At 57.6% G+C, this 115,028-nt stretch carries 105 protein-coding genes, 2 pseudogenes and 2 riboswitches (2 of these 109 running past the window's edge); of the genes and pseudogenes, 53 read left to right on the top strand and 54 right to left on the bottom strand.

Going from position 1 to position 115,028, the window contains the following annotated elements:
- Together AABC73_RS15815 and AABC73_RS15810 are read right to left on the bottom strand one after the other, a co-directional pair.
- On the bottom strand, positions 1–86 hold the 5' end (the start) of the coding sequence (locus tag AABC73_RS15815) for an SCP2 sterol-binding domain-containing protein (RefSeq protein WP_331152694.1). The gene continues 229 nt to the left of window position 1, outside the view; the window shows 86 of its 315 coding nt (coding positions 1–86); it begins with the start codon at positions 84–86; its stop codon lies beyond the left edge, outside the window.
- Between the two features lie 55 nt (positions 87–141).
- Positions 142–852 carry a histidine phosphatase family protein gene (locus AABC73_RS15810; RefSeq protein WP_341519996.1) on the bottom strand — a complete coding sequence of 237 codons (711 nt, stop codon included), beginning with the start codon at positions 850–852 and terminating at the stop codon, positions 142–144.
- 202 nt (positions 853–1,054) lie between these two features.
- On the opposite strand from AABC73_RS15810, the gene sohB reads away from it, so the two are divergent.
- Together sohB and AABC73_RS15800 are read left to right on the top strand one after the other, a co-directional pair.
- On the top strand, positions 1,055–2,077 hold the full coding sequence (sohB, locus tag AABC73_RS15805; RefSeq protein ID WP_341519995.1) for a protease SohB: 1,023 nt from the start codon (positions 1,055–1,057) through the stop codon (positions 2,075–2,077).
- 155 nt (positions 2,078–2,232) lie between these two features.
- A complete protein-coding gene (locus AABC73_RS15800) occupies positions 2,233–5,850 on the top strand; it encodes an NEL-type E3 ubiquitin ligase domain-containing protein (protein WP_341519994.1) in 3,618 nt (1,205 codons plus the stop codon).
- 79 nt (positions 5,851–5,929) lie between these two features.
- Here AABC73_RS15800 and AABC73_RS15795 read toward each other — a convergent pair whose 3' ends face one another.
- Both AABC73_RS15795 and AABC73_RS15790 read right to left on the bottom strand, forming a co-directional pair.
- Complete coding sequence (locus AABC73_RS15795; RefSeq protein WP_331152697.1) at positions 5,930–6,424, bottom strand: DUF934 domain-containing protein; 495 nt, start codon at positions 6,422–6,424, stop codon at positions 5,930–5,932.
- On the bottom strand, positions 6,408–8,066 hold the full coding sequence (locus AABC73_RS15790) for a nitrite/sulfite reductase (protein WP_331152698.1): 1,659 nt from the start codon (positions 8,064–8,066) through the stop codon (positions 6,408–6,410). The genes AABC73_RS15795 and AABC73_RS15790 overlap by 17 nt, the downstream gene beginning before the upstream one ends.
- A 556-nt stretch (positions 8,067–8,622) precedes the next feature.
- Here AABC73_RS15790 and AABC73_RS15785 point away from each other — a divergent pair.
- Positions 8,623–9,648, top strand: coding sequence for an ABC transporter substrate-binding protein (locus AABC73_RS15785; protein WP_341519993.1), 1,026 nt, complete (start codon positions 8,623–8,625; stop codon positions 9,646–9,648).
- A 12-nt stretch (positions 9,649–9,660) separates the two neighbouring features.
- Here the strand turns inward: AABC73_RS15785 and AABC73_RS15780 are convergent, their stop codons facing one another.
- On the bottom strand, positions 9,661–9,891 hold the full coding sequence (locus AABC73_RS15780) for a DUF2970 domain-containing protein (RefSeq protein ID WP_341519992.1): 231 nt from the start codon (positions 9,889–9,891) through the stop codon (positions 9,661–9,663).
- Positions 9,892–9,996: 105 nt separating this feature from the next.
- Positions 9,997–13,704, bottom strand: coding sequence for a methionine synthase (gene metH / locus AABC73_RS15775; RefSeq protein ID WP_341519991.1), 3,708 nt, complete (start codon positions 13,702–13,704; stop codon positions 9,997–9,999).
- Positions 13,705–14,052: 348 nt separating this feature from the next.
- On the opposite strand from metH, the gene AABC73_RS15770 reads away from it, so the two are divergent.
- Positions 14,053–15,075, top strand: a complete 1,023-nt coding sequence (locus AABC73_RS15770; RefSeq protein ID WP_341519990.1) for an acyltransferase — start codon at positions 14,053–14,055, stop codon at positions 15,073–15,075.
- Positions 15,076–15,205: 130 nt separating this feature from the next.
- A complete protein-coding gene (gene nfuA / locus AABC73_RS15765) occupies positions 15,206–15,799 on the top strand; it encodes a Fe-S biogenesis protein NfuA (RefSeq protein WP_020293849.1) in 594 nt (197 codons plus the stop codon).
- A 365-nt stretch (positions 15,800–16,164) separates the two neighbouring features.
- On the opposite strand, the gene cobM is transcribed toward nfuA, so the two are convergent.
- The 4 genes from cobM to AABC73_RS15745 are packed head-to-tail and all read right to left on the bottom strand — an operon-like array spanning position 16,165 to position 18,264.
- The gene (cobM, locus tag AABC73_RS15760; protein ID WP_341519989.1) at positions 16,165–16,911 is read right to left on the bottom strand and encodes a precorrin-4 C(11)-methyltransferase; all 747 of its coding nucleotides are present in this window, start codon (positions 16,909–16,911) and stop codon (positions 16,165–16,167) included.
- 42 nt (positions 16,912–16,953) lie between these two features.
- Complete coding sequence (locus tag AABC73_RS15755; RefSeq protein WP_341519988.1) at positions 16,954–17,385, bottom strand: cobalamin biosynthesis protein; 432 nt, start codon at positions 17,383–17,385, stop codon at positions 16,954–16,956.
- On the bottom strand, positions 17,363–18,064 hold the full coding sequence (locus tag AABC73_RS15750) for a CbtA family protein (RefSeq protein ID WP_341519987.1): 702 nt from the start codon (positions 18,062–18,064) through the stop codon (positions 17,363–17,365). Before AABC73_RS15750 ends, AABC73_RS15755 begins: the two co-directional genes overlap by 23 nt.
- Positions 18,065–18,075: 11 nt before the next feature.
- The gene (locus AABC73_RS15745) at positions 18,076–18,264 is read right to left on the bottom strand and encodes a CbtB-domain containing protein (RefSeq protein ID WP_341519986.1); all 189 of its coding nucleotides are present in this window, start codon (positions 18,262–18,264) and stop codon (positions 18,076–18,078) included.
- A 99-nt stretch (positions 18,265–18,363) separates the two neighbouring features.
- Positions 18,364–18,581: riboswitch (cobalamin riboswitch) on the bottom strand.
- A gap of 76 nt (positions 18,582–18,657) precedes the next feature.
- Positions 18,658–18,881, top strand: a riboswitch (cobalamin riboswitch).
- Between the two features lie 111 nt (positions 18,882–18,992).
- On the opposite strand from AABC73_RS15745, the gene cobW reads away from it, so the two are divergent.
- From cobW to AABC73_RS15725, 4 genes are read left to right on the top strand one after another with little or no spacing between them, the layout of a single operon-like run.
- Positions 18,993–20,057 (top strand): cobalamin biosynthesis protein CobW, encoded by a 1,065-nt coding sequence (cobW, locus tag AABC73_RS15740; protein ID WP_341519985.1) that lies wholly within the window; start codon positions 18,993–18,995, stop codon positions 20,055–20,057.
- Positions 20,058–20,060: 3 nt separating this feature from the next.
- Positions 20,061–23,819, top strand: coding sequence for a cobaltochelatase subunit CobN (gene cobN / locus AABC73_RS15735; protein ID WP_341519984.1), 3,759 nt, complete (start codon positions 20,061–20,063; stop codon positions 23,817–23,819).
- Positions 23,819–24,859: an AAA family ATPase gene (locus tag AABC73_RS15730; RefSeq protein ID WP_341519983.1), complete on the top strand. Its 1,041-nt coding sequence runs from the start codon at positions 23,819–23,821 to the stop codon at positions 24,857–24,859. Before cobN ends, AABC73_RS15730 begins: the two co-directional genes overlap by 1 nt.
- A 53-nt stretch (positions 24,860–24,912) precedes the next feature.
- On the top strand, positions 24,913–25,530 hold the full coding sequence (locus AABC73_RS15725; protein ID WP_341524252.1) for a VWA domain-containing protein: 618 nt from the start codon (positions 24,913–24,915) through the stop codon (positions 25,528–25,530).
- A 99-nt stretch (positions 25,531–25,629) separates the two neighbouring features.
- On the opposite strand, the gene AABC73_RS15720 is transcribed toward AABC73_RS15725, so the two are convergent.
- Entirely contained in the window at positions 25,630–25,896 is a 267-nt protein-coding gene (locus AABC73_RS15720) for a hypothetical protein (RefSeq protein ID WP_065835591.1), read from the bottom strand.
- Between the two features lie 385 nt (positions 25,897–26,281).
- On the opposite strand from AABC73_RS15720, the gene AABC73_RS15715 reads away from it, so the two are divergent.
- Positions 26,282–27,607 carry a sigma-54 dependent transcriptional regulator gene (locus AABC73_RS15715; protein WP_341519982.1) on the top strand — a complete coding sequence of 442 codons (1,326 nt, stop codon included), beginning with the start codon at positions 26,282–26,284 and terminating at the stop codon, positions 27,605–27,607.
- A gap of 27 nt (positions 27,608–27,634) precedes the next feature.
- Here AABC73_RS15715 and AABC73_RS15710 read toward each other — a convergent pair whose 3' ends face one another.
- A complete protein-coding gene (locus AABC73_RS15710) occupies positions 27,635–28,162 on the bottom strand; it encodes an AAA family ATPase (protein ID WP_341519981.1) in 528 nt (175 codons plus the stop codon).
- Positions 28,159–28,722 (bottom strand): nicotinamide riboside transporter PnuC, encoded by a 564-nt coding sequence (gene pnuC, locus AABC73_RS15705; RefSeq protein WP_341519980.1) that lies wholly within the window; start codon positions 28,720–28,722, stop codon positions 28,159–28,161. Before pnuC ends, AABC73_RS15710 begins: the two co-directional genes overlap by 4 nt.
- Positions 28,723–29,047: 325 nt before the next feature.
- Here pnuC and AABC73_RS15700 point away from each other — a divergent pair, with 325 nt between their 5' ends.
- Complete coding sequence (locus AABC73_RS15700) at positions 29,048–29,878, top strand: undecaprenyl-diphosphate phosphatase (RefSeq protein ID WP_341519979.1); 831 nt, start codon at positions 29,048–29,050, stop codon at positions 29,876–29,878.
- Between the two features lie 71 nt (positions 29,879–29,949).
- Positions 29,950–30,330: a DUF1294 domain-containing protein gene (locus AABC73_RS15695; protein WP_341519978.1), complete on the top strand. Its 381-nt coding sequence runs from the start codon at positions 29,950–29,952 to the stop codon at positions 30,328–30,330.
- Positions 30,331–30,337: 7 nt separating this feature from the next.
- On the opposite strand, the gene AABC73_RS15690 is transcribed toward AABC73_RS15695, so the two are convergent.
- The gene (locus tag AABC73_RS15690; protein ID WP_341519977.1) at positions 30,338–30,682 is read right to left on the bottom strand and encodes an MmcQ/YjbR family DNA-binding protein; all 345 of its coding nucleotides are present in this window, start codon (positions 30,680–30,682) and stop codon (positions 30,338–30,340) included.
- Between the two features lie 23 nt (positions 30,683–30,705).
- Positions 30,706–31,611, bottom strand: coding sequence for a LysR substrate-binding domain-containing protein (locus AABC73_RS15685; RefSeq protein WP_341519976.1), 906 nt, complete (start codon positions 31,609–31,611; stop codon positions 30,706–30,708).
- Positions 31,612–31,739: 128 nt separating this feature from the next.
- Here AABC73_RS15685 and AABC73_RS15680 point away from each other — a divergent pair, with 128 nt between their 5' ends.
- On the top strand, positions 31,740–32,351 hold the full coding sequence (locus tag AABC73_RS15680) for an FMN-dependent NADH-azoreductase (RefSeq protein WP_341519975.1): 612 nt from the start codon (positions 31,740–31,742) through the stop codon (positions 32,349–32,351).
- A 211-nt stretch (positions 32,352–32,562) separates the two neighbouring features.
- A complete protein-coding gene (locus tag AABC73_RS15675; RefSeq protein ID WP_065835599.1) occupies positions 32,563–33,603 on the top strand; it encodes a dienelactone hydrolase in 1,041 nt (346 codons plus the stop codon).
- Positions 33,604–33,653: 50 nt separating this feature from the next.
- Here AABC73_RS15675 and AABC73_RS15670 read toward each other — a convergent pair whose 3' ends face one another.
- The 10 genes from AABC73_RS15670 to glgA all read right to left on the bottom strand — a co-directional run bounded on the left by AABC73_RS15670 (position 33,654) and on the right by glgA (position 47,762).
- Complete coding sequence (locus tag AABC73_RS15670; protein ID WP_341519974.1) at positions 33,654–34,316, bottom strand: glycosyltransferase; 663 nt, start codon at positions 34,314–34,316, stop codon at positions 33,654–33,656.
- Entirely contained in the window at positions 34,313–34,927 is a 615-nt protein-coding gene (locus AABC73_RS15665) for an SAM-dependent methyltransferase (protein ID WP_341519973.1), read from the bottom strand. The genes AABC73_RS15670 and AABC73_RS15665 overlap by 4 nt, the downstream gene beginning before the upstream one ends.
- Entirely contained in the window at positions 34,924–35,682 is a 759-nt protein-coding gene (locus AABC73_RS15660; RefSeq protein ID WP_341519972.1) for a PIG-L family deacetylase, read from the bottom strand. Before AABC73_RS15660 ends, AABC73_RS15665 begins: the two co-directional genes overlap by 4 nt.
- The gene (locus tag AABC73_RS15655; RefSeq protein ID WP_341519971.1) at positions 35,679–36,698 is read right to left on the bottom strand and encodes an acyl-CoA dehydrogenase family protein; all 1,020 of its coding nucleotides are present in this window, start codon (positions 36,696–36,698) and stop codon (positions 35,679–35,681) included. Before AABC73_RS15655 ends, AABC73_RS15660 begins: the two co-directional genes overlap by 4 nt.
- Positions 36,695–38,899, bottom strand: a complete 2,205-nt coding sequence (glgX, locus tag AABC73_RS15650; protein ID WP_065835603.1) for a glycogen debranching protein GlgX — start codon at positions 38,897–38,899, stop codon at positions 36,695–36,697. The genes AABC73_RS15655 and glgX overlap by 4 nt, the downstream gene beginning before the upstream one ends.
- 153 nt (positions 38,900–39,052) lie before the next feature.
- Positions 39,053–39,481, bottom strand: coding sequence for a DUF2934 domain-containing protein (locus AABC73_RS15645; protein WP_341519970.1), 429 nt, complete (start codon positions 39,479–39,481; stop codon positions 39,053–39,055).
- 17 nt (positions 39,482–39,498) lie between these two features.
- Positions 39,499–42,282, bottom strand: a complete 2,784-nt coding sequence (locus AABC73_RS15640) for a malto-oligosyltrehalose synthase (RefSeq protein ID WP_341519969.1) — start codon at positions 42,280–42,282, stop codon at positions 39,499–39,501.
- On the bottom strand, positions 42,279–44,357 hold the full coding sequence (gene malQ, locus AABC73_RS15635) for a 4-alpha-glucanotransferase (protein ID WP_341519968.1): 2,079 nt from the start codon (positions 44,355–44,357) through the stop codon (positions 42,279–42,281). The genes AABC73_RS15640 and malQ overlap by 4 nt, the downstream gene beginning before the upstream one ends.
- Positions 44,347–46,161: a malto-oligosyltrehalose trehalohydrolase gene (treZ, locus tag AABC73_RS15630; RefSeq protein WP_341519967.1), complete on the bottom strand. Its 1,815-nt coding sequence runs from the start codon at positions 46,159–46,161 to the stop codon at positions 44,347–44,349. The genes malQ and treZ overlap by 11 nt, the downstream gene beginning before the upstream one ends.
- 14 nt (positions 46,162–46,175) lie before the next feature.
- On the bottom strand, positions 46,176–47,762 hold the full coding sequence (gene glgA / locus AABC73_RS15625) for a glycogen synthase GlgA (RefSeq protein ID WP_341519966.1): 1,587 nt from the start codon (positions 47,760–47,762) through the stop codon (positions 46,176–46,178).
- 595 nt (positions 47,763–48,357) lie between these two features.
- Here glgA and AABC73_RS15620 point away from each other — a divergent pair.
- The 3 genes from AABC73_RS15620 to AABC73_RS15610 all read left to right on the top strand — a co-directional run bounded on the left by AABC73_RS15620 (position 48,358) and on the right by AABC73_RS15610 (position 49,509).
- Positions 48,358–48,849, top strand: coding sequence for a GNAT family N-acetyltransferase (locus AABC73_RS15620; protein ID WP_341519965.1), 492 nt, complete (start codon positions 48,358–48,360; stop codon positions 48,847–48,849).
- Between the two features lie 139 nt (positions 48,850–48,988).
- Positions 48,989–49,177, top strand: a complete 189-nt coding sequence (locus tag AABC73_RS15615; RefSeq protein ID WP_341519964.1) for a hypothetical protein — start codon at positions 48,989–48,991, stop codon at positions 49,175–49,177.
- A 23-nt stretch (positions 49,178–49,200) separates the two neighbouring features.
- Positions 49,201–49,509 (top strand): hypothetical protein, encoded by a 309-nt coding sequence (locus AABC73_RS15610; protein WP_341519963.1) that lies wholly within the window; start codon positions 49,201–49,203, stop codon positions 49,507–49,509.
- A gap of 56 nt (positions 49,510–49,565) precedes the next feature.
- On the opposite strand, the gene AABC73_RS15605 is transcribed toward AABC73_RS15610, so the two are convergent.
- Together AABC73_RS15605 and AABC73_RS15600 are read right to left on the bottom strand one after the other, a co-directional pair.
- Positions 49,566–51,308 carry a phosphoethanolamine transferase CptA gene (locus AABC73_RS15605; RefSeq protein ID WP_341519962.1) on the bottom strand — a complete coding sequence of 581 codons (1,743 nt, stop codon included), beginning with the start codon at positions 51,306–51,308 and terminating at the stop codon, positions 49,566–49,568.
- A 353-nt stretch (positions 51,309–51,661) separates the two neighbouring features.
- Positions 51,662–51,835 (bottom strand): DUF6026 family protein, encoded by a 174-nt coding sequence (locus AABC73_RS15600; RefSeq protein WP_341519961.1) that lies wholly within the window; start codon positions 51,833–51,835, stop codon positions 51,662–51,664.
- Between the two features lie 318 nt (positions 51,836–52,153).
- Between AABC73_RS15600 and gnd the strand changes: the two genes are divergently transcribed.
- From gnd to AABC73_RS15580, 4 genes are read left to right on the top strand one after another with little or no spacing between them, the layout of a single operon-like run.
- Positions 52,154–53,131 carry a phosphogluconate dehydrogenase (NAD(+)-dependent, decarboxylating) gene (gene gnd / locus AABC73_RS15595; protein ID WP_341519960.1) on the top strand — a complete coding sequence of 326 codons (978 nt, stop codon included), beginning with the start codon at positions 52,154–52,156 and terminating at the stop codon, positions 53,129–53,131.
- Positions 53,131–54,663, top strand: coding sequence for a glucose-6-phosphate dehydrogenase (gene zwf, locus AABC73_RS15590; RefSeq protein ID WP_341519959.1), 1,533 nt, complete (start codon positions 53,131–53,133; stop codon positions 54,661–54,663). The genes gnd and zwf overlap by 1 nt, the downstream gene beginning before the upstream one ends.
- The gene (locus AABC73_RS15585) at positions 54,656–55,474 is read left to right on the top strand and encodes an HAD family hydrolase (RefSeq protein ID WP_341519958.1); all 819 of its coding nucleotides are present in this window, start codon (positions 54,656–54,658) and stop codon (positions 55,472–55,474) included. The genes zwf and AABC73_RS15585 overlap by 8 nt, the downstream gene beginning before the upstream one ends.
- Positions 55,475–55,497: 23 nt before the next feature.
- Positions 55,498–57,345: a glycoside hydrolase family 15 protein gene (locus AABC73_RS15580; protein ID WP_341524251.1), complete on the top strand. Its 1,848-nt coding sequence runs from the start codon at positions 55,498–55,500 to the stop codon at positions 57,343–57,345.
- Between the two features lie 16 nt (positions 57,346–57,361).
- Here the strand turns inward: AABC73_RS15580 and alkB are convergent, their stop codons facing one another.
- Genes alkB through AABC73_RS15565 form a run of 3 tightly spaced genes read right to left on the bottom strand, consistent with a single transcriptional unit; the run spans position 57,362 to position 58,577 of the window.
- The gene (alkB, locus tag AABC73_RS15575; RefSeq protein WP_341519957.1) at positions 57,362–58,042 is read right to left on the bottom strand and encodes a DNA oxidative demethylase AlkB; all 681 of its coding nucleotides are present in this window, start codon (positions 58,040–58,042) and stop codon (positions 57,362–57,364) included.
- Between the two features lie 21 nt (positions 58,043–58,063).
- Complete coding sequence (locus AABC73_RS15570) at positions 58,064–58,246, bottom strand: hypothetical protein (RefSeq protein ID WP_341519956.1); 183 nt, start codon at positions 58,244–58,246, stop codon at positions 58,064–58,066.
- A gap of 25 nt (positions 58,247–58,271) precedes the next feature.
- Positions 58,272–58,577, bottom strand: a complete 306-nt coding sequence (locus AABC73_RS15565) for a DUF1883 domain-containing protein (RefSeq protein WP_065835618.1) — start codon at positions 58,575–58,577, stop codon at positions 58,272–58,274.
- A gap of 169 nt (positions 58,578–58,746) precedes the next feature.
- Between AABC73_RS15565 and AABC73_RS15560 the strand changes: the two genes are divergently transcribed.
- Positions 58,747–59,097, top strand: coding sequence for a hypothetical protein (locus tag AABC73_RS15560; protein ID WP_341519955.1), 351 nt, complete (start codon positions 58,747–58,749; stop codon positions 59,095–59,097).
- 70 nt (positions 59,098–59,167) lie between these two features.
- Here AABC73_RS15560 and AABC73_RS15555 read toward each other — a convergent pair whose 3' ends face one another.
- Complete coding sequence (locus tag AABC73_RS15555; RefSeq protein WP_044901730.1) at positions 59,168–59,449, bottom strand: hypothetical protein; 282 nt, start codon at positions 59,447–59,449, stop codon at positions 59,168–59,170.
- Between the two features lie 125 nt (positions 59,450–59,574).
- The gene (locus AABC73_RS15550; protein ID WP_341519954.1) at positions 59,575–59,763 is read right to left on the bottom strand and encodes a hypothetical protein; all 189 of its coding nucleotides are present in this window, start codon (positions 59,761–59,763) and stop codon (positions 59,575–59,577) included.
- Between the two features lie 195 nt (positions 59,764–59,958).
- Between AABC73_RS15550 and AABC73_RS15545 the strand changes: the two genes are divergently transcribed.
- The 4 genes and pseudogenes from AABC73_RS15545 to AABC73_RS15530 all read left to right on the top strand — a co-directional run.
- Positions 59,959–60,162: a UDP binding domain-containing protein gene (locus AABC73_RS15545; protein ID WP_341519953.1), complete on the top strand. Its 204-nt coding sequence runs from the start codon at positions 59,959–59,961 to the stop codon at positions 60,160–60,162.
- A 60-nt stretch (positions 60,163–60,222) separates the two neighbouring features.
- Positions 60,223–61,056 carry a UTP--glucose-1-phosphate uridylyltransferase GalU gene (gene galU, locus AABC73_RS15540; protein WP_020293893.1) on the top strand — a complete coding sequence of 278 codons (834 nt, stop codon included), beginning with the start codon at positions 60,223–60,225 and terminating at the stop codon, positions 61,054–61,056.
- A gap of 112 nt (positions 61,057–61,168) precedes the next feature.
- A complete protein-coding gene (gorA, locus tag AABC73_RS15535; RefSeq protein WP_341519952.1) occupies positions 61,169–62,536 on the top strand; it encodes a glutathione-disulfide reductase in 1,368 nt (455 codons plus the stop codon).
- 128 nt (positions 62,537–62,664) lie between these two features.
- A pseudogene (locus AABC73_RS15530) lies at positions 62,665–64,338 on the top strand (ATP-binding protein); the annotation flags it as partial.
- Here AABC73_RS15530 and AABC73_RS15525 read toward each other — a convergent pair.
- Positions 64,329–65,339 carry a DNA-binding protein gene (locus AABC73_RS15525; RefSeq protein WP_341519951.1) on the bottom strand — a complete coding sequence of 337 codons (1,011 nt, stop codon included), beginning with the start codon at positions 65,337–65,339 and terminating at the stop codon, positions 64,329–64,331. The pseudogene AABC73_RS15530 and the gene AABC73_RS15525 overlap by 10 nt on opposite strands.
- A 172-nt stretch (positions 65,340–65,511) precedes the next feature.
- Between AABC73_RS15525 and AABC73_RS15520 the strand changes: the two genes are divergently transcribed.
- The 3 genes from AABC73_RS15520 (at position 65,512) to ahpF (ending at position 68,817) form a co-directional block, all read left to right on the top strand.
- The gene (locus AABC73_RS15520; RefSeq protein WP_341519950.1) at positions 65,512–66,465 is read left to right on the top strand and encodes a site-specific integrase; all 954 of its coding nucleotides are present in this window, start codon (positions 65,512–65,514) and stop codon (positions 66,463–66,465) included.
- Between the two features lie 101 nt (positions 66,466–66,566).
- Positions 66,567–67,130, top strand: coding sequence for an alkyl hydroperoxide reductase subunit C (ahpC, locus tag AABC73_RS15515; RefSeq protein WP_020293898.1), 564 nt, complete (start codon positions 66,567–66,569; stop codon positions 67,128–67,130).
- A gap of 124 nt (positions 67,131–67,254) precedes the next feature.
- Positions 67,255–68,817, top strand: a complete 1,563-nt coding sequence (ahpF, locus tag AABC73_RS15510) for an alkyl hydroperoxide reductase subunit F (RefSeq protein WP_341519949.1) — start codon at positions 67,255–67,257, stop codon at positions 68,815–68,817.
- A 65-nt stretch (positions 68,818–68,882) separates the two neighbouring features.
- Here the strand turns inward: ahpF and gloA are convergent, their stop codons facing one another.
- Positions 68,883–69,404 carry a lactoylglutathione lyase gene (gene gloA, locus AABC73_RS15505; protein WP_341519948.1) on the bottom strand — a complete coding sequence of 174 codons (522 nt, stop codon included), beginning with the start codon at positions 69,402–69,404 and terminating at the stop codon, positions 68,883–68,885.
- Between the two features lie 153 nt (positions 69,405–69,557).
- Here gloA and AABC73_RS15500 point away from each other — a divergent pair, with 153 nt between their 5' ends.
- Positions 69,558–70,109, top strand: coding sequence for a DUF4946 domain-containing protein (locus AABC73_RS15500; RefSeq protein ID WP_341519947.1), 552 nt, complete (start codon positions 69,558–69,560; stop codon positions 70,107–70,109).
- A 472-nt stretch (positions 70,110–70,581) separates the two neighbouring features.
- On the opposite strand, the gene AABC73_RS15495 is transcribed toward AABC73_RS15500, so the two are convergent.
- The 6 genes from AABC73_RS15495 to AABC73_RS15470 all read right to left on the bottom strand — a co-directional run bounded on the left by AABC73_RS15495 (position 70,582) and on the right by AABC73_RS15470 (position 79,197).
- A complete protein-coding gene (locus tag AABC73_RS15495) occupies positions 70,582–70,944 on the bottom strand; it encodes a histone-like nucleoid-structuring protein, MvaT/MvaU family (protein WP_044901731.1) in 363 nt (120 codons plus the stop codon).
- 366 nt (positions 70,945–71,310) lie between these two features.
- Positions 71,311–72,411, bottom strand: coding sequence for a tetratricopeptide repeat protein (locus AABC73_RS15490; protein WP_341519946.1), 1,101 nt, complete (start codon positions 72,409–72,411; stop codon positions 71,311–71,313).
- Positions 72,412–72,546: 135 nt separating this feature from the next.
- Positions 72,547–73,941 carry a TolC family protein gene (locus AABC73_RS15485; protein WP_341519945.1) on the bottom strand — a complete coding sequence of 465 codons (1,395 nt, stop codon included), beginning with the start codon at positions 73,939–73,941 and terminating at the stop codon, positions 72,547–72,549.
- Positions 73,938–77,117: an efflux RND transporter permease subunit gene (locus tag AABC73_RS15480; protein WP_341519944.1), complete on the bottom strand. Its 3,180-nt coding sequence runs from the start codon at positions 77,115–77,117 to the stop codon at positions 73,938–73,940. The genes AABC73_RS15485 and AABC73_RS15480 overlap by 4 nt, the downstream gene beginning before the upstream one ends.
- Positions 77,118–77,129: 12 nt before the next feature.
- On the bottom strand, positions 77,130–78,374 hold the full coding sequence (locus tag AABC73_RS15475) for an efflux RND transporter periplasmic adaptor subunit (protein WP_341519943.1): 1,245 nt from the start codon (positions 78,372–78,374) through the stop codon (positions 77,130–77,132).
- Positions 78,375–78,561: 187 nt separating this feature from the next.
- Positions 78,562–79,197 (bottom strand): LysE family translocator, encoded by a 636-nt coding sequence (locus AABC73_RS15470; protein ID WP_341519942.1) that lies wholly within the window; start codon positions 79,195–79,197, stop codon positions 78,562–78,564.
- A gap of 144 nt (positions 79,198–79,341) precedes the next feature.
- On the opposite strand from AABC73_RS15470, the gene AABC73_RS15465 reads away from it, so the two are divergent.
- Positions 79,342–79,824, top strand: coding sequence for an Lrp/AsnC family transcriptional regulator (locus AABC73_RS15465; protein ID WP_341519941.1), 483 nt, complete (start codon positions 79,342–79,344; stop codon positions 79,822–79,824).
- Between the two features lie 39 nt (positions 79,825–79,863).
- On the opposite strand, the gene AABC73_RS15460 is transcribed toward AABC73_RS15465, so the two are convergent.
- Positions 79,864–81,426 carry a Fic family protein gene (locus AABC73_RS15460; RefSeq protein ID WP_341519940.1) on the bottom strand — a complete coding sequence of 521 codons (1,563 nt, stop codon included), beginning with the start codon at positions 81,424–81,426 and terminating at the stop codon, positions 79,864–79,866.
- Between the two features lie 1,037 nt (positions 81,427–82,463).
- Here AABC73_RS15460 and AABC73_RS15455 point away from each other — a divergent pair.
- From AABC73_RS15455 to ggt, 3 genes are all read left to right on the top strand, one after another.
- A complete protein-coding gene (locus tag AABC73_RS15455; RefSeq protein ID WP_010656575.1) occupies positions 82,464–82,889 on the top strand; it encodes a VOC family protein in 426 nt (141 codons plus the stop codon).
- 113 nt (positions 82,890–83,002) lie between these two features.
- Positions 83,003–84,262, top strand: a complete 1,260-nt coding sequence (locus AABC73_RS15450) for a cation:dicarboxylase symporter family transporter (RefSeq protein WP_341519939.1) — start codon at positions 83,003–83,005, stop codon at positions 84,260–84,262.
- 248 nt (positions 84,263–84,510) lie between these two features.
- Complete coding sequence (ggt, locus tag AABC73_RS15445; protein ID WP_341519938.1) at positions 84,511–86,175, top strand: gamma-glutamyltransferase; 1,665 nt, start codon at positions 84,511–84,513, stop codon at positions 86,173–86,175.
- Positions 86,176–86,329: 154 nt separating this feature from the next.
- Here ggt and AABC73_RS15440 read toward each other — a convergent pair whose 3' ends face one another.
- Positions 86,330–86,719: a helix-turn-helix domain-containing protein gene (locus AABC73_RS15440; RefSeq protein WP_341519937.1), complete on the bottom strand. Its 390-nt coding sequence runs from the start codon at positions 86,717–86,719 to the stop codon at positions 86,330–86,332.
- 112 nt (positions 86,720–86,831) lie between these two features.
- Between AABC73_RS15440 and namA the strand changes: the two genes are divergently transcribed.
- From namA to AABC73_RS15420, 4 genes are all read left to right on the top strand, one after another.
- The gene (namA, locus tag AABC73_RS15435) at positions 86,832–87,872 is read left to right on the top strand and encodes an NADPH dehydrogenase NamA (RefSeq protein WP_341519936.1); all 1,041 of its coding nucleotides are present in this window, start codon (positions 86,832–86,834) and stop codon (positions 87,870–87,872) included.
- A 68-nt stretch (positions 87,873–87,940) separates the two neighbouring features.
- Positions 87,941–88,324: a nuclear transport factor 2 family protein gene (locus tag AABC73_RS15430; protein ID WP_099549809.1), complete on the top strand. Its 384-nt coding sequence runs from the start codon at positions 87,941–87,943 to the stop codon at positions 88,322–88,324.
- 69 nt (positions 88,325–88,393) lie between these two features.
- Positions 88,394–89,413 (top strand): alpha/beta hydrolase, encoded by a 1,020-nt coding sequence (locus AABC73_RS15425; RefSeq protein ID WP_341519935.1) that lies wholly within the window; start codon positions 88,394–88,396, stop codon positions 89,411–89,413.
- Between the two features lie 210 nt (positions 89,414–89,623).
- On the top strand, positions 89,624–90,082 hold the full coding sequence (locus AABC73_RS15420; RefSeq protein WP_341524250.1) for a nuclear transport factor 2 family protein: 459 nt from the start codon (positions 89,624–89,626) through the stop codon (positions 90,080–90,082).
- A 53-nt stretch (positions 90,083–90,135) separates the two neighbouring features.
- Here AABC73_RS15420 and AABC73_RS15415 read toward each other — a convergent pair whose 3' ends face one another.
- A complete protein-coding gene (locus AABC73_RS15415; protein WP_341519934.1) occupies positions 90,136–91,011 on the bottom strand; it encodes a LysR family transcriptional regulator in 876 nt (291 codons plus the stop codon).
- A gap of 153 nt (positions 91,012–91,164) precedes the next feature.
- Here AABC73_RS15415 and AABC73_RS15410 point away from each other — a divergent pair, with 153 nt between their 5' ends.
- Entirely contained in the window at positions 91,165–91,746 is a 582-nt protein-coding gene (locus AABC73_RS15410) for a TetR/AcrR family transcriptional regulator (RefSeq protein ID WP_169985955.1), read from the top strand.
- Here the strand turns inward: AABC73_RS15410 and AABC73_RS15405 are convergent.
- Together AABC73_RS15405 and AABC73_RS15400 are read right to left on the bottom strand one after the other, a co-directional pair.
- Complete coding sequence (locus AABC73_RS15405; protein WP_341519933.1) at positions 91,743–92,408, bottom strand: NAD-dependent epimerase/dehydratase family protein; 666 nt, start codon at positions 92,406–92,408, stop codon at positions 91,743–91,745. The genes AABC73_RS15410 and AABC73_RS15405 overlap by 4 nt on opposite strands.
- Complete coding sequence (locus AABC73_RS15400; protein ID WP_341519932.1) at positions 92,405–93,076, bottom strand: NAD(P)-binding oxidoreductase; 672 nt, start codon at positions 93,074–93,076, stop codon at positions 92,405–92,407. Before AABC73_RS15400 ends, AABC73_RS15405 begins: the two co-directional genes overlap by 4 nt.
- A gap of 295 nt (positions 93,077–93,371) precedes the next feature.
- Here AABC73_RS15400 and AABC73_RS15395 point away from each other — a divergent pair, with 295 nt between their 5' ends.
- Positions 93,372–94,574: a pyridoxal phosphate-dependent aminotransferase gene (locus tag AABC73_RS15395; RefSeq protein ID WP_341519931.1), complete on the top strand. Its 1,203-nt coding sequence runs from the start codon at positions 93,372–93,374 to the stop codon at positions 94,572–94,574.
- Between the two features lie 33 nt (positions 94,575–94,607).
- On the opposite strand, the gene AABC73_RS15390 is transcribed toward AABC73_RS15395, so the two are convergent.
- Together AABC73_RS15390 and AABC73_RS15385 are read right to left on the bottom strand one after the other, a co-directional pair.
- Complete coding sequence (locus tag AABC73_RS15390) at positions 94,608–95,240, bottom strand: TetR/AcrR family transcriptional regulator (RefSeq protein WP_341524249.1); 633 nt, start codon at positions 95,238–95,240, stop codon at positions 94,608–94,610.
- A 109-nt stretch (positions 95,241–95,349) separates the two neighbouring features.
- A complete protein-coding gene (locus AABC73_RS15385) occupies positions 95,350–95,673 on the bottom strand; it encodes a LysR family transcriptional regulator (RefSeq protein WP_341519930.1) in 324 nt (107 codons plus the stop codon).
- A gap of 106 nt (positions 95,674–95,779) precedes the next feature.
- On the opposite strand from AABC73_RS15385, the gene AABC73_RS15380 reads away from it, so the two are divergent.
- From AABC73_RS15380 to AABC73_RS15365, 4 genes and pseudogenes are all read left to right on the top strand, one after another.
- Entirely contained in the window at positions 95,780–96,361 is a 582-nt protein-coding gene (locus tag AABC73_RS15380; protein ID WP_341519929.1) for a TetR/AcrR family transcriptional regulator, read from the top strand.
- Positions 96,362–96,412: 51 nt separating this feature from the next.
- Complete coding sequence (locus AABC73_RS15375; RefSeq protein WP_341519928.1) at positions 96,413–97,516, top strand: alkene reductase; 1,104 nt, start codon at positions 96,413–96,415, stop codon at positions 97,514–97,516.
- A gap of 70 nt (positions 97,517–97,586) precedes the next feature.
- Positions 97,587–98,330, top strand: a complete 744-nt coding sequence (locus AABC73_RS15370; protein ID WP_341519927.1) for an SDR family oxidoreductase — start codon at positions 97,587–97,589, stop codon at positions 98,328–98,330.
- A 155-nt stretch (positions 98,331–98,485) separates the two neighbouring features.
- Positions 98,486–98,635 (top strand): annotated as a pseudogene (locus tag AABC73_RS15365) (FAD-dependent oxidoreductase); the annotation flags it as partial.
- On the opposite strand, the gene AABC73_RS15360 reads toward AABC73_RS15365, so the two are convergent.
- From AABC73_RS15360 to AABC73_RS15340, 5 genes are read right to left on the bottom strand one after another with little or no spacing between them, the layout of a single operon-like run.
- A complete protein-coding gene (locus AABC73_RS15360) occupies positions 98,632–99,210 on the bottom strand; it encodes a flavin reductase family protein (protein WP_341519926.1) in 579 nt (192 codons plus the stop codon). The pseudogene AABC73_RS15365 and the gene AABC73_RS15360 sit on opposite strands and share 4 nt — an antisense overlap.
- Positions 99,211–99,266: 56 nt before the next feature.
- The gene (locus tag AABC73_RS15355) at positions 99,267–99,716 is read right to left on the bottom strand and encodes an SRPBCC family protein (RefSeq protein WP_341519925.1); all 450 of its coding nucleotides are present in this window, start codon (positions 99,714–99,716) and stop codon (positions 99,267–99,269) included.
- Positions 99,717–99,760: 44 nt separating this feature from the next.
- A complete protein-coding gene (locus tag AABC73_RS15350) occupies positions 99,761–100,147 on the bottom strand; it encodes a nuclear transport factor 2 family protein (protein WP_032885487.1) in 387 nt (128 codons plus the stop codon).
- Positions 100,148–100,203: 56 nt separating this feature from the next.
- The gene (locus AABC73_RS15345; protein ID WP_010656555.1) at positions 100,204–100,587 is read right to left on the bottom strand and encodes a nuclear transport factor 2 family protein; all 384 of its coding nucleotides are present in this window, start codon (positions 100,585–100,587) and stop codon (positions 100,204–100,206) included.
- A gap of 10 nt (positions 100,588–100,597) precedes the next feature.
- Positions 100,598–101,308 (bottom strand): VTT domain-containing protein, encoded by a 711-nt coding sequence (locus AABC73_RS15340; protein ID WP_341519924.1) that lies wholly within the window; start codon positions 101,306–101,308, stop codon positions 100,598–100,600.
- A gap of 119 nt (positions 101,309–101,427) precedes the next feature.
- On the opposite strand from AABC73_RS15340, the gene AABC73_RS15335 reads away from it, so the two are divergent.
- The 3 genes from AABC73_RS15335 to AABC73_RS15325 all read left to right on the top strand — a co-directional run bounded on the left by AABC73_RS15335 (position 101,428) and on the right by AABC73_RS15325 (position 102,288).
- Positions 101,428–101,655, top strand: a complete 228-nt coding sequence (locus AABC73_RS15335) for a hypothetical protein (RefSeq protein WP_341519923.1) — start codon at positions 101,428–101,430, stop codon at positions 101,653–101,655.
- A 3-nt stretch (positions 101,656–101,658) separates the two neighbouring features.
- The gene (locus AABC73_RS15330) at positions 101,659–101,955 is read left to right on the top strand and encodes a hypothetical protein (protein ID WP_341519922.1); all 297 of its coding nucleotides are present in this window, start codon (positions 101,659–101,661) and stop codon (positions 101,953–101,955) included.
- Between the two features lie 207 nt (positions 101,956–102,162).
- Positions 102,163–102,288 carry a hypothetical protein gene (locus AABC73_RS15325; protein ID WP_320403342.1) on the top strand — a complete coding sequence of 42 codons (126 nt, stop codon included), beginning with the start codon at positions 102,163–102,165 and terminating at the stop codon, positions 102,286–102,288.
- 333 nt (positions 102,289–102,621) lie between these two features.
- Here the strand turns inward: AABC73_RS15325 and AABC73_RS15320 are convergent, their stop codons facing one another.
- A complete protein-coding gene (locus AABC73_RS15320) occupies positions 102,622–103,536 on the bottom strand; it encodes a LysR family transcriptional regulator (protein WP_341519921.1) in 915 nt (304 codons plus the stop codon).
- Between the two features lie 469 nt (positions 103,537–104,005).
- On the opposite strand from AABC73_RS15320, the gene AABC73_RS15315 reads away from it, so the two are divergent.
- The 5 genes from AABC73_RS15315 (at position 104,006) to pgm (ending at position 112,940) form a co-directional block, all read left to right on the top strand.
- A complete protein-coding gene (locus tag AABC73_RS15315) occupies positions 104,006–105,028 on the top strand; it encodes a zinc-dependent alcohol dehydrogenase family protein (protein ID WP_341519920.1) in 1,023 nt (340 codons plus the stop codon).
- 688 nt (positions 105,029–105,716) lie between these two features.
- Complete coding sequence (locus tag AABC73_RS15310) at positions 105,717–107,222, top strand: hypothetical protein (protein ID WP_341519919.1); 1,506 nt, start codon at positions 105,717–105,719, stop codon at positions 107,220–107,222.
- Between the two features lie 104 nt (positions 107,223–107,326).
- The gene (locus tag AABC73_RS15305; protein WP_341519918.1) at positions 107,327–108,733 is read left to right on the top strand and encodes a PLP-dependent aminotransferase family protein; all 1,407 of its coding nucleotides are present in this window, start codon (positions 107,327–107,329) and stop codon (positions 108,731–108,733) included.
- Between the two features lie 147 nt (positions 108,734–108,880).
- Positions 108,881–111,157, top strand: a complete 2,277-nt coding sequence (locus AABC73_RS15300; protein WP_341519917.1) for an ATP-dependent DNA helicase — start codon at positions 108,881–108,883, stop codon at positions 111,155–111,157.
- A 136-nt stretch (positions 111,158–111,293) separates the two neighbouring features.
- Positions 111,294–112,940, top strand: a complete 1,647-nt coding sequence (gene pgm / locus AABC73_RS15295; protein WP_341519916.1) for a phosphoglucomutase (alpha-D-glucose-1,6-bisphosphate-dependent) — start codon at positions 111,294–111,296, stop codon at positions 112,938–112,940.
- A gap of 289 nt (positions 112,941–113,229) precedes the next feature.
- Here the strand turns inward: pgm and AABC73_RS15290 are convergent, their stop codons facing one another.
- The gene (locus AABC73_RS15290; protein ID WP_341519915.1) at positions 113,230–113,925 is read right to left on the bottom strand and encodes a pirin family protein; all 696 of its coding nucleotides are present in this window, start codon (positions 113,923–113,925) and stop codon (positions 113,230–113,232) included.
- Between the two features lie 280 nt (positions 113,926–114,205).
- On the opposite strand from AABC73_RS15290, the gene AABC73_RS15285 reads away from it, so the two are divergent.
- A protein-coding gene (locus AABC73_RS15285) for a UvrD-helicase domain-containing protein (RefSeq protein ID WP_341519914.1) crosses the window boundary here: on the top strand, positions 114,206–115,028 show its 5' portion. Its footprint extends 1,652 nt past the window's final position; only the first 823 of its 2,475 coding nucleotides appear in the window; its start codon is at positions 114,206–114,208; its stop codon lies beyond the right edge, outside the window.

Here is a 115,028-nt window from a genome sequence, read left to right as displayed (position 1 = left end):
AAACCGAAAACCAGGTCCAGGCCTGCAGCGGCACTAGGGTTGAACTTGGCTTTCATTGCTTGTACGGCGTCGGCTACAGAGGTCATGGTTCGATCCTTATTGTGTTGATATCGATGTCCCGAAGAACAGGGTTGGCCGGACTCAGCGATAAGTGATGAGTTCCGGCGTGTTCAACAGTTGCAAATGAGCATGACTGTTGAACGAAGCCAAAGCCACCTCGCGACCACGAAACTTGAGTTGGTTGAGCGAGGTGTTGACGATTTGCCAGTTCAGCTCAAATGCCTGCGGCGCAGGCATTCGGGTAATCAGATGCAGCAGGGCGGTAATGGTGCCGCCGGAAGTGAAGACTGCGATGCGCTCGTTCGGTCCGGCGCTTTCAAGAATGGCCAGCAGCCCGGCCTCGACCTGGGCGACGAAACCCAGCCAGCTTTGCAGGCCGTCAGTGTCGTAATCGCCACTGAGCCAGCGGCCGATAATCAGCGCGAACAGTCGCTGAAACTCGCCGCGGTGCTCGGCGGCATTGCGCATCACGTGCAGCGCTTCGGGTTCGTCAGGGAGCATGGCCGGGAGCAGGGCGCGAATTACTGCATCGGCGTCGAACTCATCGAATGCGCGGTCAATTTCCAGCAGCGGGGTCGGTAAATCAAGGGCTGTGAACTCAGCCAGTGCGGTTTCTGCCGTGTGCTGTTGGCGACGCAGGCCGCCCGCGATGCAGCGGTCGAAATTCACGCCCAACTGAGCGAGATACTTACCCAGCACCTGAGCCTGGCGAATTCCGATGGGCGACAGCACGTCGTAGTCGTCTGCGCCGAACGAAGCCTGGCCATGTCGTATCAAATAGATGCTGCCCACGTCCGCTTCGTCCCGGTACGTTGAAAGTTTTGCGAGGTTATGAGGATGCCGGGAGCGTGTCAATAAAAAAACATACGCTTGTTTGAATTGGCGTGTCGAGCGCTGTCACGACGTCCGACTGGTCGGAGCCTGACTGCGCCGGTATGCTTGAACGATCCGTTGCCCTTGCTTGGAAAGGGCGCAATCCATGTGAGGAGTATCTGTGGAGTTTTTAGCCGATTACGCCAGCTTCCTGGCCAAAACGGTCACCCTGGTCGTCGCTATCGTTGTTGTTCTGGTCGCCATCGCGTCCATGCGCGGCAAGGGTCGACGCCGTTCGGCCGGGCAGCTGCAAGTCACCAAACTCAACGATTTCTACAAAGGGCTGCGTGAGCGCCTTGAGCAATCGCTGCTCGACAAAGAGCGGGTCAAGGCGTTGCGCAAGGAACAGGGCAAGGCGCTGAAGAAAGAGAAGAAACTGGGCGAACCCAAACCTCGGGTTTACGTCATGGATTTCGACGGCGATATCAAGGCGTCCGCCACTGAAAGCATGCGTCATGAAATCACTGCGCTGCTCACTCTGGCCACCGACAAGGATGAAGTCGTCCTGCGTCTGGAAAGCGGCGGTGGCATGGTCCACAGCTATGGGCTGGCTTCCTCGCAACTGGCGCGGATTCGTCAGGCCGGTATCCCGTTGACCATCTGTATCGATAAAGTCGCTGCCAGCGGCGGCTACATGATGGCGTGCATCGGCAACAAGATCATCAGCGCACCGTTCGCGATTCTCGGCTCCATCGGCGTGGTCGCCCAGCTGCCCAACGTCAACCGCTTGCTGAAGAAACACGATATCGATTTCGAAGTCCTGACGGCGGGTGAGTACAAACGCACCTTGACCGTGTTCGGCGAAAACACCGAGAAGGGCCGTGAGAAGTTTCAGCAAGACCTGGACATCACCCACGACCTGTTCAAGAACTTCGTGGCGCGCTACCGGCCGCAACTGGCCATTGATGAAGTGGCCACTGGCGAGGTCTGGCTGGGCATGGCAGCGCTGGATAACCAACTGGTCGATGAACTGAAGACCAGCGACGAATATCTGTCCGAGCGCGCCAAGACCGCCGAGGTGTTCCACCTGCATTATGTGCAGCGCAAAAGCTTGCAGGAGCGCGTTGGCCTCGCGGCAACCGGTTCAGTAGATCGTTTGTTGCTGAACTGGTGGAGCCGCCTGACTCAGCAGCGCTTTTGGTAATACCTGCGGGTTGTACGTTTCACATCGAGCGCTTGTTGTCGTCACTGACAACAGGCGCTTTTTTATGCGCGGGATGCGGTAATTATTCAGGCTTTTTTGGTTGGGTGCGTTGATAGGCTGTGAGTCATTTATTGCAATAAGGAGATTGCAAACTCATGCCTGACGCAGTTATTGATCCGTATCGCAACCCTCTGCTGGACGCATTTGTTGCCCGTCACGGCGCGATCGTTAAAAGCCCGGCAGCGTACGCCCGGCTGGTTATCAAAGCCCATGTAAAACAAAGATGGCAACAGGATATTGAACCTGATGACGTCCGACTCAATACCTTCATTTACTCTGAGGTGCCCGGCGCAGACATATACCCGGCAACATTGCACAGCTCGTTGTCTTTGACCGACGCGTTACTGCGCAAATGGCATCAACACCTGACGATGTTCAGTGGTCTGGGCTATGTTCAGCCCTACCGTGCCAGTGGCATACCGATGCGTCTCGTCCCCTCGTTGAGTACTGACTTCCATTCATTGGTTTACGAAGGCCTGTACCGTCGATGCGAGCCGCAGACTTATGACGCGGACACTCATCTGGATATAGATCCCGCCGAATTCAAGAAATTTGTCTGGGCCACGGATTTGCGCCAGCAGTACATGGCCTATCTGCAGACATTCATCGATGCCCATGCCCGACACTATCCGGTATTGGCCAAAGCGGCTTTTCTCAAAGCAGCATTTCTACAGCGAGACGAAAACAGCCTGCTGGAGATTGATAAACAACTGGTGCTTAAAAGTCTCGGGTTGCCGGCTTCACAGCAGTGGCAGGCGTTGACGCCCGAGTTGCTGGAAGGGTCGGTGCCGACCGAGCCGCACATCGTTGTTGCTCCTTTGCAAGTTCACCGATATCGCGCCAGCGACGCATTGGTCATCAAAGACATACAGACCGGTCGTGCTGTGTTGTATGTGCCCGGCAACTCGTCGCCTCTGCACGGTTTCGCCAATGAGCAGCAGCTTGCACACTGGGCGGCTGAGCAGTGCCGTGATGTGCTCAAGCGCAGGTCGTTCGAAGGGCATTTCCCGGAAAATGACGCCCAAGATGGGGTCTTTCTCAGCGGTCTGCACAACGCCCTTGAAGGCATTGCGCGCTATCCGCGGTGGCTCAACAACGCGACCGGCATCTGGTCACCCGTTCACTGTGTCCATGCGGGCCGCAAGATCCACGGCGATCCATTTGTTTTCCTGCGCGACCGAATGGTGGAGCGGTTGCGAGCCGATGCGCTATTCAGCATCCATACCCGAGGCGATGTCCGGCTGGAAGGTTTTGCCCAAGGCTTGAACAGAAGCCTGATCTTCACCGGCGCAGTGGCTCTGATCGTGCCCGAGGCAATTCCTTATATCGTTGGGCTTTCGATTGCCCTGATAGGCGTGGGCGCTGAGCAGGCTGCGAACGGCCGGACCTTGCACGAGCGGCGTCAAGGCGGTGAGCGTGTCGTGTTCGGGCTATTGAATGCCTTGCCATTGGCAGCAGAGAAGCTCATCGCGGCTGCCAGCGAGGCGGGCGCTGCGACCGAGGAGGGGACAACCGTTACCGTCGAGCTGAAACCTGCGCGTGGCGAACCTATCGATAGCGAACCGCAGCCGAGCAACTTCATCCGGCCCCGATTTGACTATGAACCGCAGAACCTTCGGTCCCTCGATGCCAGATTGCGCGAATCATTGCGGGCGTACGAGGCGCCACCGGATTCGCTGCGCGGTCAGCCGACGATTCACGGCCCCAACGGGATGCTGGATATCTACCACCGCGAAGGTCGGTATTTCGTCGCCTTGCACGACAAGGCCTACGAAGTTCGCTGGGAGGAGGCCGCACGCCAGTGGCGAATCACCGACGACAATGGCAAGCCAGGACCTTTTCTTAAACAACAGGAAAACGATCAATGGGACATCGACCTGGGCGGGCTTAAAGGCGGAATGGAAGGCGATCAAGTGGTTCCGAGCAACCCGCTTGCAGCACCAGCGCCTGCGGTCCACCAGCAAGTCAACGCGCTGTATCCCGGATTCACCCCGGATCAGACGGCTGAATTTCTCGCGGAGCTTCGTACTAACGGTACGTCCGTCGAAATCCAGCTCGCGCGTCTGTCCATGGAATTCAAATCCCTTGAGCGCGCTCTTGAGCGCTGGGCCAAAGGGCCTATGACCTGGCGGGCAGTCACCGAAACCCACTCGATACCCGTTTCAGAGCTGGCCCGGCGTCAAGCGGCGGATATCATCAAGCGCTGCTGGCAAAGACTGACTCCGGTGGACGGCCCGGTATCGCTGCGTCTCGAGGGTTATGTGCTCGACCTGCATGGCATCGCCATGGGCGATCTGCCGCATTTGCCGGCGGACTTCAGTCACGTAACAGCGGTCAATCTGTCACGAACCTACATTTCCCAGGAAAGTGCCAGCGAGCTGATCAGCAAGACGCCCAATCTGCGTTGGCTGAATATCGAGAACAACTTTTTGCGCGGTGTGCCGACCAGCGTCGCAAGGTTGCGATACCTGACGCGCTTGTCCCTGGCCAACAACCGAATCGTCCTGACGCCGTTCATGAGGGGCTTGTTGCGTCCGCTCAGGACTTTGCGGCTGCTGAACCTGGAGCGAAATCCGTTAGGTGGGCCACTGGATGTGAGTTCCATGCCTGGACTGATCAATCTGTTCCTGCGCAGCACCGGTATGGAAGAGGCGCCGGCTGGTGTCTTTGAACTGCCTCAGTTAATGGCGCTGGACCTAAGGAATAACCGCATTTCCACGCTGCCCGATGCGTTTTTCGAAACGCCGTGGGCGGCGCATCGAACATTGCTTGATGGCAACCCGCTAGCTATTGGTACCCGGGCCCGTATCGCGCAGATCGGCGGGCCATCTGTCGTGGTGGAACCGGTGGAGGGCGTAGAGGTGTGGCTGCAGCGCACGCCTGCCCTGGCACGAAGGCAGCGGCGGACCCTGTGGGAGTTGTATGGCGCTGAAGAACACGCTGACGATTTCTTCGACCTACTGGCTCGCTTGCGAAGCTCTGCCGATTTCAATCTGACACCAGATGTGGTGACGGAGCGCGTCTGGCTACTGATGGAGGCTGGCGCCGACGATCAGACGTTGCGCAGTCGACTGGTGGCCATGGCGGCCAATCCACAGACCTGTGTTGACGGCGCCACGGTCATGTTCAGCGAGATGGAGCTGGAAGTGCTGGTGACGAAAGCGCGAGCGCTGGCGGCGGCAGGCCACGAGGGGCCGCAACTGATCAAACTGCTGCGGGGGTTGCTTCGCCTGGAGGAGGTGGACGGTATCGCCAGGGCGGATGCGGCAGGCCGGGCCGGGTTCACCGAAGATGTTGAGGTGCTGCTCGCTTACCGCGTTGGTCTGGTCAGCCGCCTGGACCTGCCACTGAGTACGCGAACCATGCAGTTTTCGAGTTCGGCGGGGGTCACCGAGGAGATGCTGGACAGGGCAGAGCAGTTGGTTGTTGGGCGCGAAACCCCATCGGCGTTGGTGGAGTTCGCCCTCAAACGGGAATTCTGGGTGACGTACCTCGAAGAGCGATACCCCGCTGAATTTCTCGCTTGCCGCAAATCCACCGAGCTGCGCATGGGCGCTCTGGACGACCTGCAAAGCGAAGGGGGCATGACCGACGGCGCTTACAAGAACGCCGCCGAAGAAATTCTGCGCCAGCGTCGGGCGGACGAAAGTACGCTGATGAAGCAATTGACTCAGGCTGAACTGGCTGGCAGCTCGGGCGCCAACAGCATTTGAGTCGGGACAAAAAAAGACCAGGCCGGATAGTTCCGGCCTGGTCTTTTGTTTACGCTGCCTGATTCACCCGAGCAGTCGTTTAGCGACGGCGAAACAGCGGCAAAGGTTCATCGGCGGCCGCTTGATAGGTTACCGAGAAATCCCGCAGGCCTTCCAGGGCTTCGTACGGATCCTTGTCTGCACGAATCGCGAAGGCATCGAAGCCGCAGCGGTGCATGTAGAACAACTGGTCGCGCAGCACGTCGCCAATGGCGCGTAACTCGCCCTTGAAACCGTAGCGATCCCGCAGCAAGCGCGCATTGGAGAAGTTGCGACCATCGGTGAACGCTGGAAAGTTCAGGGCGATGACCTGGAACTCGTTGACGTCATCACCGATTTCTTCAGCTTCTTCATCGCTGTCCAGCCACACACCCAGGCCGCCGTCACGGGCTTTGAGGGCATGAGCGTGTTCGCGCCAGAGCGCGAGAGGCACGATCAGGTCGTCGCAATTGGACAGACCATCAAGGGTCGTATCCTTTGGCAGCAAGTGCCAGGTTTCGTCGACGACTTCGTTGTTCTTAATGATTCGCTGCATAGACGCGCTCCTTGAAAGGGTCGATACCGATACGCTGGTAGGTATCGATGAACCGCTCGTCTTCGTTACGTTTTTCAACATAGACGTCGATCAGCTTCTCGATCACATCCGGCATCACGTCCTGGGCGAAGGACGGGCCGAGAATCTTGCCCAGGCTGGCGTCGCGGCTGGCGCTGCCACCCAGTGACACCTGATAGAACTCTTCGCCTTTCTTGTCCACACCCAGAATGCCGATATGCCCCACGTGGTGGTGACCACAGGCGTTCATGCAGCCGGAAATGTTCAGATCCAGCTCACCGATGTCGAACAGGTAATCCAGGTCGTCGAAACGGCGTTGGATCGATTCGGCAATCGGGATCGACTTGGCGTTGGCCAGGGAGCAGAAATCGCCGCCAGGGCAGCAGATGATATCGGTCAGCAGGCCGATGTTCGGCGTGGCGAAACCTTGCTCGCGCAGCTCATTCCACATCGTGAACAATTGTGTCTGCTCAACGTCAGCGAGAATGATGTTCTGCTCGTGGGAGGTGCGCAGCTGGCCGAAGCTGTAGCGGTCGGCCAGATCGGCGATGCCGTCCAGTTGCTTGTCAGTCACATCACCAGGTGCAACGCCGGTTGGTTTGAGCGACAGGGTCACGGCCGCATAGCCAGGCTTCTTGTGCGCCAGGACGTTGCGGGTGCGCCAGCGAGCAAAACCGGGGTGCTGTTGATCCAGCGCAGCCAGTTCGGCGGCTTGATCGGTCAACGCCCGATAGTCAGGGTCGACGAAGTGTTTGGCAACGCGATGCACTTCGGCGTCGGTCAACGTGGTCTGGCCACCGCGCAGGTGCGCCATTTCCGCGTCGACCTTTTCGGCGAACACTTCAGGTGTCAATGCCTTGACCAGAATCTTGATCCGCGCCTTGTACTTGTTATCGCGACGGCCGTAGCGGTTGTAAACCCGCAGGATGGCGTCGAGATAGCTCAGCAGATCCTGCCAAGGCAGGAACTCATTGATGAACGCGCCGACCACCGGCGTACGGCCAAGACCGCCGCCGACCAGAACACGAAAGCCCAGCTCGCCCGCAGCGTTCAGCACAGGCTCAAGGCCGATGTCGTGCACTTCGATGGCAGCGCGGTCAGTGCTGGAACCATTGATGGCGATCTTGAACTTGCGCGGCAGATAGGCGAATTCCGGGTGGAACGTCGTCCACTGACGAACAATTTCGCACCACGGACGCGGATCCACTACTTCGTCGGCAGCGACGCCGGCGAACTGATCAGTGGTCACGTTGCGCAGGCAGTTGCCGCTGGTCTGAATCGCGTGCATCTGCACGGTGGCCAGCTCAGCCAGGATATCGGGAATGTCTTCCAGCGCCGGCCAGTTGAACTGAACGTTCTGGCGGGTGCTGATGTGCGCGTAGCCCTTGTCGTAGTCACGGGCAATCTTCGCCATCATGCGCGCCTGACGGGAAGTGAGTTGCCCGTAAGGCACCGCGACCCGCAACATCGGCGCAAAGCGCTGAATATAAAGGCCATTTTGCAGGCGCAGCGGACGAAACTCTTCTTCGCTGAGTTCCCCCGCCAGGTAGCGTCGGGTCTGATCACGGAACTGCTTGACGCGGTCCTCGATGATCCGCTGATCGTACTCGTCGTATACGTACATATAGGTCCTGTTCTCAGGCAATAACGGCAAATCTGCGCGCACGGCCGCGCACTCCCAACGGAGCCGAGGGAAGATACCAGTTTGCAGTTATGCGCAAAAGTGAAGTTTGAATATATGCACAGAACGAAAAGTACTAAGCCGCTCGTCTTGCCTCGATAACCCTGCTTGTCATATGGGCATACGTCAACTTTACTGAGGTCGAGCCGACAGTCAGCACGACTGCGTGCTCTTGTTTGCAGCCACCCAAATAAGACAGACAAGAGGGATGCAATGAGTAATCACCCGAAGATCAGCAAATCCGACAGCCATGTGGATGCGTGGGCCATTTTCTTCATCATCATGCTTGTCGTGGGGGCCGCCGTTTTCTGGGTCAGTCACCAGTAGCTCAATCCGTTTAATTTAACGGTGCAGATAATCAGGTCAGCAGCCGATACGTATTCATAGGCCATTTAGCGGCGGGAATATGTCTGGCTACAGCAAGGGCTCGATTATTGGTCTACACCGGCTTGTCCGCAGCGTGCTGTTCACAGCCGGTTGCCTATGGGCAGGCTCGTCCATGGCTGTCTCCGTGGTTTTCCTGAACCCCGGCCCTGCTTCGGACGGCTATTGGCAGGCCTACGCCAGATTCATGCACGCAGCGGCGGAAAAACTCGAGATGTCCCTTGAGGTGATTTACACCGACCGGGACACTCGCAAGCTGCTGACGTACGCCCGCGAGGCGCTGCAGGGCACTAACCGCCCGGACTATCTGGTGTTCTCCAATGAGCTGAATGTCGCGCCGGAGATACTGCGTCTGTCCAGGGGCAGCGGCGTAAAACTGTTCGCGGTCAACAATACCTTGACGGCCAACCAGATCGGCATCCTCGGCGATTTATCGAAAAGCTATCCGGACTTTATCGGCAGTCTGGTTGGCAACGACGAGGAGGCGGGTTACCTCACTGCAAGTCAGTTGTTCCGCTTGGGTTCAGACACTGCGAAAGGCCAGCCGGTGGAGTTGTTGGCTTTTGCCGGCACCAATAACACACCGGTATCACTCAAGCGCGAGCAGGGCATGTATCGCGCTCTTGCGGAACATCCCGAAGTGCATCTGCGTCAGATCGTCCTGGGCGGCTGGCGCCGAGATCGTGCCTTGGAGCAGGCTAGAATCTTGCTCAAGCGCTATCCCGATATACGCCTGGTCTGGACGGCCAACGACCAGATGGCGTTCGGCGCAATGGACGCGGTGACCGAGTTAGGCAGCCAGCCAGGCAAGGACATCCTGTTCAGCTCGATCAATTGGGCGCCAGCGTCGCTGGATGCACTTCGGGATGGACGACTCAATGTGATTGCCGGTGGCCATTTCATGTTGGGCGGCCTGGCCATGGTGTTACTGCATGACTACGAAGCAACCGATCCGGCCGCGCGGCAAAACATGGGCGCGCGGGAAGCGCAGTTGATGCAACTGTTGGTGAGGGGCGACATAGAAAAAATTCGTATTGCCAGTCAGCGCGACGACTTCGGCATTGATGTGCGCCAGTTCAGCCTTGAAGGCAAGCCGGCTGGCGCGCAGTACCCGTTCATCCGCAAAACACTTGCCCCCTGATGCACGCCGGGCTTAGCTCACGGCGAAGTGCATCACCAGCTGCACCACGCCGAATAACATCGCAGCGAAAATAATCGTGAACAGCAGGCCCAGCACGGCAAAGTGCACGGGTTTGCCGTGGGTAAAGTCTCGCTCGCGATTTTTGCCACTCTGGACACCGAATGCTGCTGCCATGACGCTGTGCAGCATCTGCCAGAAGGTCGGCGGCTTGCCATTTGGCGAGTCGTTGAGTGGATCGTCCATACGCCCTCGAAGGTTTTTGTGGAAGAGGTCGCACAAAGCTTAGGCGAAAAAAAGGGGCGCATGTTTGCGCCCCTCCAGTTTGTCGCGAAACAACTTGCGTAAGCGTTACTCGTCGTAGCCCAGGTTCGGTGCCAGCCAGCGTTCGGTGACGCTCAACGCCTGGCCTTTGCGGGCGGTGTAGCTTTCGACCTGATCCTTGTCGACCTTGCCCACGGCGAAATACTGCGCTTGCGGGTGGGCAAAGTACCAGCCGCTGACTGCCGCGGCCGGGAACATCGCGTAGTGCTCGGTAAGGAACACGCCGCTTTTGCCAGGCTGGCCTTCGGGCATCGGATCGAGCAACTGGAACAGCGTGCCTTTTTCCGTGTGGTCCGGGCAGGCCGGATAGCCTGGGGCAGGGCGGATGCCGACGTATTGTTCCTTGATCAACTCGTCATTGCCCAATTGCTCGTCCTTGGCATAACCCCAGTATTCCTTGCGAACCTGTTGGTGCAGCCATTCAGCGCACGCCTCGGCGAGACGGTCGGCCAGGGCCTTGACCATGATCGCGTTGTAATCGTCGCCCTTGTCCTGATAAGCCTTGGAGACTTCCTCCGCGCCAATGCCAGCGGTGGTGATGAAGCCGCCGACATAATCCGTCACACCGCTGCTCTTGGGCGCGACGAAGTCGGCCAGCGAGAAGTTAGGCTTGCCGTCGGTCTTGATGATCTGCTGACGCAAATGGTGCAGTTTGGCGATTGCCTTGCCGTCGTCGCCATAAACTTCCAGGTCATCTTCATCCACCTGATTGGCCGGCCAGAAGCCGAACACCGCACGGGCACTGATCAGCTTTTCGTCGATCAGCTTGCGCAGCAGTTCCTGAGCATCGGCAAACAGCGACGTTGCCGCTTCGCCCACCACTTCATCGGTGAGGATGCGCGGGTATTTGCCAGCCAGGTCCCAGGAGATGAAGAACGGCGTCCAGTCGATGTATTCGGCCAGGACGTCGAGGTCGATATTTTCCAGCACTTTCGCGCCAGTAAAGGTCGGTTTTACCGGGTTATAGGTTTCCCAGTCGAACTGTGGCTTCTTGGCAATGGCCGCACCGTAGCTCAGGCGCTCGGTACGGGCACTGCGCGCCGAGGTGCGTTCACGGACCTCGATGTATTCCAGTCGGGTCTTCTCGATGAACGCTGGTTTGAGCTCCTTGGACAACAGCTGAGTCGCCACACCCACCGCGCGGGACGCATCAGTGACGTAGATAACTGCGTCGTTGCTGTATTTCGGTTCGATCTTCACCGCCGTGTGCGCCTTGGACGTTGTCGCACCGCCGATCATCAAGGGCAGGTGGAAGTCCTGACGCTGCATTTCCCGGGCAACGTGGACCATTTCGTCCAGCGAAGGCGTGATCAAGCCGGATAGGCCGATGATGTCGCACTTCTGTTCTTTGGCGACCTGCAGGATCTTTTCAGCCGGGACCATGACGCCAAGGTCGACGACGTCGTAGCCGTTACAGCCGAGTACCACGCCGACGATATTCTTGCCGATATCGTGGACGTCGCCCTTGACCGTGGCCATGAGGATCTTGCCCTTGGCTTCCGGCTTATCGCCTTTTTCCAGTTCAATGAACGGAATCAAGTGCGCTACAGCCTGTTTCATCACGCGGGCGGATTTCACCACCTGAGGCAGGAACATTTTTCCCGAGCCGAACAGATCGCCGACGATATTCATGCCGGACATCAGCGGGCCTTCGATCACCTCGATAGGCCGCGCGAACGATTGGCGGGATTCTTCGGTGTCTTCAACGATGTGCGTGGTAATACCTTTGACCAGCGCATGTTCCAGGCGCTTGTTGACCGGCCAGCCACGCCACTCTTCGGTTTCAGCTTCCTTGACGCTGCCATCGCCCTTGAACTTGTCGGCAATCGCCAACAGCGCATCGGTGCCTTCCGGGTTGCGGTTGAGCACCACGTCTTCCACGCAATTGCGCAGTTCGGCGGGGATCTGGTCGTAGATCTCCAGTTGCCCGGCGTTGACGATACCCATGGTCAGGCCATTGCGAATGGCATGCAGCAGGAACACCGAGTGGATCGCCTCGCGCACCGGATTGTTGCCTCGGAACGAGAACGACACGTTGGACACGCCGCCCGAAGTCAACGCGTGGGGCAGGTTGTCGCGGATATACGCACAGGCATTGATGAAGTCGACGGCGTAGTTGTTGTGCTCTTCGATACCGGTGGCGATGGCGAAGATGTTCGGGTCGAAGATGATGTCTTCCGGCGGGAAGCCCACTTCATTGACCAGGATGTCGTAAGAGCGTTTGCAGATTTCCTTCTTGCGCGTTTCGGTATCGGCCTGGCCTTTTTCGTCAAACGCCATCACCACCACGGCCGCGCCATAGCGCTTGCACAGTTTGGCGTGGTGAATGAACTGCTCGACGCCTTCCTTCATGCTGATGGAGTTGACGATGCCTTTGCCCTGAATGCACTTGAGACCGGCTTCGATCACTTCCCATTTCGATGAGTCGATCATGATCGGCACGCGGGAGATATCCGGCTCGCCAGCGATCAGGTTGAGGAAGGTCACCATGGCCTTCTTCGAATCCAGCATGCCTTCGTCCATGTTGATATCAATCACCTGAGCGCCAGCTTCGACCTGTTGCAGGGCGACTTCCAAGGCTTCGGTGTAGTTATCTTCACGGATCAGGCGGGCAAAACGGGCGGAACCGGTGATGTTGGTACGCTCGCCGACGTTGATGAACAGCGATTGGCGATCGATGGTGAACGGCTCAAGGCCCGACAGCCGGCAAGCTTTCGGAATGTCCGGAATGACACGCGGCGCATATTTGCTGACGGCTTCGGCGATGGCCTTGATGTGACCCGGCGTTGTGCCGCAGCAACCGCCGACGATATTAAGGAAGCCGCTCTGGGCGAATTCTTCGATGACCAGCGCGGTTTGTGCCGGAGTTTCGTCGTACTCGCCGAACTCGTTGGGCAGGCCGGCATTGGGGTGCGCCGAAATCCGCGTGCTGGCCTTGTTGGACAGCTCTTGCAGATAAGGCCGCAACTCACTGGCGCCCAGCGCGCAGTTCAAGCCTACGGAAATGGGTTTGGCGTGGCTGACCGAGTTCCAGAAGGCTTCAGTGGTCTGCCCGGAAAGCGTCCGCCCTGAGGCGTCGGTGATCGTGCCGGAAATCATGATCGGCAATTCAAAGCCGAGTTCTTCGAACACACCCTGCACGGCGAAGATTGCCGCCTTGGCATTGAGCGTGTCGAAGATGGTCTCGATCAGGATCAGGTCAGCGCCGCCCTCGATCAGGCCTTTGGTGGCTTCGGTGTAGTTTTCAACCAGCTCGTCGAAGGTGACGTTGCGATAACCGGGGTTGTTGACGTCCGGTGACAACGAGCAGGTGCGGCTGGTGGGGCCGAGCACGCCAGCGACAAAACGCGGCTTGTCCGGGGTTTCCAGGGTTTTCGCATCGGCTACTTTACGGGCCAGGCGCGCGCCTTCGACGTTCAGCTCGTACACCAGCTCTTCCATGCCGTAATCGGCCTGGGAAACCTGGGTGGCGTTAAAGGTGTTGGTTTCCAGAATGTCCGCGCCAGCGTCCAGATAGGCTTTTTCGATGGCGCCGATGACATCCGGACGGGTCAGGATGAGCAGGTCGTTATTACCTTTGACATCGCTTGGCCAGTCGGCGAAACGTTTGCCCCGGTAATCCTGCTCTTCGAGGCGGTAGCTCTGGATCATAGTGCCCATGCCGCCGTCGAGGACCAGAATCCTCTGTTGAAGAGCTTGCTGGAGAGCGTGATGGCGAGCGGTACGGTCAGACATAGGGCTACCTGGAAAAGGTCGATACAGAAAGGTCGAGATGATATCAAACCCGAACGGTTTTAGTGTTGATTACCCTTTTGCATGAATATCGTTCATGTTGCTGGTTCTTCGGCAGCAGTGACGCACGTATCTGGTGGTCAGCATTTAAATGCCGGTCAATACCGTTGAAAATCAGCGCAGGCCTTATGGAATATGGCCTGCGGCCATCTTCTGATTTGCCCCCTTTAGTCAGTTTCTGCGATCTTTTCCTCAAAAACGTGGTCCGACTCCAGGAGTGTCCGGGGGCGCGCTTCTGGTTTGCCTTTCCGGACTGTGATTCAAAAGTCAGGCGACAGAGGTTGTTTATAGATGCTGATTTCGGTTCAAGCCCTGCGGGCCCTCGCCGCTTGGGCAGTGGTGTGTCATCACTTCATGCAAATTTTTTTCGACTTTCATGCGTCGGGGCCGATAGGTCAGTTTTTTGTTTCCAGGGGTGCGGTCGGCGTCGATATTTTTTTCGTCATCAGTGGCCTGGTGATTTTTCTTTCGACACAAAACACCGACATGCCCGCCAGTCGTTTCATGCTTAACCGAATTATCCGCATTGTTCCCGCCTACTGGTTTTACACCGCCATCATGGGGCTGCTCCTGGTTTTTGCAGCGCCCTTGCTGCCGCATCAGGTCATCAGCTGGCAGAATTTCCTGTTGTCGCTGCTGTTCATTCCTTCTGAAAACCCTGGCGGATATGGCCTGTATCCCACGCTGAACGTCGGCTGGACGCTGAACTATGAAATGCTTTTCTACCTGTTATTTTCGACGGTGTTCCTGTTTCAGCAGCGTCATCGCCCGTTGATCGTCGCCGCCGCGTTGTTCGCGGTCAGCGAAGTGCTGGCCCGCTCCGGGCTGATCAGTCGCTTCTATGGCAATGACATCGTCTACGAGTTTTTGCTGGGCATCGTCATTGGCATCATCTATCGCAAGGGCTGGATCAAAGAGGGTGTCTGGCTGCCCTTGCTTGGCATCGCCACCGGTTTGGTCACTATCTATCATCTGACGCCAGCGGAGCGGCTGCTCAATTGGGGCTTGCCCAGCGCGTTGATCGTATTGTCGTGCATTTCCCTGGAGCCCTGTTTCCGGGGGAATAAACTGCTCAAGATCCTTGGCGATTGTTCGTACTCGGTGTATTTGCTGCACGTGTTGGTGCTGTATGCCGGTTGGCTGGCGGCCGAACATTTCGCGCTGAATCCGTATCTGGTGTTCGCGGTGTGCGTGCCTGTCATCGGGCTGGGCGCATGGGGCAGCTATGAATGGCTCGAAAAAGGCCTTTATCGCCGCATGAAGGGCTGGCTGGACAAGCGCCGCAGCGCTGACACCGCGCAGGTTCTTTCCTGAGCTGCCTTTTCCCGACCGGTTCTTTTTCGATCAGCTGTTTTCCGACCTGCTCTTTTCCGACAAGAATACTAGGACTTTGTATGACGCAGCCGATTGGCGTAAACTGCCGGCACGTCTGCGAGGAATTTTCATGACCGCTATCATTATTACCGATGCTGCCCACGACTATCTGGCCGATCTGCTCGAAAAGCAGAACACCCCGGGCATCGGCATCCGCGTGTTTATTACCCAACCTGGCACCCAATACGCTGAAACCTGCATTGCTTATTGCAAGCCGGGCGAAGAAAAGCCGGAAGACAAGGCCATTGGCCTGAAGAACTTCACGGCCTGGATTGATAACTTCAGTGAAGCGTTTCTCGACGACGCCGTCGTCGATTACGCCACTGATCGCATGGGCGGCCAGCTGACCATCAAGGCGCCAAACGCCAAAGTACCGATGGTCAACGCCGACAGCCCGATCAACGAGCGCATCAGCTATTACCTGCAAACCGAGATCAATCCCGGTCTTGCCAGCCACGGCGGGCAGGTCACACTGATCGACGTCGTTGAAGAAGAAGACAAGAACATCGCGGTGCTGCAATTCGGTGGCGGTTGCCAGGGTTGCGGTCAGGCGGATGTAACGCTCAAGGAAGGCATCGAGCGCACCTTGCTCGAACGCATCCCTGAGCTGAGCGGCGTGCGTGACGTCACTGACCACACGCAAAAAGAGAACGCTTACTACTGAGTGAGCGGTCTGCGCAGCATCAAAAACCCCGACGCGTTCGGGGTTTTTTGTGTCTTCGGTATGTGGCTGATTTCCCTGTAGGAACGAGGCTTGCCCGCGAAAGCGTCTTCTAAAACGATGGATTTTTCGCCTGAGACTACGCTTCGCGGGCAAGCCTCGCTCCAACGGAATCTACCGGCCGCCTCGAGAATGAATTCGCTCACGATTGCGAAATCGACGCTATTCGGTAGGACCGGATTTATCCGGGAGGGCGTTGGTGCAGGCACCACATCAGCGGCGTCTGCGAAAGCTTCATTCCAGTCCATTGATATGTCGGCAGAGCTTACGCTTCGCGGGCAAGCCTCGCTCCAACAAGAGGTTCGGAATCACGGCCTGAATAAATGCGCATGCCCCGCACGATACAGCGACGACTCTCCAAAGCTGTGGTCAGCCAGAACACGTCCTACCAGAATCAGCGCCGTGCGCCGAAAGCCCTTCGCACGCACCTTGCCCTCGATATCCGCCAGCGTGCCCAGCGCCCAATCCTGATCCGGCCAGCTGGCGCGATGCACGACAGCAATCGGGCAGTCGCTGCCGTAATGGGGCAACAGTTCGGCAACGATCCTGTGCAGATTGTTGACCCCGAGATGAATCGCCATGGTGGCGCGGTGTTGCGCCAGACTGGCCAGTTCTTCACCGGGTGGCATTGTGGTCTTGTCGGCGAAGCGGGTGAGGATCACGCTTTGCGAGATATCCGGCAGTGTCAGTTCGGTGCCGAGCAAGGCTGCGCAGGCAGCGGTTGCGGTAACGCCCGGAATGATCTCGAAGGGAATGTTCAATTCGCGCAGATAACGGATCTGTTCGCCGATGGCACCGTACAGGCTCGGATCACCTGAATGCACCCGAGCCACATCCTGGCCTTGTTCATGAGCGGATTTCATCAAGGCGATGATCTGTTCGAGATGCAATTCGGCGCTGTTGCTGACCTGAATCGCGTTATGGCCCTCTAGCACGGCCGTTGGCACCAGCGATCCGGCATAGATAATCACCGGGCAACTGCGGATCAAGCGCTGCCCCTTGACCGTGATCAACTCCGGATCGCCAGGGCCTGCGCCGATGAAAAAAACGGTCATGGAAACTCCAGATTCTTGAGTGGAAGCGGTGTGTGAGGCGGATTATCGGCTATCGAGCACAGTGCTGGCCAAGGCAAATGTCGCTTGCCGATTATTGACCCGAGGAATAAGCAAGCGTGCAGCACCTGATCGACTGGCCAGCGCCAACGCTGCGCTCTCTGCAATCCCATAACAGCCGGTGTGCTCAAAGGCGGTCAACGAACGATGAGTCAATTGCGCTTCGTAGGGGTTGAGCTGCTGTGCACTGAATACAGTCAGCGGCAAGCGAAGCCGGCGAGCAAGCTCCAGCAGACCGGGCTCATTGCTTTTCAGGTCAATGGAGGCGAGGGCGCTGAGGTCTTGCAACTCAAGGTCATGACTTCGAAGGCTGGACTCGATCAACTCAAGCATCACGCCAGCGGAGCATCCGCGCTGGCAGCCGAGCCCGGCCACCAGCGTCGGCCGCGATTGATCAGGCTTGATCAAGTTCGGCATTGTTGCGGCGAAACAGCCAGGCGCTGATCACGCCCATGGCAATCCAGAACAGCGCGTTGGTCAGCAACGAGGCGATCTTGAACTGCGACTCCAGCGCTTCAGGCGCCAGGCTTTCATGCACCGGCGGTTGCGGCGCGCCGATGATATGCGGCACGACCAGAATCGCCACGCCCAGCACTTTGAGCAGCCAGTTCTTGCCGAACACGATCAATGCCAAAGCCGCTGCAGTCGATGCAGCAGTGCCGATCCACCAGATTTGCCGTTGGGTCAGGTCCGCTGCAGCAGTGCCCGGCAGTTCTGGCGGCAGGCCAAGTGTCGGCGCGAGGGTGAACACCGCAAAACCTGCCAATCCCCAGAGCACGCCCTGGGATGTCTTGCCCGGAGCGCGCAAGGTATACAGGCCCGCCAGCATCAGCGCGAAGCCGACCGCGACCACCAGATTGCCACCGGTCGTGGACAGAATGCGCTGCCAGCCATCTTGCGGAGACCAGGCCTCTTCATCGTGTACATGTCCAGTGGGCGCGTTTTCGGCGTGCTCGTGAACCTGTTCGGTTGGAGCGTTCTCGTAGGTTTCCGCTTGCAGAATCAGTGGCGCGACCCAGAAACTTTGCAGCAGGGTCAGGAACAGGGCGGCGATCAGGCCTGTAAACCCCGCCGTCTGAGCAATTCGCTTGAACATGGCGTCAGGTCTCAATGGCAGGGAAAGGCAGAACTGTGACGGGTGTCGTGCGCCGCATTGTGCACGGCATCAATGTGCGAGAAACCGGCGAAATACACCAGGCACGCGCCGAGAATGGCAGCGCTGATGGCGGCGGTCAGGCGTCGAGTCTGGGTGGCAGTGGTCGTGCTGGCGGTATGACTGGTTGTACTGATCGACATGGCGCTTCCCTCTTGGATGTCGGCAAGGTGAGGGGAACGCATGAGAGCTCCGCTGACAGGCGTCAGAAGAGATCAACAGCGCCCGCCCACCGCGGGTTTGTCAGAAGTTTCATGTCGGGCCGGTCTCCGGGCTTGCGAGGGATCGATTGCTCGACCTGAAAGCGTCACCTTCCCATGCCGTTGCCGGTCACAGTGGATCTGACTCTTCACTCGCTTACCGTTGCGGGGGCAGCGCCGGACTTGCACAAGCCATGAGGCCTGAACGCACCGGTTTCCCGTTTCACCCTGTGAAGGGCACCCGAACAAGGCGTACAGGAGAGCATGGGCCGGCGCTGAACGTCAATCAGTTCGCGTCGGACGCAGGCTTGTGATTGACCTGCCGATGGTCACTGCGTAGCCTTGCGGATTCGAGGTTCTGTGCGCTGCACGCTGCCATGCAGCCGGACAGCGCACAGCTAAGATGGGAACGCGGTCAATGCCGCGGCTGCCCCCGCAACTGTAAGCGGTCAGGTTCATTGCACAGCCACTGCGACAAGCGGGAAGGCGCCATGAATTGCAGGTGGACTGTCCACCCGTAACCGCAAGCCAGGAGACCTGCCTCGATCCGGGCATCATGCCCTGCAAATTCTCACTACAACCGGGCGGGGTGATCCGGTGGCGAATCCAGTCCTGTGCCTGATCACCGGGTTTTCGTCCTGTTTGCCCGCCGCTTCGCCAAAGGGCACCTGATGAAAACACTGGCCAAACTTCCCGTCACCATCGTTACCGGCTTTCTGGGCTCGGGTAAAACCACGTTATTGCGCCACATGCTCGACAACGCTGAAGGGCGGCGCATCGCGGTGATCGTCAACGAGTTCGGCGAGCTGGGCATCGACGGCGAAATCCTCAAGCAATGCACCATCGGTTGTACTGAAGAAGAAGCCAACGGCCGGGTTTACGAGCTGGCCAATGGCTGCTTGTGCTGCACCGTCCAGGAAGAATTCTTCCCGGTGATGCGCGAACTGGTAGCGCGTCGCGGCGATCTTGATCACATCCTCATCGAAACCTCAGGTCTGGCGTTGCCCAAGCCACTGGTACAAGCCTTCCAATGGCCGGAAATCCGCAACGCCTGCACCGTGGATGCCGTGATTACCGTGGTCGACAGCCCGGCGGTGCTGGCCGGCACCTTCGCTGCATTCCCGGATCAGGTCGACGCCCAGCGCAAGCTGGATCCGAACCTGGACCACGAATCGCCGCTGCACGAGCTGTTTGCCGACCAACTGGCCAGTGCCGACCTCGTTATCCTGAACAAAGCCGACATGATCGACGCCGCAGGTCTGGCTGCCGTGCGCGCCGAGGTTTCCGAAGAATTGCCACCAGCGGTCAAGGTCATCGAAGCCAGCAGCGGCCGTTTGCCGATCAGCGTATTGCTGGGCTTGGGTGCGGAATCCGAACTGCATATCGATGCCCGCAAGACCCACCACGATCACCACGAAGGCGACGACCATGACGATCACGATCATGACGCCTTTGACTCGATCTCCATCAAGCTGCCGCAAGCCGACGAAAGCCTGTTGCTCGATGCGCTCACGCAACTGGTGGTTGAACACGGCGTCTTGCGTGTCAAGGGTTTTGCGGCCATTCCCGGCAAGCCAATGCGCTTGCTGATTCAAGGCGTGGGTACGCGTTTCGACAAACATTTCGACCGCGCCTGGGGTGCTGACGAAGAGCGCGCGACCAATCTGGTGCTGATCGGCCAGAAACTGGACGCTGCGGTACTTGAAGCACAGCTGCGTGCTGCGGTTGCTGGCTGACCCATGCATTTACTGAGAACCCAGCCCGGTGGTTTTGTACCGGACGACAGCATCGCCGACCTGGGCCAAACCCCCGCCGAGCTGGTGATTCTCTGTAGCGGCGACTCAAGCCTGGCCTTGCTTGCCGAGGCCGCGCAACAGTTGCCGGATGATTATCCAAGCCTGCGTCTGGCCAACCCGATGCAGGTGCAAAATCATGCTTCGGTTGACCTTTATGTCGACCAAGTGCTGCGCCACGCCAAAGTCATCCTTATTTCCTTGCATGGTGGCATCGGCTACTGGCGCTACGGCGTCGAGCGGTTGATCGAGCTGGCCGGGCGAGGCGTGCAGGTCATTCTGGTGCCAGGCTGCGACAACGCGGACCCGGAGCTCACCGATTTGAGCACCGTCACCGCAGAGGACTGCCAGCGTATTTGGCAGTTTTTGCGCCAAGGCGGCATGCACAATGCGCTGGAACTGTATCGCTGCCTTGCGAGTGGTTGGCTGGGGCGGGATTATTCCTGGTCCGAGCCACTGCCCTTGCCGCGCACGGCGATTTATCACCCAAACACCTCCCGCGCTGAACTCAGTGATTGGCAGGCCGACTGGCAGGCCGATCAACCGGTTGTGGCGCTGCTGTTCTATCGCTCGCATCTTCAGGCCGCCAATACCGCCTTTATTGATGAGTTTTGCCTGCGCTTGCAGGCTCAGGGTTTGAATCCTCTGCCGATTGCCGTGGCGAGCCTTAAAGAGGCGGGCTGCATGACGCTGGTGGAAGATTGGCTGGACGAGGTTGAGGCTGAGTTGATCCTCAATACCACCGGCTTTGCCCAGTCCAGTCCTGAGGCGCCACACTTGCGGCCGTTTCGCCGCAATATCCCGGTCATTCAGGCCATCTGCGCCCAGGACAACGAACCGGGCTGGCGCGCCAGCGAGCAAGGCCTCGGCGCCCGGGATCTGGCAATGCACATTGCCTTGCCGGAGCTGGATGGACGCATCATCAGTCGCCCGATCAGCTTCAAGGATCTGGCGTGGCACAGTGAGCGCAGCCAGTCGGATGTGGTTTGCTACCGCGCACAGCCGGAACGCATGGATTTCGTCGCCGAGCTGGCGCGGCGCTGGATCCTGCTGGCGCGTTTGCCCAATGCGGAAAAACGTGTCGCCTTGATTCTGGCCAATTACCCGACCCGCGACGGACGTATCGGCAACGGCGTAGGCCTCGATACTCCGGCAGCGGCGCTGAATATTCTGCGTGCGATGCAGGCTGAAGGTTACCCATTGGAACCCTTGCCTGAAACAGGCTCTGCGCTGATTCACCAACTGCTCGGTGGCGTGACCAATGACCTGGACAGTCTGGATTTGCGCCCGTGTGAGCAAAGCATGGCGCTGGGTGAATATCTCGCGGCTTTTAAAACAATGCCAGCGGCCAACCGGGAAGCGGTCAACGTCCGGTGGGGTGCGCCGGAAGCAGATCCCATGTTTCGCGCCGGTCGGATGATGATTGCCGGTCTGCGCTTCGGCCTGACCTTCATCGGTATCCAGCCTGCCCGGGGTTATCAGGTGGACCACAGCGCGGTTTATCACGACCCGGATCTGGTGCCGCCCCATGGCTATCTGGCGTTCTACTTCTGGTTGCGCAACGTCTATGGCGCCAATGCGGTGATCCATGTCGGCAAACACGGCAATCTGGAATGGTTGCCGGGTAAAGGCGTTGGTTTGTCCGAGAGTTGCTGGCCGGATGTGGTGCTGGGCGCGATGCCGAATATCTATCCGTTCATCGTCAATGATCCGGGCGAGGGCGCCCAGGCCAAACGGCGCACCCAGGCGGTCATTATCGACCACCTGATGCCGCCGCTGACCCGCGCCGAGACATACGGGCCGTTGCGTAACCTTGAATTGCTCGCCGATGAATACTACGACGCCCAGCTGCTCGATCCGCGTCGCGCCCTGGAACTGCAACGCGACATCCTCAAGCTGGTGCGCGAGACCCACATCGACCGTGAGCTGGCGCTTGAGTCGGTCAATGACAGCGACGCCGCAACCTGGCTGCCGCGCCTGGATACCTATTTATGCGACCTGAAGGAATCGCAGATTCGCGACGGTCTGCATATCTTCGGCGAGTCTCCAAGCGGACGGCTGCGTATCGATACGTTGCTGGCCCTGCTGCGTATTCCGCGCGGTGACGGGCGAGGTGCGCAATCCAGTCTGTTACGCGTCTTGAGCAAATCCTTCGAACTTGGATTTGATCCTCTGGATTGCGATTTGGCGCAACCCTGGGACGGACCTAAACCTCAGGTTTTACTTGAAGTCAGCTCCGACCCCTGGCGAACGGCGGGGGACACGCGGGAGCGGCTTGAGCTTTACGCTGCCTGGTTGATAGAGCACGTTGTTGTAAATATTTCGTTTGAAATATCTAGTAAAAACAAAGATCTGAAGTTAATCGTTGATAATCTACGCGAAGTTGTTGCACCACGATTGGATGCTTGCGGGCCTGGAGAAATCCAAGGGCTGCTGGACGCGTTAAGTGGGCGCTTTGTGCCCGCCGGCCCGAGCGGTGCGCCAAGTCGTGGCCGTCTTGATGTATTGCCAACCGGCCGTAATTTCTTCTCCGTGGACGTGCGCAATCTGCCCACCACGACGGCCTGGCGTATCGGTTTCCAGTCGGCAAACTTGTTGCTGGAAAGGCACTTGCAAGACAATGGTGATCATTTACGTCAACTCGGCCTTTCGGTCTGGGGTACGGCCACGATGCGCACCGGCGGTGACGATATCGCTCAGGCCATGGCGCTGATGGGCGTGCGTCCGGTCTGGGCGACGGGCAGTCAGCGGGTAGATGATTTCGAGATTCTGCCGTTGAGTCTGCTGGACCGACCGCGCGTGGATGTCACGCTGCGGGTTTCGGGTTTTTTCCGGGATGCGTTCTCCAACCTGATTCGTTTGTTCGACGCGGCGGTGCAGGCGGTGGCGGATCTGGACGAGCCGGAGGACATGAACCCATTGGCCGCCAAGGTGCGTCAGGAGCGCGCCACCCTTGAAAGCACTGGCATGACCGAAGACGATGCTGCGCGGCAGGCGGGCTGGCGAATCTTCGGCGCCAAGCCGGGGGCTTACGGCGCGGGTGTGCAGGGCGCCATCGATGGTCGCTTATGGCAGAGCCGCGATGATCTGGCCGAGGTCTACCTGAATTGGGGCGGCTACGCTTATGGCGGTAGTGATGAGGGCACCCCGGCCCGTGAGCGTTTCGCTCAGCGCTTGTCGCAGGTCCAGGCGGTTTTGCAAAACCAGGACAATCGCGAGCACGACTTGCTCGACTCTAACGACTATTACCAGTTTCAAGGCGGGATGCTCGCGGCTGCCGAAAGCCTGAGCGGGTCGAAGACTGCCAGCTATCACGGCGATCACAGCCAGCCGGATCTGCCGAAGATTCGCACGCTCAAGGAAGAACTGAATCGAGTGATACGCTCCCGTGCGGCCAATCCAAAATGGATCGACGGGGTCAAGCGCCACGGCTACAAGGGCGCATTCGAGATGGCCGCGACGGTGGACTTCCTCTTCGCCTTCGATGCCACGACCGAGCTGATCGATGATCACCAATACGCACTGCTGGCCGACGCCTATCTGCTGGATCCAGCGACCCGTGATTTCATCCAGCAACACAATCCGGACGCCTTGCGCGATATGACCGAACGCATGCTTGAAGCCCAGCAGCGCGGCCTTTGGCAAGAACCCGGTGATTATCGTGAAGCGCTGGAAACCCTGCTGCTGGACATAGAGGAGAAGTGATGACGTTGCCCGAGACGACCATGAGCGACATCCCGCATTTTCCGCTGGCGGCCGTAGTCGGTGCCGACGAACTGAAACTCGCCCTGTGCCTTACCGCCATCGACCCAAAAATTGGCGGCGTGCTCATCGAGGGGCCGCGCGGTATGGCCAAGTCGACCCTGGCCCGAGGGCTGGCTGATCTGCTGGCCAGCGGCCAATTCGTCACCTTGCCACTGGGCGCCACCGAAGAGCGCCTGGTGGGCACGCTGGACCTGGACGCGGCGCTGAGCGAGGGTCGGGCGCAGTTTTCCCCTGGCGTGCTGGCCAAGGCCAATGGTGGGGTTCTGTATGTCGATGAAGTAAACCTGCTGCCGGATCATCTGGTCGATCTGCTGCTGGACGTCGCTGCCAGCGGTATCAATCTGGTGGAGCGCGACGGCATCTCCCATCGCCATGCCGCGCGTTTTGTCCTGATCGGCACAATGAACCCTGAAGAAGGTGAGCTACGCCCGCAACTGCTGGATCGCTTTGGCCTGAATGTCGCGTTGAGCGGGCAAACCCTGCCGGTTGAGCGCGGGCAAATTATTCGTCGCCGACTGGATTTTGACAGTGATCCTCAAGGCTTCTGCGCGCAGTGGCAAACTCAGCAGGATGCGTTACGCCAACGCTGTGAGCAGGCGCGGCAGTTGCTGGATAGCATCGCCCTGGACGATCAGGCACTGCAGACCATCACCGAGCGCTGTTTCGCCGCTGGCGTCGACGGTATGCGTGCCGATCTCGTGTGGTTGAGAGCGGCCCGTGCTCATGCGGCATGGCGTGGCGGTGCTGTTATAGAAGAGCAGGATATCGACGCCGTTGCCGAGTTCGCCTTGCGTCATCGGCGACGACTTCTCCCGCCGTCTGAGTCGCAAAGTCCAGCACCACAGACCCAGCAGCCGAACCCTCAAGACTTATCAGAAAATAAGCCGGAGCAGGGGCAGGGCAGTTGGGGTGAGCTTGCGTCGCAGCCAATGCCGGTGGGCGCTCGGCGTGCAGTGCCGAGCTGGCCAAAAAAGCCTTAGGCATCCGCTCCCGGGCAACGTTGGGGGCGGATGCCAAGCCTCGCCCCGGAACGCTGAGCGGCGGCAAAAGCGGTACGCTGCACAACGCTGGCGACGGTCACATTGCCTGGGTTCCCACCTTGTTGCGGGGGCGACCTCGGGTGCACAGCGATCTGGTGCGCCAGCCGCGCAGCAGTCAATCCGGTGAAATGTGGCTGATCATCGTCGACGCCTCGGCTTCTACGCGACGTCATCAGGCGTTGAGCCTCGCTAAAGGTGTGCTCGCTCAAGTATTCGATGACGCCTATCGTCGCCGGGTGCGACTGGCGCTGCTGACTGCCACTGGAGGTTCACCTCGCTGGCAACATCAGGGCCTGAAGGCCTCGAAAGCGCTGCAACCCTGGCTGGATGGGCTTGGTGCCGGCGGTGGAACGCCGTTGTTCGCCGCGTTTGATCAGGCTGCCCAATGGCTTGCCTTGCGGCAGAAGCGGTATCCGGCAGAGCAGCATCGGTTGCTGGTGATGACTGATGGCCGGGTGAAGGATCAAGCGGCGCTGGGAGCATTCAGTTGCCCAGGCTTATTGATCGACATCGAGTGTGGACCGATCCGCCTGGGCCGTGCAGAGCAACTGGCTGCCCGGCTCGGGATCGAGTATCGGCATATCGAAAGCCTGGCTGACGCCGACCGTTAGGCGATAGCCAACGCCAGATGCGTAACAAGAACCGGCATATTCATTGGCTCACGAGACGCCTTTGCGGGCAAGCCTCGCCGCAACGAATTGCGGTTTCATTCAGGCCGGCATGGTCCATGGCTCAAGGCGGTAGCCTTCACTGCTGATAGCGGCGCGCGCTTGTTCAAGCATGCTCGCCAGTTGCGCCGGATCTGAATAGGCGCTGCGTGGAATCTGGCTGTGACCAATGCGGGTACTGGTCCGGTCGATGACGCTTAGACTCAGTTCGCCGTTACCGTCTTGTGGCGCCCACGCCACACACTTGAAGGGTTCGAAGGCGTGTCCAGCGATCAGCAATGCATCGTTGAAGCGCAATGGGGCGTTCATGATCAATTCCTCAAATGGCCCGTAGCAAGTTCGTCGCCGTCGGTGGGCTTACCGTTCGGCTGGTTACTTGTGTTGATGCCAATTGACCGGGGTTGAGTCACATCACGCGCCGATATTTTTTGAGTTTTTTACAGGTGCCACGTATTTCGCCGCCTCCAGACAAGTCGTCAACGCCAACTAACGGGCAACTAAGCCTATTGACGAACCGTCTCATTAATGAAAATCCACGCGGTGCGTCGTCTAATTACATTTCGATCTTAGCCTTATAGTTAAACGGTACAAGTGCGTGTCAAATTTTTGCTAATGTAAGGATCGTGCACGCCAACTGTCTGTTTATAAAAAACTTTCTCCTTTAATTTTAGAATCAAGGCGCCAGGGAATTCTTATGCATGAATCGGCACCACCGCGACGTCTATTAATTGTTGATCCATGCGATGACTGTCACCAGCTTATCCCGGTCCTGCGCGCTGCAGGCTGGGACGTCGATAGCAGCACTCTGGAGTCTGCCATCGGTCGCAGCTGTGATGTGGGCCTGATTCGCTTGATGCCTTATCACTTCGACCACCCCGAGTTGGTCAAGGAGCTTATTACACGCAGCCACACCGAGTGGATCGCTGTGCTTACACCTGATGATCTTCGCCGGGAAAAAATCGGCGATTTTGTCTGTGAATGGTTTTTCGATTTTCATACGCTACCTTTTGATGTCGCCCGTATGCAGGTGACCTTGGGTCGTGCGTTCGGTATGGCGCGGCTGCGGTCCCAGGGCAGCACTTATATATCGGGTCAGGAGCACGAGATGCTCGGTGAAAGCCGGCCCATTCGTGAATTGCGCAGGCTGTTGAGCAAACTGGCACCGACTGAATCACCGGTGCTGATTCGGGGTGAAAGCGGAACCGGCAAAGAACTGGTCGCGCGCACGCTGCACATGCAATCGCATCGCCGGCATAAACCCTTCGTTGCGATCAATTGTGGCGCTATTCCGGAGAATCTTATTCATGCGGAGTTGTTTGGCTACGAGCAAGGTGCGTTCGAAGGTGCTCATGAGCGCAAGATTGGCCAGATCGAGGCGGCTGATGGCGGAACTCTGTTTCTTGATGAGATAGGCGATTTGCCTATGGACCTGCAAGCCAACTTGCTGCGGTTTCTGCAAGACCGGACTATCGAGCGTATCGGTGGCGGTGAGCCGATCCCTGTCGATATCCGGGTGCTGGCGGCCACCCATGTCGACCTTGAGGCCGCCATTCGTAAAAAGCGTTTTCGCGAAGATCTTTACTACAGGCTCAACGTCTTGCAGGTCGGAACGGCTCCATTGCGTGAACGGCATGGCGACCTTGCGCTGCTGGCCAACCATTTCGCCCATTTCTATAGCCAGGAAACCGGACGTCGAGCGCGTAACTTCAGTCAGGATGCATTGATTGCGATGGGCAAGCATGACTGGCCAGGGAATGTGCGGGAACTGGCAAATCGCGTGCGGCGCGGCCTGGTCCTGGCGGAAGGTCGCCAGATCGAAGCGTCTGATCTGGGCTTGCTGGGCGAAGATGACGTCGTTACCAGCATGGGCACCCTGGATGACTACAAGTCCCGGGCTGAGCGTCAGGCGCTGTGTGATGTGCTAACCCGCCATAGCGATAACCTCAGTGTTGCGGCCAAGGTCTTGGGCGTATCGCGTCCGACGTTTTACCGATTGCTGCACAAACACCAGATTCGATGATGCGTTGGGGGTATTTACGCCGGGCAATCAGTCGCCAGCGAGCAGTCCCCGAACAGCAGCGAAAGCCTGTATCCGACGATTGATCCAATCCCCGCTAATGACTTCGTAACGCTGCTGATGGGCTTGCAGCCAGTGCTGACTGAGTGAAAAGAACGTCTGGCGTGACGCAAGTTCTGGCTGACAGCGTTGGCCGTCACTGATCCAGCCGACTCCCTCGGGTGCCAGCAACAGATGAAGGTCGTAATGGCGTTGCAGCAATTGCCGCTCGACCCAGGCCGGACAATCCCCAAACAATGCGTGACTCCAAAGCATATTGCTGAGCAGGTGTGTGTCGAGAATGACCAGCTCGCAGGCGGTAGCGCGGGCGGCGTCTTCTCGATCCAGTTGTCCTTGAGCGATAACCGGGATATCTGCGTAAACCGTGTCGCGTTGCTGTTCATCAATGAAATCACGGACGTACTCGCCGACCACGACACCGCCAAAGTGCCGCTGGATTTCGGCGGCCAGCCAGCTTTTGCCACTGGATTCGGGGCCGGCAAGCACCAGAACCTTCATTGAGCAAGCGCCGGAGTGCGCTGCCATTCGCGCCAGCCCTGGATTGCCAGCAGCAGGAACATGCCATAGAGCGCAGCAGTCACGTATAGCTCCTTGTAAACGAACAGGCCGACAAAAATGACATCGATGACAATCCACAATGGCCAGCACTGCACGCGCTTTTGTGCCATCCAGACTTGAGCCACCAGGCTAAACCCGGTCAGCGCCGCGTCCAGCCAGGGTTGTACAGCATCGGTGAAGTTTGCCATGAGCCCACCCAGCACCAGACTTACGACCACGCCCAGGCCCAGTCCGATGAAAACGGCGCCAGATGGCAGCCAGGTTATCGCTCGTACTTCCAGGGTCGGGCCGCGTCGGGTCCATTGCAGCCAGCCGTAGACTTGCAGCGCGGCATAGATCACTTGTAGTAAAACGTTGGAATACATCTTGATGTCATAAAAAATCCAGCTGTAGATCAATACCATCACCAGACCGATAGGCCAGCACCATGCATTCTGTTTGACGGTCAGCCAGACGGCGATTACGCCCAGGGCTGCGGCGAACAGTTCAAGTGGGGACATGGGTACTCCTTGGCGGTGAAGAAAAACGCGGGGGATTGTAAGCGGATATTGAATCATCAGGCAGCCTTTACCGCTCGCAAGCCAGGAATGCGCCAGCCATAGAGGCAACCAGAAATTTGCTCGCAGAACGTCAACGCCTGCGCGTCAATCTTCAATGCAAGCGCTGCCCCCATAAGGTCTGCTAGCATCGCCACGCCTTGCATCGGGATCAACGCCAAGCTCTGGTTTTTACGGGGTTTTCACATTGCACCGGGCATATTCGCGACCGGATTGAATTCAACAATTTTTAGAGGCCTGCTTCGAGCATTGCTTCACTGGGGGAATGATGGATCTTTGGACCGCCGCGCAGGCATTGATTCTCGGGGTAGTGGAGGGTTTGACAGAGTTTCTGCCCGTTTCCAGCACTGGACATCAGATTATTGTCGCTGACTTGATCGACTTCGGTGGTGAGCGCGCGATGGCGTTCAACATCATCATTCAGCTCGGCGCGATCCTGGCGGTGGTCTGGGAGTTTCGACGCAAGATTCTTGATGTGATCATCGGTTTGCCCAAGCAGCGCGAGGCCCAGCGCTTCACGCTCAATCTGTTTGTCGCTTTCCTGCCCGCAGTGGTGCTGGGGGTGATTTTTGCCGATCTGATTCACAAATACCTGTTCAACCCCATCACTGTCGCCACGGCGCTGGTAATAGGCGGCGTGATCATGCTGTGGGCCGAACGCCGTGAGCATGTGATTCACGCCTACAGCGTTGACGAAATGACCTGGGTCGATGCCTTGAAAGTCGGGATGGCCCAGTGTCTGGCGATGATTCCAGGGACTTCACGCTCCGGATCGACGATCATCGGTGGCCTGTTGTTCGGCTTGTCGCGCAAGACCGCCACCGAGTTTTCGTTCTTCCTGGCGATGCCGACGATGGTCGGCGCTGCGGTGTATTCGGCTTACAAATACCGTGATCTGTTCCGCCCGGATGACTTTCCGGTGTTCGCCATTGGTTTCATCACCTCGTTTATCTTCGCCATGATCGCTGTGCGTGGGTTGCTGAAATTCATCGCCAGTCACAGCTATGCAGTATTTGCTTGGTACCGAATCGCTTTTGGTCTGCTGATTCTTGCCACCTGGCAGTTCGGCTGGGTGGACTGGACTTCGGTCAAAGGCTGAAAAACACAATGCAGGAGCCTAACCCGTCAAGAAACAGGAACAACGCCGAAGCCGTTCGGGCCAGGCGTTCCATGCAGTTCCCGAAACTCAAACTGATCATTCTGATCCTGGTCTGCGCGGTACCGTTTTTTGGTGCCTTGTCGATGTTGCTGCAAGGATCGTGGCTGCCCTCGGCTGTTTACCTGGGCATGAGCCTGCTGACGTTTGGCCTGTATTGGCGCGACAAACGTCAGGCCCGGCTGGATGGCTGGCGCACCCCCGAGAAAGTTCTCCATGGCGCCGAGTTGCTGGGTGGCTGGCCGGGTGCTCTGTTGGCGCAGCAGGTGTTTCGGCACAAGACGCGCAAGGTGAGTTACCAACTGGTGTTCTGGCTGATCATCCTGCTGCATCAGGTGGTGTGGATCGACCGGGTATTGCTCGGCGGTAATTTTCTGGCCCGGCACTTTTACTGATCAGCGATCAAAGCTTCAGCGCGACTTGCAGGCGCTTGGGCAGGCGGCTCACCACCAACTGGTGCGAGCGAGTCAGCAAGTCCTGCAATTCCGCATCGCTGACGGAATAGGGCACCGCCACGCTGATCCAGTAGGCCCTGGCCAGATACGGCGCCGGACGAATGCCTGGGCGGTCGACGTATCCGAGGAACAGTTCCGGTGCGACCTTGAACGACAGACCTTGTCCGGCAAGGTCCATTACCGCGAACATCTTCTTCTCGGCTATCGAGAACACGCGCGTACCACCCCATTTGTAATCTTCGCGAGCGCCTGGCAGCTGCAGGCAAAATTGCGCGACTTCTTCTATCTGCATAACGATCTCCGGCGCACGCGGCTTCAAGCGCGGCCTGTCTCTTGGGTAAAGGACTCGGTGACGTGATCAATCCAGGCCCGAACCGCAGGCAGCATGCCACGTCGCTGAGTGTAGGCGGCCTGGAGATTACCTCCGGGCAGCGACCAGTCGGGCAGCAACCGGATCAACTGTCCGCTGGCCAGCTCCTTGTGGCAATTCATCATCGGCAACATCGTTATCCCGAGTCCGCGTAACGCAGCACTTTTGCGAATCGGAAAATCATCGACGACCAGGCGTGGTTCCAGGGCAATTTCGACGCGTTGGCCGTCCAGGTGTTGCAGCCGGAAGTGTACCTTGCGGTCCGCCTCGACAGCGCCCAGCACCGGCAGGCTGGCCAGATCCATCGGGGTGTGAATGGCGTAGCCTTCCAGCAGCGCGGGGGAGGCGACCAGCGCTACATGAGCCGACGACAACTGGCGAACGATCAGGCTTGGGTCTTCATCACCGATATCGCGTACGCGCAGCGCCACATCGATGGCTTCGTTGACCAGGTCGACACGCCGATTGACCAGCAGCAGTTCGAGCTGGACATGCGGATGGCGCAAGAGAAACTCGTCGACCACCGAAGACAGATTCCAGTGAACCATGCCGACGGGGCAGGAAATCCGCAATCGCCCGCGTGGCTCGGCAGACAGGGAAGCGACCGCTTCATCGGCCATTTCCGCCTCCAGCAGCATTGCCTGGCAATGGCTCAAATAGCGCTCGCCAACTGCGGTGAGGGCCAGCTTGCGGGTGGTGCGTTGCAGCAGGCTGACATTCAGGCGGGTTTCCAGCTCGGCAATCCGCCGTGACAATCGCGACTTTGGGATACCCAGTTGGCGCCCGGCGGCAGCGAAACCGCCGGCCTCAACCACTTTGACGAAGTAATAAAGATCGTTGAGATCCTGCATGAGTGTTCCGATTGTCCTATAGGTGGGACGAACTATCGCATTTATGCCGACTAATCAGCCATTGGTTTGCGCTGTAGGATTATCCCACTTGATCGCCAAGCGGCGATTCTCCACTTGGGAAGCACGTTATGAAACTTTTGCACATCGACTCCAGCATCCTCGGCGATCACTCCGCTTCGCGTCAGCTCAGTCGCGCCGTCGTTGAAGCCTTCCAGGCCAGTGAAGCCGACACTCAGGTCACTTACCGTGATCTGGCCAGCGATGCCCTTAACCACTTTTCCGCTTCGAGTCTCGCTGCCGCTGGCACGCCGCTGGAAGGCCGTGATGCCGCGCAGAAACAGGAAGTGGATGGCAACGAAGCCACGTTGCAGGAATTTATCGACGCTGACGTCGTGGTCATCGGCGCACCGATGTACAACTTCACCATTCCAAGCCAGCTCAAAGCCTGGATCGACCGCATCAGTGTCGCTGGCCGGACTTTCCGTTACAGCGAGGCTGGTCCTGAAGGCCTGTGCGGCGGCAAGCAGGTGATCATTGTTTCCACGGCAGGCGGCCTGCATGTGGGTCAGCCGAGCAGCGTCGGGCACGAAGACTTCCTGCGTTTGTTGTTCGGTTTCATCGGCGTCACCGACCTCAAGTTCGTGTTTGCCCACGGCTTGGCCTACGGCGACGAACCACGCGCCAACGCTATCAGCAGCGCCCAGAAGCTGATCGCTGAAGAGTTGTTCGCAGTCGCCTGATTGCTGAACTGAAAAAAACCCAAGGCTCGCACCGGGCCTTGGGGTTTTTTGTTGCGCCATAAACCGGACCGGTAGCCGCGCGGTTATTTGCGTCTTCAGGTTTATTTCCATTTAGTTGGCCCGCCTTATGCACTATTTCACCCAAAGCGACTCTTATTCGTAGATACGCCAACAGGCGTGGGTCGTTGTAGAACCAAGGTAGGGTGTTGTCATGGTGCGTCTATGTGCACTGCTGCTGATTTGTTTGTTTGACGGCTTGGTTTCGGTGCAGGTCCAGGCTGCCGAAACCTGGAGCGTCGGCTTTCATCAGATCGATTTTCCCGACCCCCTGGATTCGCAACCGATGCACGCCATCGCCTTCTATCCCTCCACCGACGAGGAGCAGGTGAGCAAAGTCCAGGGCTACACCATTGAAGCCGCCCAGGACGCGCACATTGCAATGGGCCGCTTTCCACTTCTGGTGCTCTCTCACGGTAATACCGGCACACCGCTGGCGCTGCATGATCTGGCGACGTCGCTGGCCCGTCAGGGTTTTGTCGTCGTTGCGGTGATCCATCCGGGGGACAACTATCTCGACCACAGCCGCCTCGGCAGCCTGAGCAACCTTTATGGGCGCCCCTTGCAAGTCTCGGAAGCGATCAGTGCGGCGCTGCTTGACCCCATGCTTGCGCCCTATCTAAGTGCCGATCAGGTCGGCGTCATCGGTTATTCGGCCGGCGGCGAAACAGCGTTGATTCTCGCCGGTGCTCAACCGGACCTGCAGCGTCTGCGCAAATATTGCCTGGACCGCCCCCAGGATCGTGACGCCTGCAAAACCCAGGGCGAACTGCTGGCTGATCGCGATGATCTGAGCCCGCAGGCCGACCCCCGGGTTGGCGCGCTGATGTTGATGGCGCCGCTCAGCCTGATGTTTGGCCGTACCACGCTGGGTGATGTTCATGTGCCGGTGTTGATGTACAGCGGCGACGGCGACGAATTGCTGGCCATCGACATGAACGCTGATGCCTTGGCGCGCAAGTTGCCGCAAACCCCGGATTACAAGCTATTAGCCGGGGCGGGGCACTTTGTGTTCATGGCGCCTTGCACTGACGAACAGCGCGCGACCATGCCGATTGTCTGTACCGATCGAGAAGGCGTGGATCGCGAAGACATCCATCGCAACCTGAGTGCCGAAGCCGTGCGCTTTTTCGAAGAGGTGCTGGGCATGCCTGAACTTGCGCACACCGGGATGCAGACCGCGCATCAGCAATGATCTTCAAACAGCAAACAATGATTTGATAAAGGGGGCGGCAGACTGCCGGGTCAAGCCGGGCTGCTACTCAGGGTTCGCAAGTAATCAGCAAATCCACCCTGGGCGCGAGCGTTGAGTCGAGTGCTGGTGGTCACACGCGGGCGGCAACTCCAGGCGATACGTGCGCCGCTCATTTCCAACTGGCGAATCAGCTGGACATCCTCGTGACAGGCCAGCGGCGGAAATCCTCCGGCGCGCAGGTACGCTGCCGCACTGACGCCCAGATTGGCACCGTGAACATGCCGATGATCGTCGCGATGCTGATAATGCTGTTGATAGCGGATTTGTGCATGTTCAGGAATGTCCTTGTCCCACTGGCCTGGAGTGACGGTGCCACACACCGCATCGGCATCCAGGGCCAACTGCTCCGCCAGCCAGTCCTCGGCAACGGTGCTGTCACCATCGGTGCAGGCAATCCAGCGCGCGCCGAGATCCAGTAAATACTGCGCGCCAGCCGCGCGGGTCTGGCCGACGTTACGCGCCAGCACTTCAAGGATGGCGACCGGATAACCCCGTGCAATCTCGGTCGAGGCATCGGAGCAGCTGTCGAGCACGGCGAGGACCACCACCGGTTCACCGGCAAGGGCTGGATGTTGACCGGCTTGCAGCACGGTTTCCAGACATGCGCCCAATAGTTGCTCCTCGTTATGCACCGGAATCAGTACGCCAATCATCGAAGATTCTCCGTTTGTGCGACTGACTTAGCGTCCCGGCTCCACAAATCGAGCAGGAAGTCGGGCTCCTGATGGTTGAAAATCCGGTGCATGCCCAGACGATCCTGAAGCACGGCATGCACCTGCTGGGCGTTCAGCGGGCACCCATCTATCTGCGGTCGCCAGTGGCAAGCGAGCAGTTGACCGTCCTCAGTCAGCGACTGCAACGCGCAATCAATCCAGAGCTGCAGGTCGCGCTCATCCAGGTAGTAACCCAACTCGCTGAATACGATCAGGTCGAATTGACCTTGCGGCCACTCTTGCGGCAGGCGGCCATGCATCACGCTGGCATGGCTGAAACCGGCAAGGCGTTCTCGTGCCAGCTCTACTGCTGGCAGGCAGGTGTCGCAGCAGATCAGATGTTCGCAACGGGTGGCCAGATCCGCGCTGAGTTCGCCATTGGCGCAACCGGGCTCAAAAATCCGTTGGTACTGTTGCTTGGGCAGGGCTGCGAGGGTCAAGGCGCGCTTGCGACGTTCATACCAGCGCTGCTTGAACGCCCATGGATCGTCGTTACCGTTAAACAGTGTGTCGAAATAGCTGTCAGCGACACTGGAGGATTGCCGATTCACAGGAACACCACTTCGAAGGGCCGCATCAATCGCTCCAGCACTGAAGGTGGTAGCACCGGCGGCAAGCCAATCAGTGGGTCGCCCTCCAGCTGGCTGGCGAAGGCATGTGCCGCATGACGCTTGCGCGCTGTCGTCATCGGGTCAAGGAGGATCTTGCGCGCCCGATCCCAAGGCAGACGTTCATCTTCGGGATCGGCCCAATGCCAGGCCCAGATCGGCACTTCATGAAATTGCGCGCCCACTGCGGCGGCGGCCCGAGCACTGGCACGCCCAACGGCTTCATGATCGGTATGCCCGTCCATGGCCCATGTCGCAAATACCACGTCGGTAGGGCGCAGGTAGCGTTCAAGAAATGCAACCAGCTCGTCTTCCTGCTCAGCGACTGCACTATCGCCGAATCCGCCACGAATCCATTGCAGGCTGTGCAAAGGTATATCCAGGCGACGCAACGCTTCGGCACTTTCCTGCGGGCGAATAACGCTCAGGCGCTCTGTTGTCCACGCTTGCGAGCCGGGATGGCTGCCACTGCCGTCGGTGATGGAGATCAGCTTCAACTGGCGATCCAGTTGGGCCAGCTGGCGCATCAGGCCACCGCAGCCGAGGATTTCGTCATCCGGATGCGGCGCAATGATGACGGCGCGGGAATTGACCGGCACCAGTACATCCACAGTGATCACCGGTAGCTGCGCCAGCTTTTGCGAATTATTCCAGGCTTGCAGCGAGGTGCCGCTGCCGACGATTGGATTTTCTTTCATAGCAGCCACGTCCTTGATGGCGGGACCGAGCCCGGGCGGGCGGTCAATTGACCCAGTGCCGCCAGGTCCCGTTCTGCGTGACTCTGGCGAAGAAATACCGGCAGATCAGCAATCAACCGGGCGAAATGCGCGTCCTTGCAATAGGGGCCAGCCCCCATCGCGCGACCCACATGGAACATAATCTGTTCAGCGCTGTGCTCGATGACCGCACGACAGCGTCGAGCCAATAGCTCGGCATCGTCGTGCGGATTTGAATCGAGGCTGACAGCTGCTGTTTGTAGCACCGTTGACGCGCTGTGCAGTGCAACATCCACCGCACCCAGATGCGCCATTGCATGGGGTTCATCCTGTTTGATTGCCTGTTGCAACAAACGCTGGGCAATCGCACGGGATGCGCCGTACCAGCAGGCGGCAATACCGATGCCGCCTTGCCAGAATCCGGGCCGGGCCAAATAGGCACCGGGCTCCCCAACCGCCATCGCCTGAGCATGCTCGAACAGCACTTCCACGCTGCCGGTAGCGCCCATCCCAATGGCGCGCCAACCCTCATTGCTGACGGTGACGCCCGTCTGATCGAGCTTGACCGCCACCAGTTGCTGGCGATCCTGCTCGTCCCAGCTCGTGATCAGTGCATGACTCAATACCGCTGCACCGGAACACCAGGCCTTGCGGCCGGTAAGCACCAACTGACCGGCGTCATGACGAACATTGACCCGGGCCTGAGGTGGCTCGGCCGCCCACATGCCCCAGGTGCTGCCCGTTTCGGGCAGGGGAGCCTGAAGCTCATGCATGATTGCCAGAGCATCCGTATGACCTTCGAACAGTTTGCACAACCCAAGGTCGTGCCCGGCAACACAGGCCAATGCCTGCCAGCGTTCAAGTGTCTGACCGCCAGCGGGAAGTGGCAGCTGATCCAGCCGTTCATTCACCAGCGCCTGCAAGCACTCGCCCAGCGCACGGGTATCGGCATAGCCGTGCCTGCGCCAATCGAGAAACTCGCTCAGCGCCTGGCTCATGGCTGCTCGTCGCGCTGCAATTCGAACAGCAGCAGGGAGCGCGCCGTTACCGTGTATTCAGCACCAAAGACAAACTCTTCCTTCAGGCGAGCATCTGGCTGATTGGTGTCGAGCAGGCAAGTCCAGTGAGCGCCTTCCGGTACCTGCGGCAGGGTGAAGTTGACCCCGTCGTGGTGGGAGTTGACCACCAGCAGCAGCGTTGCGTCGGCGCCGGGACGACGAATACCGGTTTCCTGCGCGCGGCCATCCATCAACATGCCCAGGCAACGCGCATTGGCGTCTTCCCATTGATCGATACCCATTTCGCTGCCGTCCGGAGACAGCCAGGTCACATCCTTGACGCCGATTTCTTCGTTGTAATCGCCTACCAGGAAGCGGCTACGACGCAGGATCGGATAAGTCTGGCGCAGCTTGATCAGGCGTTTGACGAACTTGAGCAACGCTTTGCCGTCTTCGTCCAGATCCCAATTGACCCAGCCAATTTCACTGTCCTGACAGTAGGCGTTGTTGTTGCCATGCTGGGTACGGGCGAACTCGTCACCGGCAACCACCATCGGCGTGCCTTGAGCCAGCAGCAGCGTGGCGAAGAAGTTACGCATCTGACGCAGGCGCAGTGCGTTGATTTCCGGATCGTCAGTCGGGCCTTCAACACCGTGGTTCCAGGACAGGTTGTTGTTGCTGCCGTCCTGGTTATTCTCGTCGTTGGCTTCGTTGTGCTTGTCGTTGTACGACACCAGGTCGTGCAGCGTGAAACCATCGTGAGCCGTGATAAAGTTCACCGAAGCCTGAGGGCGACGGCCGCGCTGATTGAACATGTTGCCCGACGCGGTCATACGGCCGGCGAAGTCAGCCAGCTGGGCTTCGTCGCCTTTCCAGAACGCGCGCACGGTGTCGCGGAATTTGTCGTTCCACTCCATCCAGCCCGGTGGGAAACCGCCCACCTGATAACCGCCTGGACCGCAATCCCACGGCTCGGCGATCAGTTTCACCTGACGCAACACAGGGTCCTGACGGCAGGCGACGAGGAAGCTGTGGCGTTCGTCGAAACCGTCGTGGTAACGGCCGAGGATGGTCGCCAGGTCGAAGCGGAAGCCGTCGACGTGCATTTCCGTCGCCCAGTAGCGCAATGAATCGGTAACCATCTGCAGCACACACGGGTGGCTCAGATCGAGCGTGTTGCCGGTGCCGGAATCGTTGATGTAGAAGCGTTTGTCATCGGGCATCAAGCGATAGTACGAAGCGTTGTCGATCCCGCGCATGGACAGGGTCGGGCCAAGCTCATTGCCTTCAGCGGTGTGGTTGTAGACCACATCAAGAATCACTTCCAGACCGGCATGGTGCATGTGCGCGATCATTTCCTTGAACTCGGCTATCTTGCCGTGGGCAAGATAGCGCGGGTCCGGAGCAAAGAAGGCAATGCTGTTGTAGCCCCAATAGTTGGTCATGCCTTTGTGCAGCAGATGCTGGTCATTGACGAAGGCATGAATCGGCAGCAACTCGACAGAGGTTACGCCCAGCTTGCGAATGTGTTCGATCACCGGCTCGACCATCAGGCCGGAGAAAGTGCCCTTGAGCTCATCCGGTACTTCAGGATGGCGCATGGTGAAGCCGCGAACGTGGGTTTCATAGAGGATGGTTTTATCCCACGGAACGCTGACGCGCTGATCACGACCCCAGGTGTAGGCCGGGTCAATGACCTTGCTTTTGGGTACGAACGGCGCGCTGTCGCGCTCGTCGAAACTCAGGTCGCCGTCTTCATGGCCAATGGTGTAGCCAAACAGGGCTTCCGACCATTTCAGCTCGCCGACCAATTGCTTGGCGTACGGGTCGATCAGCAATTTGTTGTGGTTGAAGCGGTGACCGTTCTGCGGGTCATAAGGCCCGTAGACCCGATAGCCGTAGATCAGCCCAGGGTGCGCGTCGGGCAGATAGCCGTGGTAGATCTCGTCGGTGTATTCCGGCAGCTCGATGCGCTCGAGCTCAACTTCACCGGTGGAGTCGAACAGGCACAGTTCGACCTTGGTTGCGTTGGCGGAGAACAACGCGAAGTTGACTCCCAGACCATCCCAACTCGCGCCCAGTGGGAAGGGCAGACCTTCCTTGATACGCGAGGAATTGATTTCCGGAATCGCGCTCTTCTCCTTGGTGGGCTCGCCCTTCGGGGCCTCTTTTTTTGCGGTTTTAGACTGCTGCGTGCTCATGGCTTATCCTGGAATTGTAGATTTACAAGGCGGCCGTGACCGCTATCGAAGCCTGTGGCTTCAATAAAAAACTTAGAAAATGGGGTTGCCGCAGGTGAGGACCGTGACCGATCCATCCCCTGCGGTCTTCAACTAAAGCTGCACCCCGAGACTTCAGGGAGCCGAAGGCTTGCGCGGCTTTTTAACAGCGGGTTTCGCAGGCTGCTCTGCCTGGGTCGCGGGTGTGGACTGTTTGGCCTTGGCTGCTGGCGCTGCGGCCGGCTTTGCTGCGGGTTTCGCTGCGGGCACAGGCTTGGCAGCCGGGGCTGCGGTGGCCTTGCTTGCAGGCTTGGCAGCGGGTTTGGCTGCAGCTTTGGCAACCGGCTTGGCGGCAGGTGCGGTCTTGCCGTCAGATGTCTTGTCGACCTTAGGCGCCTTGGGCTTTGCCGCTTTGCCAGCCGAGGACTTTTCTGGGGCCTTCGCCTCGGCTTCGGCCAGTTTGCGGGCCATTTTCCAGTGGCGCTCATCCTGGCCTTCAGGTTGGCCTTCTGATTCCCAAATCTGATATGCAAACTCGCGAATTCGTTTTTCGTCGGCACTCATCTCGACACTCCCAGGTATTACGTAGTTTTAATAAACAGATTCACAGAAAATTCCTGGAGCGCTGCGCTGAGCAACATCTCCCTAGCATTTGTGACTACAGCCTCCGAAAAAAGTCCCTTCCAACTTGCATCAGAATCCGTGAACGGTAAAAGGACCCGCGTATCCCCCCAATTACTGGCATTGATGAATGGAGCCTGGGCAGTGCCCAATAGTTCACTAAACAACCTTGGCACGACGACAACCGCGTGTAAGCCGTCCAGTATCCGGGCGAAAGCCATGACCTTATCAGCGTGAACGCCAGTCACTTGCAGCGGGATGTACTGGCCGCGGCTGAACAAGCCCGGATGCTCCGCGCGCAGGTTCAGCACTTTGGCAATTACCGCCTGCTTGACCCGCCCGTCCTGCCAGTTGCCGAGCAACTCGGTAACGCTGGCAAGCTCGCTCAACGATTGCGCTCTTGCATGATAGTAAACCGGGCGCCGGTTATCCGGGTCCACCAGGCTGAAATCCCAATACTCGGTGCCTTGGTAAAGATCCGGTACACCGGGCACGGTATTGCGAAGCAAAGTCTGCGCCAGGCTGTTGAGCGCTCCTGCCGCGGCGATTCGGTTGGCAGTTGCGCCTAACGACTGGCGCAATGCAACACCTTCAGGGGTAAGCAGAATGTTATGCAGGAACTCCCGGCATGCGCGCTCATACGGCTCGTTATTGGCGCTCCAGCTACTTTGCAGTTTAGCCTCGCGCAGGGCTTTTTCCTGCCATTGCGTCAGTCGGTCCGCATAGGTTTTGTAGTCTTCTTCGCTTTCCAGACCGAAAGGCCAGCTCCCCAACAGGGCTTGATACAGCATCAGCTCATCGCCAGCGCTGATCGCGACGTCTTCACCCTTGAGCGGCAGGGCCAGTTGGCGCCAGCGTTCGACCTGTTCGGCGTACCAGCCTGAGCACTCGCTCAAGACCGCCAGCCGGGTCCGGGTATCTTCGCCACGCTTGTGGTCGTGCGTGGCGGTGGCCAGCAGATTGTCAGGGAACGACTCCAGACGCTTGAGGCACGCCGCATGGAAGTCTTCAACGGGCGCGCTGAAGTGTTGCGGGTGGAAACCCACGTCGTTACGCGACAGCAATACCGCGCTGCGATAGAACGATGTGTCTTCCACTGACTTGGCCGCCACCGGGGAGGTCAGTTGCTGGAAGCGCACGCACGCATTGCGATACAACTTGCGCTGCCGGCCGCGTGGCAGCTCGCGCCAGGATTCGCCACCCAACCAGCGTTGCAGATAATCCAGCACCTGCCAGTCGGCTTCGCTCAGCGTATTGCGCGCGCCTTGCATGGCTTGCTGAAAGAAGCGGTCATCTTCTGCGGAGCGGCCGCACACGCTTATATAGGTTCGGTAGATCGGGAAGTTGACCACCAGCGCCAATAACGCCCGGCGAATCGCCCCCAACGTCAGGTCACGGCTCATCAGATCGCTGCGTGCCACTTGCAGCAGTGATTGGGCTACGTTTTCGAAATCCCCGGCCAGGGTGCCGTGCAATACCAGGTCGCGAGCTTCCAGCACTTCCTGATTGAAGTCAGCCGTGCGTTCACTCAAGCGACTCCACAGCTCCGCAAGCGGCGCCTGCCCCTTGGGATCATGTTGCAGCAGCGACACCTGATTCATGAACTCGTAGCCGGTGGTACCGTCCACGCCCCAGTCTTCGCGAAGCTGTTCGTCAGGACCGAGGATTTTCTCGACAAAGATCGGCAAGTGCGCCAATTCGGTGCCAGGTGGTCGTTGCGAGAGCAGGCTTTCTACGCGGCGGCGCAATTTGCGTCCGTAGCCACGCGGATCGGCAAGCCCGTCGATATGATCGATGCGCAAGCCGTCAACCAGGCCTCTGGCGATCAGCTCGAAGATCTTGCCGTGAGTTGCCTCGAACACATTGGGCCGCTCGACGCGCAAACCGCCCAGTTCGTTGATGTCGAAGAATCGCCGCCAGTTAATGTCGTCACCCGCCGTTCGCCAGCTGGCCAGACGATAGTGCTGACGTTCAAGCAGTTGATGCAGACGCTCAAAACCCTCGGGTTTGCTGGAGTCGAAACGTGCCAGACCTTGCTCAATGGCTGCTGCGACCGCGCCGTCACGGGCCAGCTCGGCGAGTTCGGCGCGGGCCTGACGAGCACGTTCATAAGCTTGCGGATACTGCTCCAACGCAGCAAAACGCTTGCTCAGCTCGATCAGTTGCGGGTTTTCTGCCGATTCCAGCAACGGACCGTAGGTGGCTGGATTGATCGGAAAGTGATGCTGATAGTGCTCGATGTAAAAAGCGCCATGCTCAGCGTCGAAGCGCAATGGGATCTCACCGGCCTGCAGCACAGTGCCGTAATCGCTGCTCAGGAATGGCAACAGCAGTTGGCCCTCAAGCAAGGGGTCCGGGGAATTCCACTGGATGTCGAAAAAGTCGGCGTACGGGCTGCGGCGGCCCCATTCGAGCAGATCGAGCCACCATGGATTGTCCGCACCGCCAACCGCCATGTGGTTGGAAACGATATCCAGAATCAAGCCCATGCCATGTTCGCGCATTGCGCCGACCAAGCGGAGCAGGGCGGGCTCGCCACCCAGCTCCGGGTTGATCACGCGTGGATCGACGACGTCGTAACCGTGCATCGATCCTGCACGGGCTTTGAGCAGCGGCGAAGCGTAGATATGGCTGATGCCCATGCTGGCAAAGTAAGGTATCAACGGCACCGCATCGTCGAGGGTGAAGTCTTTATGAAACTGCAGACGCTGGGTAGCACGCAGCGGATTGATAGGGCGGCTCATTGGTCACGCTCCGCAGCTTGCAGACGTGCCTGAGAAAGCAGCTCGATGCGTCGCGCCACGTGTCGATCATCCAGCAAGGTGCTGCACTCACCCGGCAGTCGGCGTCGCCAGTTCGGGTGGCTGTCAATGGTGCCCGGCAGGTTGAATTGCTCGGACAGGCCCATCGCATCCTCCATCGGCAACAATACCAACGGCGCGCGGGTATGGCCCAGATAACGAACCGATGCATCGATGATCTGATCGACTTCCAGATTGTCGTCGCAGAAATTATCGGAATTCTGCGCCAGCGCGGTACACAGGCCAGCACGCTCCTTCTGTCGATCCAGGCGCCATTGCCCGGCTTGCTGGTCGTCCACCAGATCGAGTTTGCGGTTCCAGTCGATGTCTTTCTCGGCCAGCCAGCCCGCGAGTGTCGGCAAATCATGGGTGCTGGTCATCGCGAGGGCTTCGTCCGACCAATCCAGCACCGGTTTGAAATGCGCGTTGTGCTGTTCGAACAACAATACCCGCATGCCTAGAATCGCCCGGGCCGACAGTTTTTCATGCAGGCCTTCAGGCACGGTGCCCAGGTCTTCACCCAACACCACGGCTTTATGCCGCCATGATTCGAGACTCAACAGGCGCAGCATGTCGTCCACTGGATAATTCAGGTAAGCGCCTTCACTGGCCAGAGCCCCCAGTGGTACCACCCAAAGCCGTTGCAGGCCCATGATGTGATCGATACGCAGGCCGCCAGCATGAGCGAAGTTAGCCCGCAGCATTTCGATAAACGCACGAAACCCATTGCGCTTGAGGCCAACCGGGGAAAAAGCCGAGATACCCCAACTTTGTCCGGAGCGGTTGAGGATGTCCGGTGGCGCGCCGACGGTCAGCTCGGACAGCAGCTCATCCTGGCGGCTCCAGGCCTGGCTGCCAGCACCGTCCGCGCCCACCGCCAGATCAGCAACCAGGCCAACCCGCATGCCGCTGCTGCGCGCTGCGATCTGTGCGCGCTCAAGACCACGAGCCATCAGCCACTGCGCGAAGGCGTGAAAACTGATTTGCGCGCCATGTTCAGCAGCGAAGCTCGCAATGGTTTCGCTGCGCGGATTCTTGAATGCTTCCGGCCATTCATGCCAGTTCTGACTGATACCCAAGCGATCGCTTTCGTCACGCAGGGTTTCAAAACGACAGTGATTCTCCAGCGCCTCACCACCACTGTGGCGGAAGCTGTTGAAGTCCTCATGCAATGGGTGGTCACAACCGCTGAACGCTTCGTAAAGTTTATGCAGCACTTTCCATTTGGCCGTGGCCGCAGCGGGCCAATCGATCAGTTCAAGCTGTTCGAGACGCTTGAGTTCGTCGCCCAGCCCGGTTTCATCGATAGCCAGACGCAAGGCGCGCTCACCGAGAATAATGCCGGGCGAACAATACAGGCTGTTCAGAAACAGCCGGCTTGAAGGCGAATAGGGGCTGTAACGATGGGGATCGTTGGCGAACATGGCATGCACCGGGCTGATCGCCAGAGCATCAGCGCCTCGCTCACCCGCCTTGCGGGCCAGCGCTTCCAGCGCTTGCGTGTCACCGAACCCGCCATCGCCTTCGCGGCGCAAGGCGTACAGCTGAACCGTCAGGCCCCAGGTTCGGGCGACCTCGGTGTCGGTAGCCATGGCCATGCTGAAACAGGTTTGCGGTGCTACGGCAATGGTCAGATGTTGCCCGGCGATGCTCAGCTGCTGGTAGCCAACGGGCGCCAACGCTGGCAGTTGCCCGGTCGCGGTCAGGTTGGCGTCGATGGTTGCGCCATCCTCCAGCAACAGGACAAACGCAGTGCCCGGTTCAAACCAGGCACTCAAATCCAGGTTGCTGCCGTGGTCAACGGTCAACAGTGGTGGTGGCGTCGGTTGATGATTCGCAGCTCGCAGTCGTTGCAGGCTGGCGTCGATTTCATCGTGGCTGCCAGCGGGATAACCCAGGCCGTCCAGCACTTTGCACAGAACTTGCGGGCTGACTCGCTGTGGTCGGCCGTTTGCATCGATCCAGTCCACCGACAAGCCTGCTTCGGTTGCCAGTACCTCTAGTTGCTCATTGCTCATCCTGTCTCTCCAGAACATCGATTGCTATCAGGCTGACAATGGCCGTGTAAGGATTGAGGGTGCCTCGCCGGGAAAGTTCTGCCGCATGTGGCAGTGTTTCAAAAAGAACGCTGGACGGGTGCCATTCAGGCGCGGTCACAGCATGCTCGGACAAATTCAGGTCGATACGCAGTTGGGCGCCGTCGCCCATACGCCAGCGCGCCGAGACGGCGCCTTCGCTCAATACGTCGCAACCAAGCGCCTGTGCACCTTGCAGACGCGGCATGATTTCGCGATGACGGATTTCCAGCAGCTGGCGATAAAGCTCCAGCCAGCTGTGATGATCGGCACCCATGTCGGTTTCCAGGTACACCGCGTCGAAAGCCGGTTTGCAGGCCTCGAAGGTTGCCGCTTCATTGGGGTCAGGAATGTGTTCGCGCTTTTCTTCATCGGCGAATGCAGCAAAGTCGGCAAACTCGCCACGACGCCCTTCGCGTACCGCATCGGCCAGTTCGCCGTGGTGGTCGGTGAAAAACAGGAACGGCTCGCTCGCCGCCCATTCATCACCCATGAACATCAGCGGAATCATTGGCGACAGCAGCAACAACGCTGTCGCTGCTTTCAGGGCCGGGCCATGGCTGATCTGCGAGAGCCGTTCACCAAAGGCACGATTGCCAATCTGGTCATGGTTCTGCAAAAACAGCACGAAAGCACTCGGCGGCAAATGACCGCTCGATTCGCCGCGAGCATGCCCGTGGCGTGTACTTTCGCCCTGATAGACAAAACCCTGGCTGAGCAGACGAGCAAGCTTTTCCGTGGCTTCGTGAGCGAAATCCGAATAATAAGCGTCGGTTTCGCCGGTCAACAGGACGTGCAGCGTGTTGTGCCCATCGTCGTTCCATTGCGCATCGAAGCCCTGCTCAAGAAGGCTGGCCTGATTGAACTCGTTCTCCAGGTTCAGCCAGACATGGCGCGGCTTAGGGATTCGCTGGTGGACTGTGGCGGCGAACTCTGTAAGAAAGCTCGAGTCGTTGATGGCGTGAACGGCGTCCATGCGCAAACCGTCGAAACGATACTCCTGCAGCCACATCAGCGCATTATCAATAAAGTAATCACGCACCTCTCTACGGCGGAAGTCGATGGAGTTGCCCCACGGGGTATGCACATCTTCGCGGAAGAAGCCTTTCGCATAGACGCCCAGATAATTGCCATCCGGCCCGAAGTGGTTGTAGACCACATCGAGAATGACCATCAATCCGAAACCGTGAGCGGCATCGATCAGATGCTTGAGCTCCTCGGGCGTGCCATAGGAAGACTGCGGCGCATAAGGCAGCACGCCGTCGTAGCCCCAGTTGCGGGTGCCGGGAAACTGCGCAATCGGCATCAGCTCGATAGCGGTCACACCTAATCCGGCCAGGCGCTCCAGATGTGTCTCGACGCCAGCATAGCCGCCCAGAACACCGACATGCACTTCGTAGATAACGGCTTCATGCCACGGCCGGCCCCGCCATTGGCTGTTCTGCCATTCGTAGGACAGGGGATCAACCACAATGCTCGGGGAATGGACATCGGAGGCTTGGGCGCGGGAGGCGGGGTCGGGGACTTCCATGTCCCCATCGATTTTGTAGCGGTACTGAGTGCCCGCCGGGCAGCGGGCCTCGATTACAAACCATCCTTCATCTTGCGCAAGCATGGCCAGAGACTGGCCATCTTGCAGTTCAACACTTACTTGGTCCACATCCGGCGCCCAGAGGGCAAACCGGGTGTTTTCAGAGTCCTGCAACACGGCGCCGTGGCGCCAGTTTTTTTCTGTACGCAGAGGCATCCAGCTACCCCTTGTTAATAATGAAGAGAAACACCCACGTTCTTTTTCAACAGGTCCTGATAAAGCTCTGCGTATGGCTCTACCGCTTGGTGCCAGTTGAAAGGGGCGGCCATCGCTCTGCAGCGCATGGCATTGAGCAACGCCGGATTGGCGAATACCTTGAAAGCTCGACTCAGGGCTTCGGTGTAACTCTCGACAGTCGATTCATCGAACAGAAAGCCGGTAACGCCATCTTCAATCGTGTCCGCCAGTCCGCCGGTGTTGCGCGCAATCGGCAGCGAGCCAAAGCGCTGGGCGTACATCTGACTCAAGCCGCAAGGTTCGTAACGCGAAGGCATGAGCAGGAAGTCACTGCCAGCAAACATGCGCCGGGCATCGGTTTCATTGAAACCTATCCGCACCCCGATCTGACCAGGGAAGCGCAGAGCCAGCTCGCGCATGGCGTCTTCTTCCTCAGGCTCGCCCCGACCAATGATCGCGATTTGTCCGCCTTGCTCGACAATGTGCTCGGCAACACCGATGGTCAGGTCCAGACCTTTTTGGTAAACCAGGCGTGAAACCACGGCAAACAGCGGACCGGTCGACGGTTCCAGCTCGAACAATTCCCGAACGTGATCGGCGTTGATTTCCTTGCGCTTCCACTCATTGGCCGTGAAGTGGCAAATCAGGTGTTCATCGGTCGCCGCATCCCAGCTGGCATCGATGCCGTTGGGAATACCGCTGAGCTGACCGCGATTGGCTTTGCTCTGCAGGAAACCCTCCAGCCCGCAACCGAACTCGGGCGTGGTGATTTCCTTGGCGTAGGTGGCGCTGACCGTCGTGATATGGCTGGCGTAAGCCATCCCCGCCTTGATGAACGACAGCTTGCCGTAAAACTCCATGCCGTCAGCGCCAAGCGCTTCGTCGGGAATTCCCAACTCACGGCTTGAACCCGTGCTGACGGTTCCTTGATAGGCAAGGTTATGGATGGTGAAAATGCTAGGTGTGGTCTGCCCGCGCCAGCGCATGTACGCCGGTGCAAGTCCAGCGGGCCAGTCATGGGCGTGGACCAGCTCCGGACACCACTGGGTCTTCACAGCACCTGCGGCAAATTCGGCAGCGGCCAGGCCCAGGCGTGCGAAACGAATATGGTTATCCGACCAGTCACGTCCATTGTTGTCGGCGTACGGGGTGCCTTCGCGCTCGTAGAGCTCAGGGCAGATCAAGACGTAAATGACCAGTCCGTCCTTCATATCCATACGGCCGATCTTGCAAGGGGGAAGGGCAGCGTAGCCCCCTAACTGACTGATGACATGAATCGGATTGCCGCTATTGAGGACCTGTGGATAGCCGGGTATCAGCACACGGACGTCGTGCAGGTGACGCATGGCTCGCGGCAGAGCAGCAGACACATCGCCCAAACCCCCGGTTTTAACCAGGTCAGCCAATTCCGACGTCACAAACAGGACTTTACGTCTGTTGACGGGAGCAATCATTGGCTGTGAGGTAGGCAGTTGCAGCAGTGGAACGCTCGTCGTAGCGAAAACTGGCAGGTGAGTCAGCTCGCTGGCCGGCTGATTAAAACTCTCTCCCTTCTGGGTTTTGACAGCGGCGCTTATCATCGTTTTCTCCCATTTAATACAGTGTTAGTACTGCACTTGAGTTTTTATTGGCCATGTCCTATGGCCGGGCATAAAAGCACTACGCAAGATCAGTACCCATTTACCGTTTGCGTTAAGACTGGACAGAGCAACAGCGCCTGTTTTGGGCACACTGCCAACAGCATAGGCGCTCTATTAAGCTGACCCATGGGTATTCGAGAAGTTTCGACTTTTTTTGTCGGAAATGTCTGGAATGCGGCTTGGCACGGACTTTCGACCGAGCTGGATAGGGGCCTGAGAAGCGCTGAAGTAACCTTATGCTCTTTTTTAGAGCGGCCTTTGGCGCAAAAATCCAACGACTACCAGTCGTCGGATTGTTCGACAATAGAGCCACTATAGGCGCCTTGCGGCAAGCTGTATTGCCTTTGTGAGCATTTAAGGAACGTCGCAGGGGCTGGATGCTTTTTCCTGGTGCGCGAGTCGCCAGCTGCCAGGGCACCCGTGTAAAGAAGTGCGAGCCGGTGGAAACATTTTGGCGCGCAGCGAGATAGAATCAGCGGCCCAGGGCTGAATCCTCCGGAAGAGGCCCATCTAAAGCAGTCAGATGAGGAAGGAAATGGAATCCCCAGAGGTGTTGGTACTGCAAGCGAGTTACACCAATCCGGTTCACGCTGAAGCCATCGGCTTTCTGCTGAATCAATACGCGCAGGATGTCATGGGCGGCGGTGAATCCCTGTCCCTCGATACGCAACAGCAACTGGCTGTAGAGCTGGCCAAGCGTCCCCAGGCTTTCAGCGTCCTGGCGTTCGTTGCAGGTCAGCCGGTCGGACTGGTCAATTGTTTCGAGGGCTTCTCTACCTTCCAGTGTCGCCCACTCGTGAACATCCACGACGTCGTGGTGATTGGCGGGCAGCGCGGCCTGGGAATCAGCCAGAAGATGCTGAGCAAGGTAGAAGAGATCGCTCGCCAGCGCGGCTGTTGCAAGCTGACTCTGGAAGTGCTCGAAGGCAACACAGTCGCCCAGGGCGCATACCTGAAACAAGGCTTTGCCGGCTATGAACTTGATCCTGCCATGGGCAAGGCGATGTTCTGGCAGAAAACGCTATAAGCACGACGCGGTAAGGGCCAGGACGCCCGTAGGATTGTTCTGAATTGTTCGTCCTCACATTGCAAGCGGCGTCGGACGCGAGCACTATTTTTCCAGCGCGCTCAGTCAGGGCGGCGCCAGAATCGATAGGGAGACGGAGATGGCAGGAAGCAAAGCCAAACGTGTGGAGCGCGACCTGATGAGTCGTGCAATGGATGTCACCGTAATCGCGACGACGATAGGGGGTGCCTCCGTCGCTAACATGTTGATACCCGGCCTGGGCAGTGCAGTGATCGGTGCAGTTCTGGGGGCCGTGTTCGGTTTTTATGCAACTCGATTTGCGGATTGAAATGAGCGCCAGGGAAGGCCGATATGATTTGGGATCAAACCAGCTGCTCCGTGGTGAGCAGCCTGTTGTTTATAGCTATATATCTGGCGTTGTCTGTTCATCACCGCCAAACCCCGGAACTCTCCCATGCTGTGATCATCGCCATGTCCTGCTCGGGCGTGGTGGCAGCCGTTGTGCTGGGTAATCTGACCTATTTTTCCGCGCCTGAGGCTCTCGGGGTCCTTGGCAGTAGCAAGCCCAGCATCTTCATTGGCACGCTGGCGATGATCTGGGTGTCGATTACTTCGGTTACGTCCAGCGTCCTGCATCCGCGAAAGATCGTCAGCCAATAACCGCAAAAGGCCTGTCATTGCTGACAGGCCTTCTGTTTTTGCCAGTTCTGATCGGGTTACTTCTGGACAACTTCCGGTGTGGGCGGTACCGGTTTATCGCCCTGCAGAAGTGCGAAGTCGGTCAGGCCTTTATCGTGGTAGGGATCGCCAATCATGCGCGGACGTTCCTTGAAGTCGAAACTGACCAGACTCTTGCTCGTGTCCAGCTCATCAAACGTCAAGCCGGCCAGCTGTGCCCAGGTATGGATCAGCTGTGAGCTGGTGTAAGGCCTGTTCTTGATGCTGGTGAAATCCCAGTTGTGGGTTTGTTGCCACTTCGGTGAGGCGTAGACCATAAAAGGAACGGTGTACATCGGCATCGTTGGCTTGGCTTCGTTACGGCCCAGGACGTTATGGCCGGGTGAATCGTAGACGTCTTCGCCGTGATCCGAGAGATACATCAGAAAGCCGTTTGGATCGGTCTTGGCGTATTCCTTGATCAGGCTCGACACCACGAAATCGTTGTACAGCACGGCGTTGTCGTAGCTGTTATACAGCTCCAGCTGGCTGTCGCTGATCGCGTCGGGCACGCCCTTGCGGTCGGTAAACTTCTCGAAAGTCGGCGGGTAGCGATACTGATAGCTCATGTGCGTGCCCAGCAGATGCACCACGATGAGCTTGCGCGGCGCAGGGTCGGTCAAGGCCTTGCCGAACGGCTCGATGACGTCACCGTCGTATTGGCGAGCGTTCTGATTGCGGTTGTTGTTGAGGTACACCTGTTCATCGGCCTGCTCGGAGAACGTCGTGAGCATGGTGTTGCGCTTGGTCATGGTTTGCTGATTGGTGATCCAGAACGTCTTGTAACCGGCCTGTTTCATGACGCTGACCAGCGACGGCGTCTTCAGGTACAGATCGGGATTTTCTTCGTCAGCAAAGGTCAGGACCTGCTGTAGCGCTTCAATGGTGTACGGGCGTGGCGTAATGACGTTGTTGAAGACTTGCAGCTCATTCTTGAGCTGATCCAGGTTCGGCGTGGTCTGGCGCGGATAGCCATACAGGCTCATGCGTTGACGATTGGTTGATTCGCCGATGACCAGGACCATTGTCGCGGGTAGGTCAGCCTGCTGATCCTTGAGGTTGCCCAGCGGCGCAATGTTGCTACTGCTCTTGAGCATGCCTTGCATACTGTCCAGTTGCTGAGTGTAGCGGTGGTAAGCCACGAGCATCTGCCAAGGTACCGCAGGTTCGATTCGGGTTTCGAAAGCTTCGATCCCGGATGCTACGTCATCGTGGCGAGCCAGCTGTTTGGCCAGAGGGTAGCCAATAATTGCCACCAGCAAAGCTACAGCTACCGCCCATGCACGACCTCGGGGCATGTACACCGGGCGCAGGCGAGTCCACAGGAAAATTGCAAAAGCCGTGTGAGCGATGAATCCGAGAACGATCCACCAGGCGAAGTACTGAGTCATGTACTCGCCCGCTTCCGACACGTTCGACTCGAACATGATGAAGATGACGCTCTGGGAGAACTCCTGTTGATAAATGAAGAAGTATCCCAGGCTGGCCATCGAGCAAGCCCACAGCACAACACCTATGACTGCCGCCATGATCCGCGTTTTGGCCGGGAACATCAGCATTGGGGCGAGCCAGATGCCGCTCATCACGAACGCCTGACGAAATCCGGAAAAACCGGAGGTGTCGGTCAGCTGTATCAGTAATTGAGTAATGCCAGAGAAATACCAGAAGAAAACGAACAGCCAGGCGAGGCCAGCCCAGTCAAAACCTTTCGGAGTCGTATCGCTCCGTTTAACCATTGTCATCAAGCGCTCCAACTCATCATTCAATTGAGCAGTCCGGGGGAATAAAGGTCCTGGCCGCTCGGCATGTCCCTGGTACGGCGAGGCACAGAACCAGGGCATTCACAAGGGGCGCAAGTATTGCGGCGTGGGTGTGAAAAAAATGTCGGTGGTTGGGCGGGCAGGGGTGACAGTGAGAGCACGGAGGTTACAGAATGTGTCCGTGAACAATAGGGCACTCGAAGATGCACACGGTGCATGACCGAGGCAGATCTGGAGAGTTACGCGAAAGGGGGAAAGCCATAGGCGGGCAAGCCGGCGAATCGGGCTTGCCGCAATGATCGATAATGCAGAAGCGTTACAAGCTGCGGCAGGGATCAGGCGTGCAGTGCAGTGACTGACTGCCTTGGTTGGGACTGTTGCAGCATGAGGCTAAGATGAGCGACCTTTTTCTGCAATTGCTCGCGCTCTTCTTTAAGCTTGCGCAGTTCGTCACGGCGGACAGTGACATAGAGGGTTTGTGGTGCAAGTGCTGGTAGTAGTGTGCTCATTGCTCACCTCGCGAATGGCGGGATTCAACCTGAAAGGCCTGTTGCAATGACTATCGAACGCCGAATCGCCGCTGCATACCTCTCTATCGGCACCGATTCTGATTTCTTTTGCGCAAGAATGGAACTTTTTTATTTTCAATGGTCGCGAACGTTTCCCAATCGCGACAGAATGGCTTTATCCGACAGTCTGAATGCACGCTTTCACTGTCGACGGGAACCGATGTCCGACCTTTCAGGACTAACCCCTCATGCGAGGCTCTCCCAAGGGTGAGCCGGATTTGAGGCACCTTTTTCTACAAATTTTAGGAGCAAGGCCACATGCAACTTGGAATTGTTGGGCTGGGCCGCATGGGCGGCAATATCGCAAGACGTTTGATGCTCAACGGCCACACCACTGTGGTGTTTGATCGCGATGAAGCATCGCGTAGCGCGCTGGCCAAAGAAGGCTCGACAGCTGTAGCTGATCTTGCCGCCATGGTTGCGGCAATGGATAAGCCTCGGGCCATCTGGGTCATGCTGCCTGCTGGCGATCCGACCGAAGAAACCATCGAGGTGTTGAGCGGGTTGCTGGACGCTGACGATGTAATCATCGACGGCGGCAATACGTTCTACAAAGACGACGTTCGCCGGGCCAAGGCTCTCACGGCCAAAGGGTTGCACTACGTGGACGTCGGCACTTCGGGTGGCGTCTGGGGCCTGGAACGCGGCTACTGCATGATGATCGGTGGCGAAAGCGATATCGTGCGTCGCCTGGACCCGCTGTTCGAAACCCTGGCTCCGGGCTATGGTTCGGTAGAGCGCACAAAAGGCCGTGACTCTGCAGATGACCGAGCCGAACGTGGCTATATTCATGCAGGTCCTGCGGGTTCTGGCCATTTCGTCAAGATGATCCACAACGGCATCGAGTACGGGATGATGCAAGCCTTTGCCGAGGGCTTCGACATCCTCAAGCAGAAGAATTCGGAAAACCTCCCGGTTGAACAACGTTTTGACTTGAACATGGCTGATATCGCCGAAGTATGGCGTCGCGGTAGCGTGGTTTCGTCCTGGTTGCTTGATCTGACCGCCGATGCCCTGGCAACCGATCCTCAATTGGACGCCTATTCCGGCGCAGTGGCGGACAGTGGCGAAGGCCGATGGACCATCGAGGCCGCCATGGAACAGGCCGTTCCGGTGCCGGTGCTTTCCAGTGCGCTGTTTGCCCGTTTCCGCTCGCGGCAGAAAAGCTCCTACGCTGACAAGTTGCTTTCGGCCATGCGTTTCGGCTTTGGCGGCCACAAGGAGGGGCCAAAGTAATGGGGCTGTCGCGCGGCTCGTCTCAGCAAACGCCCGCCGTGGCGCCGCCTACGACCCTGTTTCTGTTCGGCGCCCATGGTGATCTGGTCAAGCGCTTGCTGATGCCGGCGCTCTACAACCTGTTCCGTGATGGTCTGGTCGACGATAACCTGCATATTGTCGGTGTTGACCACAACGCAATCAGCGATGCCGATTTCGCTAAAAAACTGGAAGATTTCATCCGCCAGGAAGCTGCCGGCAAAGTGGCGGAGGGCGGCAAAGAGCCGCTTGATGCTGAGTTGTGGCGGCGCCTGGCGAGCCGGATCAGCTACGTACAAGGTGACTTTCTCGACGATTCCACTTATGCCGACATCGCCAGCAAGATCGAGAGCACTGGCACCAGCAACGCCGTGTTTTATCTGGCGACGGCGCCGCGCTTCTTCAGCGAAGTAGCGCAGCGCCTGGGTTCCTCGGGTTTGTTGGTGGAAAGCGAAGAGGCATTTCGCCGCGTCGTAATCGAAAAACCCTTCGGGTCCGACCTGCCCAGTGCTGTCGCGCTGAATGCCTGCTTGCTGAAGGTGATGAGCGAGAAGCAGATTTACCGGATCGATCACTATCTGGGCAAGGAAACCGTGCAGAACATCCTGGTCAGCCGGTTTTCCAACGGGCTGTTCGAGTCGTTCTGGAACAACCACTACATTGATCACGTGCAGATCACCGCGGCTGAAACGGTCGGCGTCGAGACTCGAGGCAGTTTTTACGAGCACACCGGCGCGCTGCGGGACATGGTTCCAAATCACCTGTTCCAGCTGCTGGCAATGGTGGCAATGGAACCGCCTGCCGCCTTCGGCGCCGATGCCGTGCGCGGCGAGAAAGCCAAGGTGGTAGGGGCGATTCGTCCCTGGTCCGAGCAGGAAGCCCTGGCCAATTCCGTGCGCGGTCAGTACGCGGAAAACAGCAAGGACGGCAAGGTCGTTCCCGGTTATCGCCAGGAGAACAAGGTCGAGCCGGACAGCACCACAGAAACATTTGTCGCGCTCAAGGTGATGGTCGATAACTGGCGCTGGGTCGGCGTGCCGTTTTACCTGCGCACTGGCAAGCGCATGGGCGTGCGTAGCACGGAAATCGCGATTTCGTTCAAGCCTGCACCTTATGCGCAGTTCCGTGATACCGAAGTGGACCGCCTCAAGCCTAACTTCCTGAGGATCCAGATCCAGCCTAATGAAGGAATGTGGTTTGACCTGTTCGCCAAACGACCAGGGCCGACGCTGGACATGGAAGATATCGAGCTGGGTTTTGCCTACAAGGACTTCTTCGAAATGCAGCCGTCCACCGGTTACGAAACGCTGATCTATGACTGCCTGACCGGCGACCAGACTCTTTTCCAGCGCGCTGACAACATCGAAAACGGCTGGCGCGCAGTACAGCCGTTCCTGGATGCCTGGCAGAAAAATCCTCAAGTCGAGTTTTATAAGGCTGGCGAAGATGGGCCGGCCGCTGCCGATGATTTGCTGGCCCGTGATGGTCGTGAATGGCGGGATATCGATGTCTGAGCAAGCCGAACTCCCAATCAAATTCCTCCTTTCCGACATCGATGGCACGCTCCTGCGTCCCGACCACAGTCTGAGTCAGGCCAATATCGACGCCGTTGCACGACTCAGGGCAGCGGGCATTCTCTTCACGGTAGCGAGCAGTCGTCCGCCCCGTGCCATGCGCCAGCAGATTGAAGCCTTGGGTATCGATCTGCCCTCGGTGGCATTCAATGGCGGCAACATCATCAACCCTGATGGCAGCGTGCTCAAAGCCTATCGGATAGCCGAGGAGGCGGCACGCACCTGTATCAATCTGTTTGCCGATTACCCGGTATCGCTTTGGGTATTTGCCGACGATCAATGGTTCCTGATTGATCCTGCGGGCGACTACGTTGACCACGAGCGCACGACCTTGGGCTACGAGCCGGTGCAGGTGGAAAGCTTCGAACCCTACCTTGGGCGAGTGGACAAGATCGTTGCAGCGAGCAAGGACTTCGAGCTGCTCAAGAGCCTTGAGTCGCAGCTCAATCCGCTTATCGTCGGGCTGGCGCTGGCTGCGCGTTCGCAGCTGTATTATCTGGACGTAACGGCGCTGGACGCCAATAAAGGCAAGGCGTTGTTGACCCTGGCAGAACTGTTTGGCATCGAACTGGCGCAGACTGCGGCCATCGGTGACGGCGGCAACGATGTGGCCATGTTCCATCAGGCTGGTTTATCGATAGCCATGGGGCAAGGCGAAGAAAGCGTGCGCCGAGAGGCGGATCACGTGACGGGCAGCAACCTTGAAGACGGAGTCGCTGCAGCAATTGAGCACTACATCCTGCCGCGCTGAGCAAGCTGTGCAGCAGGTGACGAATATTTCCACGATGGCGGACGCTTTCCATGGCTGCACTGATCGAAGACTACGCATTGCTCGGCAACTGCAAGACTGCCGCGCTGGTCGCCAGGGACGGGTCGCTGGACTGGTTATGTTTCCCATGCTTCGATGCGCCAGCCTGCTTTGCAGCATTGCTGGGCTCGAGCGATAACGGCCGCTGGAAGATCGCGCCAAAAGAGCCGGTTATCTTTACCGAGCGACGGTATCGCGAAGGGACCTTGATCCTGGAAACGGTGTTCCAGACCGCAAGCGGTCGAGCCATGCTCATCGACTTCATGCCCGTCGATGAAGGCAGTCACGTGGTACGAATCGTGGTCGGGCTTGAGGGTGAAGTTGCCTTTGGTATGGACCTGGCCATCCGTTTCGACTACGGCAGCACCGTGCCTTGGGTGGAAAACCGAGACGGCGAGACATTGACGGCGATTGCCGGGCCGGAAATGCTGGTGTTGCGCGCCACGGAAACCCTGCACGCGCTGGATCACCATACGGGCTGCGATTTTCATGTCACGGCGGGGCATCGCGAGACGTTCATATTGAGCCATCAGGCCTCCACTGAAACCTTGCAAACAGCCATTGATGCCGAGCAGGAATTACAGCGCACCGAGGGTTTCTGGCGCGAGTTTTCCGATCGATGCCCTGACGTCGGGCAATGGACTGCGCAGGTGAAACGCTCGCTGATCACCCTTAAAGCCATGACCTATGCACCCACCGGCGGCATTGTCGCGGCGGTCACCACTTCGTTGCCCGAGCAATTGGGTGGCGAACGCAACTGGGACTACCGGTTTTGCTGGCTGCGCGATGCAACCATGACGCTGTTGGCGTTCATGAACCTGGGGTATTTCGAGGAAGCCTCGGCGTGGCGTGAATGGCTGCTGCGCTCAGTGGCGGGTAACCCGGAACAAATTCAGATCATGTATGGCTTGGGCGGCGAACGACGTCTGCCGGAATATGAGCTGCCTTGGCTGAGCGGTTACGAAAACTCCAAACCGGTCCGCATCGGAAACGCGGCGGCGACGCAAATGCAACTGGACGTCTATGGTGAAGTCGCTGACGCCATGACCCAGGCGTTGAAGGGCGGCCTGCCACGCCTGCCGCGCAGCGTAGCGATCTCCAAAGTCATCATGCCGTTCCTTGAGAAGGTTTGGCATATGCCGGACAAAGGCATCTGGGAGATTCGCGCAGAGCCACGGCATTTTACTCATTCGAAAGTCATGACCTGGGTTGCCTTTGACCGCAACGCGTCGCTGATTGCGCAGACCGCTGTCACCGATGACGACCGGGCATTGGCGCAGCATTACCGCAGTGTCGCTGACCAGATTCATGCGGATGTGTGCCTGAACGGCTTTGATTCGGAGTTGGGCAGTTTCGTGCAGACCTACGGCGCCAAGGCGCTGGACGCCAGTCTGCTGCAAATCGCGTTGACGGGTTTTTTGCCGGCTGATGACCCGCGCGTGATCGGCACGGTCGCGCAGATCGAGCGCAGCCTGATGCAGGATGGCTTGCTGTTGCGTTACGACAACGATCGTAGCGCGGACGGCGTTTCCGGCAATGAAGGGACTTTTCTGGTCTGCTCGTTCTGGCTGGCAGACGTCTACGTCCTGTTGGGGCGGCGTCAGGAAGCCCGGGAGCTGTACGACCGTTTATGCGGGCTGTGTAACGACGTCGGGCTGCTGGCCGAGCAATATGACCCCCGCAGCAAGCGCATGCTGGGCAATTTCCCCCAGGCGTTCAGTCACATCGGCATTATCAACACGGCGCTGAACCTGCACCGCGTGATGTGTCCGGTCAAGGCTCGGGCAATGTCCGAGGCTGCAACGGTTGAATAATCCGTCAACGGCCTGGCTACATGGCTTTTCTGAAAGTGATGTTGATCCGCTGCTCGCCCAGTAGCGGATGCTCCGCTGCCTTGATCGGCAATACACCGTGAAAGCGCAGGCGATCGACACCGCCCCAGACGACCACGTCGCCGTGCTGCAAGACGATCCGTTGTGCCTTGTCGGCGCGCTCGAAGCCACCAAACAGAAACACCGCCGCAATTCCCAATGACAGCGATACCACCGGCCATTGCAGATCCTGCTCGTCCTTGTCCTGATGCAGCGACATTTTCGCACCCGGAATATAGCGGTTGATCAGGCAGGCGTCGGGGGTGAAACCGGGGAAGCCTGTGGCCGCTGCCGCTTCGCGTGCCAGTAGCATCAGCACCTCGGGTATTGGCGGCCAGGGCTGGCTTGTTTGTGGGTCTGTGGCGCTGTAGCGATAGCCGTGACGGTCGGTAGTCCAGCCAAAACTGCCGCAACTGCTGAGTGCGGCAGACATGGTGAAACCGCCGGGAGTGATCATGTGCCGAAAGGGCGCCTGGGCCAGTACGCCCTCCAGCGCGGGAAGCACGCGCTCGATCCAGGGCATCGCGTAGCTGCGCAATACCCAGGAGCAAGGACCGATCTGTTCAACCGCGGGCTCAGCCTGCTGCGGATCATCGCTGAACAGATCGAACGTCAGTGGAGTGTTGCCTTCGCGCTTCATGGTGTGCAGGCGGGCAGGGGCTTACAAAGCTTTGCTGACTTTGACGTCAGAGATGATGTCGTCGCTCTGGTTGTGCATTTTTTCCAGTGCGGCACGCGCCTCGTCAACAGAGGCTGAACTCAGTTGAGCAAATTCGAAGCGGCGCTCGCCATTGAGTTTGTAGCTGATGGCAAACTTGGTAGTCGGTGTCGCAGGCGTATTCAAGAGATCTCCTTGATAAAAGCTGTGATCAGCTCAGTCGTGTGGTCGAACGACGGACGATTTTGATCGAATGCGTGAACGTGCTTTTGCGCCCGCCGTTGGTGTCCAGTTTGCGACCGGCCGTATCAATGGTGATATTCCAGAATCCGGTGCTGGGGGCAGCGATCTTGGCCGGGAATTTGTCGAAAGCGCCGCCATGATAGGTGTGGCGGCCGCCATTCTTGAAACTGCGGAAGTTTGAATCGTTCATCAGGCGGATATTGCAGAGCTGGGAGCACTCGATAACGACCAGGTCGTCTTCGTTGAGGTGCTCGCGCTGGTGTACGAATTTCATGGATGTCTCCGACGGTAAGGCTTTTTTCGAAAAACCAAAACGATAGCATGACGAGCCCCGGCATTGCCCGGCGATTGAAACTTTATTGCAGTGTTTCTGGCTAAAAGTGCTCTAACCGGGATTTAATCGCCGCCACGCTTGTCGTAGCACTTTTATTTGGGAGGATTCTATGAAATTGGGTGTTGTCATTTTGGCTCTCGCGATGACCGGTTGCGCCACCGTCGCGGACATCGAACACACACCGGCCACGATGAACGTGATGTCTGGCAAAAATCCGCAGGAATATGCCGAGTGCTTCGTCAATAAAATTGCCGGTAGTCGCAAGCCGCCGACCATTGAGCCGCATCGCGATGGTTTACGGGTAATCGTCGCGCAAAAACTCAACAAAGACCCAGCCGCCATCCTGGATATCGAAACGCGCTCTGGTGGCAGCTCCATCAAGGTCTACGAACGCTTGTCGAATTTGCCGCTGCGGCCTAAAGACGTCCAGCGCGCGGCCACTGCCTGTATTTCCGGTTGATGCGTTCCGGCCGCTGAATGGCGGCCTTCACAGGGAATGCCATCACGACGTCGCGGGGCTGGAGAAACGGCTATTTGCAAACCACCAGCACGCTGCGGCTTTTGAAATTGCCGACGTCCACGCCCAGCGTCTTGTCAGCTTCCTTGGGCTGCGGCGTGCCGTCGGTGCCGACAATCTCGTAACCTGTGCCAGCACAGGAGGCGTCAGCCTTTTCGTAACAGCTGGCCCATGACATGGCTTCGCCCGAGCAATCAATGCTCAGACCTTGCTTACCGTTTTTCATGTAGGTGTTAGATGCAGTCGCACAGCCAGCAAGGCCCAGTACAGCAATAACGGACAAAAGTCTGATCATGTTTATTTTGCGCTTCATGGTAAGGCTAAGAGGGAAAAGTTGCGGTTCGCAGGTTCGACACAGCGAATATGCCATCGTTCCGACATCATTTGGATAACCTTAAAATCGAGGCGATCAAGGCGCGATCAAGGTTTACTGCTGGACCGACGACGTGCGGCCTTGGGCTGATCCTGCAAGACCGCCGCCACCTCAATGGCTGCGCTCTCAGTGGCGAATGGCCCGGCAATCGACTCGCCGTCGGCGGCGGTTACCCACCATTGGCCATCTTCAAGTTTTTTGATCAGATACCCGTTTACGCTTTTTACGTCCGACATCGAAATTGCCTCGTTCAGTAGTGTTCAAGCCGCGCATGATAAAGCGCCTGCTATCTGGCTGTCGCCCCCGCGTCAACGGGTCGCAACCGGTTCGAGCTCAAAGCCTGGGCTCGCGGTGATGGCGAGACCGCGCGATTTTTTGCAGCGCAATATTCCTACGCAATCCAGACGCTTCAGCTACGCTTGCACGGGTCGTTGTACAGTCGTGTAGAAGGCGCGGATGAAGTTGTTCTGGCCGTCGATCTGAAGCAGTTTCGCCAGCCAGATTCAGCCCGGATACGAGGTTTGACGCGTATGCTGGTGCTGTTCGATGGTCGCAATATCTATGATTTTGCGGAACTATCTGCTCAGGGATTCCTCTACCATGGCATCGGAACGGCCAGCGGCGGGGCATTGTAAGGTGACCTCCGCCTGATTAGACTGCGCCGCAAACACCCACAGCCCTTATCAAGGACTCTTATGATCAAAAAATGCTTGTTCCCAGCAGCCGGTTACGGCACTCGCTTTTTGCCAGCGACCAAAGCCATGCCCAAGGAAATGCTGCCGGTGGTCAACAAGCCACTGATCCAATACGGCGTGGAAGAAGCACTTGATGCGGGTCTGAATGAAATCTCCATCGTCACTGGTCGTGGCAAACGTGCTCTTGAAGACCATTTCGACATCAGCTATGAGCTGGAAAATCAAATCAAAGGCACCGACAAGGAAAAATACCTGGTCGGTATTCGCCGCCTGATCGACGAGTGCAGCTTTTCCTACACTCGCCAGACCGAAATGAAAGGTCTGGGTCACGCGATCCTCAGCGGTCGCCCGCTGATCGGTAATGAAGCATTCGCCGTGGTCCTGGCCGATGACTTGTGTGTGAACCTCGACGGCGAGGGTGTACTGGCCCAGATGGTCAAGCTGCACAAGCACTATGGCTGCTCGATCGTTGCCATCCAGGAAGTTGATCCGAGCGAAACCCAGAAATACGGGGTTATTGCCGGTGAAGAAATCAAGCCCGGTCTGTTCCGTGTGACGGACATGGTGGAAAAGCCGAAACCAGAAGATGCGCCATCCAACCTGGCGATCATCGGTCGTTACATTCTGACGCCGGACATCTTCGAAAAAATCGAAGCGACCGAGCCGGGCAAAGGCGGTGAAATCCAGATTACCGACGCCCTGATGAAGCAGGCTGCCGAAGGTAACGTGCTGGCTTACAAGTTCAAAGGTACTCGCTTCGACTGCGGCGGCGCTGAAGGTTACATCGAAGCAACCAACTTCTGTTTCGAGCATTTCTACAAGAAAGGCAGCTAAAGCTCTGAGATCCTTTCAGACTTTCTTGTAGGACAAAGCCACCTTCGGGTGGCTTTGTCGTTTCTGACTGAACGCTAAGCGGTTATGCTGTCGCTCTGTTCAGGAGACTCACATGGCTTACGATTTCGACCTCTTTGTAATTGGCGCAGGCTCCGGCGGCGTACGTGCCGGGCGTTTTGCGGCAGGATTTGGAGCCCGCGTTGCGGTTGCCGAAAGCCGTTATCTGGGCGGTACCTGTGTCAATGTCGGCTGCGTGCCCAAGAAATTTCTGGTCTACGGCGCCCATTACGCGGAAGATTTCGAACAAGCCAAGAGCTTTGGCTGGACCAGCGGTGAGCCGGGCTTCAACTGGTCCACACTGATCGCCAATAAAGACAAGCAAATCCATCACCTCAACGGCATCTATCGCAATCTGCTGGTCAACAGCGGCGTGACGCTGCTTGAAGGCCATGCAAAGCTGACCGGCCCGAACCAGGTGTCGATCAACGGTCAGACCTACAGCGCCGAACATATCCTCATCGCCACCGGCGGCTGGCCGCAAATGCCCGACATTCCAGGCCGCGAGCACGCAATCAATTCCAATGAAGCCTTTTTTCTAAAAGAACTGCCCAAGCGCATCGTCGTTGTCGGTGGTGGTTACATTGCGGTGGAATTCGCTTCGATTTTCCATGGTCTGGGCGCCGACACCACGCTGATGTATCGCGGTGAGCTGTTCCTGCGTGGCTTCGATGGCAGCGTGCGTACACACCTGCATGAAGAGCTGACCAAGCGCGGCATGAAGGTCCGTTTCAACTCGAATATCGAGCGTATCGAAAAACTGGCCGATGGCACTCTCCAAGCGCATCTTGAAGATGGCAGTTCGTTGAACACCGATTGCGTGTTCTATGCCACTGGCCGCCGGCCGATGCTCGACAACCTTGGCCTGGAAACAGTAGACGTCAAGCTCAACAAAGACGGCTTTGTCGATGTGGACGAAAACTATCAGACCAGCGAGCCCTCGATCCTGGCGATTGGCGATGTGATCGGTCGTGTGCAGCTCACGCCAGTTGCACTGGCTGAAGGCATGGCCGTGGCGCGGCGCCTGTTTCAACCTGATCAATATCGGCCGGTGGATTACTCACATATTCCGACCGCGGTATTCAGCCTGCCGAACATCGGTACGGTGGGCCTCAGCGAAGAAGAAGCGCGCAAGGCCGGTCACGAGGTGCAGATCTTCGAAAGCCGCTTCCGGCCGATGAAGCTGACCCTGACCGACAATCAAGAACGCACCCTGATGAAACTGGTGGTGGATGCCACTACCGACAAGGTTCTGGGCTGCCATATGGTGGGTCCGGATGCCGGTGAAATTGTCCAGAGTCTGGCAATCGCGCTGAAAGCTGGCGCGACCAAGCGCATTTTCGATGACACCATTGGCGTACATCCGACACTGGCTGAAGAGTTTGTGACGATGCGTACTCCGGTCGCCCCCAAGCAAGCCTGATTAACGCGAACGCGCTAACCCGAGATTCAGGAGGAAACTCGGGAACACCCTATATTTGTGGAAGGACCCAGCCATTGAGCAGAAATAACCCTTGGGCAGTACTGCCACTGCACCCTGCCGAGCAAGACGAAGACTCTATGCGCAAGATCGATGCGTTGCGTGAAAGCGAACGACAATTCCGGACGCTGGCTGACAACATGAGTCAGCTGGCATGGACCGCTGATTCGGCGGGCAATGTCTATTGGTACAACGAACGCTGGTATACCTACACTGGCTCATCCCTTGAAGCCATGCAGGCGCTGGGTTGGCGGTCGGTGCATCATCCCGATCATGTGGAGCGCGTCACGACCCGGTCGGCGCATTGCTTTGCTACCGGCTCGATCTGGGAAGACACCTTTCCGCTGCTGGGCAAAGATGGCACCTACAACTGGTTTCTGTCCCGTGCATTGCCCATGCGTGATGAGCAAGGTCATATCACCCACTGGCTGGGGACCAATACCGACATCACTGCTCAGGTGAATGCTGAAGAAGCTTTACGCGAACTGAATGAAAGTCTCGAGCGCCGGGTTGCCGAGCGGACTCGCGAACTGGCCACCACCAACGAACTGTTGCAAAGAGAGATGGCAGAGCGTGAGCAGGCTCAGGAAGCGTTGCGTCACGCGCAAAAAATGGATGCCATCGGCCAGCTGACTGGCGGTATCGCCCATGATTTCAACAATATGCTCACGGGCGTATTGGGCGCTCTGGACCTGATCCAGCGTCGAATAGCCGCTGGACGTGTCGGTGAGATCGACCGGTATATTCAGGTGGCGGTGACTTCCGCCAATCGCGCCGCTGCGTTGACGCACCGGCTGCTGGCCTTCGCACGCCGCCAATCACTGAATAACCGCAACGTAGACGTCAACCACATGGTGACGTCCATGGAAGAACTGTTGCGCCGCACCACCGGGGAAAGCATCGAGTTATGTGTTGACCTGGACCGCGACCTGCGGCAAACGCATACCGATGAGCATCAGTTGGAAAACGCGCTGTTGAACCTGGTCATCAACGCCAGGGATGCGATGCCCGAAGGCGGTCAATTGATCGTGCGCAGTCGCAACGTCGACATTCGCTCCCCGCGGGGCGTGGTCAGTCCTGGCGAGTACGTGCAACTAAGCATCGAAGACACTGGCTGCGGGATGTCTGCAGACGTTATCGAGCGGGCTTTTGATCCCTTCTTCACCACCAAACCCATCGGGCAGGGCACCGGCCTCGGCTTGTCCATGGTTTATGGCTTTATCAAGCAAGCCGGCGGCCACGTGCAAATTGAAAGCGTTGAGGGGCAGGGTACGAGCATCGATCTGTATCTGCCATGCCAGGTCAAGGAAGCTGTGCGGGATGTGGCAGGCGCGGGTGGCGCCCATTCGCCCCGAGCGGCAGAGGGCGAGCGCGTGCTGGTCGTTGAAGACGAAGATGCTGTCAGGATGCTGGTGATTGATGTGTTGCGCGAGCTGGGTTATTCAACCCTTGAGGCGAGTGATGCCAGGGCGGCGCTGCCCATGTTGCAAGGTGCCGAGCGTATTGATCTGCTTGTCACCGATGTGGGCTTGCCTGGCATGAATGGCCGACAGCTTGCCGAGATCGCTCGCCAGCAACGTCCTGCATTGCAAGTGCTGTTCATTACCGGCTACGCGCCCAGTGCTGAGAACCGCAGTGACTTCCTCGACTCGGGGATGGACATGTTGGCCAAGCCATTTAGTGTCGATGAGCTTGCACTGCGCGTTCGGAAAATGATCGAAGGACGCGAGCCGGTTCACGTCTGAGCTGGCGGCGGGGCTTCTTCTTCAGTTGATGGCAGATCCTTGCGCAGATTATCCAGCGCCAGCTCGGTTTTGATCAGAATCAACTCCAGTACCCGGCCTTGTTGCTCTTGATCGGTCAGGCGCTGTTTCAGTTCACTGACTTCCTCATGGCTGGTACGCAGCCGCTCTTCCAGCAGCGCCCGCTGGGTCTGCGCTTGTTGCAGTTGCTCGACCGAACTGCTGGCCTGAAGGGTCAGTCTGGCCAGTTGATCCTTATGCATGTCCAGTTCGCGAGACGCGCTGCGGCTTTCAGTAAGCAACCGCTCGTTGGCGCGATTGAGCTGAGTGATTTCCTCCTGTCGAATCAGCGCGCTTTGCTGGGCCTGGCGCAACTCCATTTGTACTTGCTGTACCTGGCCTTCGTGACGTCGCTGCTCCTGATCACGCTGTTCCTTCACTGAATTACGGTAGTGCTCAAGAGCATCGCGGGCGTGCAGGTGCTTTTCTTCCAGCGAGCGGATTTGGCCATCCTTGTCTTCAAGTCGCGTCGCCATGTCCTGGCTGGCTTGCTGAAGCCGCGCATTGTCGGTTTGCTGGGCCTGTAATTGCTCGCGCGTGTCGAGCAATGCAGCGGTTTGCTGATCGATCATTTGAGCCTGATCGGCGCAACGCTGATCCAGCTCGTTCAGCTCCTTTCTGGTTGTATCCAGTTCCTCCTGCAATGCCTGTTGCCGCGTATCGAAGGCTGATTGGGCCTGATCGATACGTTCCTGCGCCTGTTCCTGCAGTCGCTGCGCGAGGCGGGCGACCAGTTCGGTCAGCTCATCGCCAATCGCTTCTTGAGGCGCACCACGGCGCAAATCGGTTTCATCCAGTTCTTTCAGATACCGATGAATAGTGGTTTTCGAACCGGTATTGCCCATTTCTATGCGTACTGCATCGATGCTGGGATGCTCGCCTCGGGCGATAAGCGCCAGGCGCGCCGTCTGCACTGTTGCCTTGTTTACTCCGCCGCGAGCCATGTAGCCTCCTACGATTACGTACTGTGGTATGTATCCTGTAATTACATACTATATCAGCTCTCAGGAATTTGATAATTTGCCTGATTACAGCACGGGATAATGGCGTATTATCCCGCGTCAGCACCTGATTTAGCGTTAAGGCGCTTGAATCCAGTACGCAAGGGAGCCGGTAATGAGCGACATCGACCGCTATATCGAGGCCGCGACGCGGGATAACACGCGGCGTAGCTATCGGGCGGCCATCGAGCATTTTGAAGTGACGTGGGGCGGTTTCCTGCCTGCCACCAGCGAAGCTGTGGCTCGCTACCTGGCGACCTATGCCGGCTCGCTATCAGTCAACACGCTCAAAGTGCGGCTCTCGGCGCTGGCCCAGTGGCATAGCAGCCAGGGCTTCGCCGACCCAACCAAGGCGCCAGTGGTACGCAAAGTGTTGAAAGGCATTCGCGCCTTGCATCCGGCTCAGGACAAACAGGCCGAACCGTTGCAGTTGCAGCATCTGGAGCAGGTCGCGTTATGGCTGGAGAACCAAGCCATTCAGGCGCTGGCTGACGGAGATCGTCCGCGTCTATTGCGTTGTCGACGCGACAGCGCGCTGATTCTGCTGGGGTTCTGGCGCGGCTTTCGCAGCGATGAGCTGTGCCGCGTACAGATTCAGGATGTGCAGGCGACAGCGGGTTCGGGCATCACCCTGTATCTGGCCCGCAGCAAAGGCGACCGCGACAATCTGGGCAAGCGCTACCAGACACCGGCCTTGCAGCGTCTCTGCCCGGTGCAGGCGTACGTGGAATGGATCAACTGTTCTGCGCTGGTGCGCGGCCCGGTGTTTCGCGGGATTGATCGCTGGGGCAACCTCAGTGAACAGCCGTTGCACGCCAACAGCATCATTGCGATGTTGCGTCAGGCGCTTGAGCGAGCAGGCGTCGCGGCCGAGCTGTACACCAGTCATTCTCTGCGTCGCGGTTTTGCAACCTGGGCGCATCGCAATGGCTGGGACCTCAAGTCGCTGATGAGCTATGTCGGCTGGAAGGACATGAAATCGGCCATGCGCTATCTCGAGGCCACGCCGTTCGCCAGCCGGGAAGAAAACCTCATGCAAATTTCGTCTATTAATAAAGATCTCTTATAGTGAAAAGCAATCAAGAGCATGAGCTTTGCCAATGAGCTCATGCCAACGATTGTGCGTAAGCTCCACTTCATCGAATTCAAAACCCATCAGGAGATTCACCGATGCCTATCATCAACAGCCAAGTAAAACCGTTCAAAGCCACTGCATTCCAGAACGGCGCGTTCGTCGACGTCTCTGAAGCTGACTTTAAAGGCAAGTGGTCTGTCGTGTTCTTCTACCCAGCCGACTTCACTTTTGTATGCCCGACCGAACTGGAAGACCTAGCTGACAACTACGCCGAGTTCAAGAAACTGGGCGTCGAAATCTACGGCGTGTCCACCGACACCCATTTCGCACACGCTGCATGGCACAACACCTCGCCAGCCATTGGCAAGATCCAGTACCCACTGATCGGCGACCCGACTCACCTGCTGTCGCGTAACTTCGACGTTCTGATCGAAGAAGCAGGTCTGGCTGACCGTGGCACCTTCGTGATCAACCCAGAAGGCCAGATCAAGATTGTTGAGCTGAACGACGGCGGTGTTGGCCGTGACGCTACCGAGCTGCTGCGCAAAGTTAAAGCCGCTCAATACGTAGCTGCCCACCCAGGCGAAGTTTGCCCAGCCAAATGGAAAGAAGGCGAGGCTACTCTTGCTCCGTCCCTGGACCTGGTTGGCAAGATCTAAGTCGATGATTCGGCTGGGGGCTTTGAGCTCTTGAGCACGTAAACCGCATCGCCCCTAAAAAACGCCCGGGCGACCATCGCCTGGGCGTTGTTTTTTCTACCCTCTTAAAATGGAAATCGCCCGCATGTTGGACGCCAATCTTAAAGCCCAGTTGAAGTCGTACCTGGAACGGGTCACACAACCGATCGAGATCGTCGCGTCCCTTGATGACGGCGCGAAATCCCAGGAAATGCTGGCACTGCTCAACGACGTGATCAGCGTTTCGAAAGACATCACCCTTAATGACAGCGGCACCGACGTGCGCACTCCGTCGTTCTCGCTCAACAGCCCCGGGAAAAACATCAGCCTGCGTTTCGCCGGCATCCCGATGGGTCACGAATTTACCTCGCTGGTACTGGCGCTGCTGCAAGTCGGCGGTTATCCGTCCAAAGCCAGTGCCGAAGCCATCGAACAGGCTCGCTCGCTGCAAGGCGAGTTCAGGTTCGAAACCTATTTTTCCCAGTCCTGCCAGAACTGCCCGGACGTCGTCCAGGCGCTGAACCTGCTGGCCGTGCTCAACCCGAACGTGCATCACGTCGCTATCGACGGCGCGCTGTTTCAGGATGAAGTGACCGACCGGCACGTCATGTCGGTGCCGAGCATCTATCTGAACGGTGAGTTGTTCGGCCAGGGCCGCATGGGCCTGGAAGAAATTCTCGCCAAGATCGACACCGGCGCCGGTGATCGTCAGGCGGCCAAGCTCAACGCCAAGGAAGCCTTTGACGTGCTGGTTGTCGGCGGTGGCCCGGCGGGTTCGGCGGCAGCGGTTTACGCAGCCCGCAAAGGCATTCGGACTGGCGTTGCGGCAGAGCGTTTTGGCGGTCAGGTGTTGGACACCATGGCCATTGAAAACTTCATCTCGGTGCAACACACCGAAGGCCCGAAACTCGCCGTAGCCCTTGAAGAGCACGTCAAGCAGTACGAAGTCGACATCATGAACCTGCAACGCGCCGAGCAGCTGATTCCCGGCACCGACGGCGGATTGCATGAAGTGAAGTTTGCTGGCGGTGCGAGCCTCAAGACCAAGACCGTGATTCTGGCAACCGGCGCACGCTGGAGGGAGATGAATGTTCCTGGCGAGCAGCAATACCGCAACAAGGGCGTGGCGTATTGCCCGCACTGCGATGGCCCGCTGTTCAAAGGCAAGCGCGTTGCGGTAATTGGTGGCGGTAACTCCGGCGTGGAAGCGGCAATCGATCTGGCTGGTATCGTCAGCCACGTCACGCTGCTGGAATTCGATGTGCAACTGCGCGCCGACGCAGTGCTGCAACGCAAATTGCACAGCCTGCCGAACGTGACGGTCATCACCAATGCACAAACGTCAGAAGTGACTGGCGACGAGCTGAAGGTCAACGGCCTGCGTTACAAGAATCGTCTGAATGGCGAAGAAGTGGCGGTAGCCCTCGAAGGCATTTTCGTGCAGATCGGCCTGCTGCCCAACACCGATTGGCTCAAGGGCACCATCGAGCTGTCGCCACGGGGCGAAATCGTTGTCGACTCTCGCGGCGAGACTTCGATTCCCGGGATCTTCGCTGCCGGCGACGTAACCACCACGCCTTACAAGCAGATCATCATTGCTCTGGGCGAGGGCGCCAAAGCATCGCTTAGTGCGTTTGATCACCTGATTCGTACGTCCGCGCCAGCCTGATACTCATCGGCAAGGCAAAAAAAGGCCTCATGAGCAATCATGGGGCCTTTTGTCATTTCAGCGCATCACAGCGGCGCTGGCTGGATGATCTCTACCCAATAGCCATCCGGATCCTTGATGAACGCGAGGCTGTTCATACGGCCGTCAGCCAGGCGTTTCTGGAAGTCCACGCCAAGTGTCTCGAAGCGAGCGCAGGCAACGTGAACGTCCGGCACCGAGATGCAGATGTGGCCGAAACCGCGCGGATCGGTGTTGCCGTTGTGATAGGCGAACGCCGGATCGTTTTCCGTGCCGTGGTTGTGGGTCAGTTCCAGGATGCCGGGGATCGACTTCATCCACTGATTGCGCTGGGCGTCGTCGGCCGGGATCTGCGCCTTGTTCACCAGTGCCAGGAAGTACAGACTGAATTCGGCTTCAGGGAAATCGCGTTTCTCCACCAGGCTGAAGCCCAGCACCCGGGTGTAGAAATCCAGCGATGCGGTGATGTCTTTGACACGCAGCATCGTGTGATTGAACACGAATTGCTGAGTCGCGGCTTCCGGCTCGGCCGTTACGCCGGGAAAGGTGTTGAGTGCTTGCAGGCTCATGGATAGCTCCGGTTGAATGTTCGCAATGGGTGAAATGATACGGGGCGTGTCACCAGATTGCCAAATGCCCGATGGACAGGCCGTCACCGCTCTTGTTCAGGGCGGCGTTGCGCGTCAGAATTTCCGGCTCATGCCTTGTGGAAAACGGCCATCATGTTTATCCGGTTATACCGCGTATCAATGGCGGGCCTTTGCCTGTTGTTCGCTTCAGGCTTCGTTCAGGCGAACGATGCCATGATCACCTGGCCTGAAGGGTGGCAGATTGAATCCATGCCTCCCGAAGCAGACGCCACTGGCAAGCCCGCTGCGCAGTTAAGACAACGAGCGGTCAAGAACGATCAGGCGGGCAATCCGATGATGGTTATGGAGTTGACGCAATCGACTCTGGTAGCCGGGCATCAGGTAAACGTGGAGGGTGTTTTGCTGGAAATGCGCAAGGCTATTCAGGTGATGTTTGCCCGCAGTGGATTCCAGAGCGTTTGTACCCGAACCCGGCAGAGCACCTTGAGCCAGGTACCCGCTCTAGAGACGACCTGTACGATTACCCAGAACGGGGTGCATGTGATGACTCAAACGTTGGTTGCGGCGGCCAGCAAGGACATGGCCTGGTCGCTTTCCTACGCGGGTTCCGCAGAGGGTTATGCAGCGACCAAGGACGAAGCCACGCGAATCCGCGATGGCGTGCGCCTCGGCGGCAGTCAGTAGGCGCGACCGGGACAAATTTCAGGCAAAAAGAAGCCCGCCGAAGCGGGCATTGGGGCGCTAATCCTTTAGCAGCCTCTATCCTGAGACACCGGGTGTGAAAAATTCGTGAACCCTTCATTCAAAATTCGGATGAGGGGACGCTTAAAAATCAGAAGTTTCCGACAGATTAAAACGAAGCAACTGAAGATTTTCATTTTTTATATCCTGAATTTCTATCAGGCCGCCGCTCATAACGAACCGATATTTAAAAATTCCGGAAGCTGAATTCCGCGCTCGGTAATCATCGCTAAATAGAGTCAGACATGCGAAGGGACTAATACGATAGTTCTAACATAATGAAACGGTATTGAACGAAATTGAACGCTCACTGGCACCGCTTGCTGTACTCGATACCGCCGATGTATTGGGTGCTATTCATTGACGTCAATAAAAAGCCCTGCAGAGCAGGGCTTTTTATATTCAATGGTTTCGCTCAAGCGCGAAGCCATGAATCGACGGTATCAATACCGTATTGTTCTTTCCAGGACTTCAGACCGCGGTGGTTTCCACCTTTGGTTTCGATCAGTTCGCCCGTGTGAGGGTTTTGATAAACCTTGATCACTCGGGCCCGGCGGCGCTTGGGCCCGGCAGGGGCGGCCTGGGCGGAAGAGCCTCTAGGGTCGAGGATTGCGATGATGTCACGCAGGCCCTTGTCATAGCTGCTCATCAAGCCCTGGAGTTTCTGCTCGAATTCAATCTCCTTTTTTAGTCCGGCATCGTTCTTCAAGGATTCCAGCTGTGCCAGCTGCTCTTGAAGGGCTTTTTCTGCTGCTCGAAACTCGGCAAGTCTAGACAAATAACATACTCCGACAGTGTAGTGGCTGTAACCCGCCAACAACGCATCCAGAAAAAAGCGGTTGGCTGATTCGCTCGCGAAACGCATTACCCTGGGACCAGGTGCACAGTGCCTTGATGAACATAAAGCTGGCTGTCAGTCCCGTCCCGAAGAGAGGGTAGTTGCATCGGCTGCGTGTAAATCATGCACGTTTTTTTTCAGTTAGAAAATAGTCTGGGGATAATTAAGTATAAGAACGACTGATGAGCAATTGCCGGTTTTTACCTGAGCTTGTGTTATTGCGCGAAGCGAGACGTAAGTAATTTCTGATATTAGAGCCCGCCGGGAAAAGATCGAGAGGTCACTCCCGGTCGGATTTACGCAGCGCTACAAGCCCTGCTGCAAGACCGGATCGTCCGGATTCTGCTGCTCCAGCTCGGCCAAAAGCACCTGGACCATCTGTAATTGGCCGTTCTCTTTCCAGTAATTGATCAGCAACACCCGGGCGCGTCGGTTTCCTGGCTGACGCTTGAGAATTTCGATCAATTGTTTTTGCGCGGCCTCCAATTGGTCCAGATCGTGAAGGGCAACCGCCAGGTCATAACGGTAATCGTTGTTTTCCGGCTCCAGCTCCAAAGCCTTGGCCAGCCCCAATAGCGCGAATTCGGTCTGCTCGCGCTGCAGCAGCCACATTCCCAACGCATGCTGCAGTCGCGCCGACTGCGGATGCCGCTCGAGTAGCTGCCTGAACAGTTGCCGCGCCTTGTCGGTCTGCCCTTGTTTGTCCACCAGCTCAATCTGCGCCAGGGCGGCGTCCAGATTGTCCGGTTCGAGGGTCATTGCTTGCTGCACGCTGGTCAAGGCTTGAGCCGCATGACCCTGATGCATGGACAGGCGCGCCAGTTGCAGTTGATTGGTAACGCTGGGTGGCTCGGTTTTCAAAGTTACCGCATAGTCTTCGGCGCTTTTTTCCAGCGCTGCGTAATACAGCCCCAGATCATCAGGAGAAAGTCCAAGCAAGGCACGGATTGCGCTGAACCTTACCGCCGACTCCGGATCATCCAGCAAAGGGCCAAGCAACAAGCTGCGCTGGCTGGGTGACACCAGCGTGGTGACCGCTGCGATAGCTGCCTGGCGCACCAGCGGTGAGTCGTTATGCAGGTCGGCATCCACCAGTTTCAGGGCATTGGGACTGGGGTAATTGCCCAATTCGGCCAACAGACTGGCACGCCGGATGTCCGACAAATCGGTTCGTGCCAGTTGCTGATAGAGCACGCGAGCGGCGCCTGGTTTGCCGTTGTGTGCCTGCTCGAGGGCTTCGGCATAGGTATGAGCCAGCGGGGCCGAGACGTTGTTCGACGGCGAGCCGCGCCAGACGAGAAATCCGAGAATCAGCAGGATCGGCAGAAGGGCAAGCGCGCCTCTTTTCAGCCAGCGACGTCGAGCAGTTGCCTGAGAGGAAGAACCTGGTAAAGGCGATTTGAGCATACCGTTATCCAAATCATGTCGGGTTGCAGCTTCGGGGAGTGATCGCCGACTGTCAAACGGCGTGGCATAAAAAAGCCCCGCGACCGGACAGTCGCGGGGCTTTCACATCCAGCTATTCAGCAACCTGACGTTGGGTCAGGCCCGCGGTTGCCAGCCACCGCCCATTGCCTTGTAAATCGCGACGATGCCACGGTACAGGTCGATTTCGGCCTGGGCCTGAGAGTCTTCAGCGGCCAGACGCTCGCGCTCGGCATCGAGCAGGACGAGGAAGTCTGCGGTGCCTTCCCGGTATTGAACCGAGGCCAGGTTCGCCGCCGCGCGACTCGACTCGCTTTGGCGAATGATCGACAGCAGGCGTTGCTGGCGTTTGTCGTAGTCGCTGAAGGCGTTTTCCGATTCTTCCAGTGCCAGCAGCACTTGTTGCTCGTAGTTGGCCAGCGCGCCTTCAGCATCGGCATCAGCACCGCGAATGCGAGCCCGCACGCTGCCCAGATCGAATGCAGCCCAGGTAATGCTAGGCCCTAAAGCCCAAGCCTTGGCTGCCGAAGAGCCGATCTGTGAACCACGGCCGGCAGTGAAGCCCAGAAATCCGCTGAGGCTGACTCTCGGGAACAGATCCGCAGTTTCCACACCAATCCGTGCTGTGGAGGAGGCCAGTTGCCGTTCGGCGGCCCACACATCGGGACGATGACGCAGCACCTGGGTTGGATCGCCGATAGCCAGCTGTTTGGAAATGGCTGGCAGTTGCGACGGGCTCAAGTCGACGCTGAGGGTTTCCGGCCGCTCACCCAGTAAGGTGGCGATCCGGTTCCGCTGCCGGACCTGCTCGGCCTGCAGTTGCGGCACTGTAGCTTCCACCGCTGCCAGTCGCGCATCGGCACGCACTACGTCCAGCTCGTTGCCTACGCCTGCATCACGCAGTTGCGCTGTTACACCTCGGGAATCCTGTTGATTCTTGAGGTTGTCACGGGCAATACGTTCGCGAAGCTGTGCGCCGCGCAACTGGCCGTAGGCATCAACCACTTCGGCAGTCAGCGTGATTTGCAGGTCGTACAAATTGGCTTCAGCGACATCCTGATCGGCGTTGCTGGCTTCCAATTGACGCTGGATGCGCCCGAACAAGTCGATCTCCCAGGCCATGTCCAGACCCAGGTCATAACGTTCGCTGTGCACGCGCCGCTCAGTGATGCCCGGTTGTTGCCCTTTGGCCTGGTCACTGCTGACCCGGCTGGTAATGACCGGCATGGCGTCGTTGCTGACGTCGTCGCGGATGGCGCGGGCAGCCTTGAGTCGGGCGAAGGCCACGCGCAGTTCGCGGTTGCCGTTGAGCGACTGAGCCACCAGTTTATTCAGGGTCGGGTCATCGAATTGCTGCCACCAGATGGCGTCCAGATGGCTGCGATCGTAATTGCCTTGACTGGCCGCCGCGACTTTGGCCGGGGCCGTGTCGGGGGTTTTGTAGTCCGGTCCGACAGCGCAGGCGGCCAGAGCCAGAACCAGCAGGCTCGGTAGAAACAGTTTTACGCTCATTGATGCGTCTCCAGCTTCAGCGCCTTGTCAGCCTTGCGGGTTTCTTTACGTTCAACAAAGTTGCGGATCAGCACATAGAATACTGGGGTCAGCAACAAGCCGAAGAAGGTCACACCGAGCATCCCCGAGAACACCGCTACACCCATGGCGTGGCGCATTTCAGCACCGGCACCGCTGGAGAACACCAGAGGCACAACGCCCATAATGAACGCGAAGGAGGTCATCAGAATCGGCCGCAACCGCAGGCGGCAGGCTTCGAGCACCGCAGCCAGTGGCGTCATGCCTTCGCTTTGTTTGTCCTTGGCGAACTCGACGATCAGAATCGCGTTCTTACAGGCAAGCCCCACCAGTACGATCAATCCGATCTGGGTAAAGATGTTGTTGTCGCTGCCGGTCAGAATCACCCCGGTAATGGCCGACAACAGGGTCATCGGTACGATCAGGATCACTGCCAGCGGCAAGCTCCAGCTTTCGTATTGCGCCGCCAGCACCAGGAACGCCAACAGTACGCAGAGCGGGAACACCAACAGCGCCGTGTTGCCGGAGAGGATTTGTTGATAGGTAATCTCGGTCCACTCGTAGGTCATGCCGTTGGGCAGTTCATCCTTGAGCAGTTTTTCCATGGCTGCCTGAGCCTGGCCCGAGCTGTAGCCCGGCGCGGCTGCACCGTTGATCTCAGCGGTGATAAAGCCGTTGTAATGCATGACCCGATCCGGACCTGCGGTGTTGGTCACGTTGATAAAGGTCGCCAGCGGGACCATCTCGCCCAGATTGTTGCGGACTTTAAGCTGACCAATCTGATCGGCGTCCTGGCGGAACTGTTGTTCTGCCTGAACGTTGACTTGATAGGTCCGACCGAAGCGGTTGAAGTCGTTAGCGTACAGCGAACCCATGTAAACCTGCAGGGTGTCGAATATGTCGCTGATGGCAACCCCATGAGTCTTGGCTTTTTCGCGATCAATAGCCGCATCGACCTGTGGCACGTTGACGGTGTAGCTGGTGAACAACGCTGCCAACTCAGGAACGTTGTGGCTCTTGGCGATCACGTTCATGGTTTCTTTGTACAGCTCGTCGTAACCCAGGTTGCCACGGTCTTCGATCTGCAGGCGGAACCCGCCGATGGTGCCGAGACCTTGTACCGGTGGCGGCGGGAAGATTGCCATATAGGCCTCTTGAATGGCGCCGTATTTGCCATTCAGCGCTCCGGCAATTGCGCCGGCGGACTGGCTGGCGTCCTTGCGTTGGTCGAACGGTTTGAGCGTCACAAACACGATGCCTGCGTTCGGGCTGTTGGTGAAGCCGTTGATGGACAGACCAGGGAACGCAATCGCGCTTTCAACACCGTCCTGTTTCAGGGCGATATCCGACATGCGCTTGATGACATCTTCAGTGCGGTCAAGGCTTGCGGCATCTGGGAGTTGCGCGAAGGCCACCAGATATTGCTTGTCCTGCGGCGGCACGAAACCGGTTGGCGTGGTGGCAAAACCAAAATAGGTCAGCCCCATCAATCCTGCGTAGAGAATCAGCGCGATACCACTGCCACGGATCACGCGCCCGACGACGCCTACGTAACTCTTGCTGGCCCGTTCAAATACTCGGTTGAAAGGCTTGAACAGCCATCCGCCAAGGATTCGATCAAGGAATTTCGAAAAGCGGTCTTTGGGGGCGTCGTGAGCTTTGAGCAGCACTGCAGACAATGCTGGCGACAATGTCAGTGAGTTGAACGCCGAGATCACGGTCGAAATCGCGATCGTCAACGCAAACTGCTTATAGAACTGCCCCGTCAACCCGGAAATAAAGGCTGCTGGCACAAATACCGCACAGAGCACCAGCGCCGTGGCAATGATTGGCCCGGTGACTTCACGCATGGCGCGCTTGGTCGCTTCGACGGGGTTGTGCCCCAGTTCGATATTTCGCTCGACGTTTTCCACCACCACGATGGCGTCATCGACCACGATCCCGATAGCCAGTACCAGGCCGAACAGCGACAAGGCATTGAGCGAAAAGCCGAACAGGTGCATCACAGCGAAGGTGCCGATCAGGGAAACCGGTACCGCGACCAAGGGGATGATCGACGCCCGCCAGGTTTGCAGGAATAGAATGACTACCAGAACCACGAGGATCAGTGCTTCAAACAGCGTATGAATAACTGCTTCGATAGAACCCCGGACAAACACCGTCGGGTCATAAGCGATGGCGTAATCCATCCCTTGCGGGAAGCCTTTTTTCAGCTCGGCCATTTTCGCGCGGACACCGTTGGAGATGTCGATGGCGTTGGAGCCAGGGCGTTGGAAAATCGGAATCGCAACAGCGGGCTGGTTATCCAGCAGCGAACGCAAGGCGTATTGGTTGGAACCCAGCTCGATCCGGGCCACATCACGCAGCCGGGTAATCTCGCCATCTGCGCCCGCGCGGATCACGATGTTCTCGAATTCCTCCTCGCTGACCAGACGGCCTTGGGTATTGATCGACATCTGGAAACTGGTTGCCGAAGGCGAGGGCGGAGCGCCCAGCTGACCGGCGGCTACCTGCCGGTTTTGCTCGCGAATCGCGTTGACGACATCGGTGGCGGTGATATTGCGCGAAGCGGTCTTGTTTGGATCCAGCCAGACCCGCAACGAGTAATCACCCATGCCGAACAGCTGCACATCACCTACGCCGCCGAGGCGAGCCAACTCATCCTTGATATTAAGGATGGCGTAGTTGGACAGGTAGAGCATGTCGTAGCGTTTGTCCGGCGAGGTCAAGTGGACCACCATCGTCAGATCCGGCGAAGCCTTGTCCACCGTGATACCGATGCGCGTGACTTCCTCGGGAAGTTTTGGCTCGGTCCGGGTCACACGGTTTTGCACCTGCACCTGGGCGTTGTCCAGATCGGTGCCCAGCGCGAAGGTGATCGTCAGGGTGATCTTGCCGTCAGCGGTGGATTGCGAAGACATGTACAACATGTTTTCGACACCGGTAATGGCCTGCTCAAGCGGTGCTGCGACGGTTTCACCGATGACTTTCGGGTTGGCGCCCGGGAAGTTGGCGCGCACTACCACAGTGGGCGGCACGACTTCGGGGTATTCACTGATGGGCAACTGGAACAGCGAGATGGCGCCAGCGATCAGAATCATCAGCGACAGTACTGCCGCGAAGATGGGTCGCGAGATAAAAAATTGTGAGAAATTCATCTATATAGTCCCTTAACCGCGTGGCGTAGCAGTGCTGGCGACTTTGACGGCCACTTTAGGCGGCGTCACTTGCGGCAGATTGCTGGCTTCGAGGGCTTGGCGTTGTTTGAGAAGAGCGGCGAGGGTTTCAGCGCTGGCCATCTGCGTTACTTCAGGATCTACAGGCTGACCGGGACGTACGCGCTGCAGTCCTTTGACGACAATGGTGTCGTCCTTATTCAGGCCACTGCGTACGATGCGCAAGCCTTCGACCTTCGGACCCAGTTCAACCGGGCGATAAGCCGGTTTGTTGTCCTTGTCCATGACCAGAACAAATTTCTTGCCCAGATCGGTACCGACGGCCTCGTCGTTGATCAGCACCGCTGAATACGTGCCGCTGCCGACCAGTTTGAGCCGCGCATACAAGCCTGGGGTATAGCTGCCGTCGGCGTTATCAAACACGGCCCGACCGCGAATGGTGCCGGTTTTCGGGTTGACCTGGTTGTCGACGAAGTTCATCTGGCCTTCGTGGGGATTGCCTGTCTCGTTGGACAGACCCATATAGACCGGAGTGGTCTGGCCGCGTTGGCCCTTGCGTGCCAGTTCGGTGTACTTGAGGAACACACGTTCGTCGGCATCGAAATAGGCGTAAACCTTGTCGGTGGACACCACGCTGGTCAGCGCCGTGACATCGGCGGTCACGATGTTGCCGGCAGTAATCTCCGCACGACTGACGCGGCCGCTGATTGGGGAGGTCACGCGAGTAAAACTGAGATTCAAACGGGCCAGATCAAGCTGGGCCTGGATCGCTGCCACGCCGGCCCTTGCTTCCTGGGCGCTGGTCGTGCGCGATTCGGCCAGTTCGGCAGAAATTGCGTTGTTGGTACGCAGACGCTCGCCGCGTTGGGCTTCGTTATCAGTGCGGGTTGCGGTGGCGCGAACTTGTTGAAGCTGGGCTTCGAGGCGGCGGACTTCAGACTGGAATGGGCGGGGATCGATCTGGAACAGTACATCGCCTTTCTTGACCAGGGCGCCATCGGTGAAGGCAACCGAATCGATCTGGCCCGAGACCCGAGGACGGATTTCCACGGTTTCCGGCGCTTCTAGGCGTCCGGTGAGCTCGTCCCATTCATTGATCGGTTGCTCCAGCACTTTGGCAACGCTGACTTTCGCAGCTGCCGGAGCCATCGTCGCTTCAGGCGCCCGACCGCAGGCGCTGATCACCACCAGGGCCAAAGCGGCGAGGGGGTAGCGCAAATGATTGAATGTCTGAGCCATTGAAAAATCCGCCGATAGTATTGAGATGGGCGGATTCTGTTCTGAGGGGTGTTATTGCACGAATCGAATGAAGCAAAGGTCAATATCATTCGGAATGATATTGATCATCCTCCAGCCGGTAACAATCGAAGGCTATCAAAGTTACCGGCTCACAGAAGGATCACTCTGCCAGGAATCAGTCAGACGGTTACTCGGGGCTGCCAGTCACGGCCAGGCGAGCTCCGAACCCGATAAGCACCGCAGCGAAAGTCCAGCGCTGCACAGTCTGCATCAAGGGATGCCGTTCTATCCAGTTGCCCAAGGCGACGCCCGCCATCGCGTAAATGAAATCGAACAGCAACCCGATCGCCACCAGTACCACGCCAAGCAACAGGAATTGACCGGGCACGCTGCCAGCGTCGGCCTGCACGAACTGCGGCAGCAACACCGAACAGAACAGCAGCGCCTTGGGGTTGGTGATATTGGTCAACAAGCCGCGCCGCATGGCGGCAAGGTAGGCCGTCGATGACGCCTCGGTTGCTGCCGTGGAAAGGTGCGGTGCGAGGGTTGAGGCCCGCGCCAGCTTGATTCCCAGCCAGACCAGATACGCCACTCCGACCACTCTGACCATTTCAAACGCCCAAGGCACCGTTTTGAGGAGTGTTGCAAGACCTGCCGCCGCCAACGTGACGTGGGCAGCGCGCGCCAGACCCAGACCTATTGCGGTAGCTATTGCTTGTCCGCGTCCCTGGGTACTGGAGGTCTGCAGCAACAACACCATGTCAGGCCCTGGGACGAGAAAAACGACGAACAATGCGCCAATGAACATACCGAGATTTGCCATGCCTGCAAGCCGTCCGCCATTAAATTAGGAAGCCAGAATTATAATTTCTGACGGATCGGGCCATGTTGCGATGTACGTCGTCATGAGGGTTATTATTGGCATATCATGCTATTCAACATTATAAATAGTTGAGTTTATGCCAATATGAAACTTGATAACCTTGACCGGCGAATTCTCGGTGCACTTCAGCGCGACGCCCGACTGACCAACGTGCAGCTCGCGGAAGAAGTGGGGCTGTCACCGTCCCCGTGTCTGCGCCGTGTTCGCCTGCTTGAGGAGGCCGGCATCATCCGTGGTTATCACGCCGATGTGGATCGAGCCGGCATTGGCTTGGGGTTGACCGTCTTCGTGGGAGTGAAGGTCGAGCGTCATCATGACGAGGCATGGACTGCCTTTCGCAATGCGGTGGTTCTCTTGCCGGAGGTGGTGTCGTGCCACCTTGTATCCGGCGAATCCGATTTTCTCTTGCAGGTGCTGGTGCCGGATTTATCGGCCTATGAGAGTTTTCTGCTCGGTTCGCTGCTGAAGCTGCCGGGCGTCAGGGACATTCGGAGCAATTTCGCCATTGCCACGGTCAAGGCACAGGCAGCCATCCCACTTGGGCATCTGCCCCACGCGACGCAGTAATCTCAATAGGTGGTCAACACACGAGCGGGCCTGTCGGCTTCAAAGCCGTGAAGTCGAAGACTCTTCGACGCTCCCCACGTCTCGATCTTCGAATGCTGAGCGCACGGCTTGCACAACACGTTCCGCTCGGTGAACATCGTCCAGCTGCGGATACGCTTTCTTCAATTTGCCGGAGACCTGCCAGCCATTTTCCTTGAGCGAGCGAATGATGCGGTTCGCGTCCTGATCCGGCATTTCCAGCACCTCTTTGAGTCGCTGCTGGGCGCGCTGGAAAATGACCAGTACACGGGCCTCATCGGCCATCTCGGTACGGATCGTGTGCGCCACGACCTCTGCCGTGTACAAGACGTGTTCGGTCAAATCGGGATAGCGCCATGCGAATTGCGCGTCGTCATAGTCATCGAAAACCAGGTTGCTCGAGGTGCCGTCCTCGTAGACGACGAGTTCGCCAAACCGATGGGACGCTGCGTAGCGCTGCATGAATGGCCGCGAAAACACCTCCAGCGTGCGATCGTAGCGAGCCCGAAAATCGATCGAGCTGGTGATGGTGGCCGACACCGGCAGGATCACGCCATCAGGCACTGCCTTATCGCGGATCAGGGTGTCGTTGATCAGGAAACGATGGATCCGACCATTGCCGTCCCGCATGGGGTGGATGTACACAAAGGCGAAGGCGATTGCAGCTGCCCGGGCCAGCGGCTCGGCGCCCCGTGTTGCCAGCTCGAATGCCTTCAGACCCTCGAGCAGTTGCGGTATCTGCGCAAATTGCGGCGCGATGTAGTGCACGATATCTTCGCGCATGGTCGCCTGTCCTACGAAGACCGGCGATTGCCGCAGGCCCAGTCCGATGGACTCTTGACCCAAAATACCGGCTTGCAACGTGTGCAGGCTATCGTTGCTCAACGGATCCTTGATATGGCCGCAGTACTTGGCGATCACGTGGGCAAACCGCTGGATCCTGTCGGCCTGATCGGCCTCTTTCTCGATCAGAAAACTCGCACGCGACTCTTTGAACGTCAGCCAACTGGCCGTGCGCATCAGGATGTCGGCGCCAAAGGTCTGGTTCAGCTCGCGCAGTGCCGCATCCAGATCAAATTGCAGCGCCTGCTGGACGGTATCGGTACGCCGGACCAGGGGGCAGAACTGCGGCACGCCGGGCAGATTGTCGTTGATGCGCCAGCGCCGTATCCGCAGTGGCTCAACGCGGGTCAGGTACTGCTGCGATGAAAAGGCGTCGACATAGCCACCATTGGTCACATCGGGCACATCCAGATGTTGTCCGGTTAGCCACTCGTACAGGAATCCGGTGCGGCGGGCATATTGGCCAAAGGGCGCTTGCCGGCACCAGGCCTCGATGGGCTCTGGACCGGCAGCCGCAAACAGACGGGCGAAAAACTCGAGGTGAATTTCTTCGTACTTGAGTCCAAATTCAAAATGCCCGGCAAAGTCGTCCGTTGGCTGGTAGCTGGCGGGATACTTGTTCTCGACGCGTCCGTTGCTCACGCGGCTCCTGCGCGTCGTACCGATCACCGATTCCACACGTAGGGGTTGTGCAAGTGCGATAGCGTAGCGATCGGCGAGTGCCTTGAAGCCTACTTGCATGCTCGAATCCCCTAGCGAGAGCTAAAAAATGATAACCAGAAGGGGATAGTACGCGAAAACAATAATTCTGTGAGCGCAAAAACGTTAACGTTCACATGAATTTGATAATTTTTAAGCTGTTCCTGGCGAAAATGATAATAAAGCAAGTAATCCGTCGAGCCCGTACGTTGTAGGCATTGCTGCCAATCAGAGACTGTCCGGATCGCCAAAGAACATTTTGACTTGGCTCTAGAACAGTAGTTTCAGCTTGAAAAAATTGAATTATGCCCCCAGTTATGCCCCCAATTGCACCGAGTGTATAAGCGATCGCGAATGGCGATTTCTGACGCGGATCTGGGTGGTCGTGGCTGGTATGCAGTGCGCCTCCGTATACTGGATGAGCAACCCGAATGGGGCAAATCCGTGGTCGCTCGGAAGAGGGATATGGGTTATGAGTTGATATCCCTAAGCGGACTTTTCGGGTCTGTCTCTCTGCATCTATCCAGAAATTGGCTCGCGAGATGCTCATGCTCTGCGCGATGTTGCAATGGCGCGGTTGTCAGGGGGGGCGATCCGCGTGTCCATCGGCAGTTGGGGCGTAATGCCAGGCGCCTAGACACGGAATCAGCATTGAGACGGGGCCGCTGATCTCCGATAGTTCGGAGGCGCTTTTACAGGCTGCTGTGGAGGGCGCTGGGAATCATTCTGACGCCTGATTGGCTGGCCGGTGCGGCGGTGCGCGATGGCACGCTTGTACAAATATTGAGGCAATGGGAAGGCCCGGCACCGGGTGGGATCTATGCCGTGATGCCCCCGGGGCGGTGGGTTCCGACGAAGACAAGGGTGTTTGTCGATCAAATTACCCATGCGACTCAGGGGGGCTGGGAGCAGTAAAAAGAGATTACCGATTAACAAAATAAAATTGTGCTTTTGAAAAATTTATATTGATTTTTTTAAGTTGGTTCGGCTTTAGCATAAATCCACCTTCAAAAAGCCGTCGGGCAGCGACCACGGTGTCCGGCACCATAAACCAATAAAAAATTGTTATCGGAGTCCTGATGAGTCTTTCTCCTTTCCACCTCGCAATCCCTGTGTATGACCTGGCTGCTACGCGCACCTTTTACGGTGAGGTATTCGGCCTTGCCGAAGGCCGCTCAAGCGAGCAGTGGGTAGATTTCGATTTCTACGGCCACCAGTTGGTCATCCATGAACACCCGAAGACTGCTTCTCAGGAAAGCGTGCACAGCAACCCGGTAGACGGCCACGACGTACCGGTTCCGCACTTCGGCATCATTCTGGAATGGGCTCAATGGGAAGCACTGGCCGAGCGTTTGAAATCCTTCGGTACCAAGTTTGTTATCGAACCTTACATTCGCTTTAAAGGCCAAGTCGGCGAGCAAGCCACCATGTTCCTGTTCGACCCGTGCGGCAACGCGCTTGAGTTCAAAGCGTTCAAGGATATGAGCCAGCTCTTCGCTAAATAATAAAAATCTGGAGCACGTTAAAGCGTGCTCCATGAAAACATAAATGAGCTGGAAGCTCATGAATCTAGCTACTGCCGTCACGCAGTCCTTTCATTCCAACAAAAAGGCTAGACATGAAACGTATCACCTTAGTTTGGCAAATCGTTGCCGGGCTGTTGCTTGGCGTGCTCGTGGGTTGGTATTTCAATACCCACCCGGAAAATCTAGTTTGGGTCAGTACCGAAATCCTTAAACCGCTCGGTGATATCTTCATCAAGATGATGAAGATGGTCGTCGTGCCGATTGTTTTCTGCTGCATGATCCTCGGCATTGCTGGGGGCGGTGATAACAAATCGTTCGGTCGCATGGGCGCAAAGTCGTTGATCTACTTCTTTGCAATCACCAGCCTCGCCATCGTGCTCGGCTTGTGTTTCGCCAACATTTTCGAGCCGGGTAAAGGCACCGAAATCGCGGGCATCGCGCACAACGCAGCAGCCGTGCATATGGAACCGTCGAAAGGCGCGCTGATCATCCTGCAGAACATCGTGCCCGATAACGTGATTGTCGCGATGTCGGAAGGGAAGTTGCTGTCGGTGCTGTTCTTTGCGGTGCTGCTGGGCATGGCGTTGAACACGTTGCCCAAAGCCAAAAGTGCGCCGGTTGTAGCAGTTGTGCAGGGCTTCTCCGACGCAATGTTCAAGGTGGTGTCGTTTGTCATGGCCTACGCACCGATCGGTGTATTCGGCATGATCGGCGCCACTGTAGCGACCTTCGGATTTGCCTCTTTGCTGCCGTTGCTCAAGTTGATCGGTGTGGTGTACCTGGCGCTGATTACCTTTGCCCTGGTGATACTCGGCGGTATCTGCTACCTGATCGGCGAAAACGTCTTCAAGTTGATCAAGTACTTCCGCGATGAGCTGATTCTGGCCTTCTCCAGTGCAGCTTCTGCGGCTGTCATGCCGCAGCTGATGACCAAGCTGGAAGCCTATGGTGTGCCTCGGCGAATCGTCAGCTTCGTGGTGCCGGTGGGTTATGCGTTTAACCTGGACGGTGCTTCGATCTTCCTGGGTGTGGCGACGATCTTCATAGCCCAACTCTATGGCATCGATCTTTCGTTGACTCAGCAAATTCTGCTGGTGGTCACGATGGTGCTGACGTCAAAGGGCGCTGCGGGTGTACCTGGGTTCGCCATCATCATTCTGTCGGCTACTTTGGCGTCTGCCGGGCTGCCGCTGGAAGGGGTCGCGTTGATTGCCGGGATCTTCCGGATCATCGACAGCGGCACTACCACCTTGAACGTGCTGGGTAATGCAATCGCACCCCTGGTTATCGCCAAGTGGGAGAAAGCCCCCCTGGAGCGAAAAAGTTCAGTAGGGGTCGAGCAGAACGCTTAATCAGCGACACACAAGAGCCTTCCACGTTAACCGCGTCGAGGGCTCTTTTTTTGGCTGACAAACCAATAAGAAGTTGTTGCGTGTTGATTCTTTTCAGGCGCCCGGGTGCTCGGTTCAGATAAATAATCGTGCCCTGTTAGTTGCCACTGTGCTGCCAATATTTATAAAAAAACAGGTGGTCTATGTGCAAGAAATCAGTGTTCTATCGGACGCGTCGCTGCGTCGCACTATGGATGGTGTTGCTATTTATGGGAACTTATCAACTGGCGGTCGCCAGCCCACGCACGGCGTTGACGCACTCTGCGGTGGCCGTACCTGACCAATTTACTGCGGACACCGCCAACGCAATCTTTGCCAGAGGCGGGAATGCCGTGGATGCGGCTGTCGCCGTTGCCTTTTCCCTGGCCGTGACCTACCCCGAAGCCGGGAACATCGGCGGCGGCGGTTTCATGACCGTCTACCTCAAGGGCAAACCCTACTTTCTCGATTACCGCGAGCGTGCGCCGCTGAAAGCGACGCGAGACATGTTCGTCGACAGCTCGGGTAAAAAAGTGATTGCTGCCGACCAACCGCAAGGCAGTGTGATCGGCCACCGGTCGGTGGGCGTGCCGGGGACGGTCGCCGGTCTGTGGGAAGCGCACAAACGTTTTGGCAAGCTCAAATGGACGCAGCTGATCGAACCGGCCATTCACTATGCGCGCCATGGTTTCGTCGTCGATGAAGCACTGGCCAGTATCGCTACGAGCGAAAACGAAAAACGCTTCGCCGGTAAAACCAACTTCGCTGAACATTTCGGCAAGCTGCAGGCCGGTACCACCTTTAAGCAGCCCGAACTTGAGGCGGTACTCCGACGCATCGCCGCGCAAGGTCCTAAAGGATTCTACGCCGGTAAAACCGCTGCGTTGATCGTGACCGATATGAATGCCAATGGCGGGCTGATCAGCACGCAGGACCTGGCCGACTACAAAGCCGTGTGGCGAGATCCCATACAAGCCAACTGGAATGGCTTCCAGATTGTCACCGCTCCACCGCCCAGCTCCGGCGGGGTCGCGCTGGTGCAACTGTTGAAGATGAAAGAGATGCGCCGCGAGGATTTCCAGGGCGTGCCGCTCAATTCCGCGCGCTATATGCACCTGGTGGCGGAGATCGAGAAGCGGGTGTTTGCCGATCGGGCGCAGTACCTGGGCGATCCGGATTTTTACACGGTGCCGGTGCATGAATTGATCGACGAGCACTCCCTGGCGGGCCGGGCGTCGCAGGTCAATTTGTCGGTCCCTTCGGACACCAATAAGGTTGTCGCCGGTCTGAATATTGAATCGCCGGAAAAACCCCAGACCACGCACTTCTCAATCGTCGATAAATGGGGCAATGCCGTTTCCAACACCTACACGCTCAATGGCTTTTTCGGCTCCGGTGTGGTCGCAGAAAAAACCGGTATTTTGCTAAATGATGAGATGGATGACTTTTCGGCACTGGCGGGGGTGCCCAATCAGATGGGCGTCGTGGGCACTGAGACCAATGCTATCGAACCCGGAAAGCGGCCATTGTCTTCGATGACTCCGACGATTTTCCTGAAGGACGGCAAGGTCGCCCTGGTCATTGGTACACCGGGTGGCTCGCGGATTTTTACGTCTATCTTCCAAGTTGTCAGTAACGTGTATGACTTCCACCTAGGGCTAAAAGACGCGGTGGGTGCGATGCGCTTTCACCACCAGTTGCTGCCTGCCAACACGATCTTCTGGGAGCCCTATGCGCCAATTTCCGGGCAACTGGCGGCGGACCTTGATGTCGCTGGCTACTACCTGGCTAACCAGGGCTTCAACGGTGATATTCAGGCAATCCGCGTTGAGCACGGCGTGCCTGAATCCGTATCTGATCCCAGGGGGAGGGGCGTCACGTCCATCGCCAAATAGCGGGTCAATTCGCTCGTCTGGTTAACGAGCATTTGGCCAGAAGCACTCGCTAAGGGGGGGCATCCAGGTGGATCGAGATCCACCAGTGCCCACGCCCCAGTGCTAGTTCTTTATCCTGCGCTGAGGCGTTCGCTTGCCTGACAAGAATCTAAAGTTAGGCGAGCGATTCAAATGAAATTGCATCAATCTCAGCGCGCCTGAATGCCAGGATTGCATGCTCATGCACCGCTCCCCACTCCCGCATCGCGCTGATCAGTGGGGCAAGCGTGTTGCCTAATGCTGTTAGGGAATACTCGACCTTAGGCGGGACCTCTCGATAGATTTCGCGATGGATAACCTTATCTGTCTCCAGCTCTCTGAGTTGTAGTGTGAGCATTCTCTGGGTCACATCTGGCATCAGCCGACGCAATTCGTTGAACCGCTTCGTTCCTGACATCAGATGGAACAGTATGAGCGATTTCCATTTGCCGCCGATGACATCCACCGTAAAGGCGACAGGACAGGCAAACGCTTCAACTTCACTCTGTGGGGTGCATTTCTTCAAAGGGATCTCATAGGTATAAAAAATGTACCTACAGCACAAAAATGTGCGTACTTACGCAAATCGGCTATGCACATTATCATTATTCCATATCGATCACTATGGAATTAGTTAGATGAGTTTGCTGCTGTCTCCTCATGAAATCAAAGGCCTTAAACTGAAAAACCGCGTCGTTATGTCGCCGATGTGCATGCACATGGCTGCCGGTGACGGCTTTGTCACTGAGTGGCACCGAGTGCATTACGGTGCTCGCGCGTTGGGCCAGGCGGGGCTGATTTTCCCAGAAACGCTGGCAGTCCACGCCGACGGTCGTATCGGGGCAGGTGACCTCGGTATCTGGAGTGACGCACACATCGTCGGCTTGAAAGCGCTGACCGAACTGCTTCACAGCTTTGGTGCAAAAGCCGGTGCTCAGATCGGCCATGCGGGGCGCAACGCTGACCTGCCCAATCTAATTCACATCGCGCCATCGGCTATCCCGTTCACGGAAACCAGCCCTGTGCCTCGCGCACTCGCGGCTGACGAAATTCCGGGTTTGGTAAAGCTCTACGGCGATGCTGCACGACGTGCCAGCGAAGCGGGCTTTGATGTACTAGAGATCCATGCCGCACATGGTTATTTGCTGAATGAGTTTCTCTCTCCACTCGCCAATACCCGCGACGACGAATATGGCGGTGATGCCAAGCGTCGCTATCGTTTCCTGCGCGAAGTGCTGGAGGAAGTCAAAACCCATTGGGGCGATCGTCCTCTGTTTGTTCGTATCTCCAGCTCTGATTACGCCGAAGGCGGGAATACCCCCGAGGCGTTCCTTGAATACGGTCGCTGGATGAAAGAGCAGGGCGTCGATCTGATCGACTGCAGCTCCGGCGGGATCAAGATGATCAAGGTTCAGACCTATCCTGGTTACCAAGTACCGGCCGCTGAGTTGCTGCGCAAAGAATTGCATATTGCGACGGGTGCGGTGGGTGTCATCCAGAGTGGGCGTCAGGCCGAAGAAATCCTGCAAAACGGCCGAGCTGATTTGGTGTTTGTCGGCCGACAAATGCTGCGTGATCCGTTCTGGGTGCGCACTGCAGCAGATGATTTGAAAGAAATCATTGAGATCCCTGCTGCCTACACGCGTTACGGCTCTGTATGGCTTGATACCAAAGCCTGAACTTGTCCACGTCGAACGCGCGCCGCTGCGGTGCGCTAATCCTCAATCCAATGAAGCAGGAGTTAACCATGAGCAAACCTACTTACGTACACGAATACCACGCCATCACCGAGGTGCTGAACCAGTACATCGAGGGCTGCAAGCAAGCAAAAAGCAGCCTCATGAAGCCTGCTTTCAATGAGCAAGCGACCATGTTTAGCGTCGATGGCGACGGTAAGCTGGCCGGTGGCGCAATTCCAATCCTGTTCAAGGGGATTGATGAGGGTTTTCGCCCCTCTCCAGATGCACCGGCAGCTATCGTCCGCATTGAGATTGTCGGTACGGCGGCTAGCGCGCGCATCGACGCCAACGACATGTCAGGCATTTCTTTCACCGACTTTTTCCATCTGCTGAAAGTCGATGGCAAGTGGACGGTCGTCAGCAAGATCTTTCACACCCACGTCGCGCCTTGAACCTCTGTCGTCCTTGAGTCTGCTGTAGCTGATTGCTTCCCGGCACTCAGCCATACAAATGGAACCGTCATGAAAACCCTTACCTCCGCTCTCGCTTTTACGGTCGTTACTCTTGCGCCGGGTAGTGCCTCCGCCACCACATACCCGGGAGTTGAGCACAACACGGCGAAACTCTTGCAATCGCTTGAAGGTGTGTCGACGCTCGATTCCATGAAGCCGGTCGATGCCCGTGCCGCGCTGGCGGGCGCCCAGGCTGCCCCTCAAGTGGCCTTGCCGGCAGCTGATGTCAGTGAGAAGACGATCCGCGTCAACGGCAGCGATCTGAAGTTGACCATCGTGCGCCCGGTCGGTAGCCAACAGAAGACGCTGCCCGCGTTCATGTATTTCCATGGCGGCGGCTGGGTGTTGGGCGACTTCCCGACCCACGAACGACTGGTGCGTGACCTGGTGGTAGGCTCGGGTGCGGTGGCGGTCTTCGTCAACTACAGCCTCTCGCCAGAGGCGGCATATGGCGTCGCCACCGAGCAAGCCTATGCCGCGACAAAATGGGTCGCCGAACATGGCGAAGATATCAAGGTAGACGGCACTCGCCTCGCCGTAGCCGGCAATAGTGCTGGCGGGAACATTGCCGCCGTAGTTGCCCTGATGGCGAACGAGAAGGGTGGACCTGCACTGCGCTCGCAAGTGTTGCTGTGCCCAGTGACAGATTCCAATTTTGACACGCCGTCGTACAAGGAATTTGCCAACGGCTATTTCCTGACGAAGGACATGATGGCGTGGTTTTGGGACAATTACGCACCCGACGCCGAGACACGCAAACAGATTTACGCTTCTCCACTGCAGGCCACGACCGAACAGTTGAAGGGCTTGCCGCCGACGCTGATCCAGACAGCCGAATTCGATGTCCTGCGCGATGAAGCTGAAGCTTACGGCCGCAAGCTCGACGCTGCGGGTGTGCCTGTGAAGACGGTTCGCTACAACGGCATGATTCACGATTTCGGTCTGTCGAATGGCTTCAGCCATCTGCCGACGCCGCGCAGCGCAATTGCGCAGGCATCTCAGGAACTCAAAAGCAACCTGAGCAAGTAATTTCAAAAACAACGAACCCGCAGGTCACGGTGAAACTGCGGGCGTCGTTATTGAAAACATATCGTTATCTCACTGCGCGGCTGCCTGCGCACAGCAAATTCCATGAGCGTCTGATGGGTTTTTGTGGTTGAGCATATTTCAATAATTACATTCCTTGTGAAGAGCGGCTAAATGAAATTTATATCTATTAAGCAGTTGTTTTTTGTCGGCTTGATTTCGAGCCTTGGCGCGCTGGCTCACGCAGACAACTCACCGAGCAGTCCGCAAGTAGTCAGTAGTAAAACAGTCAGCAAAGCTACATATGTAGAAGACTATCAAGCTATCACTAAGGTGCTTAATACGTATATTGAGGGTTGCAAACAGGCCAAGAGCAGTATCATGAAACCCGCTTTCAATGAACATGCGACGATGTACAGCGTCGGCGCCGATGGCAAGCTGGAAGGCGGGGCGATTCCAATCATGTTCGAGGGGATTGACAAGGGTTTCCGCCCATCTCCGGATGCGCAAGCTGCTATTACTCGTATTGAAATCGTCGGTAATGCCGCGAGTGCTCGCATTGACGCCACCGGCATGTCCGGCCTCTCTTTCACCGACTTCTTCCATCTGCTGAAAGTAGAAGGCAAGTGGACGGTTGTTAGCAAGATTTTCCAAACGCATGCAGCGCCTTAATTGCTGTTTACTCCGTTCGGCATGTTCTCCAATATTCCAATGATGTTTGGCGTCTAATGCTTCTTCACGGCCTGCTCAATAATCAGCTGAGCCAGTAATTTTACTGGCTCGGTAAGGCTGCGGCGTGCACGATGAATCAGACCGATGTCGCGATGGAATGTACGTTGTTTCAGGTCGATCGCGCGCACTTCAGCAGGCCATTCCTTACGAGTGGCCGTTTCCGGTACCAGGGCCACACCGACGCCATTCGCAACCAGTTTGATGATCGCGTCCAGCTCATCGAGTTCGCAGACTTCATGCAATGAAAAATGGGTTTGACGCAAGAACCTATCAACCTGGCGCCCGCCAAAAGATGAACGGTCATAGCGGATAAAGGGTTGGCTCGATACCAATTCAGCCCAATCGTCTCCCGGCATATCGGCGGGGACGATCAGCCGGTAAGGTTCTCGCGCCAAGGTTGTCCAGCGCAGATCACTGTGAAGCGAGAAGGGCGGGCGGATGATCGCGGCCATATCGATTTCGCCTGAATCGACTTGGTTCACCAACTCCATCGACAAGCCGGGGAGCACTCGCGTCCTGCATTGCGCAGATCGTTGATGAAATTCAGCCAGGGCTTCTGGCAAGAAGGAGCGCTGAACCGAGGCAATCGCTCCAATGGTGACCAAAACGTTCGCAGGAAGACCCACCGATGTCGAGCCCAGATCTTTAAATTGGCGTACCAGTTCCTGACCCTGCGCCAAAACCTGGTGACCCATTCGATTTAGCTGAGCCGAGCGTCCCTTACGGTCGAATAGCTGTACCCCTAGCTCCGCCTCAAGGCGTTGCATCTGGGCGCTGACGGCGGCTTGGGTGAGGCCGATTTTGCTGCCGGCAGCCGCAAATGTGCCTTCTCTCGCCACAGCGATAAGTGTTTTCAGTTCTTTGATCATGCTCAAATAATAATTATGTTTTGCTTCGAAATATATTTATATTTTTGTCGCTGAAGCGCTACGTAAAATTGCTTCCGATACAGGTGAACAAACGTCAGGCGCTCTAACGGGCGCCTGACGCTAGATCATTTTTTTGCTAGCATGCGCGGCATTATGAAGAAACCCGCCCATGACATGCGCCAGCACATCATCGATGTCGCCAGGTCGCTGATGACCCAGAAAGGTTACACCGCCGTCGGCCTTACCGAGCTGCTCGCGGCAGCGGGTGTACCTAAAGGGTCGTTCTATCACTACTTTCGATCAAAGGACGAGTTCGGCCAAGCGCTGCTCGAAGAGTACTTTGACGAGTACCTCACGCGTGTCGATGTGCAGTTGGCCAGTGAGGGCTCCGGCGCCGAACGTCTGCTGAGCTATCTACGCTATTGGGCCGAGACACAGGCGTTTGATCACACCGATCAAAAATGCCTGGTGGTCAAATTGGGGGCGGAAGTGTGTGACCTGTCCGAAAACATGCGCGGTGTGCTTGAGAAGGGTACTGCCCTGATCATTGAGCGGATGGTTCGTTGTGTTGAGCAGGGTAAAGCGGATGGCTCCATAAGTGCGTCGATTGACTCAGCAATATTGGCTGAAGCGCTCTACCAGATGTGGCTGGGCGCCTCGTTGTTGGTCAAGGTCAACAGAACACGCGAGCCTTTTGATGCTGCGCTTGATATGAGCCGACGCTTGTTGGCTTAGTTTCGATCGGCAGGCTTGGTCATGCTGCTCGATGGCACCACATGAATGCCAGGCTCCTGACTGATCGCGGCTTCAAGCAATGCCCGCGCAATCAGCGCCGGGGGATTGAGACGCCAGCGTTCAGGTAACAGCGGCGATGCAAGTTTGAGCATCCGGATCAGTGCACGCTCGGCATGGCGCACCTCCTCACGCTTGCCTCCGATGACACCCGGCCGCACGTACGTCAGCGATTCAAACCCCACCCTCGCCAGATCCTGTTCCAGGCGGCCTTTGACCTGGTTATAGAAAAACGAAGATCTCGCATCTGCGCCGATAGCCGAATTGAGCACGTAGGTCGGCGTTCCATGCGCGCGTGCGAGCCTGGCCACTGCCAATGGATAGGTGTGGTCGACTCGCTCGAAGGCTGCTCTGGAGCCAGCTGTTTTAAGCGTGGTACCCAGCGTGCAGATCACAGCATCTGCTTGCCAGCGATCAGCCTGTTCGTCCAAGTGATCAAAATCGATGGGCGTGGCGATGAGTTTAGGGTGCGCCGCCGAAGTCTTGCGTGTTGGCGCGTAGACCTTGCCGACGCGCGGATCCGACAGGGCCAGATCCAGTACATGGCTGCCAACCAGCCCGCTTGCGCCGACCAGTAGCAGCTTGAATGTTGTGGGTTCGTTCATGCTTGAGTGCTATCCGGCACAAAACTCTGGATAGCCTCGTTGACCGGTGTGCTGCCTTGGGTCAGTTCGATAATGACGCGACTGACGCCGGGCTGTTCGATGATCTGCAACAAGGCTGCGGCGACATCGTCGCGCGGCACGTCGCCATAGGGGATAGCCAGGCCAGCGTGGACCTTGCCACTGCCGGGTGAGTCCAGCAAGGTGCCGGGGCGTAGAATGACCCAATCTAGATCGCTTGCGGCCAAGTGCACATCGGCGCGTTTTTTCACGGCCATGTAGTTTTCGAAGGTCTCGGAAACTGATTTTCCACGCGATGCCTCTGGAAACGCCGACACAAGAATAAAGCGCTGAATGCCCGCCAACTCAGCCGCGGCTACGGACAGCTCAAGGCCGTGACCGTCGATGGCATCCGTCATCTGCGCGCCGCCTTTGCCGCCGGCACCCGCGGCGAATACCACGGTATCACTCCCCGCCATCAGCTTGGCCAGAGCCTCTGTGTCGAGGTCAAGCAAGTTACCGGCAACGGGGATGGCGCCGAGTGCTTCGAGTCCCTCGGCCTGTTCCGCATGACGGTATAACGAATGTGGTTGATGGCCTCGGTCTGCCAGTTGTCGAGCAAGGCTTCGGGCCACTTTACCCGAACCACCGACGATAAAAACTGAGTGCATAGTTCCTCCAGATCAGGCGATGTTTCAAAAATGTCCCCCTCAAGCGAACCTGCAAACGCGCTCGGCGAATGCACGCTGAGGGTTATTCTATATTGATCACTACAGAAACTGTCACGCGCCTGGGAGATTTGGCCCCGGGCACGTGCCTTGTCTTCAATCGGCGCAAGAGGCCAAAAAAATCAGCCCGGAATAAACAAATAAAATTGATTTTTTGCATCCATATATATTGTTTTAATTGTCTGCTGGAGGCCGCTAGCATTGATGCACTATCAACAAAAGCTCAAAGAGTGGCCCCATGCAATTGCTCGGAAATTTGCTGAAAGCGGTTAAACCCTCGCCAACGCTGGTAATCACGCGCAAGGCGGCAGAGTTACGCCGCAATGGGGCCGATATCATCAGCCTGTCAACCGGCGAGCCGGACTTTCCTACCCCTGATCACATCAATGCCGCTGCCAAAGCGGCGATTGATGCAGGCCAGACCCGCTATACCGATGTGGATGGAACTCCGGAGCTCAAAGCGGCGATCGTTCGCAAGTTTCAGCGTGAAAACGGCATCACCTACACGACCGACGAAATCAGCGTCGGCACCGGCGGCAAGCAAGTACTGATCAATGCGCTGCAGGCCACCCTTAACCCCGGGGATGAAGTCATCATTCCTGCGCCTTACTGGGTGTCCTATCCGGACATGGTGCGCCTGGCGGGGGGCACGCCCGTGGAAATCCGCTGCGCGGCCCATCAGCATTTCAAGATCACCGCCGAGCAACTCCAGCAAGCCATCACGCCGCGTACCAAGTGGCTGATTTTGAATTCGCCAAGCAACCCGACGGGTGCGGGTTATAGCGCGGCAGAGCTTGATCGGTTGGGCGCCGTATTGTTGGAGCATCCGCAGGTCTACGTGCTGACGGATGATATGTACGAGCACCTGAGTTACGACGGTTGGGTGTTTTCCACGCTGGCTTCGCAGGTGCCGGCGTTACATGGTCGCGTGCTGACCGTGAATGGCGTTTCAAAGGCCTATTCTATGACGGGCTGGCGCATTGGTTATGCGGGCGGTCCTAAACCTTTAATTGCTGCCATGGCCACCATTCAATCGCAGACCACGAGCAACCCCTGCGCAATATCCCAGGCGGCTGCCGTGGCAGCGCTGGACGGGCCTATCGATTTTCTGGCTGAGCGCAATGAAGTGTTTCGTCAGCGCAGGGATCTTTGCCTGGACGCTTTTAACACCACTCCCGGCCTGGTGTGTCGCCGTCCGGAGGGGGCTTTTTATCTCTTCCCTTCATGCTCGGGGCTGTTCGGGCGCAAAACGCCTGCAGGTGTGGTGCTGACTAATGACGTGGATGTCTGCCAGTACCTGCTCGAAGCCGCACAGGTGGCGGTGGTACCGGGGAGTGCGTTTGGGTTGGAGGGTTATTTCCGCATCTCCTTTGCGACCTCCACGGTGCTGCTGGAGCAGGCATGCGCGCGCATCAAGGCTGCGTGTGAACAGCTTGCTTGAGTGCAGCGTTTGGTTTGGCGGAGTTGGTTCCAGTCAAGCTGACAGGGAAGGGCTCAGCATCGCTACGGCTGTTGCGCCGATGCCTTGCAGATCTTCCCTGCTGGCAGCGTCATGTGCCTGCAGGGACATGCCTTCGAGCAATGTATTCAAGGCCGCGGCGAGCAGGCGAGTGTTGGTTTCCGGTTTGAGCTGACCTTGTTCCACTGCGCGATCCAAGCGCTGCTGTAAGTAGTCACGGCCTTCCTGGCGCAAGGCCTTTAGGGTCGCGGTGACTTCACCGGCATCGTCGGAGACATTGACTGCCGCGAGGACGACCATACAGCCGCAGGGCGCCTCGGGTTCGGTCAAGATCGACGCGGAGGTGTGGAAGAACTCGCTGATGGCAAGCACTATGTCGGGCTCGGTGTCCATGCGCTCCCACGTGGCATCCCAGAACGTCGCTTCGTAGTAGGCAACCGCTTCGAGAAACAACTTGGCTTTGTTGCCGAACGCCGCATACAGGCTGGGAGGGCTGACGCCCATGGCTGAACACAATTCCGCCACAGAGGCCGGCTCGTAGCCACGCCTCCAAAACACTGCCAACGCCTGCAGCAGAGCCTGGTCTCGATCAAACGCGCGCGGGCGTCCTTTTGCGCGTGGAACAGGGATTGGGGTGGAGTTGGTCATTGAGTGCAGCACCTTGGGGGCGTATCGCCAGACGAGCATGCCTGGAAGAAAGTTCTGCCCAATGATACACAAAATGAAATTTTCGGTTGCGTAGCGTAATTCTGAGCTTTCAGTTCGGCCGTGACGCGTGCCCAAGGGCCGGTACGTGCACGTGGCCAATACCGCTCAATAGCGGTATCACATGCTTCGCAATATCATCGGCGACTGCGGTGGGCACCATCTCTGCGTTTCGGCGAAAAAACAGTGGGTCCTGAAAAATCAGCCTGAGTTTGGACAGGCTGTTGCTGACCGCGGGCTGCCCAATGTTCAACCGCTCGGACGCCCTGGTGACACTTTTTTCCTGATACAGCGCAGCGAAGATCACCAGGCAATTGAGGTTGAATTGCGCAAGGCACTCGGTGTTGAACGTTGACGTGGGGGAAGGGGGGTTCATGAGCTTGACCCTGTCATTTGTCTTCGTTCGCCGTTGGTCGTAGAACGTGAGGCTATTCTAAAATTTACTAGACGACCGGTCTATTTTTAATTAGTGTGGCTGCATTATGAAAAAGCATCATTCTGAAACACGCCAACACATCCTGGATGTCGCCAGGACGTTGATGACTCACAAAGGCTACACCAGCGTAGGGTTAGCTGAGGTGGTAGCGGCTGCGAGCGTGCCTAAAGGTTCGTTCTACCACTACTTCAAATCCAAGGAAGAATTTGGTCAGGCATTGCTTGAACAGTATTTTTCCGACTACCTCGCAACAGTCGACACGCTGTTGATGGGTTCTGCACCCGCCGCGCAAAGGCTGCTGAGTTACTTCCAGTATTGGGCGCAAACCCAGTGCTCTGATTTGCCTACCGACAAGTGCCTAGTGGTCAAGTTAGGCGCCGAGGTCTGTGACCTCTCGGAGGGCATGCGCCTGGTGCTCGACCGAGGCACGCAGGCTATCCACGCAAAGCTTGAGCGCTGTATTGAGCAGGGGCTTGTCGATGGCTCGATCACGTCCACAGCGCCAAGCGAGACGCTTGCGCAATCGCTCTATCAGGTTTGGCTCGGCGCTTCGTTGATGATGAAGATCGGCAAGCGCGACGACGCCTTTGAAACATCCCTGACTCTGGCAAAGCGACTTTTGTCGTAGTTATTTTTTACCAACTTACTAGACGACCGGTCTATTTAATTGAGGTCTATCATGACAGACAACGCCACTCGTACCGACTTATTCACCCCCATCAACCTGGGCGCGATGAAACTCGCCAACCGTATTTTGATGGCGCCTGTAACCCGTAGCCGCTATGCCGAAGATGGCATCCCCAACGAGCTGCACGCTGAGTATTACGCTCAACGCGCCACCGCGGGCTTGATCGTCGCCGAGGCCACCAATATTTCCGCGCAAGGCCGCGGTTACGCGGCCACCCCCGGCATCTGGAGCGAGGAGCAGGTTGCGGGCTGGAAGAAAGTCACGGACGCCGTGCATGCCGCCGGCGGGAAGATCGTCAGCCAACTATGGCATGTGGGACGGTTCTCCAGTGTCGAGCTGCAACCTGACGGTGCCGCACCGGTCGCACCTTCCGCGATCAAGGCTGAAGGCGACACCTATACCACCAACGGCTTCGTCCCGGTGTCGATGCCACGGGGGCTTGAAACCGATGAGATCCCGGGGATCATCGAGCAGTACAAACGTGCTGCCGAGAATGCCAAGCGTGCTGGTTTTGACGGGGTAGAGGTTCACTCGGCCAACAGCTACCTGCTGGACCAGTTCCTGCGGGACTCGACCAACCATCGCACCGACCAGTACGGCGGCTCCATCGAGAACCGTGCGCGTCTGACCCTGGAAGTGACCGAAACAATCGTCAAGATCTGGGGCAACGACCGTGTTGGCATTCGTTTGTCGCCGGTGACGCCTGACGCCGGCAACACGCCGCCCGACAGCAATGTCATGGCGATGTACGGCTACCTGATCCAGCAGTTGAACGCCTTAGACCTGGCGTACCTGCACTTCGTTGAAGGCGCTACCGCCACCTCGCGTGATGTACCGGAAGGCGTGGACATGGACGCATTGAGCGCGCAGTTCAACGGGCCCTTCATCGGCAACAACAACTACGACCTGGACATGGCTATTGAGCGCCGCGCCCAAGGCAAGATCGACGCCGTAGCGTTTGGCCGCCTGTTTATCTCCAACCCGGACCTGGTTGAGCGCTTGCGTCGTGGAGCCGAACTGACCATCGCACCGCGCGAGTCGTATTACGGCGGCGGCGCCAAGGGCTACACCGACTGGCCCGTCGGCAACTACTGATCCCCTTATATCCGCGATAACCCCAAAAACTGCCCGCACAGACGGGCAGTCACCAACGAGAGGAACGCCCATGAACTACCTGCAGAATAAAACCGCGATCATCACTGGCGCATCGTCCGGCCTGGGTGCTGCATCGGCACTTGCCTTGTCCGAGAAAGGCGTTCGAATTGTCGCAGCAGCCCTGGACCAGCAAGGCCTGGACGCCATCGTCAGCGAGCTGAAAGGCAAGGGCGGTGAAGCAGTAGGTCGCGTCAGCGACGTTACCAATCCTGAGGATATGAAAGCGCTCGCGCAATTCGCCCAGGACTCTTTCGGTTCGGTGGATATCCTGATCAACAACGCAGGCTTGATGCTGTTTTCCAACTGGGTCGACCTGGCCACCGATGATTGGGAAAAGATGATCAACGTGAACATCAAAGGATACCTGCACGGTATCGCCGCGGTGTTGCCGTTCATGCTGAAACAGAAGTCGGGCCAGATCCTGAATATGGATTCGGTCGCTGGTCATCAGGTCGGGCCTGCTGCGGGTATCTACAGCGCCACCAAGTTCTTCGTTCAGGCCATGACCGAGTCGATGCGTAAAGAGCTGGGTGTGCAGCACGGCATCCGTGTCAACACGGTCAGCCCGGGTGTGATCAACACCGGTTGGGCCGATAAAGTCACCGACCCGGCAGGCCGTAAAGCGGCTCAAGAGCTGAATAAAATTGCTATCTCGCCGGACGATATTGGTCGCGCAGTGGTGTATGCACTGAATCAGCCTGAAAACGTCACCGTCAACGACCTGATCATTTCGCCGACCCGTCAGGATTGGTAAGTCATAAGCGTTGAAATCACCCAGCCCAGGCACCGGCGCGACGCTGTGTGCCTGGGCGCTATAGGATCCGTCCTGTGCTCCCAAGTAAAAGCACTGAGACCCTTCAATGACACTCGTATTTTGATTGTCGACGGTGGCGCTGGCGAAGAGCCTGCGTGACGCTGGAAGGATGGTTGGCGCGGGCGTTCTATGCATCGCTGTACCGCATGCCTCAAGTCGCGCGCTATGGCCTGGTACCCTCGGCATTACTGATGTTGGGTAACCACCTGGGGCCAGGCACCGAGCCTCGGTTGAAACTGCACTAGATCACTGATGGGGTTAGCGCTTCTCCGATCACATAAAAGTGGCCGCCTGCGATGTAGTGCAGGCTACGAAAGTCCGGGTGCGCGCGCTCAAAGTGCCAATGGCCTTCGCTGAATACGCGTGTGTCGGCCCAGGCAGCGACGACTTCAACGATAAACAGGTCGTAGGTCGACTGGTTGCGAGGTTCGGGCAATAGTTTGCACGCAAGCCAGGCCGAGCAGCCGGCCACGAATGGCACGTCATGGCCGCTGATACTGAATAGCTCGACGCCGCTATGAGCCAGCTTCTGTGGATCTTCCTGGAGGCTGACGCTGCCGACAGCGCGGGTCAATTGCAACTGTGCCGCCGTCGGAACCTGAATCACAAACACGCCGCTAAGCTCTACGAGTTCGCGGGTTTTGGCGATCTTGTCCAGCACCACAGTGACTTTGGGTGGTGAGAAATCCAATGCACAGGCCCATGCCGCGGCCATCACATTTCGAGTCTCCTCGTGTTGAGCAGAAACCAGCACGGTGGGGCCGTGGTTGATCAGCCGATAGGCTTTTTCAAGCGGCACTTCGGCAATGTGGTCGTGCATCGTAACTCCAGAAAAATTGAACCCCGCATCCATTGCTGGAGCGGGGTAGGGCACATTCACGCGGTGGCGGTGTGGTTCAGGTAAACCTGGAGGCTTTCATGCCCGCCGACAATGAGCGACTCGATGGTCGAGGCCCATTGCCCCTGGGGATCAGGCTCGCGCGTGTCGAAGGTCGCAGACCACAGAATCACGGTTTTCTGCTCGCCGGTCAGCGGGATCAGTCGCACGGTCAACACGTAGTTGTCGACGGGCAGTGGCGCTTCAACGAAGCGGTAGGAGAACTGCAGATTCACCGCGTCTACCGACAACAACTGCTCGCGCAGAATGGCGCCGTCCTGCAACGTCAGCCGACGAATGCAGCCGACCAGGCCGTCTGGCTGACCGTCCTCGATGACGCTCTGCGGGATTGCCGGGTGCCACTGGCTGATCTTCCCGAAGCGCTTGAGTACATCCCAAACGCGCTCGGCGCCGCCGTCTACGACGGCGCTGTATTCAACTTTTGCCATGATTCATCACCTTAAGAAACAGCATTGCGTTCAGGCCGCTCGGGTCAGCCTTCGAACTGGTGATAAACCTTAGCGATCACCTTCCAGGTGCCGTCGATTTTGATCAGTGTCAGGTAATCGTTGTAGTCGGCACCGATCGCGTCCTTTTCCATATCCACCCGTACCACGGCGGTGGTTGGGGTGATCGCCAGCACGTCCAGGCGGGTACTGATATCCGGGGCCGTGCCATTGGTACGGACGAAGTCGAACAGGTTGCTGATCGGGCCGCCCAACAGTTTGCCGTTGGTGAAGCCGTACATCACTGCTTCCTTGTGGAAGGCCTGCTCCAGCACTTCCGGGCTGCCGGCACGCAGGCCGTCAGCGTATTGCTGGGCCACGGCGACAACGGCGTTGTAGTCCTGGGTGGGTACAGCTTTGATGTTTTTGCTCATGGTCAAACCCCTTTGCATGGTTTTGGCGCCAACAGGGCGCGGTTCAAACGGCTGGGTTAAGGAGCAACGTGGGTGTGGTAGATCTTGCTGATGACGGTCCACTTTCCGTCAACCTTCAGCAAGTTGAAGAAATCGGTGAAGCAGAAGCCGGAGATGTCATTGGTATCGATACGTGCGCTGGCAGCGGTGCCTACGATATCGACGTTGACGATGGCGCCTTTGGCTTCCGGTGAGGGCCGGAAGGCGCTGTCGATGATGTCGAACAGACCCTGGATCGGACCTCCGGTCAGCTTGCCTTCGCCATCTACACCAAAGATGGTGGCCTGCTCGCTGAAGGCAGGTTTCATGAGGCTGCTTTTGGCTTGCTTGCCACCTTCGTTGTAGTGGTTCAGCACCGTGACGATGGCGTTGTAGTCTTCGACGTAAGTTGGGTTGCTCATGGTGTAACTCCTAGTTTGAAGAGGGTTGAAGAAGGGCTTGGTTGATCGCTTTGCGTGCATATCTAGCGATGGTCAGTAAGGCTATCAATGCAACGACCAGACCCGTCCAAGTCATCATTTGAGTCGATCGATTGGTCGTTACCTCACCACTGATTATCTGTGCGACATCAGCCGCCAGAGAGCCCAAGTACGCATACAGAAATGTTCCAGGAAGCAGGCCGATCCAAGTCGCCAGGAGGAAATCTCGACGGGCGATTCGGCTGGCTCCGAGTCCATAGCTCAGCGGAGCGAACGGCACGATGGACGCTAGGCGCAAGAGAAAAACAATTCGAAAACCTCCTGACTCGATTGCGTGGTCGACCGCCGCTGATGTGGGGCTGTTCGCCAGGCGTCGTTTGACCCAAGGGCGCAGAAGCGATCTGCCCAAGGCAAACGCGACCGCTGCAGCCAGCAAGCCAGCAAGCCAGCGGGCGAGATGAGTAGCGTTCCCCCCATCGGGCCGTACAAAAAACCGGCGAGCGCCGTGAGCATTGAGGCGGGTACGAAGGCGACAGTGCCCACCACAAATATCGCGGCATACAGCGCAATCCCGACGACTGCGAGCGAGCGAATAATCTCGGTCCACTGGGCGACGCTGTGTACGGCCAGGTCTATCACGTTGCCTACCCGATTCATTCAGTTTGTGGGAATGCTTCCCGTCCAGCGCATCACTGAAAGCCATTTAATTATCGATCGCTACATATTGCGTGTATTTTATAGTGGTCACTACAGTTAGTGTCAAGACATTTGCTTTCGGTGTTGGTGGGGGCGAAGTGGGCGTTCGACGGTGCTTTGCAACCAATGCCTGATGCCCTGCGGGAGAACACCATGACGCCAAGGTTTTACGCACAGGACACCTGTTTCTACAGCTCCATGGGCACCTACAGTTTTGAGGACAGGTGCGAGATGACTAAGGCGGTGGGTTATTACGCCACCTATCTTTCAATCTGCGATGGACGCAACTGGGCAGCTGTCCAGCAATTGAACAGCGTCAAGGAGCGTCACGACATTGAGGTAGCGGGCGTCTAAGTGGTGCTCAACCTGCGCCTTGGCGCAGAGGCGGAGCAGAACGCGGGCATTTATCAGATGCTGAAAGTGGCACCGCCAGGCTCCACCGTTGAATTGGCGATCAAAACCGCGGGGGACTTCCCGCGTTCGGACCCAGTGGGCGATGAGCCTGTGGTGCGCTTGTTGGCCGAAGCCTTTTCTACCGCACAGCAGAGCAATATAGGCATCCTGATCTACTCGCATTTGCTGCACTGGAGCGAAAAGCACGACGACGCCCTGCGCATTTGTGAGCGACTCAATCACCCCAACCTGGGCCGCTGATTCACGCCAGTGTCAATATGATCACCTTCGGCCACGCGGAGTTTGCCCAGCTAATCCTGGAGGTGTTTGCCCTTTTGCAAGACCGGGCTTTGCTGCGGGGCCTCAACCGCAAGAAACTCATCGTGTACTTCGTCTCTGGGCTGATGCTTAAAGGGCGTCAACGCGCGCAGCGCCGGGATAATCATCTCACTGGAGCCGGTCTACGCCATGGCCTACGCGTGGTGGTGGTTCCATGGAGCGCCGTCATATCGGATGTTGACAGGAGCGGTGTTGATTGTGCTGGCGATTGTGTTGTCGGCACAGAGTGCGGGGGGAATCGCGCAGGACCAATAGCGGAGCGGCTACTTGACTCACCTATGGTGATCTCGCCACGTCTTGTGATAATCAGGGTAGGGCAGATCACAGGTGCTTCCTGTTTTTCAAAAAACTCTCAGGATTCCCACAGATATGTTGAAAGCTTCAGGCCGGTCTATCGATTTGCAGAGACTCCGATCGGAACTGCCCTTATCAATAGCCTGTTTGGCCTTAGGCTGGGGGCATCCTTTTCGAAGCATCCAATGCATGCCCTCAGATGTGCCCCAATGTAGCAATCCACTGGAAGTGAATGGAGCTCCATGGTTTGTGGAAAGGCAGAAATGATCAGCCGAACAGCCTGCCAGCCGACGCCTAAAGACTCTCAGGGTCGCCAAAGAACATCTGAATCCGCGAGCGCAGCCATCGCTCGCCTGGATCGTTGTCTTGCGAGCCGCGCCAGGCCATATGCAGTTCGAACGTCTGCGTCTCGATCGGCAATTCCTCGGCCCGCACACCGCCAGCCGCAGTCAGCACTGCGGCGGCATAATCCGGCACGGTGGCGATGATATCGGTGCCTGCCAGCAAGGTTGCCAGGCCGTTGAATTGCGGGACTGCCAGCACGACATGCCGTTTGCGGTCGATCTTTTCCAGGAAGCCGTCGATGAAACCACTCAGGTCGCCCGCGAACGACACCAGCGCGTGGGGGCGAGAACAGAAATCTTCCAGGCTCAACGCGCCAGGCATAGAGTCGGCACGCAGGAGCATGGGCTTGCTGCGGCGCAACACCTTGCGCTTGGCGTTGGCGGGCAGGTCGTTGGTGTAGCTGACACCGATGGAAATCTCACCAGAGGCCAATAACGCCGGCATCAGTATGTAATTCACCCGCCGCACCACCAGTACGATGCCGGGTGCCTCCGAGCGCAGCCGTTTGAGCAATGAAGGCAGCAAGGCGAATTCTGCGTCGTCGGAAAGCCCAATGCGAAAAACGGCGGTGCTGGTTGCCGGGTCGAACTCGGACGCACGACTGACCGCAGTGGAAATGGAATCCAGGGCAGGCGAGAGCAGGCCGAAGATTTCCGTCGCCCGGGCGGTGGGCTCCATGCTGCGGCCGGTGCGTACGAACAGCGGATCATCAAACAGCCCGCGCAGCCGTGACAGGGCGGCGCTGATTGCCGGTTGCCCGAGAAACAACTTCTCTGCGGCGCGTGTCACGCTGCGTTCGTGCATCAGGGTTTCGAAAACGATCAGCAAATTGAGGTCGACGCGACGCAGGTCGTTGCGATTCATGGCAGGTGATCTCGGGACATTTGTCGAAGCAGTGGGCAGCCAGCAGAAAGCCGGTGTGTTCAACGCTGGCGTGAATAGTACGAGCAAATACGCGGTTTGCGCATGCATAAATTCATCGCGAGATCAGATACCTGCGTCCAGAGTCGCTAATTACCCTGAGATTCATTGAACGTCCGGCAGCACCGATGACCAAAGATTTACCGGGTCAGGGTCGAAGCCGGGGTTTGTCGGCGATGGGGCATCGGACGGCGGAAGATGAAACATTCCATGGGTTGCAATGTACGTGCGACATGCGAACAATGGCCGCCCATGACCACATAGGCAGTCTGTGATTGTCTCAAGGCGATAAGCCTACGGAATGTGATGACAATCGATGACAGACATGTCGACTATTAATAGCCACTGATAGTGTTCCCGGCAGCGCCCGGATAGAGTTCATGGCATCAAGGTTCATTAGGCGAGGTTCGAAATGTCCCGCACGATCCGTTTTCATCAGTTTGGCCCAGCAGAGGTGCTCAAGATCGAAGAGCATCCTGCCGTGTTGCCTGGACCCGGTGAGGTACAAGTACGTGTCCAGGCGATAGGCATCAGCTGGTATGACGTCCTCTGGCGGCAAAACCTGGCGTCTTCCCAGGCGCGACTCCCTGCGGGCATGGGCCATGAAATGGCTGGCGTAGTCACCGCACTGGGTGAAGGCGTCGACGATTTTGCGGTGGGCGACAAGGTTGCCAGCTTCCCGTCGGCAGACCCGAACCAGCATCCGGTTTACGGCGAAGTTGTGGTGCTGCCACAGTCTGCGCTGACCCGTTACCCCGACGTGTTGACGCCGCTGCAAGCCAGCGTGCATTACACGCCGCTGCTGGTTGCCTATTTTGCCTACATGGACCTGGCGCGTATCAAGCCTGGGCAGACCGCTCTGGTGACCGATGCCAGCCATTGCGCCGGCCCGGCCTTTGTCCAGTTGGGCAAGGCATTGGGTGTGCGAGTGATCGCTGCCACCAAGACTGACGATGCACGGGATTACCTGCTGTCGCTGGGGGCCGATAAAGTCGTGGTCACCGAAGAGCAGGACTTGCTCATGGCGATCAACAAATACACTGAAAACCGTGGCGTCGATGTTGTGCTCGATGGTCTCGGCGGTCCGCAGATGTCAATCATGGGCGACGTCCTGGCGCCACGCGGCAGCCTGGTGCTTTATGGTCTGCAAGGTGGCAATCAGACTCCATTCCCGGCGTGTGCCGCTTTCCAGAAGAACATTCAATTTTTTGTGCATTGCCTGGGTAACTTCACCGGCAAGCCGGAATTGGGTATCTCTCAGGATGAAGCTGCGTTGCAGCGCGCACTGCGGGACATCAATCAGTTGACCGCAGACAGGGTACTGGTGCCGCTGAAAATGCGCGTATTCCCGTTCAGCGAAGTGGTCCAGGCTCACCGTTATATGGACGGCTGCCCGATTGGCGGGCGAGCAGTCCTCGAAGTGGAGCCTGCCTGAACCATCCCTGAGAAGTGCTGCAACAGAACTTCAGTCTCCTCGACGCCTCCAGCCAGGCGTCGACGCAATAAACCCACTCTTCACCACGTTCAACTTCATTCCCCGCACGGCTTTGGACTTTCCAGCATTCCGACTATAAAACTTCAGTACGTTATAGCTGCAAGCGCTAAGTGTCGACGATTGAATAGTTGGGGTTGCGCCATTTAATGAGTTTCAAGTTGAAATACTGCTGTTTGACAAAAAAACGAATAAACATGGCTGTGTGTTTCTCGGAAATATCGACTGAGCAGGTTTAATATCACCTGCGTTTCAAGGGTTTATAACCAGGCGCGCGTCGGTGATGCTTGCCGTGAAATTCATCCCTGTCTTACGCCTGCGCCGGAAATCTCCGCACAGGCTGCCCTAGGCCCTGAGCTGCGGGTTTGACAGGGGAAAGCGAACTCGGAAAAGACATCCGCTTACACAGTGAAAATAAACTAACGTGTTTAGTTGTTTATGTTTAAACCATTTTAGGTGAGCCGTGTTTTACGACTTATCTGTACCTTGTAATTGATGGATTAATATTGATAATAGTTGGGTAATTATTACTCAGGGAATGAGTCATGGTCGATTATTCATGCAGACGGCTGCTCGATGTAAATTCAATCTGCACACCCGCGCACGTCGATACGCAGGCAGGTGAAACACGATGAGTTCTATACACGAGCAAGCGATGAGTTATGTGTATCAACAAGTGTTGCAACGCTTGTTGGGCCACTTTACCCGCGCCGAGCGGACCGCCTTGCAGTTATTGATTCAGCGTTTGATCGTAGCCGCAGGCGGCATTGAGCGCATTGCCAGCTTCAAGGTCATGGTCGCTTTCAGCGGTGGCAAGGACAGCGCGTATACCGTCGCCTTCCTGCGGGCTGCGCAGCTAAGCATTGCCGGCAGATCACCCGCGACCTTCAATCTGCGCGTCGCCACCATGCGCCATGCGGGCATGACACCCGCCGTCATGGGCAACATTCAGCGCACCTACTCGGGACTTTTTCTGCACGACGATCCTCGGGTCGAACTGCTGGTGGTGGATAACCAGTATGTGCAGATATTTGAGCCGGAGTTGCCGTTCTCCCAGGCAGGGCGCGAGCAAAACCGCTCGGACATGCTGCTGAGCGGGCATCTGTCGGCAGGGGACGGTCGCACCACCTTCTGCAATAGCTGCTATTTGGGGATCGCGGAGTTTTTCGGTCGCGCCGCCGCGTGGGGCACTGGCGTCGATGCGCTGGTCAGCGGTGATTCGCGCAAGGAACAAAAGCAATACATCGCCTGGATCATGCGTCTGGTGCCACGTAACGCACAGCGTTTCAGTGACTGGGGCAATCAGAATTTCAACGGCATGCTGCGCACAATCGACAGCATTGGCCAGGCGTACTATCAGGAGTTGTACGGCGACGGCAGCGAAACTGCCGGCCGTGTCGTTCGCCCTGTGGGTTTTCCGAACAAATCCGTCGTGCCGTCGTACATCACCATTTCTGATCTGATGCACAGCAACGTCGAAGAACACTGGAATTTGCTCACCGAGTTCCTCGGCTTTCGTTTCGATGACCTGGCATTCAGCTTCAGTGAGTCAGATTGCGCCAATCCGTTGCTGATGGCGCATATGCGCGGCCTGAGAGCCCAATATGTGCAAGGACGCACCTACGCCGATGGCATTGCCGAATACCTTGAACTGGCCAAGACAATGATGCGCAGGAAACAAATGCCTCAACGCTTGATCGATCAGGCGTTGGGGGCGTATGTCGGCCAGACGCGTTTGCAGGCGCGTCGGGAATTGGCTGCAGCCTTTGCTCTGGAAGGGTTCGGCCTGAATGAAACGCAACTGGTGTGCCTGCTTTTTTCACCCTTCGTCGATGAAGGGCGAGACCTGGAAATTTTCCTGCGCCGCTGTCATCCGGGGATGTTGGTTGCGCTGCCGGACCTGCATAAGGCCCTGGCGGGAATGACCGCCCCCGAGCAAGTGATTCAGTGGTTGATCGATATCAGCGGCCTGAGCATCAAAGGCCTGCAGAACCTCTATCTCAAGCAGCGTGTTGATTTCAACCAGCAACACTCGATCATTGCCAGGGTGCGCGCCGCCGATCCTGATAAACGAAAGATATCGACAGTCGACTCGGTCACCGGTGAAGCGGTTACGGAAATGATATCCGGACGCTGATCCAGCTTCCGTCTCGGCAGCTACGTGGCCGGCGCCATGTCAGGCATATCATCAGTCAACGAGAAATTTGGCCCCAGCGTTAGGCGCATGGACCGGTGCCGCTCATGAAAACCAAACCTGATTTCGCCTATCACACGGTATATCGCTATCTTGTCGGGCTGATCAACGACGCGCCGAGCGATACGGCAACACGGCTCCCTTCGCTGCGTCAGTTGGCGCTGCGTTTGAAAGTGTCGATTTCGACGGTGCAAAATGCCTATTCGATACTGGAAAAGGAAGGCCGGGTCTGCCCTGTGCCTAAATCCGGCTACTTTGCGCAACCCAATGGCTGCAGCGACTGTTCGCCAGGCAGTTCGGACGGTACGCAAAGTCTTCTGGAAACCCTGTACAACAGCGCGCGCCGCCCCGGCATGCTGGTGCTCGGCAACGATCAGCCGACCCAGGTGCAGTCGCTGGAAAGTCCGCTCTTGTTGATTGAGCGCGAACTGGTCCGGCAGTATCCCGGGCCACTGGATCCGAACTTCCAGCCATTTGGCGATGTGGAACTGCGGTCTGCGTTGGCGGCGCATTACACGGTATCGACGCAGCGCAGCTGGCTTCCGGAAGATGCCTTCGTCGGACCAGACCTGCTGGCCATGATGAAGGTGGTGCTTGAAACCCTGGCGCTGCGCGGCAGTACGGTTCTGGTTGAGTCACCCTGCACCTGGACACTCTTGCGCCTGTTGCAGTCCTTCAACATCCGGGTCATCGAGTTGCCCGTGGATCAGGCGGGGTGTATCAACGTCCCGGCGCTGGACCAGGCGTTACTCACCGAAGGTATAGGCCTGGCGCTGTTGCCGTCGTTTCTCAACGCGGTGCGTGGCAGCGCTTTGGCCGCCGAGAATCGTCAGGCGGTTGCGGATCTGTTGAACCGGTACCGAATCTGGGTGCTGGAGAACGATAGCCATGGCGAGCTCAGTTTCGAGGCGCCCCACAGTCGGTTGCGCGATCTGATCGACCCCGAGCGGCTGTTGATCATTGGTTCATTCGAAAAAATCCTTGGCGCCGAAGCACCTTATGGCTACTTGCTGGGCAAGTTTTTCAATCCGCAATGGCAGCAATACTTCCTGTTGCAGGGGTTCAATCTGCCGCCGATCCGGCAGAAGGCTATTGCGCGGTTGTACAGCAGCGGGCGCCTGGATCTGCATCTGGTAGAACTGCGCCGATTGCTGGAGCAGCGAATGTTGGCCATGACATTACTGATTGACCGTCACCTGGGACGCTTGCTGCAGTACGAGATGCCCCAGGGCGGGGCGGTGATCTGGGCCGAAAGCGTGGCTTGCGTGGACATGCGCCAGGTATTTGATCAGTTGTTGCAGGAACGTATCGTCATCGCTCCGGGCGAGCTGTTCAGCCTGCAGGGTTTGCATCGCCAGAACCTGCGCATCAGCTATGCCATCGGCGATCATTTGCCCATCGAGACCACGCTCGCGACCTTGCGCCGGGCGTTGTCCGAGGCACGCTGCGCTTGAGGCCAGGGACAATCGGGCCGTCGATCCATTTAGATTTGCCAGACCCGCATCAGACTGTTATCTGTACACCCATCCAGTACCGGCAATCGATGGTTCGTCCCTGCAGTGAATTCAGCTCCTGATTTAATCCCCCCAAGCGATGCGCTCGTGCCGGATGGCGCGGACGCCTCGGTCTATGCCGTAGCGGTCCGCGCGCTGTGCGAGTTTACGGCGAAGACCGGTGACCTCGACTTGCGCTTCACCCCAGCGCCGACTGCGCTGCAGGGCATTGCCGGGCATCGTACCGTTGCCGCGCGGCGCGGCCCGGATTACCAGACTGAAGTGGCGCTGTCCGGCGAGTACTTGCAATTAAAAGTCCGGGGCAGGGCAGACGGTTATGACCCGCAGCGCAATCAGCTTGAAGAGGTGAAGACTTACCGTGGTGACTTTGCGGCCATTCCCGACAACCATCGGCAACTGCATTGGGCCCAGGCAAAGATTTACGGTTGGCTGCTGTGCCAGCAATTGCAATTGGGTGAAGTGAATCTGGCGCTGGTGTACTTCAACATCATCAGCGAAGAAGAGACCTTGATTCGTGAACGGCATACGGCTGCAGAGCTGCGGGCATTTTTTGACAAGCACTGCGGGATATTCCTGCACTGGGCGCGTCAGGAATTAGCCCACAACCATCAACGCAATGACGTGCTGCGCCGCTTGAAATTTCCCCATGCGGATTTCCGTATCGGCCAGCGACATCTGGCCGAGTCCGTCTACAAAGCGGTCAGCACTGGCCGTTGTCTGATGGCTCAGGCGCCCACCGGCATCGGCAAGACCATCGGCACCTTGTTTCCCATACTCAAGGCCGCGCCCGGCCAGCAACTCGACAAACTATTCTTCCTGACCGCCAAAACACCGGGGCGCAAGCTGGCACTTGATGCGTTGGGAGTGATTCGGCACAGCGCACCGGAGCTGGAATTGCGCGTGCTGGAGCTGGTGGCTCGGGACAAGGCCTGCGAACATCTGGACAAAGCTTGTAATGGCGATTCATGCCCCCTGGCTCGTGGTTTTTATGACCGGCTTCCCGCTGCACGCAACGCCGCGTTGACGGCGCCGTGGCTGGATCAAGCCGGTTTGCGCCAAGTGGCGCTTGAACATCAAGTCTGTCCGTACTACCTCAGCCAGGAAATGGCGCGCTGGTCGGACGTGGTGATCGCCGACTACAACTATTATTTCGACCTGAGCGCTTTGCTGTTCGGCCTGGCGCAGTTCAATCAATGGCGTGTCGCGGTGCTGGTGGATGAAGCGCACAACATGGTCGAGCGCGCGCGGCAGATGTACAGCGCCAGCCTCGACCAGCAAAGCATGAACGCCATCCGCGATGTTGCCCCCGCGCCTTTGAAAAAATCCCTGCAACGCTTGAATCGTGACTGGAATGCGCTGCACAAGGAGCAGATCGCGGCGTATCAAGCCTATCCCGGCACGCCGGGCAAGTTGCTGCAAAGTCTCAATCTGTGCGTAACGGCGATGGGGGATTACTTCAATGAACACCCGGAAGCCGTCGATGGTCCCCTGCAAAGCTTTTACTTCGAAGCGATTGCCTTTGTACGCATTGCTGAACTATTCGACGAGCAATTCGTTTTCGACATCAGCAAGCGCGAATCAAGGGGCAAGCGCAGCAGCTTGTCCCGGCTCTGCCTGCGCAACGTCGTGCCAGCCAACTTCATTCGCCCAAGATTGACCGCAGCGCGCAGCAGCGTGCTGTTTTCCGCGACCCTCAGCCCTCGGCATTACTACGCCGACTTGCTCGGCTTGCCTGTCGATACGGCTTGGATCGATGTCGAATCGCCCTTCAATCGCCAGCAGCTGGATGTTCGGATCGTCAGCCAGATATCCACCCGTTTCACCCATCGCCAGGCGTCCCTGGCGCCCATCGTCGAGTTGATGGCCGAGCAGTTTGCAGCGCGACCAGGCAATTATCTGGCGTTCTTCAGCAGCTTTGATTATTTGCAACAAGTCGCGCAGTTGATGCAGGCCCGCCATCCGCAGGTGCCGATCTGGCAGCAGGCGCGGGGCATGAGCGAGGCTGATCGTCACGGCTTCCTTGCGCGCTTTACCCTTGAAAGCCAGGGCATTGGCTTTGCGGTGCTGGGCGGTGCATTCGGCGAGGGGATCGATTTGCCCGGCGCGCGACTGATCGGGGCGTTCATTGCCACGTTGGGTCTGGCTCAGCTCAATCCGGTCAATGAACAACTTAAACAGCGCATGGCTGTGCTGTTTGGCGCAGGCTACGATTACACCTACCTTTATCCGGGGCTGCAAAAAGTCGTGCAGGCCGCTGGCCGGGTGATCCGCAGTCAGGACGACCGTGGCGTAGTGATGCTGATCGACGACCGTTTCGCCGAGCGCAAGGTGCAACAGTTGTTGCCGAAATGGTGGCAGCTTTGATGCTCAAGGGTTTAGGGATCGATAGCCGAGCGCAGCGGTCAAACTGCCAGTAAACTGCCGCGCCGCTGCTATTTTTCTATTCAAAGCCCTACAGCTGCCTGCGTTATTTCTATTTTCCTGTCTCCATGGAGGTTGTATGAGTCTGAGTCCTTTCGCCGGCAAGCTGGCACCCGCCGAGTTGCTGGTCGATGTTCCCCGATTGGTAACCGCCTATTACACCGGCCAGCCGGACGCTTCGGTGGCGACTCAACGGGTCGCTTTCGGCACCTCCGGGCACCGTGGCAGTTCTTTTGATTTGAGCTTCAACGAATGGCACGTTCTGGCCATCAGCCAGGCCATCTGCCTGTACCGTCAGCTGAACGGCATCGACGGCCCGCTGTTCCTGGGTGCCGACACCCACGCCTTGTCGACGCCCGCCAGTGCCACCGCCCTGGAAGTCCTGGCCGCCAATGGCGTGCACGTGATGATTTCCGAAGGCGACGAATACACCCCGACGCCGGCGATCTCCCACGCGATCATCTGCTACAACCGGGGCCGCACGTCGGGCCTGGCCGATGGCATCGTCATCACGCCTTCGCACAATCCACCGGAAAGTGGCGGCTTCAAATACAACCCGCCCAATGGCGGTCCGGCCGACAGCCATATCACCAAGTGGATCGAAGCCAAGGCCAACGAACTGCTGGCCGAGAAGGTGCTGGGCGTGACGCGCATGAGTCACGACCGAGCGCTGCGCGCTGACACGACCCATCGCCATGACTACCTCAACACTTACGTCGCGGACCTGAAAAACGTCATCGACATGGACGCCATCCGCAACGCCAATCTGCGCCTGGGCGTCGATCCGCTGGGCGGAGCAGGGGTGCGTTACTGGTCGGCGATCGGCGAGCATTACGGCCTGAATCTGGACGTGGTGAACAAGTTCGTCGATCCAACGTTCCGCTTCATGAGCGTCGACTGGGATGGCCGGATCCGCATGGACCCGTCGTCCAATTTCGCCATGCAAGGCCTGATCGGTCTCAAGGACAAATATCAGGTCGCCTTTGCCTGCGACCCGGACCATGACCGCCACGGCATCGTCACGCCGAGCGGCGGCCTGCTTGCGCCGAACAATTACCTGGCAGTGTCCATCGACTATCTGTTCCAGAACCGTCCGGATTGGCGTGCCGATGCGGCCGTGGGCAAGACCGTGGTCAGCAGCGGCATGATTGATCGGGTTGCCGCGCGTCTGGGGCGTCGTTTGTATGAAGTGCCGGTGGGCTTCAAGTTCTTCGCCGAAGGACTGTTCGATGGCTCGCTGGGTTTCGGCGGCGAAGAAAGTGCCGGCGCCTCGTTCCTGCGCAGGGACGGCACGGTTTGGACTACCGACAAGGACGGGCTGATTCCGGCCTTGCTGGCGGCTGAGATCACAGCGCGTAAAGGCCGTGATCCAAGCGAGATCTATCAGGCATTGACCGAGGAATTGGGCGAACCGTTTTCGACGCGGGTTGAAGCCAAGGCCAATCCGGAGCAGAAAGCGTTGCTCGGCAAGCTGTCGCCCGATCAGGTGCAATCCACCGAACTGGCCGGCGAACCGATCCTCAACGTGCTCAGCCATGCGCCGGGGAACAATCAGGCCATCGGCGGCCTTAAGGTCATGACTGAAAACGGCTGGTTCGCGGCGCGTCCATCCGGTACCGAGGACATCTACAAGATCTACGCCGAAAGCTTTGTGGGCGAAGATCACCTCAAGCGCCTGGTCGCTGAAGCGCAGGTCCTGGTGGATGCGGCGATTGCGCCCAACTGATCTTTTTTACTGTGTCTGGACAAAGTTCTCTCCCACAGGAGTGCGCGTTGCTTTGGTGGGAGCGAGGCTTGCCCGCGAATCAGACGCCTCGGTGATCCAGCGCTAGCGCGTTAACGTTCTTCGCGGGCAAGCCTCGCTCCAACGGGTGCTAGTGTTTGCTGCGCGACAACGCGGGGTCTGGACGACGGGGGATCTCCCACAAAGGACGGGACACTGATAGGCAAAAAGCCCCGACTCTTGCGAGCCGGGGCTTTTGTCTTTCTGCGTGAAGCAGTTGTCAGGCAACGCGTTACGCGACGTCTACCAGCACGATTTCACTGTCCTCGATGGCGGTGACGCGCAGCACTTGCTCATCTTCAACTGCGATGCCGTCGCGGGCCACTGCGTGCACGCCGTTGACTTCGATGCTGCCGGTTGCCGGCACCAGATACGCACGGCGACCTGCGTCCAGACGATATTCCGCGGTTTCACCGGCTTTCAGGTTGGCCGCTACCAGACGTGCATCGGCGCGAATGCTCAGGCTGACGTCATCGCCACTCTTGCCACTGGCCAGGGTCACAAAGCCTTCACGATCACCTTTTGGAAAGGGTTTGGCGCCCCATGCAGGTGCCGCGCCGGTTTCGTTGGGCATGATCCAGATCTGGAATATCCTGGTTGCGGTGGATTCCATGTTGTATTCGCTGTGGGCAATCCCGGTGCCAGCACTCATTACCTGTACATCGCCTGCTTCGGTACGGCCCTTGTTGCCCAGATTGTCTTCATGGGTAATCGCGCCTTCACGAACGTAGGTGATGATTTCCATGTCGCGGTGCGAGTGTTTCGGGAATCCGGTGCCGGCTTCGATCACATCGTCGTTCCAGACCCGCAGCTGACCCCAGTTCATGCGTTTCGGGTCGTAGTAGTCTGCGAACGAGAAGTGGTGGTGCGCGTCCAGCCAGCCGTGGTTGGCGCCGCCCAAAGTGTTGAAAGGTCGTAATTGCAGCATGGTGTGGCCTCCTGAGCAGTGCCGGTCACTGTGTGAATGTCCGGGCTGCTGAACGATGATTCGTGGTTGATGGAGCAATGATCTATCAAATATGCATCGGTAAAAAGCGGGTATTTTGGCTAGTTACTATCTGATTAATTGATACTTCGGCTTGGCTTGATTCTCCATTTCACCTGCAATTGATCGGCTAATAGCTTGATCGCCAAGCTTTTCACTGGAGATCAAGCACGAATAGCGCGACCATGGCGCCTTCGCTCATCTGTTGACTGCTGGAGCCTGCGTGCCGGACACCGATCTTCATCCTCATGCCGAGCTGGAACTGACCCCAGCGGAGCATCTGCCTTTCTTCAAACGCCTGATTGCCCGGCTGCTGGGCAAATCCTTGACACGATTGGGCTCGCAACACAGCCCCTCATGGTCCCAGGGACACGCCGACGGTTATCTGAATGGCCATTTGCAAGGCGTTGATGAGGGTTATGCCGAAGGGCATCTCGACGGGATTGAGCAAGGTCGGCAGGTGCTGGTAATCCGCGACACGCGCCCCAGCGAACATCGCGGGCCGAAAGTAGATGATCATCTGTTCGACGATTGGCGCCTGCCGCTGAGCGCCGAATTGAGGAAAGCCATCAAGACCGATGTGGCTCTCAAGCTGCCGCCCCATGCGCAGCCCAGTGCGGCGCAATGGAAGATGATTTTCAGCGACACCCCGTCAACCTACGTGATCGCTGGTGCAGGTGCGGGAAAATCCACTTCGCTGGTATTGCGCGTGCTGGTCCTTAGTCATTATCTGGGATTCGAGCTGGACTCGATGACCGTCGTGACCTTCACCCGCGAGTCGCGCAAGGACTTCGTCAACAAGCTGATCGAGATTTTCGGCTTCTGGGGCCATGACCTGAGTCAGAAGCAGGCGCGCGAGCTGGTACGCACCTTTCATTCGCGGATCTTGCCACTGGTGCGCAGCCTGCCAGGTTTTGAACAGCTGACGGCGTTCGAAAACCTTGGCAGCCAGTCAACCGTGGGCATAGAGGAGGGCGCCGACAGCAACCCTTTCGATTTGCGCATCAATGACGCGCAACGTCAGCAACTCAACTTGTGTTATCGCG

Source organism: Pseudomonas sp. G.S.17 (assembly GCF_038096165.1).
In the GTDB taxonomy this organism is placed as follows: Bacteria; Pseudomonadota; Gammaproteobacteria; order Pseudomonadales; family Pseudomonadaceae; genus Aquipseudomonas.
This window is presented reverse-complemented; position numbering and strand designations above follow the sequence as displayed.

Coding starts and splice junctions, on each gene's coding strand:
- AABC73_RS15800 (WP_341519994.1), top strand. CDS start 2,233: ATGCCTGACGCAGTTATTGATCCGTATCGCAACCCTCTGCTGGACGCA.
- AABC73_RS15795 (WP_331152697.1), bottom strand. CDS start 6,424: ATGCAGCGAATCATTAAGAACAACGAAGTCGTCGACGAAACCTGGCAC.
- AABC73_RS15790 (WP_331152698.1), bottom strand. CDS start 8,066: ATGTACGTATACGACGAGTACGATCAGCGGATCATCGAGGACCGCGTC.
- AABC73_RS15785 (WP_341519993.1), top strand. CDS start 8,623: ATGGCTGTCTCCGTGGTTTTCCTGAACCCCGGCCCTGCTTCGGACGGC.
- AABC73_RS15780 (WP_341519992.1), bottom strand. CDS start 9,891: ATGGACGATCCACTCAACGACTCGCCAAATGGCAAGCCGCCGACCTTC.
- metH (WP_341519991.1), bottom strand. CDS start 13,704: ATGTCTGACCGTACCGCTCGCCATCACGCTCTCCAGCAAGCTCTTCAA.
- AABC73_RS15770 (WP_341519990.1), top strand. CDS start 14,053: ATGCTGATTTCGGTTCAAGCCCTGCGGGCCCTCGCCGCTTGGGCAGTG.
- nfuA (WP_020293849.1), top strand. CDS start 15,206: ATGACCGCTATCATTATTACCGATGCTGCCCACGACTATCTGGCCGAT.
- cobM (WP_341519989.1), bottom strand. CDS start 16,911: ATGACCGTTTTTTTCATCGGCGCAGGCCCTGGCGATCCGGAGTTGATC.
- AABC73_RS15755 (WP_341519988.1), bottom strand. CDS start 17,385: ATGCCGAACTTGATCAAGCCTGATCAATCGCGGCCGACGCTGGTGGCC.
- AABC73_RS15750 (WP_341519987.1), bottom strand. CDS start 18,064: ATGTTCAAGCGAATTGCTCAGACGGCGGGGTTTACAGGCCTGATCGCC.
- AABC73_RS15745 (WP_341519986.1), bottom strand. CDS start 18,264: ATGTCGATCAGTACAACCAGTCATACCGCCAGCACGACCACTGCCACC.
- cobW (WP_341519985.1), top strand. CDS start 18,993: ATGAAAACACTGGCCAAACTTCCCGTCACCATCGTTACCGGCTTTCTG.
- cobN (WP_341519984.1), top strand. CDS start 20,061: ATGCATTTACTGAGAACCCAGCCCGGTGGTTTTGTACCGGACGACAGC.
- AABC73_RS15730 (WP_341519983.1), top strand. CDS start 23,819: ATGACGTTGCCCGAGACGACCATGAGCGACATCCCGCATTTTCCGCTG.
- AABC73_RS15720 (WP_065835591.1), bottom strand. CDS start 25,896: ATGAACGCCCCATTGCGCTTCAACGATGCATTGCTGATCGCTGGACAC.
- AABC73_RS15715 (WP_341519982.1), top strand. CDS start 26,282: ATGCATGAATCGGCACCACCGCGACGTCTATTAATTGTTGATCCATGC.
- AABC73_RS15710 (WP_341519981.1), bottom strand. CDS start 28,162: ATGAAGGTTCTGGTGCTTGCCGGCCCCGAATCCAGTGGCAAAAGCTGG.
- pnuC (WP_341519980.1), bottom strand. CDS start 28,722: ATGTCCCCACTTGAACTGTTCGCCGCAGCCCTGGGCGTAATCGCCGTC.
- AABC73_RS15700 (WP_341519979.1), top strand. CDS start 29,048: ATGGATCTTTGGACCGCCGCGCAGGCATTGATTCTCGGGGTAGTGGAG.
- AABC73_RS15695 (WP_341519978.1), top strand. CDS start 29,950: ATGCAGTTCCCGAAACTCAAACTGATCATTCTGATCCTGGTCTGCGCG.
- AABC73_RS15690 (WP_341519977.1), bottom strand. CDS start 30,682: ATGCAGATAGAAGAAGTCGCGCAATTTTGCCTGCAGCTGCCAGGCGCT.
- AABC73_RS15685 (WP_341519976.1), bottom strand. CDS start 31,611: ATGCAGGATCTCAACGATCTTTATTACTTCGTCAAAGTGGTTGAGGCC.
- AABC73_RS15680 (WP_341519975.1), top strand. CDS start 31,740: ATGAAACTTTTGCACATCGACTCCAGCATCCTCGGCGATCACTCCGCT.
- AABC73_RS15675 (WP_065835599.1), top strand. CDS start 32,563: ATGGTGCGTCTATGTGCACTGCTGCTGATTTGTTTGTTTGACGGCTTG.
- AABC73_RS15670 (WP_341519974.1), bottom strand. CDS start 34,316: ATGATTGGCGTACTGATTCCGGTGCATAACGAGGAGCAACTATTGGGC.
- AABC73_RS15660 (WP_341519972.1), bottom strand. CDS start 35,682: ATGAAAGAAAATCCAATCGTCGGCAGCGGCACCTCGCTGCAAGCCTGG.
- AABC73_RS15655 (WP_341519971.1), bottom strand. CDS start 36,698: ATGAGCCAGGCGCTGAGCGAGTTTCTCGATTGGCGCAGGCACGGCTAT.
- glgX (WP_065835603.1), bottom strand. CDS start 38,899: ATGAGCACGCAGCAGTCTAAAACCGCAAAAAAAGAGGCCCCGAAGGGC.
- AABC73_RS15645 (WP_341519970.1), bottom strand. CDS start 39,481: ATGAGTGCCGACGAAAAACGAATTCGCGAGTTTGCATATCAGATTTGG.
- AABC73_RS15640 (WP_341519969.1), bottom strand. CDS start 42,282: ATGAGCCGCCCTATCAATCCGCTGCGTGCTACCCAGCGTCTGCAGTTT.
- malQ (WP_341519968.1), bottom strand. CDS start 44,357: ATGAGCAATGAGCAACTAGAGGTACTGGCAACCGAAGCAGGCTTGTCG.
- treZ (WP_341519967.1), bottom strand. CDS start 46,161: ATGCCTCTGCGTACAGAAAAAAACTGGCGCCACGGCGCCGTGTTGCAG.
- glgA (WP_341519966.1), bottom strand. CDS start 47,762: ATGATAAGCGCCGCTGTCAAAACCCAGAAGGGAGAGAGTTTTAATCAG.
- AABC73_RS15620 (WP_341519965.1), top strand. CDS start 48,358: ATGGAATCCCCAGAGGTGTTGGTACTGCAAGCGAGTTACACCAATCCG.
- AABC73_RS15615 (WP_341519964.1), top strand. CDS start 48,989: ATGGCAGGAAGCAAAGCCAAACGTGTGGAGCGCGACCTGATGAGTCGT.
- AABC73_RS15610 (WP_341519963.1), top strand. CDS start 49,201: ATGATTTGGGATCAAACCAGCTGCTCCGTGGTGAGCAGCCTGTTGTTT.
- AABC73_RS15605 (WP_341519962.1), bottom strand. CDS start 51,308: ATGACAATGGTTAAACGGAGCGATACGACTCCGAAAGGTTTTGACTGG.
- AABC73_RS15600 (WP_341519961.1), bottom strand. CDS start 51,835: ATGAGCACACTACTACCAGCACTTGCACCACAAACCCTCTATGTCACT.
- gnd (WP_341519960.1), top strand. CDS start 52,154: ATGCAACTTGGAATTGTTGGGCTGGGCCGCATGGGCGGCAATATCGCA.
- zwf (WP_341519959.1), top strand. CDS start 53,131: ATGGGGCTGTCGCGCGGCTCGTCTCAGCAAACGCCCGCCGTGGCGCCG.
- AABC73_RS15585 (WP_341519958.1), top strand. CDS start 54,656: ATGTCTGAGCAAGCCGAACTCCCAATCAAATTCCTCCTTTCCGACATC.
- alkB (WP_341519957.1), bottom strand. CDS start 58,042: ATGAAGCGCGAAGGCAACACTCCACTGACGTTCGATCTGTTCAGCGAT.
- AABC73_RS15565 (WP_065835618.1), bottom strand. CDS start 58,577: ATGAAATTCGTACACCAGCGCGAGCACCTCAACGAAGACGACCTGGTC.
- AABC73_RS15560 (WP_341519955.1), top strand. CDS start 58,747: ATGAAATTGGGTGTTGTCATTTTGGCTCTCGCGATGACCGGTTGCGCC.
- AABC73_RS15555 (WP_044901730.1), bottom strand. CDS start 59,449: ATGATCAGACTTTTGTCCGTTATTGCTGTACTGGGCCTTGCTGGCTGT.
- AABC73_RS15550 (WP_341519954.1), bottom strand. CDS start 59,763: ATGTCGGACGTAAAAAGCGTAAACGGGTATCTGATCAAAAAACTTGAA.
- galU (WP_020293893.1), top strand. CDS start 60,223: ATGATCAAAAAATGCTTGTTCCCAGCAGCCGGTTACGGCACTCGCTTT.
- gorA (WP_341519952.1), top strand. CDS start 61,169: ATGGCTTACGATTTCGACCTCTTTGTAATTGGCGCAGGCTCCGGCGGC.
- AABC73_RS15525 (WP_341519951.1), bottom strand. CDS start 65,339: ATGGCTCGCGGCGGAGTAAACAAGGCAACAGTGCAGACGGCGCGCCTG.
- AABC73_RS15520 (WP_341519950.1), top strand. CDS start 65,512: ATGAGCGACATCGACCGCTATATCGAGGCCGCGACGCGGGATAACACG.
- ahpC (WP_020293898.1), top strand. CDS start 66,567: ATGCCTATCATCAACAGCCAAGTAAAACCGTTCAAAGCCACTGCATTC.
- ahpF (WP_341519949.1), top strand. CDS start 67,255: ATGTTGGACGCCAATCTTAAAGCCCAGTTGAAGTCGTACCTGGAACGG.
- gloA (WP_341519948.1), bottom strand. CDS start 69,404: ATGAGCCTGCAAGCACTCAACACCTTTCCCGGCGTAACGGCCGAGCCG.
- AABC73_RS15500 (WP_341519947.1), top strand. CDS start 69,558: ATGTTTATCCGGTTATACCGCGTATCAATGGCGGGCCTTTGCCTGTTG.
- AABC73_RS15490 (WP_341519946.1), bottom strand. CDS start 72,411: ATGCTCAAATCGCCTTTACCAGGTTCTTCCTCTCAGGCAACTGCTCGA.
- AABC73_RS15485 (WP_341519945.1), bottom strand. CDS start 73,941: ATGAGCGTAAAACTGTTTCTACCGAGCCTGCTGGTTCTGGCTCTGGCC.
- AABC73_RS15480 (WP_341519944.1), bottom strand. CDS start 77,117: ATGAATTTCTCACAATTTTTTATCTCGCGACCCATCTTCGCGGCAGTA.
- AABC73_RS15475 (WP_341519943.1), bottom strand. CDS start 78,374: ATGGCTCAGACATTCAATCATTTGCGCTACCCCCTCGCCGCTTTGGCC.
- AABC73_RS15470 (WP_341519942.1), bottom strand. CDS start 79,197: ATGGCAAATCTCGGTATGTTCATTGGCGCATTGTTCGTCGTTTTTCTC.
- AABC73_RS15465 (WP_341519941.1), top strand. CDS start 79,342: ATGAAACTTGATAACCTTGACCGGCGAATTCTCGGTGCACTTCAGCGC.
- AABC73_RS15460 (WP_341519940.1), bottom strand. CDS start 81,426: ATGCAAGTAGGCTTCAAGGCACTCGCCGATCGCTACGCTATCGCACTT.
- AABC73_RS15455 (WP_010656575.1), top strand. CDS start 82,464: ATGAGTCTTTCTCCTTTCCACCTCGCAATCCCTGTGTATGACCTGGCT.
- AABC73_RS15450 (WP_341519939.1), top strand. CDS start 83,003: ATGAAACGTATCACCTTAGTTTGGCAAATCGTTGCCGGGCTGTTGCTT.
- ggt (WP_341519938.1), top strand. CDS start 84,511: ATGGGAACTTATCAACTGGCGGTCGCCAGCCCACGCACGGCGTTGACG.
- namA (WP_341519936.1), top strand. CDS start 86,832: ATGAGTTTGCTGCTGTCTCCTCATGAAATCAAAGGCCTTAAACTGAAA.
- AABC73_RS15430 (WP_099549809.1), top strand. CDS start 87,941: ATGAGCAAACCTACTTACGTACACGAATACCACGCCATCACCGAGGTG.
- AABC73_RS15425 (WP_341519935.1), top strand. CDS start 88,394: ATGAAAACCCTTACCTCCGCTCTCGCTTTTACGGTCGTTACTCTTGCG.
- AABC73_RS15415 (WP_341519934.1), bottom strand. CDS start 91,011: ATGATCAAAGAACTGAAAACACTTATCGCTGTGGCGAGAGAAGGCACA.
- AABC73_RS15410 (WP_169985955.1), top strand. CDS start 91,165: ATGAAGAAACCCGCCCATGACATGCGCCAGCACATCATCGATGTCGCC.
- AABC73_RS15405 (WP_341519933.1), bottom strand. CDS start 92,408: ATGAACGAACCCACAACATTCAAGCTGCTACTGGTCGGCGCAAGCGGG.
- AABC73_RS15400 (WP_341519932.1), bottom strand. CDS start 93,076: ATGCACTCAGTTTTTATCGTCGGTGGTTCGGGTAAAGTGGCCCGAAGC.
- AABC73_RS15395 (WP_341519931.1), top strand. CDS start 93,372: ATGCAATTGCTCGGAAATTTGCTGAAAGCGGTTAAACCCTCGCCAACG.
- AABC73_RS15390 (WP_341524249.1), bottom strand. CDS start 95,240: ATGACCAACTCCACCCCAATCCCTGTTCCACGCGCAAAAGGACGCCCG.
- AABC73_RS15385 (WP_341519930.1), bottom strand. CDS start 95,673: ATGAACCCCCCTTCCCCCACGTCAACGTTCAACACCGAGTGCCTTGCG.
- AABC73_RS15380 (WP_341519929.1), top strand. CDS start 95,780: ATGAAAAAGCATCATTCTGAAACACGCCAACACATCCTGGATGTCGCC.
- AABC73_RS15375 (WP_341519928.1), top strand. CDS start 96,413: ATGACAGACAACGCCACTCGTACCGACTTATTCACCCCCATCAACCTG.
- AABC73_RS15370 (WP_341519927.1), top strand. CDS start 97,587: ATGAACTACCTGCAGAATAAAACCGCGATCATCACTGGCGCATCGTCC.
- AABC73_RS15360 (WP_341519926.1), bottom strand. CDS start 99,210: ATGCACGACCACATTGCCGAAGTGCCGCTTGAAAAAGCCTATCGGCTG.
- AABC73_RS15355 (WP_341519925.1), bottom strand. CDS start 99,716: ATGGCAAAAGTTGAATACAGCGCCGTCGTAGACGGCGGCGCCGAGCGC.
- AABC73_RS15350 (WP_032885487.1), bottom strand. CDS start 100,147: ATGAGCAAAAACATCAAAGCTGTACCCACCCAGGACTACAACGCCGTT.
- AABC73_RS15345 (WP_010656555.1), bottom strand. CDS start 100,587: ATGAGCAACCCAACTTACGTCGAAGACTACAACGCCATCGTCACGGTG.
- AABC73_RS15340 (WP_341519924.1), bottom strand. CDS start 101,308: ATGGCTTTCAGTGATGCGCTGGACGGGAAGCATTCCCACAAACTGAAT.
- AABC73_RS15335 (WP_341519923.1), top strand. CDS start 101,428: ATGCCTGATGCCCTGCGGGAGAACACCATGACGCCAAGGTTTTACGCA.
- AABC73_RS15325 (WP_320403342.1), top strand. CDS start 102,163: ATGGCCTACGCGTGGTGGTGGTTCCATGGAGCGCCGTCATATCGGATG.
- AABC73_RS15320 (WP_341519921.1), bottom strand. CDS start 103,536: ATGAATCGCAACGACCTGCGTCGCGTCGACCTCAATTTGCTGATCGTT.
- AABC73_RS15315 (WP_341519920.1), top strand. CDS start 104,006: ATGTCCCGCACGATCCGTTTTCATCAGTTTGGCCCAGCAGAGGTGCTC.
- AABC73_RS15310 (WP_341519919.1), top strand. CDS start 105,717: ATGAGTTCTATACACGAGCAAGCGATGAGTTATGTGTATCAACAAGTG.
- AABC73_RS15305 (WP_341519918.1), top strand. CDS start 107,327: ATGAAAACCAAACCTGATTTCGCCTATCACACGGTATATCGCTATCTT.
- pgm (WP_341519916.1), top strand. CDS start 111,294: ATGAGTCTGAGTCCTTTCGCCGGCAAGCTGGCACCCGCCGAGTTGCTG.
- AABC73_RS15290 (WP_341519915.1), bottom strand. CDS start 113,925: ATGCTGCAATTACGACCTTTCAACACTTTGGGCGGCGCCAACCACGGC.